100 protein-coding genes, 22 tRNA genes and 4 pseudogenes (2 of these 126 cut by a window edge) are annotated in these 111242 nt (G+C 70.7%); 69 read left to right on the top strand and 57 right to left on the bottom strand.

The window, feature by feature from the left end; genetic code table 11:
* The 3 genes in view from sbnA to AB0F52_RS14795 are tightly spaced (at most 44 nt apart) and all read left to right on the top strand, a layout consistent with a single transcriptional unit that may run on beyond the window.
* A protein-coding gene (sbnA, locus tag AB0F52_RS14785; RefSeq protein ID WP_360169896.1) for a 2,3-diaminopropionate biosynthesis protein SbnA crosses the window boundary here: on the top strand, positions 1-460 show its end. It extends 536 nt beyond the left edge of the window; only the last 460 of its 996 coding nucleotides appear in the window; the start codon falls outside the window, past its left edge; it ends in the stop codon at positions 458-460.
* A gap of 44 nt (positions 461-504) precedes the next feature.
* On the top strand, positions 505-2283 hold the full coding sequence (locus tag AB0F52_RS14790; protein ID WP_360169899.1) for a non-ribosomal peptide synthetase: 1779 nt from the start codon (positions 505-507) through the stop codon (positions 2281-2283).
* A 28-nt stretch (positions 2284-2311) separates the two neighbouring features.
* On the top strand, positions 2312-2515 hold the full coding sequence (locus tag AB0F52_RS14795) for an MbtH family NRPS accessory protein (protein WP_013226625.1): 204 nt from the start codon (positions 2312-2314) through the stop codon (positions 2513-2515).
* A gap of 1314 nt (positions 2516-3829) precedes the next feature.
* On the opposite strand, the gene AB0F52_RS14800 is transcribed toward AB0F52_RS14795, so the two are convergent.
* Complete coding sequence (locus tag AB0F52_RS14800; RefSeq protein ID WP_360169902.1) at positions 3830-4462, bottom strand: SIMPL domain-containing protein; 633 nt, start codon at positions 4460-4462, stop codon at positions 3830-3832.
* Between the two features lie 19 nt (positions 4463-4481).
* Positions 4482-4822, bottom strand: a pseudogene (locus AB0F52_RS14805) (NAD(P)-dependent oxidoreductase); the annotation flags it as partial.
* 116 nt (positions 4823-4938) lie between these two features.
* Between AB0F52_RS14805 and AB0F52_RS14810 the strand changes: the two are divergent.
* The gene (locus AB0F52_RS14810; RefSeq protein WP_360169905.1) at positions 4939-5499 is read left to right on the top strand and encodes a phosphoribosyltransferase family protein; all 561 of its coding nucleotides are present in this window, start codon (positions 4939-4941) and stop codon (positions 5497-5499) included.
* A 239-nt stretch (positions 5500-5738) separates the two neighbouring features.
* Here the strand turns inward: AB0F52_RS14810 and AB0F52_RS14815 are convergent, their stop codons facing one another.
* A complete protein-coding gene (locus tag AB0F52_RS14815; RefSeq protein WP_360169908.1) occupies positions 5739-6425 on the bottom strand; it encodes an alpha/beta hydrolase in 687 nt (228 codons plus the stop codon).
* A 98-nt stretch (positions 6426-6523) separates the two neighbouring features.
* On the opposite strand from AB0F52_RS14815, the gene AB0F52_RS14820 reads away from it, so the two are divergent.
* Positions 6524-7489: a WYL domain-containing protein gene (locus AB0F52_RS14820; RefSeq protein WP_360169911.1), complete on the top strand. Its 966-nt coding sequence runs from the start codon at positions 6524-6526 to the stop codon at positions 7487-7489.
* A 260-nt stretch (positions 7490-7749) separates the two neighbouring features.
* On the opposite strand, the pseudogene AB0F52_RS14825 reads toward AB0F52_RS14820, so the two are convergent.
* A pseudogene (locus AB0F52_RS14825) lies at positions 7750-7842 on the bottom strand (DNA-binding response regulator); the annotation flags it as partial.
* A 208-nt stretch (positions 7843-8050) separates the two neighbouring features.
* Between AB0F52_RS14825 and AB0F52_RS14830 the strand changes: the two are divergent.
* Entirely contained in the window at positions 8051-11197 is a 3147-nt protein-coding gene (locus AB0F52_RS14830; RefSeq protein ID WP_360169914.1) for a family 78 glycoside hydrolase catalytic domain, read from the top strand.
* Between the two features lie 347 nt (positions 11198-11544).
* Here the strand turns inward: AB0F52_RS14830 and AB0F52_RS14835 are convergent, their stop codons facing one another.
* Positions 11545-12105, bottom strand: coding sequence for a TetR/AcrR family transcriptional regulator (locus AB0F52_RS14835; RefSeq protein ID WP_360169917.1), 561 nt, complete (start codon positions 12103-12105; stop codon positions 11545-11547).
* 62 nt (positions 12106-12167) lie between these two features.
* On the opposite strand from AB0F52_RS14835, the gene AB0F52_RS14840 reads away from it, so the two are divergent.
* The 3 genes from AB0F52_RS14840 (at position 12168) to AB0F52_RS14850 (ending at position 15410) form a co-directional block, all read left to right on the top strand.
* Complete coding sequence (locus AB0F52_RS14840; protein WP_360169920.1) at positions 12168-13133, top strand: SDR family NAD(P)-dependent oxidoreductase; 966 nt, start codon at positions 12168-12170, stop codon at positions 13131-13133.
* A gap of 685 nt (positions 13134-13818) precedes the next feature.
* The gene (locus AB0F52_RS14845; protein WP_360169923.1) at positions 13819-14742 is read left to right on the top strand and encodes a hypothetical protein; all 924 of its coding nucleotides are present in this window, start codon (positions 13819-13821) and stop codon (positions 14740-14742) included.
* Between the two features lie 95 nt (positions 14743-14837).
* Positions 14838-15410 (top strand): hypothetical protein, encoded by a 573-nt coding sequence (locus tag AB0F52_RS14850; protein WP_360169926.1) that lies wholly within the window; start codon positions 14838-14840, stop codon positions 15408-15410.
* Positions 15411-15510: 100 nt separating this feature from the next.
* Here AB0F52_RS14850 and AB0F52_RS14855 read toward each other — a convergent pair whose 3' ends face one another.
* The gene (locus tag AB0F52_RS14855) at positions 15511-15837 is read right to left on the bottom strand and encodes a hypothetical protein (protein WP_360169929.1); all 327 of its coding nucleotides are present in this window, start codon (positions 15835-15837) and stop codon (positions 15511-15513) included.
* 126 nt (positions 15838-15963) lie between these two features.
* Here AB0F52_RS14855 and AB0F52_RS14860 point away from each other — a divergent pair, with 126 nt between their 5' ends.
* From AB0F52_RS14860 to AB0F52_RS14990, 27 genes are all read left to right on the top strand, one after another.
* Positions 15964-16671 carry an SDR family NAD(P)-dependent oxidoreductase gene (locus tag AB0F52_RS14860; RefSeq protein WP_360169932.1) on the top strand — a complete coding sequence of 236 codons (708 nt, stop codon included), beginning with the start codon at positions 15964-15966 and terminating at the stop codon, positions 16669-16671.
* A gap of 35 nt (positions 16672-16706) precedes the next feature.
* Positions 16707-17546, top strand: a complete 840-nt coding sequence (locus AB0F52_RS14865; RefSeq protein ID WP_360169935.1) for an NAD(P)-dependent oxidoreductase — start codon at positions 16707-16709, stop codon at positions 17544-17546.
* 13 nt (positions 17547-17559) lie between these two features.
* On the top strand, positions 17560-18165 hold the full coding sequence (locus AB0F52_RS14870; RefSeq protein ID WP_360169938.1) for a TetR family transcriptional regulator: 606 nt from the start codon (positions 17560-17562) through the stop codon (positions 18163-18165).
* A 189-nt stretch (positions 18166-18354) separates the two neighbouring features.
* Complete coding sequence (locus AB0F52_RS14875; RefSeq protein ID WP_360169940.1) at positions 18355-18828, top strand: hypothetical protein; 474 nt, start codon at positions 18355-18357, stop codon at positions 18826-18828.
* 413 nt (positions 18829-19241) lie between these two features.
* Positions 19242-19324: transfer RNA gene (locus tag AB0F52_RS14880), tRNA-Tyr, on the top strand.
* A gap of 113 nt (positions 19325-19437) precedes the next feature.
* Positions 19438-19510: transfer RNA gene (locus AB0F52_RS14885), tRNA-Gly, on the top strand.
* 29 nt (positions 19511-19539) lie between these two features.
* Positions 19540-19611: transfer RNA gene (locus AB0F52_RS14890), tRNA-Glu, on the top strand.
* A gap of 14 nt (positions 19612-19625) precedes the next feature.
* Positions 19626-19699: transfer RNA gene (locus AB0F52_RS14895), tRNA-Arg, on the top strand.
* A gap of 37 nt (positions 19700-19736) precedes the next feature.
* Positions 19737-19809, top strand: a tRNA-Asp gene (locus tag AB0F52_RS14900).
* A gap of 41 nt (positions 19810-19850) precedes the next feature.
* Positions 19851-19927 (top strand) — tRNA-Pro (locus tag AB0F52_RS14905).
* 38 nt (positions 19928-19965) lie between these two features.
* Positions 19966-20038, top strand: a tRNA-Glu gene (locus AB0F52_RS14910).
* 210 nt (positions 20039-20248) lie between these two features.
* Positions 20249-20322: transfer RNA gene (locus AB0F52_RS14915), tRNA-Leu, on the top strand.
* Between the two features lie 13 nt (positions 20323-20335).
* Positions 20336-20411 (top strand) — tRNA-Thr (locus AB0F52_RS14920).
* A 34-nt stretch (positions 20412-20445) separates the two neighbouring features.
* Positions 20446-20519 (top strand) — tRNA-Leu (locus tag AB0F52_RS14925).
* 5 nt (positions 20520-20524) lie between these two features.
* Positions 20525-20596 (top strand) — tRNA-Gln (locus AB0F52_RS14930).
* Between the two features lie 21 nt (positions 20597-20617).
* Positions 20618-20689 (top strand) — tRNA-Gln (locus AB0F52_RS14935).
* Between the two features lie 3 nt (positions 20690-20692).
* Positions 20693-20781: transfer RNA gene (locus tag AB0F52_RS14940), tRNA-Leu, on the top strand.
* A gap of 6 nt (positions 20782-20787) precedes the next feature.
* Positions 20788-20878 (top strand) — tRNA-Ser (locus tag AB0F52_RS14945).
* Between the two features lie 10 nt (positions 20879-20888).
* Positions 20889-20963: transfer RNA gene (locus tag AB0F52_RS14950), tRNA-Ile, on the top strand.
* 30 nt (positions 20964-20993) lie between these two features.
* Positions 20994-21086 (top strand) — tRNA-Ser (locus AB0F52_RS14955).
* A gap of 29 nt (positions 21087-21115) precedes the next feature.
* A tRNA-Lys gene (locus AB0F52_RS14960) sits at positions 21116-21189 on the top strand.
* 30 nt (positions 21190-21219) lie between these two features.
* A tRNA-Lys gene (locus tag AB0F52_RS14965) sits at positions 21220-21296 on the top strand.
* A gap of 1 nt (position 21297) precedes the next feature.
* Positions 21298-21373: transfer RNA gene (locus tag AB0F52_RS14970), tRNA-Arg, on the top strand.
* A gap of 10 nt (positions 21374-21383) precedes the next feature.
* Positions 21384-21456 (top strand) — tRNA-Asn (locus tag AB0F52_RS14975).
* 152 nt (positions 21457-21608) lie between these two features.
* Positions 21609-21681, top strand: a tRNA-Val gene (locus AB0F52_RS14980).
* Positions 21682-21709: 28 nt separating this feature from the next.
* Positions 21710-21781, top strand: a tRNA-Val gene (locus tag AB0F52_RS14985).
* A 493-nt stretch (positions 21782-22274) separates the two neighbouring features.
* The gene (locus AB0F52_RS14990) at positions 22275-23045 is read left to right on the top strand and encodes a hypothetical protein (RefSeq protein WP_360169942.1); all 771 of its coding nucleotides are present in this window, start codon (positions 22275-22277) and stop codon (positions 23043-23045) included.
* 136 nt (positions 23046-23181) lie between these two features.
* On the opposite strand, the gene AB0F52_RS14995 is transcribed toward AB0F52_RS14990, so the two are convergent.
* From AB0F52_RS14995 to AB0F52_RS15005, 3 genes are all read right to left on the bottom strand, one after another.
* Entirely contained in the window at positions 23182-23460 is a 279-nt protein-coding gene (locus tag AB0F52_RS14995; RefSeq protein ID WP_360170777.1) for a DNA cytosine methyltransferase, read from the bottom strand.
* A gap of 226 nt (positions 23461-23686) precedes the next feature.
* Positions 23687-24040 (bottom strand): zinc ribbon domain-containing protein, encoded by a 354-nt coding sequence (locus AB0F52_RS15000; protein ID WP_360169945.1) that lies wholly within the window; start codon positions 24038-24040, stop codon positions 23687-23689.
* Positions 24041-24106: 66 nt separating this feature from the next.
* Entirely contained in the window at positions 24107-24718 is a 612-nt protein-coding gene (locus tag AB0F52_RS15005) for a VC0807 family protein (RefSeq protein WP_360169948.1), read from the bottom strand.
* 104 nt (positions 24719-24822) lie between these two features.
* Here AB0F52_RS15005 and AB0F52_RS15010 point away from each other — a divergent pair, with 104 nt between their 5' ends.
* The 8 genes from AB0F52_RS15010 to AB0F52_RS15045 are packed head-to-tail and all read left to right on the top strand — an operon-like array spanning position 24823 to position 33460.
* Entirely contained in the window at positions 24823-25065 is a 243-nt protein-coding gene (locus AB0F52_RS15010; protein ID WP_360169951.1) for a hypothetical protein, read from the top strand.
* 30 nt (positions 25066-25095) lie between these two features.
* Complete coding sequence (locus AB0F52_RS15015; protein WP_360169954.1) at positions 25096-26400, top strand: hypothetical protein; 1305 nt, start codon at positions 25096-25098, stop codon at positions 26398-26400.
* The gene (locus AB0F52_RS15020) at positions 26397-27431 is read left to right on the top strand and encodes a hypothetical protein (RefSeq protein ID WP_360169957.1); all 1035 of its coding nucleotides are present in this window, start codon (positions 26397-26399) and stop codon (positions 27429-27431) included. The genes AB0F52_RS15015 and AB0F52_RS15020 overlap by 4 nt, the downstream gene beginning before the upstream one ends.
* Before the next feature lies 1 nt (position 27432).
* Positions 27433-30444, top strand: coding sequence for a hypothetical protein (locus AB0F52_RS15025; protein WP_360169960.1), 3012 nt, complete (start codon positions 27433-27435; stop codon positions 30442-30444).
* Positions 30445-30496: 52 nt separating this feature from the next.
* On the top strand, positions 30497-31024 hold the full coding sequence (locus AB0F52_RS15030) for a hypothetical protein (protein ID WP_285991854.1): 528 nt from the start codon (positions 30497-30499) through the stop codon (positions 31022-31024).
* 10 nt (positions 31025-31034) lie between these two features.
* A complete protein-coding gene (locus AB0F52_RS15035) occupies positions 31035-31895 on the top strand; it encodes a DUF3592 domain-containing protein (RefSeq protein ID WP_360169967.1) in 861 nt (286 codons plus the stop codon).
* Positions 31896-31926: 31 nt separating this feature from the next.
* Positions 31927-32364: a hypothetical protein gene (locus AB0F52_RS15040; protein WP_360169970.1), complete on the top strand. Its 438-nt coding sequence runs from the start codon at positions 31927-31929 to the stop codon at positions 32362-32364.
* A 55-nt stretch (positions 32365-32419) separates the two neighbouring features.
* Positions 32420-33460, top strand: a complete 1041-nt coding sequence (locus tag AB0F52_RS15045; protein ID WP_360169973.1) for a hypothetical protein — start codon at positions 32420-32422, stop codon at positions 33458-33460.
* A 6-nt stretch (positions 33461-33466) separates the two neighbouring features.
* Here AB0F52_RS15045 and AB0F52_RS15050 read toward each other — a convergent pair.
* The 3 genes and pseudogenes from AB0F52_RS15050 to AB0F52_RS15060 form a co-directional block, all read right to left on the bottom strand.
* Positions 33467-33682, bottom strand: a pseudogene (locus AB0F52_RS15050) (nuclear transport factor 2 family protein); the annotation flags it as partial.
* 68 nt (positions 33683-33750) lie between these two features.
* A complete protein-coding gene (locus AB0F52_RS15055) occupies positions 33751-34554 on the bottom strand; it encodes an MBL fold metallo-hydrolase (protein WP_360169976.1) in 804 nt (267 codons plus the stop codon).
* Positions 34555-34576: 22 nt separating this feature from the next.
* Positions 34577-35203, bottom strand: a complete 627-nt coding sequence (locus AB0F52_RS15060; RefSeq protein ID WP_360169979.1) for a DsbA family protein — start codon at positions 35201-35203, stop codon at positions 34577-34579.
* Between the two features lie 121 nt (positions 35204-35324).
* Between AB0F52_RS15060 and AB0F52_RS15065 the strand changes: the two genes are divergently transcribed.
* Positions 35325-36143 carry a helix-turn-helix domain-containing protein gene (locus tag AB0F52_RS15065; protein WP_360169982.1) on the top strand — a complete coding sequence of 273 codons (819 nt, stop codon included), beginning with the start codon at positions 35325-35327 and terminating at the stop codon, positions 36141-36143.
* A gap of 84 nt (positions 36144-36227) precedes the next feature.
* Here the strand turns inward: AB0F52_RS15065 and AB0F52_RS15070 are convergent, their stop codons facing one another.
* On the bottom strand, positions 36228-36782 hold the full coding sequence (locus AB0F52_RS15070) for a hypothetical protein (protein WP_360169985.1): 555 nt from the start codon (positions 36780-36782) through the stop codon (positions 36228-36230).
* Positions 36783-37627: 845 nt separating this feature from the next.
* Between AB0F52_RS15070 and AB0F52_RS15075 the strand changes: the two genes are divergently transcribed.
* Together AB0F52_RS15075 and AB0F52_RS15080 are read left to right on the top strand one after the other, a co-directional pair.
* A complete protein-coding gene (locus AB0F52_RS15075; protein WP_285991845.1) occupies positions 37628-38113 on the top strand; it encodes a nucleoside 2-deoxyribosyltransferase domain-containing protein in 486 nt (161 codons plus the stop codon).
* 320 nt (positions 38114-38433) lie between these two features.
* Positions 38434-40032 carry a cellulase family glycosylhydrolase gene (locus AB0F52_RS15080; RefSeq protein ID WP_360169988.1) on the top strand — a complete coding sequence of 533 codons (1599 nt, stop codon included), beginning with the start codon at positions 38434-38436 and terminating at the stop codon, positions 40030-40032.
* A 115-nt stretch (positions 40033-40147) separates the two neighbouring features.
* On the opposite strand, the gene AB0F52_RS15085 is transcribed toward AB0F52_RS15080, so the two are convergent.
* Positions 40148-40315, bottom strand: a complete 168-nt coding sequence (locus AB0F52_RS15085; protein WP_360169991.1) for a hypothetical protein — start codon at positions 40313-40315, stop codon at positions 40148-40150.
* 197 nt (positions 40316-40512) lie between these two features.
* A pseudogene (locus tag AB0F52_RS15090) lies at positions 40513-40761 on the bottom strand (hypothetical protein); the annotation flags it as partial.
* A gap of 766 nt (positions 40762-41527) precedes the next feature.
* Between AB0F52_RS15090 and AB0F52_RS15095 the strand changes: the two are divergent.
* Positions 41528-43522, top strand: coding sequence for a WD40 repeat domain-containing protein (locus tag AB0F52_RS15095; RefSeq protein WP_360169994.1), 1995 nt, complete (start codon positions 41528-41530; stop codon positions 43520-43522).
* Positions 43523-43607: 85 nt separating this feature from the next.
* Here the strand turns inward: AB0F52_RS15095 and AB0F52_RS15100 are convergent, their stop codons facing one another.
* From AB0F52_RS15100 to AB0F52_RS15210, 23 genes are all read right to left on the bottom strand, one after another.
* Positions 43608-46199, bottom strand: coding sequence for a vWA domain-containing protein (locus AB0F52_RS15100; RefSeq protein WP_360169997.1), 2592 nt, complete (start codon positions 46197-46199; stop codon positions 43608-43610).
* A gap of 39 nt (positions 46200-46238) precedes the next feature.
* Positions 46239-48161, bottom strand: a complete 1923-nt coding sequence (locus tag AB0F52_RS15105; RefSeq protein ID WP_360170000.1) for a DUF6519 domain-containing protein — start codon at positions 48159-48161, stop codon at positions 46239-46241.
* Between the two features lie 15 nt (positions 48162-48176).
* The gene (locus AB0F52_RS15110; RefSeq protein WP_360170003.1) at positions 48177-48713 is read right to left on the bottom strand and encodes a hypothetical protein; all 537 of its coding nucleotides are present in this window, start codon (positions 48711-48713) and stop codon (positions 48177-48179) included.
* A 26-nt stretch (positions 48714-48739) separates the two neighbouring features.
* Entirely contained in the window at positions 48740-52771 is a 4032-nt protein-coding gene (locus AB0F52_RS15115; protein ID WP_360170006.1) for a phage tail protein, read from the bottom strand.
* 39 nt (positions 52772-52810) lie between these two features.
* Positions 52811-54421 (bottom strand): baseplate J/gp47 family protein, encoded by a 1611-nt coding sequence (locus tag AB0F52_RS15120; protein ID WP_360170009.1) that lies wholly within the window; start codon positions 54419-54421, stop codon positions 52811-52813.
* 10 nt (positions 54422-54431) lie between these two features.
* Entirely contained in the window at positions 54432-54797 is a 366-nt protein-coding gene (locus tag AB0F52_RS15125) for a GPW/gp25 family protein (RefSeq protein ID WP_360170012.1), read from the bottom strand.
* A gap of 13 nt (positions 54798-54810) precedes the next feature.
* Complete coding sequence (locus AB0F52_RS15130) at positions 54811-55167, bottom strand: hypothetical protein (protein WP_360170015.1); 357 nt, start codon at positions 55165-55167, stop codon at positions 54811-54813.
* Complete coding sequence (locus AB0F52_RS15135) at positions 55164-55964, bottom strand: phage baseplate assembly protein V (RefSeq protein WP_360170018.1); 801 nt, start codon at positions 55962-55964, stop codon at positions 55164-55166. The genes AB0F52_RS15130 and AB0F52_RS15135 overlap by 4 nt, the downstream gene beginning before the upstream one ends.
* Before the next feature lie 10 nt (positions 55965-55974).
* Positions 55975-57135, bottom strand: a complete 1161-nt coding sequence (locus AB0F52_RS15140; protein ID WP_360170021.1) for a hypothetical protein — start codon at positions 57133-57135, stop codon at positions 55975-55977.
* Positions 57135-57452: a hypothetical protein gene (locus AB0F52_RS15145; RefSeq protein ID WP_360170024.1), complete on the bottom strand. Its 318-nt coding sequence runs from the start codon at positions 57450-57452 to the stop codon at positions 57135-57137. Before AB0F52_RS15145 ends, AB0F52_RS15140 begins: the two co-directional genes overlap by 1 nt.
* A gap of 11 nt (positions 57453-57463) precedes the next feature.
* On the bottom strand, positions 57464-58216 hold the full coding sequence (locus tag AB0F52_RS15150; RefSeq protein WP_360170027.1) for a hypothetical protein: 753 nt from the start codon (positions 58214-58216) through the stop codon (positions 57464-57466).
* Positions 58217-58229: 13 nt separating this feature from the next.
* A complete protein-coding gene (locus tag AB0F52_RS15155) occupies positions 58230-60062 on the bottom strand; it encodes a hypothetical protein (protein ID WP_360170030.1) in 1833 nt (610 codons plus the stop codon).
* A 3-nt stretch (positions 60063-60065) separates the two neighbouring features.
* Positions 60066-62066 carry a hypothetical protein gene (locus AB0F52_RS15160; RefSeq protein ID WP_360170033.1) on the bottom strand — a complete coding sequence of 667 codons (2001 nt, stop codon included), beginning with the start codon at positions 62064-62066 and terminating at the stop codon, positions 60066-60068.
* A 4-nt stretch (positions 62067-62070) separates the two neighbouring features.
* Entirely contained in the window at positions 62071-63870 is a 1800-nt protein-coding gene (locus AB0F52_RS15165; RefSeq protein WP_360170036.1) for a hypothetical protein, read from the bottom strand.
* A gap of 39 nt (positions 63871-63909) precedes the next feature.
* Entirely contained in the window at positions 63910-64056 is a 147-nt protein-coding gene (locus tag AB0F52_RS15170; protein WP_360170039.1) for a hypothetical protein, read from the bottom strand.
* Positions 64057-64067: 11 nt separating this feature from the next.
* Positions 64068-64871, bottom strand: coding sequence for a hypothetical protein (locus tag AB0F52_RS15175; RefSeq protein ID WP_360170042.1), 804 nt, complete (start codon positions 64869-64871; stop codon positions 64068-64070).
* Positions 64872-64885: 14 nt separating this feature from the next.
* Positions 64886-65353, bottom strand: coding sequence for a phage tail protein (locus tag AB0F52_RS15180; RefSeq protein ID WP_360170045.1), 468 nt, complete (start codon positions 65351-65353; stop codon positions 64886-64888).
* A gap of 37 nt (positions 65354-65390) precedes the next feature.
* Positions 65391-67493, bottom strand: coding sequence for a phage tail sheath C-terminal domain-containing protein (locus AB0F52_RS15185; protein WP_360170048.1), 2103 nt, complete (start codon positions 67491-67493; stop codon positions 65391-65393).
* A gap of 11 nt (positions 67494-67504) precedes the next feature.
* Positions 67505-67735, bottom strand: a complete 231-nt coding sequence (locus AB0F52_RS15190) for a hypothetical protein (RefSeq protein ID WP_360170051.1) — start codon at positions 67733-67735, stop codon at positions 67505-67507.
* Entirely contained in the window at positions 67732-68745 is a 1014-nt protein-coding gene (locus tag AB0F52_RS15195; protein WP_360170054.1) for a hypothetical protein, read from the bottom strand. Before AB0F52_RS15195 ends, AB0F52_RS15190 begins: the two co-directional genes overlap by 4 nt.
* A 46-nt stretch (positions 68746-68791) precedes the next feature.
* Positions 68792-69532: a BTAD domain-containing putative transcriptional regulator gene (locus AB0F52_RS15200; protein ID WP_360170057.1), complete on the bottom strand. Its 741-nt coding sequence runs from the start codon at positions 69530-69532 to the stop codon at positions 68792-68794.
* Between the two features lie 115 nt (positions 69533-69647).
* Positions 69648-69833 (bottom strand): hypothetical protein, encoded by a 186-nt coding sequence (locus AB0F52_RS15205; RefSeq protein WP_360170060.1) that lies wholly within the window; start codon positions 69831-69833, stop codon positions 69648-69650.
* Positions 69834-69931: 98 nt separating this feature from the next.
* Complete coding sequence (locus AB0F52_RS15210) at positions 69932-71506, bottom strand: hypothetical protein (protein ID WP_360170063.1); 1575 nt, start codon at positions 71504-71506, stop codon at positions 69932-69934.
* Between the two features lie 536 nt (positions 71507-72042).
* Here AB0F52_RS15210 and AB0F52_RS15215 point away from each other — a divergent pair.
* Complete coding sequence (locus AB0F52_RS15215) at positions 72043-72393, top strand: hypothetical protein (protein WP_360170066.1); 351 nt, start codon at positions 72043-72045, stop codon at positions 72391-72393.
* Positions 72394-72515: 122 nt separating this feature from the next.
* Here the strand turns inward: AB0F52_RS15215 and AB0F52_RS15220 are convergent, their stop codons facing one another.
* Complete coding sequence (locus AB0F52_RS15220; protein WP_360170069.1) at positions 72516-75194, bottom strand: P-loop NTPase fold protein; 2679 nt, start codon at positions 75192-75194, stop codon at positions 72516-72518.
* Positions 75195-76024: 830 nt separating this feature from the next.
* Here AB0F52_RS15220 and AB0F52_RS15225 point away from each other — a divergent pair.
* The 3 genes from AB0F52_RS15225 to AB0F52_RS15235 all read left to right on the top strand — a co-directional run bounded on the left by AB0F52_RS15225 (position 76025) and on the right by AB0F52_RS15235 (position 77356).
* Entirely contained in the window at positions 76025-76219 is a 195-nt protein-coding gene (locus tag AB0F52_RS15225; protein ID WP_360170072.1) for a hypothetical protein, read from the top strand.
* Between the two features lie 204 nt (positions 76220-76423).
* Positions 76424-77029, top strand: coding sequence for a hypothetical protein (locus AB0F52_RS15230; RefSeq protein ID WP_360170075.1), 606 nt, complete (start codon positions 76424-76426; stop codon positions 77027-77029).
* Between the two features lie 147 nt (positions 77030-77176).
* Positions 77177-77356: a hypothetical protein gene (locus AB0F52_RS15235; protein WP_360170078.1), complete on the top strand. Its 180-nt coding sequence runs from the start codon at positions 77177-77179 to the stop codon at positions 77354-77356.
* Positions 77357-78072: 716 nt separating this feature from the next.
* Here the strand turns inward: AB0F52_RS15235 and AB0F52_RS15240 are convergent.
* Entirely contained in the window at positions 78073-79464 is a 1392-nt protein-coding gene (locus AB0F52_RS15240; protein WP_360170081.1) for a lysine 2,3-aminomutase, read from the bottom strand.
* 120 nt (positions 79465-79584) lie between these two features.
* Here AB0F52_RS15240 and AB0F52_RS15245 point away from each other — a divergent pair, with 120 nt between their 5' ends.
* From AB0F52_RS15245 to AB0F52_RS15260, 4 genes are read left to right on the top strand one after another with little or no spacing between them, the layout of a single operon-like run.
* Complete coding sequence (locus tag AB0F52_RS15245; protein ID WP_360170084.1) at positions 79585-81180, top strand: amidohydrolase; 1596 nt, start codon at positions 79585-79587, stop codon at positions 81178-81180.
* An 11-nt stretch (positions 81181-81191) separates the two neighbouring features.
* Positions 81192-82802 (top strand): apolipoprotein N-acyltransferase, encoded by a 1611-nt coding sequence (gene lnt, locus AB0F52_RS15250; RefSeq protein ID WP_360170087.1) that lies wholly within the window; start codon positions 81192-81194, stop codon positions 82800-82802.
* Positions 82803-82828: 26 nt separating this feature from the next.
* Positions 82829-83596, top strand: coding sequence for a polyprenol monophosphomannose synthase (locus tag AB0F52_RS15255; RefSeq protein ID WP_360170090.1), 768 nt, complete (start codon positions 82829-82831; stop codon positions 83594-83596).
* A 34-nt stretch (positions 83597-83630) separates the two neighbouring features.
* Positions 83631-84425: a PIG-L family deacetylase gene (locus AB0F52_RS15260; protein ID WP_360170093.1), complete on the top strand. Its 795-nt coding sequence runs from the start codon at positions 83631-83633 to the stop codon at positions 84423-84425.
* Here the strand turns inward: AB0F52_RS15260 and AB0F52_RS15265 are convergent.
* On the bottom strand, positions 84358-85107 hold the full coding sequence (locus AB0F52_RS15265; RefSeq protein ID WP_360170096.1) for a DeoR/GlpR family DNA-binding transcription regulator: 750 nt from the start codon (positions 85105-85107) through the stop codon (positions 84358-84360). The two genes, AB0F52_RS15260 and AB0F52_RS15265, sit on opposite strands and share 68 nt — an antisense overlap.
* Before the next feature lie 48 nt (positions 85108-85155).
* On the opposite strand from AB0F52_RS15265, the gene AB0F52_RS15270 reads away from it, so the two are divergent.
* Complete coding sequence (locus tag AB0F52_RS15270) at positions 85156-85770, top strand: NUDIX domain-containing protein (protein ID WP_360170099.1); 615 nt, start codon at positions 85156-85158, stop codon at positions 85768-85770.
* 216 nt (positions 85771-85986) lie between these two features.
* Here the strand turns inward: AB0F52_RS15270 and AB0F52_RS15275 are convergent, their stop codons facing one another.
* From AB0F52_RS15275 to AB0F52_RS15285, 3 genes are all read right to left on the bottom strand, one after another.
* Positions 85987-86334, bottom strand: a complete 348-nt coding sequence (locus AB0F52_RS15275; protein WP_003081521.1) for an RNA polymerase-binding protein RbpA — start codon at positions 86332-86334, stop codon at positions 85987-85989.
* Between the two features lie 226 nt (positions 86335-86560).
* The gene (locus AB0F52_RS15280; RefSeq protein WP_034285024.1) at positions 86561-87322 is read right to left on the bottom strand and encodes a thymidine kinase; all 762 of its coding nucleotides are present in this window, start codon (positions 87320-87322) and stop codon (positions 86561-86563) included.
* Positions 87323-87343: 21 nt separating this feature from the next.
* Positions 87344-88744 (bottom strand): MFS transporter, encoded by a 1401-nt coding sequence (locus AB0F52_RS15285; protein ID WP_360170780.1) that lies wholly within the window; start codon positions 88742-88744, stop codon positions 87344-87346.
* A gap of 245 nt (positions 88745-88989) precedes the next feature.
* Between AB0F52_RS15285 and AB0F52_RS15290 the strand changes: the two genes are divergently transcribed.
* The gene (locus AB0F52_RS15290; RefSeq protein ID WP_360170103.1) at positions 88990-89658 is read left to right on the top strand and encodes a transglycosylase family protein; all 669 of its coding nucleotides are present in this window, start codon (positions 88990-88992) and stop codon (positions 89656-89658) included.
* 3 nt (positions 89659-89661) lie between these two features.
* On the opposite strand, the gene AB0F52_RS15295 is transcribed toward AB0F52_RS15290, so the two are convergent.
* The gene (locus AB0F52_RS15295) at positions 89662-90453 is read right to left on the bottom strand and encodes a glycerophosphodiester phosphodiesterase (RefSeq protein WP_360170106.1); all 792 of its coding nucleotides are present in this window, start codon (positions 90451-90453) and stop codon (positions 89662-89664) included.
* Positions 90454-90519: 66 nt separating this feature from the next.
* On the opposite strand from AB0F52_RS15295, the gene AB0F52_RS15300 reads away from it, so the two are divergent.
* A complete protein-coding gene (locus tag AB0F52_RS15300) occupies positions 90520-90900 on the top strand; it encodes a hypothetical protein (protein ID WP_003081494.1) in 381 nt (126 codons plus the stop codon).
* A gap of 128 nt (positions 90901-91028) precedes the next feature.
* Here AB0F52_RS15300 and AB0F52_RS15305 read toward each other — a convergent pair whose 3' ends face one another.
* The 5 genes from AB0F52_RS15305 to AB0F52_RS15325 all read right to left on the bottom strand — a co-directional run bounded on the left by AB0F52_RS15305 (position 91029) and on the right by AB0F52_RS15325 (position 94331).
* Positions 91029-92009, bottom strand: a complete 981-nt coding sequence (locus tag AB0F52_RS15305; RefSeq protein ID WP_360170109.1) for a tyrosine-type recombinase/integrase — start codon at positions 92007-92009, stop codon at positions 91029-91031.
* A gap of 544 nt (positions 92010-92553) precedes the next feature.
* On the bottom strand, positions 92554-92994 hold the full coding sequence (locus AB0F52_RS15310) for an SRPBCC domain-containing protein (RefSeq protein ID WP_360170112.1): 441 nt from the start codon (positions 92992-92994) through the stop codon (positions 92554-92556).
* A gap of 2 nt (positions 92995-92996) precedes the next feature.
* Positions 92997-93341, bottom strand: coding sequence for a metalloregulator ArsR/SmtB family transcription factor (locus tag AB0F52_RS15315; protein WP_360170115.1), 345 nt, complete (start codon positions 93339-93341; stop codon positions 92997-92999).
* Positions 93338-93784, bottom strand: coding sequence for an SRPBCC domain-containing protein (locus tag AB0F52_RS15320; protein ID WP_360170118.1), 447 nt, complete (start codon positions 93782-93784; stop codon positions 93338-93340). Before AB0F52_RS15320 ends, AB0F52_RS15315 begins: the two co-directional genes overlap by 4 nt.
* Positions 93785-93815: 31 nt before the next feature.
* Positions 93816-94331, bottom strand: coding sequence for an N-acetyltransferase family protein (locus AB0F52_RS15325; protein WP_360170121.1), 516 nt, complete (start codon positions 94329-94331; stop codon positions 93816-93818).
* Positions 94332-94373: 42 nt separating this feature from the next.
* Between AB0F52_RS15325 and AB0F52_RS15330 the strand changes: the two genes are divergently transcribed.
* The 4 genes from AB0F52_RS15330 to AB0F52_RS15345 are packed head-to-tail and all read left to right on the top strand — an operon-like array spanning position 94374 to position 97683.
* On the top strand, positions 94374-94937 hold the full coding sequence (locus tag AB0F52_RS15330; RefSeq protein ID WP_360170124.1) for a helix-turn-helix domain-containing protein: 564 nt from the start codon (positions 94374-94376) through the stop codon (positions 94935-94937).
* Positions 94938-94982: 45 nt separating this feature from the next.
* A complete protein-coding gene (locus tag AB0F52_RS15335) occupies positions 94983-95438 on the top strand; it encodes an SRPBCC family protein (protein WP_360170127.1) in 456 nt (151 codons plus the stop codon).
* Positions 95439-95471: 33 nt separating this feature from the next.
* A complete protein-coding gene (locus tag AB0F52_RS15340; protein WP_360170130.1) occupies positions 95472-96077 on the top strand; it encodes a TetR/AcrR family transcriptional regulator in 606 nt (201 codons plus the stop codon).
* Positions 96061-97683, top strand: coding sequence for an acyl-CoA dehydrogenase family protein (locus AB0F52_RS15345; RefSeq protein ID WP_360170133.1), 1623 nt, complete (start codon positions 96061-96063; stop codon positions 97681-97683). Before AB0F52_RS15340 ends, AB0F52_RS15345 begins: the two co-directional genes overlap by 17 nt.
* On the opposite strand, the gene AB0F52_RS15350 is transcribed toward AB0F52_RS15345, so the two are convergent.
* Positions 97680-98174, bottom strand: coding sequence for a pyridoxamine 5'-phosphate oxidase family protein (locus tag AB0F52_RS15350; protein WP_360170136.1), 495 nt, complete (start codon positions 98172-98174; stop codon positions 97680-97682). The two genes, AB0F52_RS15345 and AB0F52_RS15350, sit on opposite strands and share 4 nt — an antisense overlap.
* A gap of 95 nt (positions 98175-98269) precedes the next feature.
* Positions 98270-98803, bottom strand: a complete 534-nt coding sequence (locus AB0F52_RS15355) for a TetR/AcrR family transcriptional regulator (protein ID WP_103339385.1) — start codon at positions 98801-98803, stop codon at positions 98270-98272.
* A 77-nt stretch (positions 98804-98880) separates the two neighbouring features.
* On the opposite strand from AB0F52_RS15355, the gene AB0F52_RS15360 reads away from it, so the two are divergent.
* Positions 98881-100092 (top strand): FAD-dependent monooxygenase, encoded by a 1212-nt coding sequence (locus AB0F52_RS15360; protein WP_360170140.1) that lies wholly within the window; start codon positions 98881-98883, stop codon positions 100090-100092.
* A gap of 347 nt (positions 100093-100439) precedes the next feature.
* Here the strand turns inward: AB0F52_RS15360 and AB0F52_RS15365 are convergent, their stop codons facing one another.
* From AB0F52_RS15365 to AB0F52_RS15380, 4 genes are read right to left on the bottom strand one after another with little or no spacing between them, the layout of a single operon-like run.
* A complete protein-coding gene (locus AB0F52_RS15365) occupies positions 100440-101528 on the bottom strand; it encodes an SWIM zinc finger family protein (protein WP_360170143.1) in 1089 nt (362 codons plus the stop codon).
* Positions 101525-104035: a DEAD/DEAH box helicase gene (locus AB0F52_RS15370; protein ID WP_360170146.1), complete on the bottom strand. Its 2511-nt coding sequence runs from the start codon at positions 104033-104035 to the stop codon at positions 101525-101527. The genes AB0F52_RS15365 and AB0F52_RS15370 overlap by 4 nt, the downstream gene beginning before the upstream one ends.
* Before the next feature lie 44 nt (positions 104036-104079).
* A complete protein-coding gene (locus AB0F52_RS15375) occupies positions 104080-104862 on the bottom strand; it encodes an ABC transporter permease (RefSeq protein WP_360170149.1) in 783 nt (260 codons plus the stop codon).
* Positions 104859-105785 carry an ATP-binding cassette domain-containing protein gene (locus AB0F52_RS15380; protein ID WP_360170152.1) on the bottom strand — a complete coding sequence of 309 codons (927 nt, stop codon included), beginning with the start codon at positions 105783-105785 and terminating at the stop codon, positions 104859-104861. Before AB0F52_RS15380 ends, AB0F52_RS15375 begins: the two co-directional genes overlap by 4 nt.
* A 79-nt stretch (positions 105786-105864) precedes the next feature.
* Here AB0F52_RS15380 and AB0F52_RS15385 point away from each other — a divergent pair, with 79 nt between their 5' ends.
* On the top strand, positions 105865-106653 hold the full coding sequence (locus tag AB0F52_RS15385; protein ID WP_360170155.1) for a TetR/AcrR family transcriptional regulator: 789 nt from the start codon (positions 105865-105867) through the stop codon (positions 106651-106653).
* 111 nt (positions 106654-106764) lie between these two features.
* Here AB0F52_RS15385 and AB0F52_RS15390 read toward each other — a convergent pair whose 3' ends face one another.
* Positions 106765-107940 carry a cytochrome P450 gene (locus AB0F52_RS15390; RefSeq protein ID WP_360170158.1) on the bottom strand — a complete coding sequence of 392 codons (1176 nt, stop codon included), beginning with the start codon at positions 107938-107940 and terminating at the stop codon, positions 106765-106767.
* An 86-nt stretch (positions 107941-108026) separates the two neighbouring features.
* Between AB0F52_RS15390 and AB0F52_RS15395 the strand changes: the two genes are divergently transcribed.
* The 4 genes in view from AB0F52_RS15395 to AB0F52_RS15410 are tightly spaced (at most 28 nt apart) and all read left to right on the top strand, a layout consistent with a single transcriptional unit that may run on beyond the window.
* The gene (locus tag AB0F52_RS15395) at positions 108027-109091 is read left to right on the top strand and encodes a TetR/AcrR family transcriptional regulator (RefSeq protein ID WP_360170161.1); all 1065 of its coding nucleotides are present in this window, start codon (positions 108027-108029) and stop codon (positions 109089-109091) included.
* Between the two features lie 28 nt (positions 109092-109119).
* Entirely contained in the window at positions 109120-110394 is a 1275-nt protein-coding gene (locus AB0F52_RS15400; protein ID WP_360170164.1) for a sigma-70 family RNA polymerase sigma factor, read from the top strand.
* Entirely contained in the window at positions 110391-111155 is a 765-nt protein-coding gene (locus tag AB0F52_RS15405) for an alpha/beta hydrolase (protein ID WP_360170167.1), read from the top strand. The genes AB0F52_RS15400 and AB0F52_RS15405 overlap by 4 nt, the downstream gene beginning before the upstream one ends.
* A 1-nt stretch (position 111156) precedes the next feature.
* Positions 111157-111242 carry the 5' end (the start) of a YciI family protein gene (locus AB0F52_RS15410; protein WP_103339374.1) on the top strand. It continues 250 nt past the right edge of the window, so only the first 86 of its 336 coding nucleotides appear in the window; it begins with the start codon at positions 111157-111159; its stop codon lies off the right edge, out of view.

Consider the following 111242-nt stretch of genomic DNA (forward strand, 5'->3'; position numbering starts at 1 on the left):
GACCGGCACCCTGATGGGCTGCGCGCGCTACCTGCGTGACACCGGCAGCAACGCGCTGATCATCGCGGTCGACACCCATGGCTCGGTCAGCTTCGGCGGACCGCCCGGGCGGCGGCTGATCCCCGGCCTGGGCATGGGGTTCCGGCCGCCGTTGCTCGATCGGTCCTATGTGGACGACGTGGTGCTGGTGGACGAAGCCGAAACCGCGCGGACCTGCCGGGCGCTGGCCCGGCAGGGGTTCCTGCTCGGCGGTTCCACCGGCACCGTGGTGGCCGGGGCCCTGGCCTGGCTGGCCGGCTCGCCGCGGCGGGGCACGGCCGTCGCCATCTCGCCCGACCTCGGCGAACGCTACCTGCAAACCGTCTACGACGACGAATGGCTGCGGGCCGGCTACGGCCCGGATGTGCTCGAACCGGGGGCAGGCACCCGCCGCCCCGAGCCGATGACCGCGGTCGGGTGAGCGGTGGCCGCGCCGACCGATCGCTTGGGATCGAAGGAGAAACCATGACCACATTGGACCGGCTGATCGCCGCGCAGGCGGCCCGCACGCCGGACGCGCAGGCCGTCGTCGACGCGCGGCGGGCCCTGACCTACCGCGAACTGGACGAGCTGGCCAACGCCACCGCGGCCCGCCTCAAGGCGCTCGGCGTCGGCCCCGAGGTGCGCGTCGGCGTCGTGATGGACCGGGCGGTGGAGATGGTCGTCGGCGTCCTCGCCGTGCTGCGGGCCGGCGGCGCCTACGTGCCGGTCGAGCCCGACTCCCCGGACCAGCGCGTGGCCGACACCCTCGACATCGCGGGGGCCCGGATCACCCTGACCCAGCCGTCCTGTGTGGACCGGATGGTGTCGCTGGGGCAGCAGCCCGTGCTCGTCGCGGCCACCGGCTCCCCGGTGCCCGTGTCCGCGGCGACCGGCGGGGACAACCTCGCGGCCGTCTACTGCACGTCCGGTTCGACCGGCCGGCCGAAGGGCGTCGGGTGCCCGCACACCGGCTGGATCAACCGGATGCGCTGGATGCAGGACCGCCACGACCTGCGGCCGGGCGAAACCGTCCTGCACAAGACCACGCTCACCTTCGACGACGCGGCCGTGGAACTGTTCTGGCCGCTGATGCACGGCGGCCGGGTGGCCGTGCTGGAGCCGGGCGCGCACCGCGATCCGCGGGCCATCATCGACGCCGCCGTCAAGTACCGGGTGGTGCACCTGCAGTTCGTGCCGAGCGTGCTGGACCTGTTCCTGGACGCGCTCACTGACGACGACATGGCGGGCCTGACGTCGCTGCGGTCGGCGTTGAGCAGCGGCGAAGCCCTGCGCCCGATCACCGCCCGGCGCTTCTCGGCCCGCTTCGGCGACACCGTCGAGCTGGACAACACGTGGGGGGTGACCGAGGCGTCGATCGACTCGACCTACCACCGGGTGACGATCGAGGACGGCCTGTCCGCCGACGAGAGCGTGCCGATCGGCACCGACATGACCGCGTGCGAGGTGCGTGTCCGCGATGCGCGGCTCGACGAGGTCCCGGCCGGGGAGATCGGCGAGCTGTGCATCGGCGGCGAAGGGCTGGCCCGCGGCTACCTCGGCGACCCGCGCCGCACCGCGCTGGCGTTCGTGCCGGCTCCCGGCGGCCGGCGCGTCTACCGCACCGGTGACCGCGCCGTCCGCCGCGCCGACGGGTCGATCACGTTCCTCGGCCGCGTCGACAACCAGGTGAAGATCCGCGGTGTCCGCGTCGAGCTGGGCGAGGTCGAGGCCGCGCTGGTGGCCCACCCGGCCGTGCTGGGGGCGGCCGTGGTGGCGGTCCCCGCGATCGCGGGCGGCAAGCAGCTGGCCGCGTACGTGGTGGCCGAACCGAAGACGACCGGCGCCGACCTGCGGGCCTACCTCGGCGAGCACCTCACTTCTTACGCGATTCCCAGCACGATCACCTTCGTGGCCGCGTTGCCGTTGCTGGCCAGCGGGAAGGTCGACCGCAACGCGCTGACGGCGGTGGCCCCCACCACACCGGAGGAGGAGTCGGCGGCGTTCCTGGCGCCCCGGACGACCACCGAGGAGACGGTCGCGGCGATCTGGTGCGCGGTGCTCGGCCTGGACCGCGTCAGCATCGACCGCGACTTCCTGGACGCCGGCGGCCATTCGCTGCTGGCGGTGCGGGTGCTCAGCCGGCTGCGGCAGGCCTACGAACTGAACCTGCCGATCAAGCTGATCTTCGAATACCCGACCGTGCAGGACACGGCCGCACGGATCGAGCAGCTCCTCCTGGCCGACCTGGCCGAAGTCCACTGAGTTTTCCGAAACCGAAAGGGCACCCACGATGTTCGAGAACACCGGCACGTTCCAGGTCGTCGTCAACGACGAGGAGCAGTACTCGATCTGGCCCGCGGACCGCGACCTGCCCACCGGCTGGCACGCGGAGGGCACGACCGGACCGCAGGAGGACTGCCTCGCCCACATCGACGCGGTGTGGACCGACATGCGGCCGCGCAGCTTGCGCGAGCGCATGGCCGCGGCGCACTGACCCCGGATTCCTGTGCGGGGCGGGTTTTCCGCTCGGCGGCGGACCCGCCCCCACCTCGACTCCGTTCCGGCCCGTTGCCGGGCCGTACGGCGACCGGGTGCAACCGGTGCCCGCCGGTTCTGACCAGCTCAAACGGCCGAGAGGGCCGAGGGGGCGTGTGCGCACCCACCGCTTCCCCACATAAGGCACGTCACACACGATCCGCGGCGTCGCATACCCGGGCAGGCACCCCATGATCGAGTGCTGCAGCTCCTGCGCCTCCCACACCGAAACCCGCCAATGCTCGGCGGAAGACGCGATCCGGACCGCGTCGACTGAGGGTGTGGCGCCGGCCTCGCGTGTTGCACCAACTTCGACTGGTGGTGGGCCCTTCAAAAGCATCGGGCCCGCTGTGCCCTCGCACCATCGCCGAACCGGGTGTGGACGAGGTCGGGTGCCATCTTGATCGTCGGGCTTGCTGCGGCAGGTGCTCGGCCTGCAGCACGCAGTGGCTGCCTGAACTGTCGAACGAATAGTTGTGGTTGCTTTGGTACGAGTCCGGACGGGCGACTGACGAGACTGCAGACGGTGACGCGCGCGACGCAATCGGAATGATTTGTGCCACAAGAGCGGGCCCAGTGGCGACGCCTGCACCGCGGGCAATGAGGCGCCCGATGCTCGGAGGGAGGCGGCAGGTACACGCAGGGACGAATTCAAGCTGTCCGTTGCCAACGGATCGTCATGTTCGCCAGTAGATCTTGCTCGACTGCGAGATCTGACGCGCAGTCGGGCACAGGTGGAGCCGCCAGTCCACGCCGGCGCAGCCAGCGGCCCGGATTGGGTGCCACGAACAAGATCCATTAGCGACATTCGGGCGGCATCACGCCTCTCAATGCCCGTTCCGGCCTTGCGGATCGCTATCCAAGTCGGGAAGCCAGCCACTCATCGAGGGGCGCGCCCGGCTCACCGGTGGTGGCCAGGAAGGGGTAGCCCGGATACTGGAAGCCGAGACGATTGCCCTGCGCCTTCCTGAGGCAACCTCCGAACTTGCCCTGCTCCGTGTCATCCATGAGGAGTTCGTCCACTGGTTCGGCGCCGGCACCGCCGGTGCCATCGACCGGTACACCGCGACCGCACAGGAATTTGGCACATCTCGCGGACTCACCCGTGATCCCATGTCGGCGTGAGCATCCATCGGCAACCCCCGACCGGCGGCAGAAGAGGGTGTTCGCGGTCGAGCGAATGCCGGGACAGATCCTCGCCGCAGCCGGCGAACGACGGCTCTCCCGGCGGCAGGCCCGACACCACATCGCCCGTCATGACCCCGAGTCATCCTTACGCTGGCACGATGCCGAACCCGAGCACCACAGCCGCCGACACCACCACGTGCCCCGGGGCCAGGTCTTCTGCCGTTGCGGCGCCCCCAGCCCCGTGCCCGCGGTACTGCTGCCGCTCGTCCGGGTTGACATCATCGATGTGCACTACCGCGCCCAGCCGGACACCTGCCGCCTCGGCATAGAGCTCGGCCTTCGCCTTGGCCGCCGCGACCGCTTCGCGCCGGGCCCGGGCACGGAGAGCCGGTTTGTCCCGGACGTCGAAGTCAACGCCCTCGATCTCGTTCGCGCCGGCGGAGACCAGGTCGGTCAGCAACGACGGCAGATCGTCCAGCGCCGCCGACTCCACGACGAACGAGGCCGAACTCTCATAGCCCAGAAACTTCCGCTGCTGGCCGTACTCCCATTTGCCGCCGAGTTCGATCCGCGAGCTCTCGACCGCGGCGTCCGGGACGTCGTGTCGCCGGAGCGTCGAGCGGATCTCGTGCACGGCCAGCCCCGCGGACTCGAAGGCGTCCAACGGCTTCTGCTCCAGGCACACGACCTTGAACCGCGCCCGCACCAGGTCCGGGGCCGCCTTGACGCTCGCGGCACCGTGTACCGTCACGCCCCACGGGCGTTCGATCATCTGCATGAGCCAAGTCAACCAGGAATCAGAGCGGGTTGAACTCGCCCGGCAGAGAAGTGCAGAAACCGCCGTCCACGTACTCGGCCACCGCACCGGTCGGTGCAGGCATACCGGTCATCTGCTCTGCGAAGACCGCGGCGTTGTGCAGTGACATGTGGCCCGACGCCTCCACCTCGATCAGCGAATGGATGCGGCGGCTGTTGTCGGAGACGCCCCGGAACAGCTGGTAGCCGGGCGACGGCGCGGCCCCGGCTTCAGCGGCGTCTCGAAGCGCGAGCCGATCCGGATCACGATGACGTCGACGCCGAACCGTGAGTAGTGCAGGCTGTCCAGCACTTCGGTCGCGGCCTTGCTCACGCCGTAGAACGCGTGGGCAGCGACCGACGGAGCCGACCGCGGTCACCGGTCCGAGAAAGCGGACACGTTCGGCAGGTGAGGTAAACCCGATTGCTTGCAGAAGCCGTCGATACGATCATGGGCCGGTGTCTGTGGACGGGCGGCTGGAAGAGGTGAAGTCCGGGCTTCGTGGCGCGCTCACCTGGCGGGGCGATCGCACGGACCAGCATCGCTATGCCGACGTCACAGGTTGGTGGCGTCGACCCGATCTGCTCAAGTGCCTCGGTCCCGCGCTGGCGCAGCTGTTCGCGGGCGAGCGACCCACGGTCGTCCTCGGGCCGGAATCTCGGGGCTGTCTCTTGGGGCCCCTGGTCGCTCTGAGCTTCGACGTCGGGTTCGTCGAGGTTCGCAAGGACCGCGTGGGGTCGAGCGACAGTGACGTCTGGTTGCAGCGAACCACGCCACCGGACTATCGAGACCGTCACCTCACTCTCGGTTTCCGCAAGAGCTTGGTCAACGGCGGCGATCGAGTGCTGTTCGTCGACGACTGGATAGAGACCGGCGGGCAGGCCTGTGGTGCCCACCTGCTGACCCAGGATGCCGGGGCCACCTGGCTCGGTGCTGCGACGGTGGTCGATGCGCTGAGCAGCAATCAGGTCCGACGACAACTGAACGTCCGGTCACTGCTGCACGTCCGGGAGCTCTGACCCGTGAGTGGCCGGCGGCGCCTCGGCCATATCAACTACCGACATGCGGCATGCGCGAATGTTCTTCTACGATCGAGCATTTCTCGGGCAGTGAGCACGAGCGCGGCATGAGCTCGATCGGTCCGGACCCGGTTCTGCTTGACCGCACGGTGGCTGATCCCTTTCCGGCCGCGGTCCGGATCGTGGACGACCCGCTTGACTCCCTTCTCGTCAACTCGCCGCCCGGCCGCAGTGCCCGGTCAGGCCGTATCAGCCGCCGCCGCCAACAGTCGGGCGAGCTCGGCCGGCTTCGTGTGCATGGGCCAGTGGCCGGAGTCGAGGTCGACGAGGTCGAGGTGCTTGACCTGCGCGAGCTCGGGTATATCGCCGGCGCTGATCCACTCCTTGGCCTGTGCGGGGGTGAATTCGGGGCACACCACCAGGACCGGTACGTCGAAGCGTCGCTTGTCGGTCAGCCGCACGATGCCGGTGGCCACGCCCTGGGGAACGGGGATCGCGGCGGCGGCGAAGGCGCGTCTGGCCTGCTCGTCCAGGTCGGCCGAGTCGGGCCCGTCGAACGGGGCCCAGCCGGGGAAGGGCATGACGCCGTCCCGCAGCTGGAAGAAGTCGGCGTAAGGCTTCCCGTCGGCGGTCGGGAAGCCGCCGACGAGGACCACCTTGGAGATCTTGTCCGGACGCGCGTCCGCGGCCAGCCAGGCCAGGGTGGCCGCGGCCGAGTGACCGACCACCACGGGCTTGCCGGAGGCTGCGTCCACGGCGGCGAGCACGGCCGCCACCTGGTCGTCGAGCGTGGCGGAGGCGGCTCCGTCACCCTGGCCGGGCAGGGTCAGCGGCTCGGGGCGATGCCCGCGCGAGCGGAGCGCGGCCGCAACGTCGGCCCAGGCGGATCCGTCGAGCCACAGGCCGGCGATGAGCAGGATGTCCATGATCAAGTCTCTTTCTCCCGTGCGGTCGGGTGTCACGCTAGAGCCAATTCCGGACAATCCGCTTCCGGTTCAATGGTGCGGTCGCCTAGCCTGCCGGTGTGCCGAGTGATCTCAGCCCCACCGCCCGGGCACTGCGTGCCCTGGAGATCCTCCAGGCGCGCCCCGGTGCGACGGCCGACCAGCTCGCCGAAAGACTGGGTGTCACGGAGCGCGCCGCCCGCCGCTACGTCGGGATCCTCCGGGAGGCAGGCATCCAGGTCGAGTCGGCCCGGGGTCCGCACGGCGGGTACCGGCTCCGGCGCGGAACGAGGCTGCCGCCGATCGTGTTCACCCAGGCCGAGGCGTTGGGCCTGGTCATGGCGGTGCTCGACGGTCAGCCGGCTGCCACCGAAGCCGACGACCCGGTCGGCGCTGCCCTCGGCAAGGTCATCCAGGCGCTGCCCGAGAACGTCGGACGGCAGGCAGCTGTGCTGCGCGAGCACGCCAAGGCCGCGCCGGACCGGCACTCGGCCCGCCCGGATCCCGCCACCACCAGCGCACTCGTCGCCGCCGTCGCTGCCAGGCGCCGGGTGCTGATCACCTACCGCAGCGAGGCCGGCAACGCGTGGGAGGCCGAAGTGGACCCGTGGGCGGTCGTGGTCCGCCACGGGCGCTGGTACTTGTTGTGCCATTCCCATCGCGCGGACGCGATCCGCACCTATCGGGTCGACCGGGTTCGCGCGGTCGGGCAGACCGCGCACGAGTTCGAGCCACCCGAGGATCTCGACCCGGTCGCGGCGCTGGAGGAGAACCTGGGCACGGGGTGGGAGTTCCCCACCCGCGTCGTGTTCGACGCTCCGCTGACCGAGGTGGCGCCCTGGGTCCGGCCTCCGATGGGACGGCTTCACCCGTCGGAGGACGGCTGCGTGCTCGTCGGGAGCACCAGCAATCCGGCGATGTACGCGCAGGAGTGGCTGGCGACGGTGCCGTTCGTCTTCCGTGTCCAGGGTGGAGACGAGCTGCGCGCCGCGGTTGCGGCGGTCGCGACGCGCTTCGCCGCAGCCTTGACGCCGCAGGACGGATAGCCGCGCCCGCGCGGATTCAGGTGATTTCCGCCCGAGGTCACGTCGATCTCGTCGGTACGCGGCGTGATCGGCAAGGCAGGGCCGGACACGCGCTGCCGAACGGCGGCTCCGGCGGTGACCTCTCCACCGGCACGGCATCAGCCGTTACCGCTCATCGGCATGTGAGGACGTCGCAACGCTCGATCAGCGGCATGTGCGAATGTTGGAATGGAGACCGAGGGAACATCGAAGATCCGGCTGTCACGGGGATGGGGGCGCGCGGCGAATTCTTCGATGAGCCGGCGGGTGGTGGTCGGTGCGATCAGGGCGTTGCCCGCGGCGACCACGCGGACGGCGGTGATGATGTCGTCCAGCGCCATGTCGTGTTCGGGCGAGGCGGCAATGGGTCTCCGCCCACGACATCTCTTGCCGTCGACCGCGGACCGTCCGTTTCGTCCCTTTCTTGTCTCGTTGGCAGTCTTGGCGAGCCAGGGGAGGGTTGCTAGGATGTTTGAAACGTTTCAAGACAGATGGGTTCCACCCCGAATCGGACAACGAAGTCGACTGGCGAGTGGAGTGGCCATGTCCCGTCATCGCGCCCGCGTGGTGCTCACCTTCTTCTTCACGGTGCTGTTGACGGCTCCGCTGACGTCCGCGGTGAATGCGGCCCCCTCTTCCGTCCAGGCCTTCGATCTGCGGGTGGACAACGTTGTCAATCCGCTCGCCGCGGGCAGTGCGCCGACGTTGAGCTGGAAGCTGCGCTCCGGAGACCGGCAGACGGCGTACCGGATCCTCGTCGCGAGCAGTCCCCGGCTGCTCGCCGAACACCGGGCCGACGTCTGGGACAGCGGCCGGATCGCGAGCGCGGACTCCGTCGCGGTGCCCTACCGGGGACCCGCCGCCGACGTCGGGAAACGGAACTACTGGACCGTCGAAGTGTGGGGCGCCCGCGGCGGCTGGCCGGCCGAGGCCGATCCGGCGTGGTGGGAGAGCGGGCCCGCGCGACCGGCCGACTGGGCCGGTGCCGAGTGGATCACGCCGGACACCGGCGGTGCCTACGTCTGGCAGGACTTCGTCTTGGACGTCGACTTCACCATCAAGGCCGCGGCCGCGAGCGCGGTCTTCCGGGCCGCCGGCCCCGACGATTTCCTGATGTGGCAGGTGAACGCCGCCGAGGCGCCGGGCAAGGTGCTGCTGCGTCCGCACGTGAAGAGCCACGGCTCGTTCGCGCTCCTCGGGGAGACCGACCTCAGCGCGGTCATCACTCCGCAGACGGTGAACGCCTCGCACCACCTGCGGATCGAAGCGCGGGGGAGCAGCGTCGTCACGCTGATCGACGGGACCGAAGTGGACTCACGGACGGTCGACGCGGTGCGCGCGGGCACTATCGGGTTCCGGACTTCGGTCAGCCAGGGCACGCCCGAAGCCGCGGCCTACGACAACCTGGCCGTGCACGGTCTCGACGGCACGCCGCTGTTCTCCGACGACTTCTCGGCCGGCCCGGACGCCCGGTTCCCCGGGGCCACGGTCACCGACGGCCGGCTCGAACCCCAGGGCGATCCGCTCCTGCTCGCCCAGTCGCCGGACGCGCCGTTGCTGCGCCACGAGTTCGTCCTGGACAGGCCCGTCGCGAGCGCGCGGGCGTATGTGTACGGGCTCGGTTTCTACGAGCTGCACCTCAACGGCGGCAAGGTCGGCGACCGGGTGCTGGCCCCGGGGAGCACGCCGTACGACCAAAGAAATCTCTACGACTCCTTCGACGTGACCAACCAGGTCCACATCGGACGGAACGCCGCGGGACTGTGGCTGGGCAACGGGTACGGCCCACGCTTCAGCCAGTACGGCTTCCGTTGGACCGGGCCGAAGCAGGGAATCGTGGCCCTGGTCGTCACCTTCGCCGACGGGACCCGTCGGACGATCACCACTGACGAATCCTGGCGGTGGTCCGACGGCCCGGTGACGGCCAACGACCTCTACGCGGGCGAAAGCTACGACGCCCGCCTCGCGCGGGACGGCTGGGACCGGCCCGGCTTCGACGACGCAGCCTGGCACCCGGTGCGCACGGCCCCGGCGCCCAGTGCCACCCTGACCGCCGCCACCGCGCCGCCGATCCGCGTGGTGCAGACCCTGCGCGCGGTGTCGGTGAAGCAGCCTCGGCCAGGGGTGTACGTCTACGACTTCGGGGAGAACTTCGCGGGCTGGGCGCAGCTGCGTGTCGCCGGGCCGGCCGGGACGACCGTGCGGATGCGCACCGCGGAAGAACTCAAAGCCGACGGCACGCTCGACACCACAACCAACCGCGACGCCGCGTCGACCGACTCCTACACGCTCGGCGCGGCGCCGGGTGCCCAGGTTTACGAGCCCCGGTTCACCTACCACGGCTTCCGTTACCTCGAGCTCACCGGCTACCCGGGGACGCCGGACCTCGGCAGCGTCGCCGGGCGGGTCCTGCACGCCGACGTCGCCGCCACCGGGCACGTCGAGACGTCCGATCCGCTGCTGAACGCGATCTGGGCGAACAACCGGCGCGCGGTGCTGAACAACTCGATGAGCCTGCCCACCGACAACCCGGTCCGCGACGAGCGGACGCCGCCGGGCATGGACGTGCAGGCCTACCACGACGCGTCCGTGCTCGACTTCGGCATGGACGGCTTCTACGGCAAGTACCTGCTCGACCTGCCGCCCGGGACGGCGTTGCCCAGCGACGACGGCAACGCCCAGCTGCCGGACATGGGCGGTGGCTCGGTCGACCTGGCCTGGTCGCTCTACGAGCAGTACGGCGACCTTTCGCGGCTGGCGGCGGCTTACCCGAAGATGAAGGCGTTCGTGGACACCAACGCCGCCGCCTACCCGGGGTTCATCTGGCCGGAGGACCGCGGGTTCGGCGACTGGTGCCCGCCCGACCGGAGCCCGAACGCGAACGGGGGCCAGGGAAACCCGTCCGCGGGAGCGTGCTTCAGCGAGCGCTCACTGGTCAACACCGCGCTGTCGTACCGGCAAGCCGAAGACGTCGCGAAGGCGGCGCGGGCCTTGGGGAACCCTGGCGACGCGGCGCATTTCGCGGACCTGGCGGCCGCGATCGCCGCCGCGTTCAACGCGCACTTCCTCGACGGTGCCACCTACGGCGACGGCCGGCAGACGACGAGCATCCTCCCGCTGGCGTTCGGCATCGTGCCGCCGGACAAAGTCGCCGCCGTGGGCGCGAAGCTCGCCGACACGATCCTCACCAAGGACGGCGGGCACCTCGACACGGGGATCTTCGGCACCCGATACCTGCCCGAAGCGCTCGCGGCGGCCGGCCGGATCGACGTCGCGCTGACGGTGCTCCGGCAGCGGACCTACCCGGGCTTCGGGTACGAGATCGGCCGCGGCGCGACGACGCCGTGGGAGCAGTGGACGTACGAGTCCGGGATGGAGACCCACGACCACGCGATGTTCGCCGGGATCAACGCGGCGTTCTACACGCAGTTCGCCGGGATCACGCCGGCGGCGCCGGGGTACGCGTCGATCGCGATCGCCCCGCGGGTGCCTGCCGGGCTCGGGCACGTCGCCGCGTCGATCGACACGGTCCGCGGGGTGGTGGCGTCGGAATGGACGCAGACCGGCTGCCGGTTCGACCTCACCGTCACGGTGCCCGGCAACACGACCGCCATGGTCACCCTGCCCACGGGGAAACAGATCCCGGTCGCGTCCGGGACATCGAAGTTCACCGCCCGCCACTGCGCCTGACCCAGGAGAACCTCGTGAAGCGGATCCTGCTCACCGCCCTGCTGGCCCAAGAACATCCCGCACGCCTACCGCATCACGTCCACGACAGCGGACCTCGCCGGCCCGGATGGCCGAGGCGGCGGAGAAGTTCGGGAACGTCATCGTCGGCCCGCCGCGCTGGCCTCGATCCTCAGGGCCGCGTCCCGGCCGCCCGCGTGCGTCGCGGTCTTCGACGGGCTTGGGGCACTTGTGGATGGAAACTCTACGAGGTGCCTTACGTCTCGGCGCCAAACGCGGCAAAACTGCGTTGACGAGCAGTCGCGCGAGCTCAGAGGCGTGACATGGCGTCCGGTAGTGAGCAGGGTTCGTCACTCGATGAGGAGGCCGACCGCGGTCGCGAGTCGTTCGAGGTACGCCTCACGCGTCTCGACCTGGTGCTTCAGCCCGATCGACACGCTGATCAGCGTTTGAGCGACCCGGATCGCGGACGCCCGCTCCGACGATTCGGCGATCGCGTCCGTGACCAGCTCCGTGAAGCGGACCGGGGCGGTCTCGACGATCTCGCCGAGCAAGTCCGGGTTTTGCTCGATGACGCTTGTGACGTCCTGGCCCAGTGGCCCGACGTAGCGGCCGGCCCAGCGGTCGAACGCGTCGACCAGGCGCTCGCGCAGCGGCCGGTCGGTGGCGGCGAGGAGCAGCTCGGCCGCGCCGAGGTCCTGTTCCAGCGCCCGGGTGAACGCGGCCCGGAACAGTGTTTCCTTCGACTCGAACAAGAAGTACAGGCCCGGCCGGGAGATCCGGGCTGCGCGTGCCAGCTCCTCCATGGAGGTTTTGCGGTAGCCGTGGCGGGCGAAGGTGAGCAGCGCCGATTCGAGCACCGCGTCCCGACGACTCGCGGTGCCGACGTTCGACGTCTCGGGGGCGACCATGCGTCGATCCTACGTCTCTCAGGCTGGCTATACAATAGTCGTCTAGTACGTATAGTGGCGGCATGAGCACACGCGAACTCATCACCACCCCGTTCTCCGCCTCGAGTACCGCGGACGAGGTGCTCGACGGCATCGACCTCTCCGGGGTCCGCGCGATCGTGACCGGGGCGTCCTCGGGCATCGGTGTCGAAACGGCCCGCGCGCTCGCGGCCGCCGGTGCCGAGGTGACCCTCGCCGTCCGGAACACGGCGGCCGGCCGCGCCGTCGCCAACGCGCTCACCGGCACGACTCGCGTCTCGGCTCTCGACCTTGCCGATCAAGCGGCCGTCCGGCGTTTCGTCGACGGCTGGGACGGCCCGTTGCACCTGCTCGTCGCCAACGCCGGCATCGTCACCGGAGGCCTGGAGCGGACACCAGAAGGGTGGGAGCTGCAGTTCGCGACGAACCACCTCGGCCACTTCGCGCTGGCCACCGGCCTGCACGACGCGCTCGCACGTGGGGCTGCGGATCGCGGCGAAGCGCGCATCGTCTCGGTCAGCTCGACCGCGCACATGCGCTCAGGCGTCGACTTCGACGACCTGCACTTCACGCGCCGGACCTACGACCCCCAGCTCGCGTACGCCCAGTCGAAGACCGCGAACTCGCTGTTCGCCGTCGAAGCGACCCGCCGCTGGGTCGCCGACGGCATCTTCGCCAACGCCGTCAACCCCGGCGGAATCGCGACTGGGCTGCAACGGAACTTCACCCCGGCGCAGAAGAAATCCCTCGACGCGGCCGAAGCCGCCGGCACCTTCACCTACAAGACCCTCGAGCAGGGCGCCGCGACCAGCATCGTCGCCGCCGTCGCGCCGCAGTTCGCCCGGACGGGCGGGCACTACCTCGACGACGCGCAGGAGGCGTACACCGTGCCTGACGATGCGACCCTCGCCGACCACCCGCACGGTGTGAAGGAATGGGCGCTCGACCACGCCGCCGCGGAGCGTCTCTGGGACGTCTCCGCCGAACTGGCTCGCAGCTGCGGCCCGTGAGCGACACGGCCGCTGGGAAGCTGGGACACCACGACGGCGCTGTTGCGCATCCTGCGCGAGCGCTTCGGTGCTCCGCCTCCATCTGCACCGGCGAGAACGACGAGGACGCTCGCGCCGCACTCCGCCACAGCGAGGTTCGGCTGTGGCCGGGGGGCGTGAGCTTCCGGGAGGATGTCCCTCATCGTCGGGCTCGCTCTCCAGCGCGGCCGGCCGCGAGGGCGCGACGAAGAACCATGGGCTGGTGGGTCGTTCTTGGCCCGGCACGAGCGGCTGCGCGGCCGCGGTGAGACCGAAGAGGTTCCAGCCGTCGACGGCCACGGGCTCGAGCGCCGTGGTGCCGCCGAACACGTCGTGCACCTCGAAGCGGGCGATCCGGCTGAGGTTCTGCCACGGGCAGCCGCATCGGCACGACGAACCAGTCGTTCGTGGCCTGGTCGGGAACGGTTACCTGCCGGTGAATGCAGCGAGGTCCGCCGGCGGCGGACAGCAGTCGCCGCCACTGCAGGCCGCCTTCCGGCCGCAGCCGTGGTGACGGGGCCGGCGGCGCCCTCGTCCTCGACCAGCCGCTCCAGCGGCACCGCGGCCGGATCTTGGGGGACCAGGCCGGCGCCGAACCCGGCTGCCACTGGTCGGGCGGTGGACCCGGGTCGCCACGTCCTCCCCGGCGGGCAACGCGGGCGTTCTCGTGCCGGAACTCGCCGGACTGCCACTGCCAGGCGAGCAGCCACAGCGGGTCGTGCACCGGTGCCGCGAGCCCTTCCTCGACGCCGTGGCCCCGCGAAAGGCTCTCGTGTCGTTTGATCAGCCCATCCCGTTCGGTAGCGGATGGCCGCCCCCGGCGAGGACTTCGGCCGCGACGAGCGCGCCCGCCCGCGCGAGCAACTCGGCACGCAACCGGCTCACCCAGCGCACCCGCGCTGCTCATCGACGTCATGCTCGCGGGTGGAACACTCTGGAACGCCTCAGGTACGAGTGGTCGACAGACCACCCTCCACTTGAGGAGAGGCAGATCATGAAGTTACTCAGAGTGTTGTTGGTGGGCGCGCTGGCGACCGTGCTCACCACGGTCGGCGTGGGAGCGGCTGAGGCAGGCACCGCCGTCGCGCCGAACGCCACCAGCCTCACCGGGAACTGGACCGACAACGGGTCGGCGATGCCGTCCATCATCCAGGGCGGTGTGGGCGGCGACAACCTCGTGGTGAACATGTCGTTCGCGAACCGCCCCACCGCCTTTGGAAAGGTGACCAGCGCGACCACCTTCTTCGTCACCTTCCCGGACGCCGGCAGGTTCACCGGCACGATCCTCGGCGGCGACGTCCTCCAGTGGTCGAACGGTTCGGTGTGGCGCAGGGTGTTCACCGGGCAGCTGGTGCACGACATCAACGGGTCGTGGACGGACGGCATATCGTTCCGACGCGTCACCAACACCGGCGGCTACGTCCGGGTGACCTTGGACAACGGTACTCAGGTCGGCGTCGGATTCGCGCGCAACGCGTCGACGATCGAGGTCAGTTTCACCGCCGGCGGCACCTTCCTGGGCACGGTCGATCCGAACGGGTTCATCCGCTGGTCCAACAACACCACGTGGAGCCATCCGATCCTGCACTGAGGGTCTGTTCGCCGTGTGGTGTCGCCGGCCCGCCACGGCGACACCATCGACGGTCTGTCGACGGACCATCGACGGGGTCCGCGACAGTGGGCACCATGACCCAAGCACCGGCACCGCCCGCGGCGATCACCTGCGTGCGACACGGCCTCAACTGGCGCATCGACTGGCGTCGCCGCAGCGTCCGCGTCAGGAACAGCGTCGGGATGCGGCGTCTTACCGTGCTGCTGAACAACCCTGGCGCCGAGATCCACGCACTCGACCTCGCCGGCACACTCCACAGTCGCGGCGAAGGCACCCCCACCGGTCGTGGCCAGCCCGTCCTGGACCACACGGCCCTCAGCCAGTACCGCCTGCGGATCGCTCGGCTCACCGCCGAGATCGGCGAGCACCAAGCCCGCAACGACCACGTAGGGACAGCCCGGCTGCAGGTCGAGTACGACTGGCTTCTCGACGAGCTGTCCGCCGTGACCGGGATCGGCGGCCAAGTCCGCGACTTCGCCGATCGTGGTGAACGCGCGCGCATCGCGGTCGGCAAGACCATCCGACGCGCCCTGGCGAACATCACCACGCTCGACCGCGACCTCGGCGAACATCTGCGCGAAAACGTACACACCGGAACCTGGTGCTCCTACTGGCCGCCACCGGACACCTCGCAGTTCCGCACGTGAGACGACCCCGAGGAGGAAGACCTGCGCACGAAAACTCGCCTACGGCTGAGGATCGCAGGCCCTGGATGACGGAGACGTCGCTCGGACTTTGTCAGCTGGCTCATAGTGCTTCGGCGAGTTCGGTGGTCAGGTCGGTCAGGACCCGGTCGAACTGCTGCAGCACGGCCTGCGGCGGTGGAGTCTGGACGTATCCCCACAGGATCTCGACGTTGATGGTGTCGTGTCCGATGTGGACGCTGTAGTCGCGGATGACCACGACGGCGGACTTTCCGTGCCGCCGTCCGGTCAGTGACAGGTTGCGCGGAGCTGATGGAGCTGCGAGGCCGTATGGGTGCTCGGCGATGCCCACAAACGTCAACTGGTGCGCGACGTCGCGGGCTCCCTCAGGTCTGCTTCGAGGCTCGAGGTGCCGGGCGAGGGCGAGCACGCTGACCTTATTGCCCTGGCCAGGCGTAGGTGCTCGAGGTCACTTGTAACTAACCATTGACTTACGCCTCGGCCGGGCGCACGATGTATATATCCGGTTAGTTACAAGCTCGACGGGAGAGTCACCATGGCCACCATCCTGATCACCGGCGCGAACAAGGGACTCGGCTACGAGACGGCTCGGCAGCTGATCGCCGCCGGGCACACCGTGTACGCCGGGGCCCGCGACGCCCAGCGCGGCCAAGCCGCCGCCGACGCCCTCGGCGCGCACTTTGTCCTGATCGACGTGACCGACGACGCCTCCGTCACGGCCGCGGCCAAGGCCATCGAGGCTGACGGCGGCCTGGACGTCCTGGTCAACAACGCCGGTATCGAGCCGCGCACGGCCGACGGTGGCTTCATCCCGGTCGCCGACGTGACCGCCGACAGCATGCGCAGCGTGTTCGAGACCAACGTCTTCGGCCAGGTCCGGACGCTCCACGCGTTCCTGCCGGTGCTGGCGCGCTCGGCCGCTCCGGTCGTGGTCAACGTCAGCAGCGGCCTGTCGCTGACGCGCGATGTCGTCGACCCGCGGAACCCGTCGCACTTCTACCCGGCGGTGGAGTACCCGGCCTCGAAGGCTGCGGTCAACATGATCACGGCGCAGTACGCGAAGGCGTTCCCCGGCATCCGGATCAACGCCGCCGACCCGGGTTTCACCGCCACCGACCTGAACCACCACGCCGGCACCCAGACCGTCGAGCAGGGCGCGCAGGTCATCGTCCGCCTGGCGCAGGTCAGCCCGGACGGGCCCACCGGCGAGCTGTTCGACGCCACCGGCCCGGTGGCCTGGTAACCCGGCCCGTACCGAGCGCGAAAGGAAACCCGGTCATGCCTGACGCAATGCCCACGGTCGGTTTCATCGGCCTGGGCGACCAGGGCGCCCCGATCGCCCAGGCCATCTCCGACGGCGGCTACCCGCTCCACGTCTGGGCGCGGCGCCCCGGATCGCTGACCGCCCTCGACGGCGACGCGTTCACGCCCCATCCGAGCATCGCCGAGCTGGCCGCCGCCAGCGACGTCGTCGGGCTGTGCCTCCGCGAAGATGCCGACAACCTGCAGGTCGCCGTCGAGGGCGGCCTCCTCGCGAACATGCGCCCCGGCACGGTCGTGGTCAACCACGGCACCGGCCTGCCCCAAGCGGCGCGCGAGCTGGCCCGGCTCTCCGAGCCCTACGGCGTCGACGTGGTGGACGCCCCGGTCAGCGGCGGCCACGCCGTCGCGCTCGCCCGGCAGCTCACCACGATCGTCGGCGGCGAAGCGCCGGTCGTCGAGCGCCTGACACCGGTCTTCCGAACCTTCTCCAAGGAGGTCGTCCATGTCGGCCCCGCGGGCTCGGGCCAGTACGGCAAGCTGTTCAACAACGCCTTGATGATGATGAACCACCGCAACGTCGTCGAGGTGCTGCGCCTGGCCCAGGCCCTGAAGCTGCCGATCCACCCGCTGCTGGACGTGCTGCGAGCCGGGTCCGCGAGCAGCTTCGCCCTGCAGGCGATCGGTCCCTCGATCACTTCCGGGAACGTCCACCACCTGCAGCCACTGGAGCTCACCGACATGGAGTTGTTCAGCGGTGCCGTCGGTTCCCTCGGCGAGGCGGCGCACGCCGTCATCGAACGCGCCGTCGCCGGCGCGAAGCAGCTGGACGAGCTGACCGCGATCGTCGGCGTCTGAAAGGGTGAACCGCATGTCCGAGCCGACCACCGAGCGCAAGCCGCGCCCCCGCGACGCCGCGGCCACCAAGGCGCTGCTGCTCCACGCCGCCACCGAGGAGTTCGCCGAGTACGGACTCGCCGGCGCCCGGATCGACCGCATCGCCGACCGCGCGGGCGCGAACAAGCGCCTGATCTACGTCTACTTCGGTGACAAGGACCGCCTCTTCGACGCCGTCGTGGACGACCAGGCACAGGCCATGCTCAAGGCCGTTCCGCTCGACGACGGCGACCTGGTCGCGTTCGCCGCGACCCGCTTCGACTACGTCCTGGCCAACCCGGCGACCCGGCGGATCGCCGTCTGGCGCGCGTTCGAACGCGCCGAACCCACCGACGCGGAGACGGCCAGCTACCGCCGGCGCCTCGACGCGGTCACCACCGCCCAGCGCGAAGGACGGCTGCGCGCCGACATCCCGGCGGCGGATCTGTTCGCGATCGTCCTGCGGATGACCGAAAGCTGGCTGAGCGCACCCCAGGCACTCCAAGCCGCGGCCGGCGACGAACCCCTCTCCGCCGACCGCCTCGGCCGGCATCGGACCGCACTCCTCGCCGCCGTACGCAGCGTCGTCCAGCCACAATGACCGGTGCTTGTCCTCGCTGCCCTGGAAGCTCGAGGAGGTCTGCGTGCCGGGGGCCGGCCTGTTGATGCCGGGCACGATGCTTCTCCTGTTCGGCTACAACGCCGAACACCACGAGCACGACTCGGCGCGGGGCCTTCTGCGCGAGCAACTGCTGAGTCTTGAGCCGCAGCGCCTCGCGGGTTGTCGCCCTTGCGCTCGGCCTCGCTGATCTGGTCCGCGACCGAGACGCCGCCCCGCGCGCCCTGGCCCGCGTCGGGGCTGGGGCCGCCGCGATCGCTGGCCGCCGCCAGCGTGGGGGCGGTCCTTGAGGACTGCCGCGACGTCGGCGGCGACCCGGATCTCAGCGTTGACGGCAGCGGTCAGGTCGGCCTTGGTGCGATCTCCCACGCGATGGTGGCCGGGTTCGTCGCGGCCGACGACGACCAGGACCGCCGGCTACTGAAACGCGAACCGCCGGGCGATGACACCACCGTCGTCGCCCGGTGTCCGGCTGGCGGGCCGCAGCGGCCGGATCCGCAACGCCGATACAGCGCCGATCGCTCTGAAAATGTGTCCCCTCCGGGAGCAAGATGCGGCGGGATACTTCTTCTAATAATAGGATTGACGTCGAACGCCTGTCTGGGCGATGATGGAAGCACATCAGCAACGAAGGAGTGGTCATGACGAACGTGTGGGAGCGAGGGACGCAGCGCCAGTATCCGGCCGCCGCGATCGCTGTCGCGTGCCCGTCGAACGACCACCGGAAGCCCTTCTCTCGGCAGGAACAGAACCTTCTGAGCGGCGTAGGCTCCCCACCATGACGTAGGACTCGTCATGTCAAGGGAGCCGCCCATCGGGAAACCGATCCGGGCGGCTTTCTCTGTTTCGTGTACTCGAAAACAATTCTCTCCTATCGGCGAGCTGCGGTAGTGCGGCGGTCTCCGCCGGTGCTTGACGCTGCCCTATTCCTTTCGGGTGGCGCAGATCTTTGACATCTACACAGCGGAGCAGACATTTCCCAATGTTCGTCATCGCCGCCTCGCACGCGGCCAGGGCGAGCACCGGGTCCGGCCGTCCACCGACGGCCGGACCCATCCGGTGGAGACGGGGCAGCGGAGCCCCACCCGGCTGTAAACCGGACGCCCGAGCGGCACAGGGGGTTCGACTCCCTCCTCCACCACCCACGCCCCCGTAGCTCAGCAGACAGAGCAGCAGCCTCCTAAGCCGACGCGCGCAGGTTCGAGTCCAGCTGGGGGCACCAACGCTCACAGCCCTCGCGGCCGGGGGCGTTCTGCGGTCGTGGTGAACTCGGCGGACACGTCGGTCTTCCAAACCGAAGCAGAGGGTTCGATGCCCTCCGGCCGCTCGCAACCCCGGCAGCGCGATGCCGGTCAAGGCCGATGGGACTGCTGGCTAGGTCACCGCCCTTTCAAGGCGAAGGACCGGGATCGATACCCGGATCGGCTACGCACCAAGAATTTGCCCCTGTAGCTCAGCTGGACAGAGCGCCGCGCTACGAACGCGGAGGTGCCAGGTTCAAGTCCTGGCAGGGGTACTGGCCGGCGTGCTCTACGGGCACGCCGGCCCCAGATGCTCACGTGGCCCAGCGGCAAGGGCACCGCACTGTCCATGCGGCGATCGCGGGTTCGAGTCCCGTCGTGAGCGCATCGATCAGCACGACGGCCACGGCCCTCGTGCGACCGCACCGGGTGCGAGGGGCACTGGCGACCCCACCTGATTTGGGATCAGGAGTCACCGCGTTCGACTCGCGGGCATCCGACCACGGCCCCATCCGAGCGGCTCGCTCGAGGCCGGCCGAAAGGCGCGTTGGTCCAGATGGCACGGATCCCCGGTTCTCGCCCGGGAGACACGGGTTCGAGTCCCGTACGCGCTACGCGAGGGGGCCCGGCTCGCCGCCGGGTCCCGGGGGCGGTCCCCTCGGGGTGGAGGGCTTCGCCTTCGGGCGCGGTGATCCAGCTCCGACGACACCTTTCCGCGCGGCTCTTCAGCCCAGCACGCAGAGCACCGGAGTGAAGACCCGGGTGTTATCGAGTCCCTGGGGAGCCATCACACACGATCTCGAGGGTGTCAGGCGCACCGTCTCGCGGCTCTAGCCCAACCGGCAGAGGCACCTGGCCGAGGACCAGTCCAGTCGGGGTTCGACTCCCCGGAGCCGCACGCGATCCGACTCGCCGCACGAGCTCACCTGGCCGAGCACCCGTCTCGTAAACGGGAGGCACTGGGTTCGACTCCCAGGTGCGGCTCCACCGCCGCCGCCCGGCTCGCCCGGACGGCGGCGACGCCCCTGTAGCCCAACTGGAAGAGGCACCGCGTTCAGGCCGCGGCCAGTCCAGGTTCAAATCCTGGTGGGGGCACGCTTTCCCGGTTGGTGTAGCTGGCAGCACGACGGACTTTGGATCCGTGAGCCCAGGTTCGATCCCTGGACCGGGAGCAGCCAGCACCCTCGGACCGATGCCCGTTGGTCCAGCTGGCAGGACACCGCGCTCTGGACGCGGAGACCGAGGTTCGAACCCTCGACGGGCAGCAACGCCCCTGTGGCGGAACTGGCAGACGCACGCGGCTCAAACCCACGCACCCGCGTCGGCGGGCATGCAGGTTCGACTCCTGCCGGGGCACATTCTTGGAGGGCTGGCCGAGCCAGGTAAGGCACCGGGTTGCTACCCCGCGGTCCGGGGCCGAGGTCCCGGCGCGCGTTCGAATCGCGCGCCCTCCGCGCACGAGAACGAGGTGGAGCACGGCGGTCTGTGCAGCGCGCTGATGACGCGAAGAACCAGGTTCAACTCCTGGCACCTCGACCACCACGACAACGAAAGACCGTTGCGGTGCAAGGAGGATTGGCCGAGCCCGGAAAGGCAGCCGTCTCGAAAACGGTGGTCGGCGTGACGAGCGCCGCGCAGGTTCGAATCCTGCATCCTCCGCCACACCGCCGCCCGCACTGCGGCGGTGACCTGGGTCGTTAGCTCAATTGGTCAGAGCCGCCGACTCTTACTCGGCAGGTTCGGGGTTCGAGTCCCCGGCGACCTACTCCACCCGACGCGGCTGTGGCCGCGCCGCGGGCCGTTAGCTCAACTGCGCAGAGCAGCCGGCTTTTACCCGGCGGGTTCGGGGTTCGAATCCCTGGCGGCCCACCACGCCTCGGTGGTCCAACGGAAACGACACCGCCTTCCGAAGGCGGAGGCTGCAGGTTCGACTCCTGCTGGGGGCACCACCACGTTCATTCCCTCGAGGCGCAACAGGCTGCGCACCCGACTGTTGATCGGGAGGCACCAGGTTCGAGTCCTGGCGGGGGAGCTGCGTCGCACCCAGCGTCCCTTGTGGAGCCAGGGACGACGCTCAGTTTCGGGGGACGCGCCGGAGCGCAGACGATCCTTGCACGATCGTCGTGGTGGGTTCGACACCCGCGTCTTCCACCAGCACCGCTCGGGTCATCAGCCCGGGCGCCTGCGCGTGTAGCTCAGCGGAAGAGCAGCCCGCCGACACCGGGGAGGTTCCCAGGTTCGACCCCTGGCATGCGCACCCACGCCACCGCGGCTCGCGGCGGCGACGTCCTGTAGCTCAGCGGAAGAGCAGCCCGTTCACATCGGGCCGGTCCCAGGTTCAACTCCTGGTGGGACGACTGTGGCCGACACCGAAGGAGACGAGGCCCGGGCTGTGACCCCGGGCGAGTCCGGCCGGCCACCCCACTTACCCGCCGGGAACACCCGGTGGCAGCGCGCGCGGTTCGGCAACCAGCGGGGCCTCATAAGCCCCGCCCACGTGGATCGACACCACGGCGCGCGACTTCCGCCCCGGCGGTCACGCCGGAGCTGTTCGACCCACTTCACGACGGTTCGTGGCGCGGCCTGCAAAGCCGTGATGAACATCGGGTTCGACTCCCGGGTGGGTCTCCGCCGATGTCCCGCTCCGCTGTGCAGATCCCTGCGTGCCGCCGCTCGACGGCGGCCGCGCGCAGCGTCGCCGACCGCGCTCCGGCCCGCAACCCCGCTTAGCGGAACAGGTTGCGGCCGCGACGCCAGGCCAGCGCGAGCACGCGCATCCGCCCGAGCCGGGCGGCACGCGGCTACGCCTCCGCGCGGGCCCTGAACACCTGATCAGCGAAGGACGTGACGATGCATACGAGGACGATCACCACCAGGACACTGCGCATCCCGCGCAGCCCGGCAGCCGCCGGCGACGGCGCGGCCGTGGCCCGGCAGATGGACGCGGTCTTGGCCGGCGCCGGATTCAAGGCCACCCGCGACCTGCTGGAGCACGTCTCCGGGCTGGAGCCGGGCGCGGCGATGGACCTGGCCGTCGACGTCGTGGCCGCGGTCCGCGAGCTGGTCGGCGACCACGTCGCCCACGACCCGTACTTCCGTGACTTCCCGCGCGGCGTCCCCGACACCGTCGAGTTCTGGGTGCGCTGCCTGCGCGACGCCCTCGTCGCGCCGCGCGCCCGCGGTGCCGCCTCGGCACCGACCGACGGCGAATTGCTCGCGGTGCTCGATCACGGCCTCGTCGGGCTGCTGGACCTGCCCCGCTACGGGCGCTACCAGCACACCTACGCCGAACTGCTGGCCGCGCACGACGAGTCGGGCATTCCCGTGAGGTCTGCGCGACTTTCCGGAAATGCTCACCTGGTGTACGGGCTACGGACCGGCGCTCATAGAGGTGCTGGAGTCGCCGCCGTCTACTTCGATAACCGGAGGTCCGGCGGGCAACTTAGTGTTGTCGCGCGTCGCCGGCGGCCTGCCGTACTCGAAGACGAACAGGCCGAACTTGATCTTGATGTAGCAATCGTCCTTCTCTTTGATCGCCTGAAGCGAAGTGAAGGAGAGGACAGAGAGTATTGCCACCAGAATGATCACGCCTGCGGAAATACACGACACTGTGCCTTTTAAATGGTCGGTATGAACCCGGGATGGGTGTCTCGCTCGCAAGTAACGGCGGAAACCCGGTGCTCTGGCAGTGTGACATACAGATCGTCATGATCGCCAGCAACGGTGGTGTCTCGACGCCGACCGGGCATTCCCGGCGTTACGCGGCGACCTCTGCGAGGATCGTGCGGGCGAGGACCGGCGGGATCGCGTTGCCGATCTGCTGGAACGCCTTGGTCCGGACGCCCTGCCACGGGTAGCCGGCGGGGAACGACTGGAGCGCGGCAGCCTCCTCGACCGTGACGCGGACGGGCTCCGTGTCCACTCCGCCCTCCTGGGGCCAGCGAAGCCAGCTCCGGGCCTTCTCGGTAATGGTGAAGCTCGGCTGGTCGGTGTCGCGGGCGCGGTTCTCAGTTCCGGACTTGAAGTCGCTGCCGATCCTTGCGGGTTCTGGCCGTAGCCGAGCTCGTCAGTACAGCAGCCGCAGGGCGTAGTTCTTCGCGACCGTCGCGACTTCGGGATCGTTGAGGTACGCGGGCGTATCACCTTGCGAGATCCGACGAAGTACGTCGGGTCGCCGCAGTTTGCTGTTGCGGGGCGGCGGTCCTGTCAACTACTCAGCGCGAGTCTCGGCTGCGTGCGGACACCTTTATGACTCTGCGCTACTATGAACGCATGATCTTCCCAAACATGGGAGAGACGATGAACCGTCCCGAGTCGCACAGGGCAACTGCGACGCGACAGCTTCGTGTCTGATCAGAATCCAGCTTGATGTGGCCGCCTTGGTTGTCGAATCGGATGTGGAGCTGGTCGACGAGATGGTCTTCGCGGATGTCGAGCGTCTTCGGTCGCGGCTGGTTCGCGCGTTGGGTGCTGCTGTGGCCGTGGCGGCAGCGATAGGTCGGGCGGCCGGGTTTCCGGTGCGAGTCCAGCCGCCGGTCGCAGACACCGCACTGGATCAGGCCGGCCAAGGCGAACCGGCGAGGTGACCGTCGCCACCCGGATCCGCTGCGCGACAACGAAGTCTGCTCCGTGACGAGCGCCGGATACGCAACCTTCGCCGACAGCGCCGGTCTAGTGCCAGATCATCGGCGCGCCCACATCCGGTTCATCGTGCCCTCCCGTGCGAGGAGCACTTGGGTGATGACCTGCAGTGCCACGAAGCTGGCGATCGACAGTGCGGTGTCGAGCCCGGGTACGACGTCCACCGGGAGCGTGTAGGCCATCGCGATGCTGATTCCGCTGTGCACGAGGCCGCCGATGCCCCAGACCACCGTCAGCACCCGCCACACCCGCCGGAACGACGGCGTGTCCGCCCAGCGTGCCTCCAGGTCGTCGGCGCGGCCGGGCAGCAGCGCCAGAGTCGCCTTGTACGTCGTCGGGCGGTGGCCGACGCGCAGGCTCACCAGCATCCAGATGCCGAAGAGCACGCTGAACCACGCACCGCGGACCAGTTGCAGCCGCGCGTCGCCGGTCAGCAGGGATGTCACCAAGCCGAACGCGACGACGAGCAGCACGAACACGCCGATGCCGTCGACCCGCCTGCGCCGCACGGCCAGGTAGAGCACCCGCAACGCCGGTGGGAGGCCACTGAACGTCAGTGCCCAGACCGGCGCGACGTCGAATGCCCGCAGCAGGTAGTAGCCGCCGACCGGAGCGGCGATGTCGAAGAGCAGCGTGAAAAGCGATCTCCCCATGCCTTCGAGCATCCCCGACGCTCGGCCGCAGCGTCGCGGCCGGCCGGTTCATGGCGCCGACTGATGTCCACCGAGCGGGGAACCGCAGGCGCGAGGAGTATCGAATGGATCACCAGGACGTTCAGGCGGCCGTGGCGCACGTCGGCCATGACCTGCTGGTCTTAGCGGGGCAGCTCGCGGCCCGGCCCGCCGACGGCTACGGCCCGAGGTACACACCTGCTCGCAGCGGGTCCTGTGTCACACCTGTGGCCGGGGCAAAGACCAGCACCCTCGGTCACCGGCTGGCGGGCGTGCGGTTCGTCGACTTCCGGTCCGACGCCCAGGCCCGGCCGGTGCCTCCTCGGTAAGGTGCGGGCGAGCGAGGGGGAGGGTGACGGGTGACCGGATCGGGCGAACCACGGCTGCGTTCCGCGGTCCTGGCCGCGGCGTGGGCGCGGATTCCCGGCGTGGACGTCCTCTCCTCGGGTGACGGCGGCCCGCTGACGCGGACCGTCAAGAAGATCATCGATCCGCTGGTGGTCCGCACGGCGGCGCGGCCGCGGCTGGGCCGTCCGCTGCTGGAGCCGGCCGCGGCGGCCGAGCTGACCGGGGTGCTGCTGGCCGACGCGCCGCGGTTGCGGGCGACGGCCGCGTGGTTCACGCACCTGAAGCGGCAACGCCGGGCTCTGCGCATCACGGCGGGCGACGTCCAGGACGTCTGCTTTCCCCTGGCGTACGAGCTGGCGACGAGGTTCGGCATGCCGGGCCCGGATGCGCCGGAGACGGCGGCGGCGGCCTTGCGCGAGTTGCACGGCGAAAGCGGCGAAGCCGGAGTCGCCCGGCTGACCGCGTACCTGGCCGATCCGCGCGTCGCGGCGGACCTGACCGCGGAGCTGCACCGGCGGTGGCACCGGAATTCCGACGCCGGCCTGGCGCCGGAGGACGCGGTGGCGTTGCTCGGCGAGTTCGTGGACCGCCTCTCCGACACCGCTTGGCGGGCGCTCGCCGATTCCGCCGCCGGGCACGCCTTCGGGCTCGCCCTGCGCCGCCCCGCGGGGGCCGGTGCCCTCGCCGAGGCCGTCCCCGGGCTGCCGGGACTCGGCCTGCAACGCGGGGATAGCGCCGCCGTCCCGCCGCTGCGACGGCAGGACGAAACCGGCCCCGAAATCCTCGAACGCAGCGTCGAACGCCGCGTGCGCGCCACCCTGCGCCGGCTTCCGGCCGACGAGCGGGAGCCCGTCGCCGGTCTCGTCGACGACGAGCTCGCCCGGGTCGCCGCCGGGTTCGGGCTCGGGCGGCCCGCCTTGGCCGCTTGCTTCGCGCTCGGCGTCGTCCTCGCCCCCGCGCTCCGGCCCCTCGACGGCGCCGCGGCCGGCGGGCCCGCGTTCGCCCGGCAGCTCAACGCCCAGGTCGCGCGTGAGGGATACGTCCTGCACGCGCGGCGGGCGCTGGCCGGCGCCACGCCGCTCACCCCGCGGCCCGACACCGAACTCGTGCGTGAGCTGCGCGAATTCGCCAAGCAGTTCCTCGGCAGGCTGTGGATCCGGCTGCACGGCTTCGACGTCCGCGGTGACCTCCCGGCCGGTGCCGGGGACGTCCGGGACCTCGTCACCGGCGTCGTCCGCTCGACCTCGCTGGATCTGCGGACGAAGGTGCGCCGCGCGCTCGTGGCCCGCTTGCCGGAGCTGGAGGCGGTGTCGTGACGCACGCGGTGCACACCCCGGTCCTGGCCGTGGACGGCGCCCTCCTCCGGTTCGCCCTGGCCGACCTGCTCGGCGGCGAGCCCGGGACGATGCGCGTCGAACTCACGGACGCGGCGGCCGCGGAACCGTGGCTGACGCGGCTCGTCGGCGCGGAGCGTGCTCTGGCGGCACTCGCCGCCGGGCACGTCGACGTTCCCGCCCGGCCGGAACCGGCCGCGCTCGCGCTGCTGCTGTGGGCCCGCCGGTGGTGGCCCGCGAGCCCGGCGCTCGGCGTTCCGTCGCTGGACCCCGCGCTGCTGGACCTGGAAGCCGCCGTCGTCACCGCGGCGGTCGAGAACGTCGCCGAAGGCATGCTCGACGGCTTCGAGGCCACCCCGGCGGAGCTGTTCGACGCCGCCGCGGAAGGGGTCGCCGCGACGGTGGTCGCCGAGGAGGTGCGGGCCATGTGCCTGCGGTTGTCGGCGTGGTTCGACGACCAGGACGACGTCGTGCGCGCCGAAGCCGCGGCCGCGCTGGCCGCCGCCGTGTCGCCGGGGCAGCGGGCCTACGCACTGGCCGCCGGGGCCGACGGGCCGGTGGCGGACGCGGGGGTCGTGGCCGAGGGCCGGGCGAGCGTCGACTGGGCGCGCGTGCCGCCGGGCATCCTCGACGCCGCGGAGAACACGGTGGCCTGGCGGATCGTCGCGGCTGCGGCGGGCACCCGGCTCGAGGTCGAAGTCGCGGGGGCGTTCGCCGACGCGGCCCTCACCGCGTTCGCGACCCACGACGGGGAGGTGTTCGCGGAGGTTCCCCTGCACCTGGGGGCCGGCTGGTTCGCCGGCGCCGCCGACCTGGACGAAGCCGCGGCCCGGCGGGGCGTGGCCGCCCCCATCGGCATCGTCGTGGGCGTGACGGCCGAGGGCGTCGCCGGGACCACGCCGGAAGACCGGGCCGAGGTGGTGTCGCTCGTGCGGGCGCGAGCCGCACTGCCGTTGGCGGACAGGACGCTCGCCGAGCGCGCGGCCGCCGCGTCCGCCGAAGAGGAGTTCTGACGTGCTCGTCGGCCTGCCGCCGCCGCACACCCCGCCGGACCGGCCGCTCCCGGCGGAACTGGCGGGCGCGAGTTCGCACGGCTACAACTGCCGGTGCGTCGCGGTCCACTTCGGCCTCGACCCGGCGCCGTACGGCGAACTGCCCGCGTGTTCGCTCACCGAAGCCGGGTACCGGCGGCTGGTGGCCGAAGCGGTCGAGGTCCAGAACGAGGCCAAGCGGCTCGCCGCGGCACGGGACATCGCGGGCGCGCACCGGGCCTACGGCCGGATGCGGCAGCTCGCGCGGCAGCTCGACCGGACCGACCTCGAAGTCGCCGCCGTCAGCGATCTGGCCACCGTCTGCTATTCGGCGGGGGACCTGCGCAACGCCCGCCAGTGCGCCGAAGCCGTGGTGGCCGCCTTCCGCGTGAGCGCCGCCGCCGCTGTCCACTTCGGACAGTATGCCGAACTGCGGACGATCGAAGGTTCCCGTGAAGTCGCCGAGCGCGTGCTCGTCTCTCTGTCCACTGAGGACGGTGACGTGGCAGGGGCCCGCGAGCTGATCGCGGGGCAGCGCCGCCGGGCGGCCCAGCGGAAGGCGGCCGGGCCGGGGCAGTACCCGCCCGAGCTGCTCGACCCGCACGGGACCGACGAACTGGAGCTGCGCATCCTCGAGGCACGCGTGCGGGTGACCGCCGGGGACCCGGCCGGCGCCTTGACCGCGATCGAGGAGATCCTCCCGGCACTGGCGAGCATCGACGGGGCCGACGCCCAGGTGGCGGGGCTGCGGGCGATGGCGCTCGCCGAACGCGCCCGGCTCCGCCAGGCCGGCGGCGAGGACGCCGGCGCGCGGGCGGACCTGTTCCGGCTCGGCGCCGGGCACGAAGGCCGGCCGGCGGCCGCGAAGTTCGCCATCGACCTGGCCGCGGACCGGGCGCTGGGCGGCGACCTCCCGGGCGCGGTCGCGGCGATCGTCACCGCCCGCGACGAACTCGCGGCGGCGGGCGCGACCGGCGACGTGGCGGACGCGAGCCACGCGCTCGGCACGTTGCTGCTGCTCACCGGCGACCCCCGGCAGGCCCGCGACCAGTTCGAGCACGCGGGCAAGCTCTGGACGGCCAACGGGGACACCCCGGGCCTGCGCCGGCTCGACGTCGCGCTGGCCCGCTGCGCCGCGGCCGAAGGCGACTGGGCGACGGCGGAGGAACACGTGACCCGCGCGCGGGAGTCGGCGCGGGCGGCCGGGGAGTGGACCGAGCGCCTGCACACGGACTTCGTGGCGGCCACGATCGGCTTCGCCCGCGGCGAAGACCTGCGGGCGGTGCTGGACCTGCTGCTCCCGGTGGCGCTGGCCGCGGCGGACTACCGGTTCGAGTTCGCTTCGCCGCGAGCGCGTACGGCCTGGGTGCGTGAGGTCGCGGGCCCGGCGACCGAACTGCTGATGGCGGTCCTGGCCCGGCTGAACGAGCCGAGGCTGGCCGCCGAACTGATCGAACGGACCTGCGCGGTCGGGGCGTACACCGGAGCCGGGGCACCCGCGCTCGACCTGACCGGCTCGGTCCCCGCCCTCCCGGTGGCGCTGCCCGCCCCCAGGCTTCCGCTCGCCGCACTGGGCACCGTCACGGCGTCGCTCCCGCTGCGGCTCGCGCCGCCGCCCGCCCTGCGCTGGTCTCCCGGCTCGCCCATGGAACTCGACCGCTGGCTCGAGGTCGCCGCCGAGCGGTACGGCCTGCCCCGCCCGGCCACCGAAACCGTGGCGACCTGGCCCGCCGCCGATCCGGGCCGCGAGACGTTCCTCCTGCGCTACGCCGACGCCGGGCACACCTACCTCAGCTGGCGGACCACCGGCGACCTCGACACCGTCCACACCCACCCGGTCGACGCCGCCCTGGTCGCGACCGCCCGGGAGTTCCTGGCCGAAGCTTCGCCGACGCCCCGCGAAGGCGAGAGCGTCGCCGACGCCGTCCAGCGTTCGCTCGGCGCCTTCGGCACTCTCGACGGCGAACAACGGCTGACCCGGATCCTCGCCCTCAACCTGCTGCCCGCCGACCTCGTCGCGCGGTTGCGGGAGGCCGCCGGCAGCGGACGGCGGCCGCTGCTGCGCGTGCAGCCCTCGCCGAGCCTCGCCGCGGTGCCGTGGGGCCTGCTGGCCCTGCCCGACCGGCGGCCGGACCACGCGCTCGAACCCGGCGGGGAAAGCAGCTGCTTCGACGGCGACGACCGCGTCCTCGACGTCGCCGACGTCTCCCTGCTCGCCCCGGCCGGTATCCCGCGCCGCCCGCCGGCCCCCGACGGCCCGCCGGTGTACTTCCTCGACCCGCGGATCCCCGGCCAGAGCGCCTTCGGCGAACTGGGCTCCGTGCTCGGCAAGCAGGACGCGGCGTCACCGCTGATCCGCCACCTGGACGCGCGGCTCGCCGCCGGCCCGGTCCGGCCGTCCGCCACGCGGGGGCTCGACCTGGTCCGGCGCACCGACACCGACCGGCGGCTGCTCGCCCGGCTGCTGGCCGAGCCGTGTTCACGGCTGGTGTTCGCCGGGCACGTCAGCCGCGTCCGCGACGAACACGGCGCGCAGACCGCGCTGCACCTGTCCTGCCCGGCCGAGCTGCCCGGGACGGCCGAGCCGATCGGGGCGCACCGGCCGTTCACCGCCGCCGACCTCGCCCTGTCCGAAGTGGACACCATGCCGGCCAGGGTGGCGCTGATCGGCTGCGCCAGCGCGAGCGACTTCGGCCTGCCCGAGCCGTTCGGCGTGCTGCTCGCCGCCGTCGCGGCCGGGGCGAGGCTGGTCGCCGCGACGGTCTGGGCGCTGCCGACGTCGGCCGCGGTACCCGGCGCGGACCCGATGGCCGAACTGGTGATCGCCGTCGACACCGCCCTCGACGGCGACGACCCGGTCACCGAGCTGTGCGCGTGGCAGCGGACCCGGCTCGCGCAGTGGCGGGAGCGGCCCGAGCCGGCCCGCTCGCCGGTCTTCTGGGCCGCCCTGACCTGCCTCGACGCCTCCGACGACCGGCAAACCCGGGTTCGGTAGCGGCGCGCCCCGCCGAAGCTGTGCACACACCGCACAGCGAAAGGCAGGGCCGATGTTCAAGAAGATCCGCGACAAGGTCAACGAGGCCACCCAGCAGGGCGCGGCCCGCGGCGCGCAGGAGTTCCAGCAGCACGCGGAGCAGTTCCGGCGGGCGGCCGCGGCCCAGGGGTACGACATCACCCCGCAGCTGCCGACCCCGCAGCTGGCCGCCCAGGCGTTCCGGAACCTCAACGCCGACCCGGACATGGCCGCGTTCCTGGCGCTGCCGATGGAGGAGCAGCTGCGCCAGCAGCAGGAACTGCAGGCCTACGGCACGGAACTGCGCCGCCTGTACGACACCGGCGAGCCGGCCAGCCTGGTCGTCCGGGCCCTCGAGCCGACCGACCGGACCGTCGCCGGGCAGGCCCGGTACACCGCGACGCTCGAGGTCACCCGCGCCGACGGCACCACCTACCGGACGGTGACCCCGCTGATCACGCCGCAGGCGACCATCCAGCAGTACGCGCCCGGCACCCGCCACGAGGCCCGCCTCGACCCGGCCGACCCGGCGAAGGTCGCCGTGTTCGGCCCGATCGCCTAGGTGCGGCGCCGTGTTCGGAGCATTCGACCTCGGCCTGCCGGGCGATCCGCGGCAGGCCCGCCGGGCGGGACGGCGGCTGTGGCTGCTCGGCGTGCCCACGACGCTCGCCTGGGCGGCGGTGGGCTGGTCCGGGGCGCTCGGGCTGCTGGACGGTTTCCGGCTGATGTCACTGAACCGCGTCGACGCGTGGGGGGCCGACGCGGGCCCGGTGGTTTCACTCGTGCTGTTCTTCAGCGTCGCCATCACGGTGGCGTCGTCACTCGGCTTCGCGATGCTGTGGGGCGACGGCCTGTCGTTGTCCCGGCTGGGCGTCGGCCTCCGGGCGAGCTCGCTGGCCGCGGCTCTGGGCGTGGCGCTGGGTACCGGCGTGGCGATCCCGTCGTGGAGCCCGCCGGAGTCGGTGGGGCAGCGGCTGCCGTCCCAGGCCGACGGCAAAGCCACACCGTGGTCCGATGTGGACTGGGTCGTCTACTACGAGCCGTACCTGCTGCCCGCGGTGTCCGCGCTGGTGGCTCTGGTCGTGATCGTGGTGCTGCTGCGGGCCTTCCTCGCCGCGGCGGAGGCGGACGACCGCGTGGAGGGCCTCCGCCGCGGCGGCCGCCAGGTGACCGGCCACGTGACGCGCGTGGAGTTCACGAGCGTCTGGATCATGGGACACCCGCGGTTCGTCGTCCACGTCCGGTTCCCCACGGAGTCGGGGGAGCGCACGGTGGTGACGACCATGGTCACGCCGCTGTTCCAGGCCCCGGCCCGCGGCTCGACGGTACTGGTCCGCTACGACCCCCGGGACCCGGACGAGGTACTGGTGGAACCGGATCCGGCCGCGGCGTTCCCTGGCCCGCCGTTCGATTGGGGCGTGTCCGACGAATAGGCAGGGTTCAGGTGGACAGACAGGAGTCAAGATGTTCGGTTCGAAGAAGAAGCTCAACGATCTGATGGCGCTGCTCAGGCCCGACCTGAGTCGGGAATCGCTCGGCGTCGGACCCGGCTTCCCGGGCGTCGCCCCGAGCCCGCTGCTGAGCAGTGCTGCGTGGAAGCGCAACGCGGAACTGCGTACGGGGGTGCTTGCGCTCGGCGTTCTCGTCGACTGGCGGGAGGTCAACAGCAATCCACGCGTGGTCCTGATGTTCGACGTGGAGACCGCCGACGGCATCTCGTTCCGCGGTGTCGCAGACGAAGACCTCACGATCACCGAGCTCACCCGGCTCGCCCCAGGACGGACGTTGCCCGTGCGCTACCGGCCGGCCGTCATGGACCACTACGTCGCCCTTGCCCGGCACGTGGACCCCGCCCACGTGCGGCAGCTCTCCGACGTGATCGCGAGCCGCAAGCGGAGCTGACCCGAAGCCATCGGCCGGGTCCCCAGCAGTCCCTTCGAGAATTCGGAGCACGTCCATGTCAGCTGCGCCCACCCACCTCGGTCCGGTCGCCCTCGCGCGCGGATTTCTCACCGGCGGCGTCATCGGAGCGGCCCTGTGCGCAGGCGTCACCGGTGTCGTCATCGAGAGCGTGCCGGTGTTCCTGGCCGGCCTGGGACTTCCGCTCGGCTACGGTGTCCTGTTCTACGTCGCCGGCATACCGCGCCGCGCCCGCGAGGCGGCGGTCGTTCCCCGCGTCGCCCTCGCGCGGATCGAGAGCCTGCGCGCCGGCGGCACCGAGACCGGGGACGTCCCGCTTACCTTGGTCCTGACGGTTGCGCCCGAGGCCGCGCAGTCGTTCCGCGTCGAGACCACGCACCACGTCAACCTGGTCGACCTCCCGCGCTACCGGGTGAGCGACGTCCTCGTGGTCGAGTACCCGCCGGAACAGCCCTGGCGGGCCGAGGTTGTGCCGCGCCCGGCGGCGGAGTGGGCGCGCCGCGCGGCGGAGACGGTCGTCGAGCCCGCGCCCGAGTCCACTTTGGTCCAGCGGCCGCCGGAGGGGTGCGGGCTCACCGCGGTCGTGTTCATCGGGCTGCTGCTCGGCGCGGCCACCGTCCTCGGCCTGTTCCGCGCCGAGCTGTTCAGCCCGGAGCCGGTCGCCGAGCAGCCGGCCTCGTCATCAGAATCGTCGTCCACCACGGTGACATCCGCTTCGAGCTCCGCGACGATCACCGTCGGCCCGGAGCAGTCCTTGCTGGACGCGGGCGAGCTGCGCCAGGCCATCGACGCACTCGCCGGCGGGGCGGACGTCTCGCAGGTGCTCACCGCCGTCATCCAGGAGCACCGGCTTTCGGTGGTCTTCGCGCCCGCCGATTCCGCCGTCCCGCGGTTCGACCTGCGCGAGGTGCCTGCCGACCGCATCCCGGACCTGGTCGCCCAGGCCCGCGGCACCCACGACGTCGGCTCGCCGCGGACCTGGCAGGTCACGGTCGTCCGGCTGCCGGCCGCGCTCACGGTCCGCGCGACCGTGACCGGGCCCGGCGGCAGTGCTTCGGCGGTCCTGCCGCCGGGGTGATCGCCCTCAGGCGGTGGCCGCGTCGCGGACCAGGGCGGTGTCGGTGAACTGTTCGAACCGGACGATCAGCCCGCCGCGCACCGTGAAGTGGTGGGCCACCCGGACGTTCAACGGCCGGCCGGTCGCCTCGTGAGTCGCGGTGTAGCGGGCCAGCACGACGACGTTCTCGCCGTCGACGACGTAGGTGTCGTCGTGGGCGAGGGTCGCGCGCAGCGCGGCGAGGTCGCGCGCGGCGGAGGCGAGGTACTACCGCCGGACCACGGCGGCCGGTGTGGTGTCGCCGGTCGTCGTCAGCCCCATGTCATTTCACCCTTCGCGACCTTGGTGCCGAGCGAGGCGGCGATCTTCAGCCCGGCGTCCGGGTAGGCGGCCAGCAGGCTTTCCTCGGCCGCCGCGGCGTCGGCCGCGTCCGTGACGGTCTTCTCGAAGAACCGCAGGTATTCGCGGGTGTGCCGGATCGCCGTCAGGTCGGTGGGTGCCCCCACGCGGTGACCGGCGGCGACGAAGGTGGGTTCGAGCGCTTCGAGATCGTCGAGGACGCGCAGCCATTCCGCGCGCAGTTCGGTGCTCGCGCTGTCGGCGGTCCAGACGTGGAGACCCTCGAACAGCAGCACTCCGCCGAGCAGCGCGCGCTGCGCCGGCTCGAAGAGGTACCAGGCGCGGTCGCCCAGCGCCGTGCTGCCGCGGCGTACTTCGATCTCGACCCCGTCCACGGTGACCGACGGCGTGGTCAGCGGCGCGATGTCGACCAGCCGGGTCGGCAGGTTGGCGCCCAGGTGCGCCCACGCGGCCAGCTTCTTCTCGTAGCTGTCGCGGATGTGCTCGATGACGTCGGCGGGCGCGAGGAACACCGCCTCCGGGAAGGCGTCGGCGATGACCTCGGCGCCGAAGTAGAAGTCCGGGTCGCCGGCGGTGACCAGCACCGTGGTCAGCCGCTTGCCGGAGTCGAGCAGGGCGGCGGCGATCCGGTGCCCGTCGGCCCGGGTGAAGGCCGCGTCCACGACGACGGCCTCGGTCTCGCCGGTGACCAGCACGCTGGTCTTGTTCAGCGAGGTGTCGGCGGCGTCGATGATCCGGTAGCTCAGGGAGCTCATGGTCAGGTCCTTCTTTCGCGTGTCAGTGGGAAGCGGAGGCGAGGTGGCGGTCGAGGGCGGCGGTCAGCTGCGTGGCCGTGGCCGCCGGGCCGCCCAGCCGCAGCACGCCGGTCGCGGTGTGCAGCAGCAGCGTCGGGTAGGAGGTGACGCCCAGCCGGGCGGCGCGGGTGAAGTCCTGGGCCGCGCCGGTGCGGGCGTTGAACGCGGCCAGCACCGCGTCGGCGGCCAGGCCCAGCAGTCCGGCGATGTGCCGGTAGGTCGAGGCCTCGGACAGGCTCAGCCCGTCGAAGTAGAACGCCCGTTGCATCGCTTCCGCGGCGGCCAGTGCCTGCCCGGGCGCCGCCGCCCGCAGCGCGGCGAACCCGGCGGCGGCCGCCGTGGAGTCCATCTCGAAGCGGCCGTCGGCGACGAGTGCGCGGTAGCCGGGCCCGAACTCGGCCCCGGTCAGCTCGGCGATGCGCGCGTTGGCGTCGGCCACGTACGGCATGGTGCCGATCGGCGCGACCCGCGCCCCGGTGAACAGGCCGCCGCTGACGACGTCGAGCTCGATCCGCCCGGCGTTCGCGGCGGCGAAGTCGCGGATCGCCGGGCCGAAGCCGTAGCACCAGCCGCAGTAGGCGTCGAACACGTAGGTCAATCTCGCTTTCATGGCTCTCAGCCTAGGAAGCCGACCTGCGGGTTTCACGGTCGTGACCGGACGTACCATGGTAAAAATGGGACATCTCCCGCGAGGTGCCATCCGGTCTGTCCGGTATGACCCGCCGCCCGGCGTGACCGGTGCGATCGAGCTCACCTCGCTCGCGCGCATGCGGGCCCGCGCCGGCCTGCACGAGTTCGTCGCCCCGCAACGCCTCGGCTTCGAGCTGCTGATCCGGCTCGAGGCGGGCAGCGCCGTGCACACCGTCGACTTCACCGGCTACCCGCTCGGACCCGGCGACGTCCTCTGGGTGCGAGCCGGGCAGGTGCAGCAATGGGGAGCCATCGACGGCATCGAGGGGCAGGTCTTCCTGGTCACCCCGGAGGCGATCGACAGCGGCACCCGGGAACTGATCCGCGCCGCGGACGTCACCACCCCGAACCACTGGACCGCCGCCACGATGGCGGGCACCCCCGCGGCGGCTGCTCTTGACGCCGCACTGGCCACCGCCGCGGCACCGCCGGGTGCGGGGCTCCGTGACGCCGCACTGGCCCGCGCCCTCGCCGCGGCCCTGCTCCTCCTCGTCCTGGCCGGCCGGGAAGGCAGCGGCCACCGCCCGCCGACGCACCAGGCGTTCCTCTGGTTCCGCGACGAGCTCGAGGCGAACTTCCGCACCTGGCACAAAGTCGCCGACTACGCCGCCCGCCTGGGCTACTCGACCCGCACCCTCAACCGCTTGGCCCGCGACAACACCGGCCTGTCCGCCAAGCAGCTCATCGACGAGCGCGTCGTGCTCGAAGCCAAGCGCCTGCTCGCCCACGGGCACGACACGATCGCCCGGACCGCCGAACAGCTCGGCTTCGACGACCCGTCCAACTTTTCCAAGTACTTCCTGTACCGCACGGGCATGACACCGGCGGGCTTCCGGGACCGCGTCAGACCGCAAGGCTGAGGCCACGGGTCTCGCTCAACTGCGGCTTCGCCTACCGCATGACGGACATCAGGTATCCGCCGCACGTTCCCCATGCGGCGAGGCTCAGGCGCGCCCGGCGGGCAGCCAGTCGGCGGGCACGGGATACCGTCGGAGCGCGACGAAGACCGCCTTCTCGTCGCCGGGCCGCGCCGGGTCGAAGAGCACTTCGGCACCGCCGGGCCCGATCACCGGCCCCGTCTCCCGGGAGCGGCGGGTCGCCCAGCGCCGGACGCCCGCCGCGTCGGGGTAGGACACGGTCACGGTGGAGCCGACGATCCGGGTGCCCGACTCGTCGCTCGCGAGGCTGAGCTTGACTTCGATGACGTCCGCCGTCACCCGGCAGCCGTGCGCCAGCAGGCGATCCCGGGTCCGGGCCAGCTCGGCGTGCCGGCAGCCGGAGGCCACCGCGTGGACCAGCGCGGCCAGGGTCAGCGTCAGCAGCAGCGCGGGCGCCCACCAGTCGGCGTAGTAGAACACCCACGCCCAGAACCCCCAGGTCTCGTCCTCGTGGAACACCGGGTCCACCGCGGTGCCCACCGCGAGCGGAGGGAGCCAATCCCGCGCCGACACCCAGGTGCCGGCCGTGCTCCCCGAAAGCGCCAGGACGACCGGGAACACGGGTCCCCCCGAACGTCCCCGGTAGCGCCGCACGAGGGCACCGGCGAGCGTGGCCGTGACGAGACAGAGGAGAACACCGAGCGTGCCCCCAGACGACGACGTACGGCGGCTCCCCGTCCCCGCGGTCGTCGAAGACGCTGTCGATCGCCATGATCCGGAACTGCTCCATGAACCCGCCGAAGCCCAACCCGGCCAGGGCGCCCGAAACCAGGGCGGCGACCGAAGCGGCGACCGCACCGGCGAGCACCCCACGGTGCCCGCGCCACCGCTCGAGCCGTCCGTGGCGGGCCTTCGCCGGATCCACGGTGTTCACCAAGTCCCCCTCCATTCGATCGCGCCCCCAGCGGGACGTGCCCAGCCTGCGCCGGGCCGGGCGCTACCGAACCCGGGTTTCGCTTGACTGCCGGAAGCCGTTCTCCTGGCAGGAACAGGGCCTTCCGAGCGGCGCAGCCTCCCCACCATGACGTAGGACTCGTCGTGTCGAGGGAGCCGCTCATCGGGAAACCGATCCGGGCGGTTTTCTTTGTTCTGTGTACCCCAAAACAATTCTTCCTGTCGGCGAGCTTCGGTAGTGCCCGCCGGCTGCTCGCAATACCCCGGCAACAGCGGAACGCCGGTTCACGGCCGATGGGCACTCCGATGCTCACGGGGCCGGTCCAGGTCCGAATCCTCGACGGGCAGCAGCGCCCCGGTGGCGAAGCAGCCGGAGGGCCCGCGTCTGCGGGCCCTCCGCGTGCCGAACAAGAGCATCGCCGCGGCCGGAGACCGGACCGTCCCGAAAACGGTGGTCGGCGAGCACTTCCGGCGCGTTGCACCGCAGGAGCACCACGGCAGAGGAGAAGCGCATGGAAACCGACCGGTACGTCGAGGCACCCACCTACCACCGTCCCCGGCCCGGCGATCCGCCGTCGGTGTTCCTGGCCGGTGGCATCACCGCGGTGGCCGAGCCGTGGCACGAGCACGCGGTGCGCACGCTGCTGGGCGCGCCGCGGCCCCTGATCGTGTTCAACCCGTGCCGGGCGGACTTCCCGATCCACGACCCCGGCGCGGCGTTCGAACAGGTCAGCTGGGAGCAGCACCACCTGCGGCTGGCCGGGCTGACCCTGTTCTGGTTCCCCCGTTCGGACGCGGCGAAGACCACGCAGCCCATCGCCCTGTTCGAGCTCGGGCAGGCACTGGGGGAGGGACGGCGCATCGTCGTCGGCGCGGACCCCGGCTACCCGCGCGAGCACGACGTCCACCTGCAGTGCCGGATCAACCGCCCGGGGATGCCGGTGTGGTCCACCGTGGACGACACCCTCACCGCGGCGATCGAAGCCGCACACGGTTGATCGCGACGGCGCCGCACGAACGGGCAACGCACATGGCCCTTCCGGAGAGCCTCACCGCTGTGTGCCGGTCATCGACCGCCGGCCTTGAGGCCGAGGACGACGCCGAGGCGGAAAGGCTCGCTCCTCTGGGACATTCGGGAACGGGTCGGCGTACCGCGGATGCCCGCCCCTCGAGGTGATGGTTCGCCCCGTGTCCGCAGCCCACTCCCAGCGCGCTCGCCGCCGGGTGCGGGCCGAGCGCTCTTGACAGGGTGACCGCGTTCGCTACCCTACTTTCTGGGAGCGCTCCCAGGAATCGGGTATTGCTCAAAGGAGAGCAGATGACGCAGTGGAGAAAGGCGTTCGGCGCGCTGGCCGCGGCTGTCGTGGCCGCGAGCGGGTTGGTCGCCTTGGGCGCGACTGGCCAGGTCGCCGCGGCGGCAAGCGGTACGGGTAGCGGATACCTGCACACCAGCGGCAACAAGATCCTGGACAACACCGGCGCGACGGTCCGGCTGACCGGCATCAACTGGTTCGGGATGGAGACCGACAACAAGACCTTCCACGGCCTGTGGTCCAGCCGCACCTGGCGCCAGCAGCTCGACCAGATGGCTCAGCTGGGCTACAACACGCTGCGCGTGCCGTTCTCCGACGACGCGCTGAAACCCGATGCCAAGGCCACCGGGATCAACGACTACACCAATCCCGATCTGATCGGGCTCTCGCCACTGCAGATCCTCGACAAGGTGATCGGCTACGCGGGCCAAAAGGGAATGCGCGTCATCCTCGACCGGCACCGGCCGACCAGTTCGGGGCAGACCCCGCTCTGGTACACCGCGGGCGTCCCCGAGAGCACCTGGATCAACGACTGGAAGACGCTCGCCCAGCGCTACGCGGGCAACACCACGGTCATCGGCGCGGACCTGCACAACGAGCCGCACGCCGAGGGCACCAACCCGGCCGCGACCGGCGCGTGCTGGGGCTGCGGCGACACCGCCCGCGACTGGCGGCTGGCCGCCGAACGCGCGGGCAACGCGATCCTGGGCGTACAGCCGAACTGGCTGATCTTCGTCGAGGGCGTGAGCTGCCCGAGTGGCGGGCTGTCGAACGTGTGGGACGGCGACCCGTCCAACGACGAGGACTGCGGCTGGTGGGGCGGGAACCTGTCGAAGGCCGGCGAGTTCCCCGTACGCCTGTCCGTGCCGGGCCGGCTGGTGTACTCCCCGCACGAGTACGCCACCTCGGTCTACAACCAGCCGTGGTTCAGCGCTCCCGACTACCCGGCGAACCTGACCGCGATCTGGGACAAGTACTGGGGCTACCTGTACAAGCAGAACATCGCACCGCTGATGATGGGTGAGTTCGGCACCACGCTGGCGAACCCGGTCGACAAGGTGTGGCTGGAGAAGCTGATGGCTTACACCGGGACCGGCGTCAACGGCATCTCGTTCACCTACTGGTCGTGGAACCCCAACTCCGGCGACACGGGCGGCATCCTCAACGACGACTGGACCACGGTCAACCAGGCGAAGCAGAGCATCCTCCAGCCCTACCTCATCCCGCCTGCCGGCGGCGGACCCGACCCGACGACGACCACTCCCACGACCCCCACGACCGGCGGCGGCACCGGCGGGTGCAAGACGGCGTGGAAGCTGGACAATTCCTGGCCGGGCGGCTTCCAGGGCGCGCTGACGGTGACCAACACCGCGACGAGCGCCGCCAATCCGTGGAAGGTCGTGTTCACCCTGCCCGCCGGGGCCACCGTCGCCAGCGGCTGGAACGGCACCTTCACCCAGAGCGGCACCACGGTCACGGTGACCGCGCCGTCCCACAGCCCGTCTCTGGGCGCGGGAGCGGCCGTGTCGCTCGGCTTCACCGCCAACGGCACGTCGGGCGCACCGTCGGCCGTCACGCTCAACGCGGCGGCCTGCACCACGTGACCGGTCCTGGCTGCGGTGCCGGCCGGGCGCCGCAGCCAGGCCACGTCCTGTTCTTCGGCCCGTCCCGGCGCAGGTCAGCCGACGCGGTCTGCCAGCTGGGCGTTGTTGTAGACGGTCACCGCGTCGCAGGCGGGCGGACCGACGAAGCTGAGGTACCGGTGACGACCAGGGCGATCGGGTACTGGTCGTACTGCCAGACGCAGCTGTACCGGGCCCGGCCCTGCTCGTCGGTCCACGAGCCGGAGATCCTCGAGCCCACGATCGTCGGGTCGCCGGTGATCATGAAATTGCGCTCCGGGGTGCCGATCGCACGCTCGTAGGTGCCGACGATCGCCTGGTCGGCCCGCGCGCCGTCGGGAGCAGGTGTAGCTGGAGCTTTCGTTCGACACGACGATCGGATATGGCCGAGGGGGTGTGCGCGGCCCCGATCGGGCTCCGCGGCCCCCCTCGGCACACCTCTCGGACGGTGACGCGTCGGCGTCAGCTCGACCGGTTCGCCCACCACTGCTGGCCGGCTTCGGGCAGGGTGGAGATCGGGTCGTAGTAGGGGTACCGGCGCTGCAGCGCCTCGCCACGATCCTCGGCATCAGCCTTATCGACACTGGTCAGGTAGTTCTTCGTCCAGTACGAGATCCCCAGCTCCCGGTCGTAGTCGGCGAGCTGGTGCACCCAAACCCGCCAGTGCTCGGCGTTCGGGATCATGTCGCACTTATGCCACTGCGGCGGAATCTTCACACTGTGAGCGTGTCTGACCTGCGGTGATCGCGATCGCGAACGTCCACTATGGACCTCTGGGCCGCTTCTGGGCCGTATGCGGTACACGCGATCCGAGTCCCGTCTACTGCACAAGGTTCGCGGTCGCGCCTGCTAGGCCAGTTGGGACTGTCAACAGACCTTATGAAGCATAGGGTCTGCCGTCGGCTTGTGTCGTCGCTGGATCGAATGACGAATGCCCCTCGCGTTCCAATCGTGACGACGTACTTGTCGTCAGAGCGCGTAGCGCACGCTGCAGATATCGCCTGCTCGAGGCATTGATGAAGACGCCATTGGGTCGGCCGGAGAGGCGGGCGCCTGATGGAACTACACAGAGTCATGCATTGGCCAGCTACGGCATGATTCCGGGCGTGCCGGCGGCGGCCGCGGTCGACGTCGCGCGCAACAAAGCCGATCTGCTGCCAGGCTGATGATGACCATTACATTGCACAGGGTCAACTGAAATGACAGGAAGGTGACTCTTCGTCACAATTGCGGCATGACCCCTCCCCGAACGGGGAGAACATGCCGTGTGACTGAGCCGGTTGTCGATCTGGCTCGAGTCGATCTTTTGTAGAAGCCAGCTGGCGCGGTCGTAAACGATGAACCTTACCGAGTCGCGCAGGGTTGCGGCGATTCGTCGATTCCGTGCGCGATCAGGATCTGTCGGGCGCGGGCAAGATTATTGTGCGAACATCGGTGGATGGTCGGTCGATTGGTGTGTCGGACGCAGATACCTGGCATGGCGGGGCCGGTGGCGTTCAGCGCGGATGGGTCCGCCGTCGCTGTAACGAGCACGGTGTTCAACGATGGCGTGTTCGCCGAGGATGTCGTCCAGGTCTTGGACGCGCGGACAGGTGCGCCGCGCTTTGCGACCAGGTATGCGGCCGGGGCGCTGTCCGACCGGGTAGTGTTCAGCCCGAACGGAGCGCTGGTCGCCGCCAGTGGTTCGCACAGTCTGCTGGTGCTCGACGCCGTGACCGGGGCGGTGAAATGGTCCCGTGAGTTCGAGATGTTCGTGGTGCCGCCGTCATTCAATTCGGACGGGGAGCTGCTGCTGGCCGGCTTCACTCGTGCGGCGTCGATGTTCCTGGCCGAGACAGGTGGTCAGCTGTGGGAACGGCCGGTGGACGAACTGAAGGTGCTCGCCTTTCACCCGGGCGGAAGAATCTTCGCCGAGGCATGTCTCGATGCGTCGGGGAGAGGCAACGTCTCCATCGCCGACGGGGAGAACGGACGGCCGGAGCTTTCGCGACCGGTGCCGGAACGGCTGCGGGCGCTCGCCTACAACGGCGACGGGAGCATGATCGCCTTCGGCGGCTTCTCGGGACTGGCGGGTTTGCTTGACTCGACGACCGGGGAGATACGCGGGCTGTTCGCCCACGCCGCGGGCGCACCGGATGTGTTCCAGCTCGCATGCAGCCCGGACAGCAAGCTCGTGGCTACCCGGGACACGAACTCGGTCACCAGAGTGTACGACGCGGGCACATTCGCACTGCGGCGCACTATCGCCAACATCGGCGACCTGACGACGCCTGACGTGCTGGAGTTCAGTCCGGATTCGAAATCGCTGCTGGTGAACAAGGGACGCCACCGTGTCCGGGCGATCGACATGGCGACGGGTGCCGAGCTCTACGTCCTGGAGCACAACAATCCCGATCCGATGGGGCCGTTCATGGAGTCGGCCGTCTTCAGCCGTGACGGCAAACGGGTGGCGACCACAGGCGGTGACAAGGTGGTCAAGGTGTTCGACCCCTTCAGCACCGACGTGGTCGAACTCGCCCATGACGGGGCCGTGCGCGCGCTGGCCTTCGCCCCCGACGCCCACGCTGTCTCGACTGGCTCCGCGGACTCGTCCGCACGCGTCTTCGTCGCCGCGACCGGAGAAGAGCGGGCGCGACTGAACCACGGGGGGCCGGTTTGTTCGGTCGCGTGGATACCGACCGGTTCACTGGTCGTCAGCGGGTCGGCCGACCGGATGGTGCGGGTCTTCGACAGTACCGACGCCACCGAGCGGTTCCGGCTGGCGCACGAGGGCACGGTGGTCGCGGTTGCCGCGAGTGTCGACGGGCGCAAAGTCGCCAGCGGCAGCGAGGACGGCAGGGCTCGGCTCATCGATCTTGAGGTGGGTACCCAGCAGAGCAGCATCTCGCACGACGGACCGGTCGTGGCGGTCGTGTTCAGCGGTGACAAGAAATGGCTGGGCACCGCGAGCCTCGACGGCACGGCGCGGCTGATCAACACCACGTCCGGGACGGAGCACCTGCGGCTCAACCTGGACGGGCCGGTGCGGGCGGTGGCGTTCAGCGCCGACGGGCGGTGGTTTGCCGCGGGGGGAGATGACCGCACCGCCCGGCTTTTCGAGATCGAGAACGGCGGCGAGCGCTGCAGGGTCGTCCACGGCGGTGCGGTGCTATCGCTGGCCTTTCATCCGAACAGCGCCGTCGTCGCCGCCGGCTGCGCCGACGGGATGGCGCGGACGTTCGCCGCGCCCGGTGGGCAGTCCTTGGCCACGCTGTCGCACGCGGGTGCGGTCGGGATGGTTGCGTTCAGCGCCTCGGGCTTGGTCGCCACCGCCGGCGATGACCAGACCGCCCGGGTGTTCGTGGCGGACTCCGGTGTCGAACAGGTCCGTCACGAACACCCCGGCCTGGTCGCCGCGGTGGCTTTCAGCCCTGACGGAGGCCGCCTCGCGACAGCCTGCGCGGACGGCGTCGCCAGGATCTTCGAGGTTTAGGGCTGATGTCCGGGGAGTTTGGTTTCGCTGGAGTAGAAGCGGGCCACGTGATTCCTGGACAGCTCCACTTCACAACCGGAGGTCCTCAGGACTCCGCGTCTTCTCGGCGGCGGTCGAGTTTCACCGGTATGCGCACGCCTTTGACCGTGACCGTGACCTCGGTCCGTTCGCCCTTGCCGCAGAGGACCACCCGTCGGTACCCACCGTCGTAGCGACTGACCATGGTGCCGCCGTCTTTGCGGGGATACGCCACCCCGTCGGGCACCGTTTGCTCCTCGTCGCTTTCGAATGGGCAGTGACTCGACTTGAAGATCACGTCCTCCGGCCGGAACGGGCCGAGGAACTCGCCTTTGGGGTCACGCGGGTACACCGTGATCGCGGTGCGGGTGGACCCGTCGGGCGTGGGCAGCCCTCGGACCACCACCTTCGTCGTCTGCGGGTCGATGCTGATGCCGACCCACTTGGAGACGGTGAGCACCCGGGAGAACTCGCTGCCGTCGGACAACACACCGGTGATCGTGAAGCGCCAGGTGTACGTGCCCTCCATGTCCGTATCGACGAACCGGTTGGCGAAGTTTCCGTCGCCTTGGGCTCCATCGTCATGCGCGCCGTCATCGAACAGCTCCGCCGAGCCGTCGGCGAAGATCGACGGAGGCCTCTTGATCGGCAGTCCGTCCGGCAGGTCATGGCGGCGCAGCAGATCGGCGAGCATCGCCGCCTTGGGCGCGTGCGGGTCCGGCAAGTTCGGCGGGCCGGGCTTGTACCTGGCGCCGTTGGTCGCGAGGAACGTGCCCAGCGATTGGCTCGGCCTGGCCAGTTCCACCACGACCTTCGCCTCGGTGATCGGCTCGTCCCCCGCGCGCAGCCGGGCGGTGATCACCATGTCGTCGCCGGTGTCGTAGCGGTCCCGGTCGAAGACGATGTCGGCCCGCACGAAAAGGTCGACGAACACCAACAGGTCGCCATCGGGTATCGCCAGCGCGGTCCCACCGTTGTCCCTGTGCACAATCTCCCACTCGGTGGCGGGCACCGCGGTCTCGTCACCGCCGAACATCGCGGCGACGTCGACCCAGGCGAACCCGTGCTTCGGACACTTCTTGACCGCGGCCGCCACCGGTGTGAACGTGGTTCCGCCCGCGCGCCTGCTCGCGAGTTCGATCGTGTCGGTCGTGGCCAGCCACTCCACCGCGACCGCCAACCTGCTGACCCCGGGGTCGACCTTCACGACCCGCGCGGTCGACCCGCTGGGCGGGTCCGGGATGACCCGTTGCGCGGCCTGCGACAGCGACACCATCTGCGCCATCGCGTCACCGACCTCGCTCGCGTCGACGATGTGCCGATACACGCCTTGGGACTGGCCGGCCAACGCGTCGAGCACATCCTCCTGGACCAAGGCGCCCAAGCCGATCGTGTAAAACGAAAGGCGGGCGTTGACGTCCTGCCTGGACATGCCCGTCTGCCGCGCGACGGCGAACTTCTGGGTGTCGGGGTGGGCAGGCGTGTTCGGGCTGACCACGACCGATCCGGTGTTCTCGTGGCCGTCGGTCACCAGGACGATGGTGAAATGCGGGTTGTTGGTCACGCCGAGGGTGGCGAGGTCGTCGATCGCCTTGATCAACCCGTCGCCGATGGGGGTGCAGGTGCCGGGTGAGCCGAACGCCACCCCGGCGATCGCCCCGTCGGCCGCCGCGATCGCCGAGGGGCCGAGAACCGAGCCGATCAGCGGGCTGATCGGCGGCAGATGCCAGTGAGAGACAGCGTCCTCGAATACGATCTCCTCGACCCGGTCGGCCGCGTGCACCCCCGACCGCAGCGCCACGTACAGGTTCGCCAGGATCTGCGCGGCGTTCTTCGCGTTCTCCCACCGGGCTCCGGACATGCTCCCGGACCGGTCGAGGACCAGCGCCAGGTGCTGTGGCCGCGGGTCGATGGTGAGCGGCTGGGTCGCCGCGGTGGCGCTGAGGAAGCCGACTGGTCCCGGGCAACCGCCCTCGAACCACACCTGCAGGCCCAGGGTGATCGACTTCGAGCCGTAGACCCCGGGCGCGTTGAACACCAGCGCGGGCCCCGCTGCGCACGCGGGGAACTCGGTGATAGCGACGAACCCGGTCTTGGTCCAGCTGTGGTGTGCCGGCGGTGCGGGCGTGCCGATCACCGTGGGCGCCGCGGCGGTCCCGGTCGCCGCGGCGGCGGTGAGGGTCACGGCATCGGTCTCTCGCACGGTCGAGCCGATCAGGCTCGGTGCGGCGATGGTGAACGCGGCCACCGGGTCGCACATGATCCGGGTGATGGTCAGGTCGGCGGGCTGGTTGTCGTTCTGGGCGAACTGCCAGGATTGCCCCGCGGGCGCCGACGCGCGCACCGACCACACTTCGCCCGCCACGGCGGCCGCGGTCGCGCGGATCTCGCAGTCGACCACGAGGTCGGGCCCGGCCAGGGTCACGGTGGCCACGATCCTGCGATTGGCGAAGGTGACAATGTCGTTGACGTCGCCGCCGACGGCGACGGGCAGCGCCAAGGTCGTCGCGCCTTTGGACAGGATGACCTGCACGCCGGCCGCGGCGGACGGGAAGCGGATCTGCACCGCGGCAAAGGGTGACGTGGTGACCACGTCCAGGCTCAGGTCGGCCACCAGCGCCTTGGTGTTGACCGCTGTGTACACAGCGGACCCGGTCACGGCTGGGCTCAGTGATGGGGCAGGCATGTTCGCTTCCTCTCACACGGCCGTGATGAGCCGTTTGTAGTAGACGCTGGCGTTGCCGTCGCGGTCGGTGGACCAGAAGATCCAGATCGAGGTGTCGGGCGCGACCAAGGCAAACGGCGAACTGTCGTCGCCCGCCACCGTGGTGAGCTGCCGGGGAGCGCCCCAGCCGCCGGTCGCCGGGTCGCGACGCAGCGCGAACAGGTCGCCCGCGCCCACCGGCCCCCGGGTCCAGAACAGCCAGATCCCGCCGTCGACGTCCTCGACCGCGCCTGGCATCCGGTCGTTCGGCCCGGTACCCGGCACGGCTGTGACCGCCTCCCAGCTGCCCGCCCGGAACCGGCGGGACATGAGGTCGCCTGCGGTGCTGTTGTGCCAGAACACCCATACGTCGCCCGACTTCATGCACAGCACGAATGGCTGCTGGTCCGCCGCCGCGCCACCGGAGTCGTGGGTGGCTTCGTTGGCGACGGCGCCCGATGCCGGGTCCAGTTGCAGTGCCCGGATGTCGCCGCCGAACCGGAAGGCCGCCCACACCTTGGAGGAGGTGTCGACCGCGGCGTGGAAGTCACGCACCGTCGTGGTCGTGCCGGACAGCTCCACTGGGCCTGCCGCGTCCGCCCAGGCGCTGGTGGTGTGGTTCCACCGCCGGTACTGCCACCGGTTGGTGGTCGACAGGTGGAAGAAGACGGTGACCAACTGCCCCGTGACGGTCAGGAAGGGAGTGGACTCGGCCACGCCCGCCGTAGCGGCCACAGCGATCTCCGGGGCGGCGCCGATCCCGCCCAGCGGCGCTCGTTTCATCGCGATGTCCGAACCCGCGCCGATCCCGGTCTGGTAGGCGACCAGCAGATCCCCGTTGGGCAGTACCGCGGTGTGCGGGTCGAGGTGGGCGGTCCCGGAGGTGACCTGCTGGGGCGGGCTGACGAACCCGCCCGCCATGGCCGCGAGGTCCATCCGGGTGGCGAAGACCTGTTCGACACCGCCGACCCGGTCGCTGTACCAGGCCGCGACCAGCCCGCCTGTCTTGTCGAGCAGGAACGCCCGGCGCGGCACGTCCAGCGCGGCGGAGGAGTCGACGGCCTTGTCCGACGTGCTGGGCAGTTCTCCGCGCAGCAGTGCGTTGATCGCCTCCCGCAGGCTGATCGGCGGCCGGCCGCGGCCGAGCCGGTAGTCATCGACGTCGGTTCCGAGCACGTCCTCGACCAGGGTCGCGGGTGGCACGAACAGCCTGCGCTGCCGCTTGTCGGTCACGTCGCCGGGTTGCACCTTGGCGTCGTTCTTACGCCGCTGGACCGTCGCCAGCGCCGAGTAAACGTGGCCGCGCAGGTGGTCGGCGTCGCCGGGAACAGGCGCGGTGAGTCCGGCGCGAACCCGCACGACCCACTCACGACTGGTCCGGGCGCACGACTCCACACCGAGACCGGAGTGGATCAGCTCCGGCACCTCGTCCGGGGTCACCAACCGCTCCCAGAGGTCGAGGTAGGCGCACATCACGCCGTCGGCAGGCGACGCGGTCAGCTTCGCCACGACCGGGACGCCGAGCTTGGCCGCCAGCGCAACAGCGCCCGGAAAGGTCTCGTGCAGCCGCTGCTGGGTGAAGCGTGCATCGGCGGTGATGATCACGTCCAGCCCGTCGACGATGATGCGCCCGACGTGCCGCAACGCGATGTCGATCTCGGCCGTGCCGCCCGCGGCGGGTGGCGCACCCACTTTGATCGTGAAGTCGTCGGAGAGGCCATCGCCGATGATCTGGAAGCCATTGTTCCCCTCCGGCACGCCGTCCCCGACGAACCACTTCAGGAACGCTCGCAGCTCGAACTTGCGGATGTCGTCGAGTTCGTTGACGTCAGCGTCGACGATCGGCACGCCCTGCTGGATGCGGACGTTGACATAGGTGCTCAACGGCTTGAACGTGCTGGCGGACATGATGGCCATGACCTGCTCCCAGGATCAGAAGGTCAGCCAGATCGTCCGCTGCAACGTGCTCGCGGGGTCCTTGGCGATGACGAGATGGGTGACGTAGTTGATCAAGACTGTGCCGCCGGCGAGCGTGGCGATCAGACCGAATTCGCGCAGGCTCGCGCTCGCGTGGCCGGCGTCCGGCCAAGCGGGCAGATTCGGGCCGAGTGTCGCCTGGATCTGCAGGCGGTTGGTCGGCGCCACGGAGACCGCGTTGCCGGCGAGAAAGTCCAGTTTCATTGCCGTGGGGCCGACGGTGAACGGGTGCGGGTCGACCAGCGTGGTCTGCGCGCTCGTCGCCAGCGGTGGACCGGTGCTGTCCCACGCGGGCAGGCCCGCGCCGACCTGCATGCCGACCAACCCGGAGGTGGGTGGGCTGCCGCGCAGCATGGCGGCCAGCAGAGCCCGGCAACTGGCCGCGATCGCATTGGACCGCCACCCCCGGTCCAGCACGACCCGGCCCGCGGCGTCGAGCACGATGTCGCGGTACCGGCCGCGAAGACCGTCGAGGGATTCGGCGTCGGTCATCACTCCTCCTGGGGTCGGGTGGCAGATCATTGCGGTGGCGGCCACCAGCTGCGGGTGCGCATGGTCGGTGGGTCGGAGAGGTCGACGGTGCGCCGCATGCCGTCGGTGCTGAGGAACAGCAGCCACCCCGGCAGCGCGACCGCGGTCTGTTCGGTGATCCCGGGCAGGACCTCGGCGAAGGGATAGGCGTCTGAATAGGAGTCGGTGAGCGGGTTCACCGCGTCGAACACGTCTTCCCCGAGTTCCTCGGAATTGAGCACGATCACCGCGCGCAGGTTCACGGGCAGGAACCGGCGCAACAGTTGGCGAAGCCGGTCGGCGTCGCGGCCGGTGAGCGGGCGCCCGGCGGGTCCGCGCTCGACGTAGAGGCCGATGGTGCCCGGCGTGTACACCTCATCCGGCGCGGGCGGGGTGCCGTCGGGGCGCTGTGGCGTGTAGTCGAGCAGGTCGCCGAACCGCCTGCGGAGCTGGTTGCGGTCGAGGTCGGCGGTGCTCGCGGTGACCGAACCGGCGTACCGGCGGACCGCGGCCTGACCGGGAGCCAGCCTGCTTGTGTCGGGTTCGGTCGGGCCGGGCACCCCGCCGCCGAGCCTGCCGAGCGCGACGTTGGCGTCGCTGCGGAACAGCAGCCAAGGTGGCAGCCCCGGCAGCGTCAAGACTGCGGGGTCACCGTCCCCGGCCGGTCCAGTGGTCACCGGGGACACGGGACCCGCGACCGACGAGGGTGCCAGATCTGCGGCCCATATCCGTGGCCCGCCAGCTCGGTCGGATCGAAAGTACAGGCGCGCGGCGCCCGCGGGCAGCGGCGTCAGCACCGGTTCACGGTCCGTGCGGCCGCCGTTCGGGGCAGGAGTGGTCACGGCGACCGGGGCCGACCACGCGGCCAGCGGGTGATCGAAGTGCCGCACCATGATCCGCCATGTGTCCGCCGGGTCGTCCACACTGGACTTGCGTGCCGACGCCAGCCACAGCCGGGCGCCGTCGCGCAGCACGTGCGGGTCGCGTTCGCCGCCGCCGTCCGCGGCGAACCAGGCCGGTGCCGTCCACGGCCCGTGCAAGCGTCGGGCGCCCGACGGCCCGCCCGCCACCGGCAGCCATCGTGATCCGTCGAAGGACGCCAGCCCCGCCGTGGTGCCCAGCCACACCGACCCGTCCGGCGCGACGAGGACGGCGCGGCAGTCGGGGCTCGGGACACCGTCGGCCACCGTGTGCTGGTCGACGCCCCCCGATCGCACGTGCACCGCTCCCGCGGCGGTCGCCAGCCACACCGCACCCGGCCGCCCCTCGGATCCCGATGGCGCCGCAGCCACGGCCCGCACGTCGCTCGCCGCGGGGTCCGCGCCGGACAGATCGACCGCGGCGATCGCGCCCGCCGGGTCCACCCTCGCCGCGCCGGTCGACGTGGCCACCCAGATCGATCCGTCCTGCGCCTGCGCGCTGTGGCGGACATCGTTGCCGGGCAAGCCGTCCGCGATGGTGAATGTCCGCCACCCGGCCGCGGTCCGGTGCGAGAGCCCGGCAGCCGTGGCGAACCACAGGCCGCCCTCGGCGTCGGCGCAGACGTGTCGCACGTCGGCGTGGCCGAGCCCGTCGGCGGGGGTCACCGTCGACCACGTGCCGTCCGATGCCAGGGCACTCGCCCCGGCATCGGTGGCGAACCACGCAGAGCCGTCGAGGGCGATGGCCACCGCACGCACGTCGTCGCTGACCAGGCCGGACCCCGCCGCCGTCAGCGCGGTGACCGTGCCGTTCGGCGCGCGCACCGCGGCGCCGAGCGCGGTGGCGAACCAGAAAGACCCGTCGGCGTCGGCGACTGCGTCGCGGACGTCGTCGCTGGGCAGCCCCGCGGCCGCGCCGATGGTCGACCACGACCCGTCGGCGGCACACATCCGCGCGCCCGCACTGGTGGCCACGATGGTCTGCCCGTCCCACCGGGTGCGAGCCAGCCGCCACCGGCCGCCGACGTGGGTGCTCCAGAACAGCCGGATCGCGCCGGCCGCGTCCATCGCCGCGGTGCACCCGTTGTGCGTGCCCGCGGGTACCGGCACGAGGTCGGTGGCGGGTCCCCAGTCCATCTCGGTGTCCCAGTCCCCGTGACCCACCAGCCCGCGGTCGCCGAAACCGAGCGCCCGCGCGGCGGTGGACCCGGCCAGGTCGACCCGCACTGCCGTGCGCGGCCCGGCCGCCGCGGTCGTCAGTGAAACAGAGCCGTCGCCGGCCACCGCCGCCTGGACGCCGGTCAGCTGCGCGTTCATCGCGGCGGCGACCTCCGCCGCCGACGCTGCGGCCGGGTCGAGGTAGTCGGCGGCCTGCACGGTGAACACCTCGGCGGGACCGTGGCCCACCAGCCGCATGACCGTGCCCACGGCGAGCCGGAACGGCGCGCTCGCGTCCCCGCGTATCCGGGCGGGGGCGAAGGGGCGGGGGACCCCGACGCGGCAACGCAGTCGTGACCGCCCGGTTGCCGGGTGCTCCACCCACGCCAGCCACAGTTTCCCGTCGGGCAGCGCCACCACGGCCGGATCACCAGCGGGGGCGTCGGGTTGTTCCTCGACGGGGGCGCCGTCCCGCCAGCGCCCGTCAAGCGCCGCCTTGACGTGCAGCCGAGAGAGTTGCCCGCTCGCGCCCACGGTGCTCGCGTGGGCGAGCCACCCTCGCCCTTGGCCGTCCACAGCGGTCGCCGGCCTGCCGCGCGGTCCGCCGTCCAGGGACACCAGGCTCGTCGCGGAGGCCACCACTTCCAGCCGCGAGGCCGGACCGACCAGCAGCGATCGCAGTCGCACCGCGCCGGCCGTGGCCTCGGCACGGCACTCGCCGATCGCGGAGTTGACCACCTCGGCGATCTCGGCCGCCGTCGCCGCGCCGATGTCGGCGAAGTCGGCCGCGCCGAAGGTGATCGTGGCGGGCGAACCCGCGTCCACGCCGATGGTGAGCGTCATGCCCGCCCGCAGCGGGAAGGGCTCGGCGGCGGACCCGGTCAGTACGGCGGCCGACGCGGCGCCGCCGTTCGCCATGGCGTTCGGCGGCAGGTAGCCGAGCAACCCGGCTGTCTCGTCGGTCCCGCACCACCGGCCGGAGTGCTGGACCGCGGCGAATACGTTGCGCTGCGGGGCGACGTTCGAGCGAACCACGTGCTGGGCGAACTCGGCGACCCTGGTCGACCAGCCGGTGTAGTGGTCCACGACGCTGCGCAGCCCGGGGATCGTGCCGACGGCGCCGTAGAACCCGGGTGCGTTGCGGATCTCATTGCGCTGCTGGGCGATGTCCTCGTCCGCGGTCAGGTCCCAGCCGATCCACTGCGCCAGCATCGGCAGGAACCGGTAGTCCACTTCGGACACGTCGCGCAGCATCCGCAGGCCGTCGGCCGAACTGCGCACCGAGTCCAGCGCGGCGCCGAAGACGTCGATGAACCGGCGCAGCTGACCACCGGCCGCGGCGGCCTCCGGCAGCAGTGCGGTCACCGGGTCCCGCGTGGCCGTGACGGTGTCGTGGCGCCGGTAGATCTGCGGCACCATCTCGTAGAGCGCCCGATGGTGCCGGTGCACCTCGCCCGCGGTCGCCGTGGCGCGCAGCCGTGCGGGACGCTCCGACGGTAGTGGGCTGTCGAGCTGGTAGTAGTACGGAACACCGCCGGCCAACTCGGCCCCGAGTCCGCCCGCGTCGAGCAGCTCGACCTCGCGGCGCAGCATCGACCGGTCCGGCCCGAACACCGTGCGCACGCTGCGGCGCAGCACCTCGACCGGCTGCCCCTGCCGGACCTCGGCGACCGAACACGTGCGTTCCCGGACCCGGTCGGCACCGTCGACGCTGTCGACGTCGGGAAGGTCACGCACGAGCAGCGCGTCGGGCACCGGGACGGGCGGGAACGTCGCACTGTCGTAGAGCACGTACGGATCGCCGGGACCGGCGGCCGGGAACTCGAAGTCGCGGCGCTTGCGCCGCACGGTCACCGGGGGCTGCTCGGCGACGGTCTCCCCGGCATCGGCCACGAACGTCCAGCGCAGCACGACCCGCCTGCCCACCAGGTCGGCGTTCGCGGCGAAGGACTCGATTCTCATGGCGTCCCTGTTGACTCGTCGGGCTCAAGGTCATCGGTGTCACGACAGTGATGTGCGGACGTGCACGTGCACGCTGCCCGCCACCGGTATCTCGAACGCACCCACCTCCAATCTGCCGTCGCGCGCCACCTCGGTCGAGATCGCCACCCGTAGGAACGACGGCAGCTGCTCCATCGGCGGAAGCCCGTACTTGGCCAGCTGCGCGTCGAGGTCCGGTTCCGGATCGTCGTGTCGGCGGAACCGGGTGACGTTGGCGCCCAGCACGCCGGGGACCGACTCGGCGATGGCGTAAACATCGGACTGGAACAGCGTCTGGCCGAAGTCCACGCGGTCGAACGCGAGCAGCTCGGCCAGTGCCGCCTCCACCTGGCCCGCCACCGACTCGGCGACGAAGCGATCGTCGATCAGCAGTTCCACGCTGATGTCCACCGCCACCGCGCGCGCGTCGAGCACCCGGACGAGGGTGCAGGCCATCCGCTTGTCCTCGAAGTAGCCGATCAGCCGGTGCCGCAGCGACTCCGGCATCGGCCGTAGCACGTCGCCCGCGGGCGCGACGTAGATTTCGATCTGGTTCCACGCCGTGCTGTGTGCGCGCACCTTGGCCACCGATCCCGTGCGGTGCGCGAGCGCGACGTAGTCGCTGGTCGTCACCGCGCGGTTGGTCGACCGGAACGCGAAGGGCGCGTAGCGCGCCGCGTGCTCGGACCGCTCGGCGTCGGTACCGCCCGCTGCGCCCGCAAGGTTGGTCACCGCGCGCAGCCCGGGGATCGCCGTCAGAGCCGTTGTGACCGTCCCCGCGGCCAGATTGCCGCGCGCGCCCTCACACACCCGGTAGGTCGCGCGGATGTTGTCGGCGCCGGCCGGGGGGCGCCTGCCCGCGCCGAAGACGACGTGCGGTGTGCCGGTGGCGTCGATCAGCAGCTGGTAGTGCCGGGCCTCCGGGTGCGAGAACACCGCGCGCCCGTCCGCGGCGATGTCGAACAGCAGGCTGGTCCGCCGGTCCCAGCCCACCCAGCCCGCGCCTTCGTCAACCTCCACCATCACCGAGTCGACGACCACGGCGGCGTCCGGGAACCGGAACGTCTGGTTCGGCTCGGCGCTCGACGAGCCGATCAGGACCGGACCCACCACGCGGCTCTGCTCCACGGGCAGCCGCTCGTAGTGCACGACCGCGGTGCCGTCCGCGTCGACCACGGGCCGGACCTGGTCCGAGGCGAGCGCGATGTCGAGATCGGGACCGAGGTAGGTGAACTCGACCGGCGCGCCGGCGGGCGGACGGGAGGCAAACCGCGCGCCGCGCGGGATCGTCACCGTGGTCGGCGCGGCCGGGGCGGTGAAGGTCAGCAGCAGGTCGGCCATGGCCGGTCCGGCCGGGGACAGCTCGTAGCCGATGAGCCGCAACAGGTCGACGACGCTCTGCCGCTCGGTCGCGGTGCCCGGGAACAGGTCGCTGGCGATGCGGTCCTGGTAGTACAGGACTATGTCGCCGACGTAGGCGAACATGTCGATCAGCAGCATGCCCAGGTCGGCGGGGGACTGGTCGGTCCACTCCGGGAGCCGATGCTTGGCCAAGCGCAGCATCGCCGCCCGCAGGGACCGGAAGTCCTTGTCGGTGTAGTCGATTGCCGGGACGGCCGGTTCGATGCTCATCGCGGCCCGCCTAAACCAACGGGACGATCATTTCGGCGGCCACCGGCTTGTCCGTGTGCACGTAGTTGAGCACCAGCCGCAGCTCATCATCCACCTTGGACAGGTGGGCCCTGGTGACCACCACGCGCCGCTCCCACCGCACCACTGCCTCGTGGGCCTGCCTACGCAGCAGGCTCTCGGTGGCCGCGTCGTTCGGCTCGTGCACCAAGGCGTGGATGCCGGAGCCGAACTCGCGCAGCATCGGCCGTTCGCCGAGCCGGGTGCCCAGCACCACCCTCAGGTCGTCGCGGATCTTCTCGGCGCCCTCGGTCCAGGCGACACCGCCGGTCTGCGGGTCGATCCGGAACGGGAAAGCCGCTCCTCGGGGGTCGGACATCGCGGTCTCCTGGTCAGTCGAGTGGACAGGGCGGCGGGGCGATCGCCGGCAGCGGCGGGATCGCGGGTGGGCTGGGCAGTCCCGGGATCGCCGGGGTGGGAATCGGGATGGTGGGAATCGGGGGCAGGGCGAGGCCGGGCAAGTCCGGCAGGGTGAGGGTGGGCGGCGCGGGGATCGCGGGCAGGCCGGGTGGCCCGGGGATCGCCGGGATCGGGATGAGGACACCGGGAATCGGGGGGAGCGGCAGGCCGGGCAAGTCCGGCACGGCGAGGGTGGGCGGCGCCGGGATCGCCGGCAGGCCGGGTGGCCCGGGGATCGCCGGGATCGGGATGGGGATTGCCGGGAGCTCAGGAAAAGTGCAGCGGCTCACGTGACCACCACCGAACTGCTCAAGTGCACACCGGGAACCAGTTGCAGCGGCTGCAGTTCCACGGAGGGCAACGTCGGCGAGCCGGGCGCGGCGGTGGGGTGGACATGGGTGAGCAGCACCTGCCAGAGGGTCTTGAACTGGTTGGCCAGCAGGGTCGGCTCACTCGCTCCGGCGCCCAGTGCCACGGCCGTCGCGTTGACGACCACTTTGGCCGCGCTGACGTGCACGGTGTCGCCGGTGATGTCGACCATCGTCCCGTCGGGGTTGACCAGCGCGATCCCCTTCGCGCCGAGCGCGACGTGGTTGCCGTGCTCCTCGACGAGGCTCGCCGCGCCGTTCTTGGCGTCCAGGTGCAGGTGGGAGCCGTTCGGGTTGTACAGCAGCACCCCGCCGTCCTTGTCGATCGACAGGAACGCGTCGCCGCTGTGCTTGATCAGGATCCGTTCCTCGCCCTCGGTGTCGACGATCTCCACCGTGTGCCCGGCCGCGGTCTTGATCACCCGGTGGGTCGGCGGGGACTGGCTCGCCTCCGGGGGAGTGGTGCCCGGCGGGTACCAGACACCGACCCACACGGGCCGTGTCGGATCGCCCGCCTCGAACTCCACCCACACATCGGTCCCTGCGGGCGGTACGAAGAAGTGTCCATACGGCAGGCACGGCTCGGCCATGACCTCGGCCACCTCGCCGAACACGTCCGGCACCTGCACCTTGAGCAGGCCCTGGTGCTGATCGTCAGCGTTGTCGACGACCTTGCCGCGGAACTTGCCGAACACCCGGTCGGTCTTGTCTTCGTACATGGGCGTCTCCTCAGCGGGTGGCGGTGAACTTGGTGAAATAACTCGATCTCGTGCGGTTCTCCGAGCGTTCGCGCCGGTAGACGTGGTTGACCTTCCGCAGATACCACTCGCCCTCCGCCCACGGGGCGACGCCGCCGATGCGCACCCGCGCCTTGGCTCGCATCAGGACGGTGCCCGTCGCGACCCCGGAGCCGAGCAGGCCGACGACCTTGGTCGGATCGGTCATGGTGCGCTCCGTGACGTCGGCCGCGGTGCCCGCCGCCGCCCCGCTGACCCGCGCCGTGGGCCTGCGCAGCCGGGCGTCGGCGACCGCGGCCAGTTCCGCCAGCGACTCCGCCGCCGCGCGCCTGCCCGGACCGAGGTCCTTGTCGCGTTCGGTGGCCGGCGGCGGCAGCGGCGGCCGCGGCGCCTGCTCGGCACCCGGCTGGGCGATGGGAACACCGCTGGTGGGGTCGATCGTGCTGGCCTCCCGCACCGGGTTCGCACCGGAACTGATCCGCTCATAGGTGAATTCGAGAAGTTCGCCGCTGCCCCGGCAGTAGCTCAGGTTGCCCACCGGGGCGGCCGACGCGACCTGGGTGATGGGGACGAAGTAGAAGTTCGACTTCCCCTTCCCGTCGAATTCGACGAACGCCAGGCAGCCCTGCTTCTCGGCTTGGCCACGCACGAACTCCCACTCGGTGAGGTTGGCCGGACGCTGGGGACGGCGCTCGTCGAGCAGCGCGTCGTTGGCGGGCTGGATCTGGAACGGCACCAGTTTGTACTCGGGTCTGCTCACGACCCGGCGCACGACCTCGCTGAGCCTTTCGCCCGGCTGCCACTCCATCGGGTCGAACGTGCGCTTGGTCATCAGGGACGTGAAGTCCAGCGCGGTCAGTTCCAGGGTCTGCCCGGTCGGGCCAGCCAGCACGCGTGCGCTGGACACCACGCCCTCGAAGATCGTCGCCGTCTCCGTGCGCCACCCCATGGCGATCCGCACGAACAACCCCTCGAAGGACAGGTGGGCCAGAACCGATGTGCTGTCGTCGAAGACGATCGTGGCCTTGTCGGTGAGCCGGTCGTCGTCTTCGACGTCGACCGAAGCCAGCGGGGGCGACACGTCGCGCCACTCGGTGCCGTCGGCGCTCATCGTCACCACCGCCGTGGCCGCCTCGTCCTGGGGCTCGGCCATCAGAACACCCGCTCCCGGCTGGGCAGCTCGTGGCGGCCACTCGCGGGCACGGCGACTGCATCGCCAGGGCGCAGGTCCAGCGGGAAGCGCGCCGGGTTGGCGTCGGCGATGCGCCACCACACCTCGCTGTTCCCGTAGTAGCGCCACGCGAGGTACTCGATGTCCTCCACCCCGGTGATCCGGTGCTGGTAGTCCACCGCGTCGGTCGGCGGGGGAGTGTGCCTGCGGATCGCGACCGTCGGCCGCGGGGTACCCGCGGAGTCGGGGGCGTTGACCACGGGGTGGCCGCGGTAGCGGGACATGATCGACACCGTCATGGCGGCACTCCTCAGATTTCGAAGACGTTCTGGACCAGGCCCGCTCCGGGGACCGCCTGGACCCAGTCGTCGGCGGTGAGCTGGCCGTAGGACTTGGCGACCTCGATGACCCGGCCGATCGAGTCGAGGCTGGTGGCGATCGAGTGCGTCTGCTCGTTGAGCGTGAGGCTGACCTCGGCGCGCTCCGGGGTCAGGTCGGACTTGAACTTGGTGACCTTGATGTTCAGGTCGGTCATCACGCAGTCGAGTTCGACGTCGCCGAGCTTGAGCGCGCACAGCGGCGGCCGGGCCGGCTGGCAGAACCTCTGCCCGCTCGCCCACGCCAACACGTCGCTGACCGCGTCCCAAGCCGGGTTCATGAACGAGCGCAGCACCGCGAGGCTGGGTTCGATACGCCCACCGAAGCGCTGGTCGCCGGTCTTGGCACCGGTTCCCACCTCTGGGTCGGGGATGTCGGGCATCGGTCGCGCGTCGAGGGTGAAGTCCAGGGCGAACGTGCGCGGCTTGCCCGCTTCGGCCTCCAGCGCCTTGGTACCCACGAGCAGGCTGCCGAATTCCTTGAGGTCGTCGAGGACCCCGGAGACGTTGCCGAACCCGGTCGCGGCCGCGGTGCGGTTGAACGACCACTTGCCGAAGTTGTTCGTCTCGCGATACCCGTAGCTCTTCTTCTCCGACATCATCTCCGGGTGGAACTGGAACCGGAAGATCAGCGGCGGGATGTTGAGCACGTTCGCCAGATAGCCCGCACTGCGTTTTGCCACCATCGTCGTCTCCCCTTCACCCGTGGATCGGGCGGCCGACACGGCCGAGTCGGTAGTCGCGGTCGAACTGGAGTCGAGCCAGCCGTTCGATCTCGTCGAGGTCGGCCGACCCCGGATAGTCGCCTGGTGGGGAGAACCCGTCGGGCCGCTTCTTCTCGAGGTCGGATTCGCGACCGACCTCGATGATCACTTCGTCGATCTGGATGGTCGCCCGAGGTGTGTCAAAGGTGCCCTCGGTGACTCGGCGCGGCACCCCGGCCGCCCCGGCGGGCGTCGTGAAGTGCGCGGTGATCGTGGTCAACAGGGTGCTCAGGCCGCCGTCGGTGAGCCATTCCTCGTACTTGGCCGCGATCCCGTCGAGACCGGTGTCCGACTTGGTCTTCTCACCCACGACCAGGTTGTTCGCGAGTTCGGTCGATTGGGTGCGCACGGTGCCCAGCAACGAGGCCAGGCTCTTGTCGGAGAGCTTCACCTGGTCGGCGGCGGCGCGGTCCAGCATGCCGCCGAGTCCGCGAAGTCCGCGCTGGGCCTCGTCGCCGGTGATGCGCAGCCCGTCGGCGGCGACTTGCTGGATCCGATCCAGCGCAGCCGTCGCCCGCCCGATGAGGGCCGGGTCGGTGAACACCGGCTTCAAATCCAATGCGGGCGGTACGAGGCCCGTGGCGCCGCCGGCTCCGGCGATCGCGGGGGCGAGGAATTCGAGTTTGCTCGCCTCTTTGAGCGCATCGGCTTGCTCCTTGGGCATCTCGACCTCTTTGACCAGCAGGTAGATCGGCGGCAGGATCGCGGGCAGCACGCGGATGACGTGGACGAGGACCCGGAACGCACGCAGGTCGGCAAGGTTGCGCAGAATCCGGTCCACGGTCGGCACCAGCCAGTCCAACAGCTTGTCCACTGTGGACTTGACGACCTCGCCGAGCACCGCGCCCAACTGGAACGCCGCGAGCAGTGCCTCCCGAATGGTGTCGAAGATCGCCGAGAGCATGCCGTCGAGCGTGCCCGCCAGGATGCCGATCACCGCCGCGGCGGTGCGGGCGATCATGGCCACGGTGTCGAAGGCGATCACCACGATCGTGCCGCGCAGCAGCAGCGCATTGCGCAGGGCGAACCGCAGTGTCTCGGCGATGGCCGAGCGGATGCCGCCGAGCCGGTCGATCAGCCAGGCGATCGACCCGATCGCGATCGGCAGCGCGATAATCAGACCGTCGACGACGCGGGCGATTCCGCTCAGCACGACCGAAGAGCTGTCAAGCAGCTTCGTCCACCGCTCGCCCTCCGGTGTGCTGGGGAGCGTCGAGACCTTCGCCGCCTTGTCGGGCTCGCCACCGGCGGCCAGGAACAGGCCGGTCAGCGCGTCCACCGCCGTGCGGATCGAGTCGAGTTGGGCGGGTATGGTCGGGCCGGGCACCGAGCCGCCGCGCTGGTCTACGTGCTTCTTGTCCCCGGCGGGCTGCCCCATGCCGAGCTTGGTGAGGATCGAGTCGATGCGCACCGCCAGCAAGTGGATCTCCGGGATCGCCTCGACCAGTTTGTGCGAGCTGAGCAGGCCACCGACAAATCCGCCCGGCAGGTTGCCGAGGAACGCGCCGACGCCGCCGAGCAGACCCTTGAGGAAGTCGCCGAACCCGCCGCCGGGAGCGAGGTCGGAGATGTTGACCACGTGCACTTTGAGCGCGCCCTCGAACAGCGGCGGCGCGCCGAACCTCGGACCCGCCGCGATGACCGATGTGAAGGCGAAACCGGCGTAAGCCGAGACCGCGCGTTCGATGTCCTCCAGCGCGCGGCGGGCGAACCGGGTCTGGGTCAGCAGCAAGCCCATCTGGGTGATCAGCAGGTCGGTCTCGTCCATGGGTCACCGCCCTTCGGGATCAGGCAGGACGGCGAGCGCGCGCAGCGTCTCGCGGCCCGCGCGATGGGCGGTGTCGACCGCGGCCTCGAACTCGCGCGCGAGGTCATCGGCGAGGACGTCGTCGAGCGCGCGGCTCCCTTGGACGCGCAGAGTCAGCCGGGGTACCACCACTCGGCCCAGCTCGGCGTGTTTGCGCAGCAGGTGCGGCGAGGTCGGGGTGAGCGGCTCGGTCAGCTCGGTGCCGGTGGAGATCCGGGCCCGCCACATCGTCGCCAGGTCATCGACGTAGCCGTCGATGACCTGGCCGACTGTCTCCAGCCCACCCGCCGCCAGCCAGCTCTCGAACGCCTCGGCAAGCGGGCCGAACGTCGTGTCGCGACGCGACTGGTCGGCGATCTCCTGGCCGAACACGGTGTCGGCGAGCAAATCGGACCTGGTGTCCAGCCTGGTCAGATCCCGCGTGCGGCCGACGCGGGCCGAGCGTGTCGCGGCCGCGGCGAACTCGTCCGCGGTGGCGTGCAGACCGAGGCCCGCTCGCCGCGTGGCGCGATCGACGCCTTTGCGCAGCGCGTATCCGACAGTGTCGATGACAGCGACGACCTGCTCGGAGCGGCCCGCGCCGAACATCGCCGCCCATACGTCGGGGAAGTTCGAGCGAAAGCTCAGCGGTGCGGTCTCGTCGAGCTGGGGCAGTTTCGTTGTGGACTTTCCACCGGGGTTCGCGTTGAACAGTGCCGCGACCAGCAGCCGCGCGGGCCAGATCGCTCGTAGTGCGCGCCGGACATTCCCGGAGAGCAGCGACGCGGGCACCGTCTGAACCAAAGTGTCGAGCACATTCTCGGCCGCGTCGATCGCGAGGACCAGTTTCGTCCGCAGTGCCGTGTTCGTGTGGGTGCCCTTGGCATCGAGCAGGTCGTCCAGGGCGAAGTCGGGGAACAGGTCGGTGTAGCCGCCGAGCGACTTGCGCAGCAGCTCGGTCATGTCGAAGCGCGTCACCGCGGCGAGCGCATCGGGCAGGACTCTCATGAACCGCACGATGTCACCGAGGAAATCGCCAAAGCCGATCACGAAGTCGCGAATGCCCGCGGTGAGCTCGGTGCCGAACGTGCGCCAGAGGTCAAGGGTGAACCGCAGGTTGGCGCCGAAAACCTCCGCAGCACCGCGCACCAGCTGCGTGGCGCGTTCGGCGATGCCGCTGAGCCCGGCGAACGCCGCCTCGAACGCGGTGTGTCGCGCGCCCAGCACGATCGACTCGATGGCGGCCAGCTCCGTCAGCACGATCTCGTAGACGCGGATGCGAAAGCCGGCGAAGAGCGTGTCGACCAGGCCAGGCAGCAGACCGAGCAGCACTGTGCCGCCGAGCACCTCCAGCGCGACGGTGTCCAGGGTGTCCGGCAGCGGCACCGACGGCACCTGGTGCGCCGGGGCGGCGGTGGACTCCGCGGTCAGCAGACCCATGCTGGTCCGGACGCTGGTGGTGAGCTGCTCGATCCGGCCACCCTTGACGCTGGCTTCCGACAGCGCGGTGAACGCGAGCGTGGACAACCCGAACAGGTCCGACGCGGTGCGCGCGTCCGGGTCGAACATCGACTTGCCGGGCTTCTCGAACCGGGCGATCGACTCCTCGACGGCGGCGACCGCGGCGTTGGCCGTCCGGAACAACCGCAGGATCGCGCTGTGCTCGGCGTCGGGCCGGAACGGGGCGGCGGCGGCGCTCAGGCCCGCGAGGAAGTCCCGCCCGCCCGCGGCGACCTGGTCGCCGAAGGACATCGGGTCCCACAGGTGCAGCGCACCCAGTTGATCCGGCACGAGAATCACGCTGACCGCGCCGTCGTAGAAGCGCACGACCGGGAACGCGCGGCTGGCTGCCTCGACCGTCCTGGCAGCCTTGGCGCGGTTGTCGAGGGGAACCTTCATGGCTTTGAGCGCGACCGAGGCGATCTTGAGCTGCAGCGCCGCGACAGCGGCGAAGCGGGCGGCGATGGCTGCGAAGTCGATGGGCATCGGCTCACCGCCCGCCGTCGACGGCGAAGGTCCGGGCGGCCAGCTTCGCGGCCAGCGTGTCCTGGAATCGCCGGACCTCACCGATGCTCGCCCCCGGCATCCGCAGCCTCAGCTTCGTGACGACCGGCCGGACTGGTCGCGAGCTCGAGGGGGTCAGTACCGGCAGCGCCGACGACGTCACCTTGCGCTCCGGGTCCCCATACACGACCTGATCGACCTTGGCGAACAGTTCGGCCGCCCGCGGCGCCAGCGTCGCCCGCAGTGCCGGCGGCAGCACCCGCCCGACGACAACGCCGATCGCGGTGCGGAACTCGGCCAGTTCCCGCTGGTTGACCCGCAGGGCGACGGGCAGGCGGGCGCCGAACAGCAGCTCGGCGTCCAACCGCTCCTTGGCGAAGATGCTCGGGCGGTGCGCCGTGGCTGCGATCGCCGCCCGCGACGCCGGACCCAGCTCGATCGGCGCGGCCGGCCCGCTCGCCAACGCGAGCCGGTCGGCCGCGTCGATGACGGACCGCAACGTCAGCGGCGAAACCGACGCGGCGCGCAGCCGGAGACGCAGCGCGGCGGTGTCCGGCAGCTTGGGCAGATCCGGGAAGTCGCGGATCTTCGGGAACGAGGGCAGGGCATCGATCAGCGGCTTGAGCGCGCTCGGCTCTCCTTTTTTCTTCGCCGCCGTCGCCGGCGAGGGAGCCTTGAACGCCGTGGTCGTCGCGGTGACCTGCTTGTGCAGAGCGTCGAAGACCAGGGCGACGGGATGCATGACGAACAGGGACTTGAGGAACTGGCCGAGCTCGTCCAGGAAGGTGTCGAACGTCTTGCCCAGCGCGGCGCCGAGTTCGGCCAGCGCGGCGGCGAGCAGGCCGACCTCGACCACGATGGCGGCCACGACGCGGCGCAACTGCGCCTTCGCAACGGCCGCGATCCTGCCCAGCAGGGGAGCGATGGCCAGCTGCCCGCCCCGCATCTCCTGGAGCCGGGCCAGCAGGTCCGCCACAACCTCACCGATCGCCGTACCCGCCGAACCGGCCAGCGCCTTGATGCCCAACGCCGTCTCCACCACCGACGGCAGCACCGGTGCGACCCTGGTCATCAGCACGGCCACCGCGCCCAGCAGCTGCGCGAACATCGCCGCAGCGCGGTCGGCGACCTTCAGCAGCCGGGCCAGCAGCGGGTTGCGCACGGCGGCGCGGGGACCGAGGAGCCGGTCGAGGAAGAGCACTCCTGCGTTCATGAACCGGGCCAGCGATCCGAACAGATCGACCACGGCCCGGATCTCGCGCCGGTTGCCCAACGCGGCGGCCAGGGCGAACCCCAGGCCCGCAGCGCCGAGCGCCCCACCGACCAAGATCGAGGTGCCGGTGGGGGCCCGGATCAGGCCGGCCCCGAGTGCGAACGGGGCGAGCATCCACACGGTCGCCTTGAGCAGGGTCCAGATGCTGAACTCGCTGAGCCGCAGCAGCTCGATCCCGCCGATGATCCCGCCCGCGGGGCTGAGCATCACCCCGGCCAGCGTCCCGGCGAACCCCAGGACCGGCGCGGTGAGGTTCGGCCCGCCCCGGGGCGTGGGCACCGAGCGCTGGGCGGTCTGGAACCGGGCGTCCAACGCACCGAGGTTGACGATCCTGGCGCGCAGGCTCAGACCCTCGAACGGCAGCCCCGGGCCGAACCAGTGGGTCAGGAACGCGCCGCGCGCCCGTTCGACCACAGTGGACTCGTCGGAGACGATCCGCTGCCACGGCGCGAGCGCCTTCGCAGCCGCCGTCAGCCCCGCGGTCAGCTTCTGCAGCAGCAGCGCCAACGGCATCGCGTTCCTCCTCTCGGCTCCGATGCCCGTCAGCGGTGGTCACCCCGCGTCGATCCGGGCGTTCTCCTGGTCGATCTGCTCGACGAGCAGCCGCACGTACTGGCGGCGCTCGCCGGCCTCCATGTCCATCAGCTCCCCGAACGGCCAGTGCAGGTGATAGCCGAGGAAGAACACCTCTCGGCGCAACTGCTCCAGGCTCACTCCGGAGCTAAAAAATTCGTCATGTCCAGGCTCGCGCGCAGGCCGTGGCCGCACGCCGGGCAGTCCAGTTCGCGGATCAGGTCGACCCCGGGCGCGCCGTCGTTGAACGCCCGGTCGATCTGCCTGCGGTCGGTCAGCGTCAGGTCGGCGAGGATCTTCGGCCCCAGCGCTTCCAGCCGGTGCTGCGGCAGATCACCGAGTGAGCGCAGGCACCGGGCCAGCAGCGAGTTCTTGCCCAGCGACGGGTTCTTGCGCAGCTGCGGTGCCGCCGCCGACTCGTCGGCGCCGCGGGCCAGCCGCAGGGTCATCGCCGTGTGCACCGAGCCGTCGCGGTCGACGTAGCCGTCGTCGAGTTCCAGGACGATGTCCTCTGGCAGCTCACCGTCGGCCAGTGACCGGGTGGGCAGTGCGTCGAGGTCCTCAGCCACCTCGAAGTGCTCCGCGCACGCCGGGCACGTGTAGCTCGCCGCCAGCTCCGAGCCGAAGGTGAAGCAGCGCAGCCTGATGAGCAGGTAGTTGCGGTCGACGGAGTACATCGCGTCGAGGTCCGAGCGGCGAATCGGGTCCAGGTCGCCGAGCGAGGTCAGGCAGCTGTGCAGCAGCGCGGTCACCAGCCGGCCGCCGTTGCGCTGGTTGGCCGGGTCGGCGAGCAGCGCTTCGTCGCGGCCGGTCATCTTGCGCAGGGTGGCCCGGCGATGGACGCGGCCTTCGTCGTCGGCGAGTCCGACCGGCAGCAGCACCTCGACCTCGCGTATGCCCGCCCGCGCGGTTGGCGGGGCCGGGGCGTCCAATGTGGTCATGGGTCCTCTTTCAGTTAGACGCGCTCGAGTCCTTCGTGCTCGAGCACGATGGTCTGCAACAGCAGGTTGGTCGACCCGGCTTCGAGGTCGGTGAATTTCGACGACTTCACCCACGCGCCGTAGAAGGCGAACCGCAGCACGTCCTCGCCGAAGTGGCGCTTGATGACCATGCCGTTCTTGCGAACCGACGATCCGCCTTGCTGAAGGGCGTTGAGCTGGAACGTTTGGCGGAACCACTCGCGGAACCGGTTGTCCTCGCGGCTGCCGTCGACCCGCCGCTCGATGGTCAGCGGCTCGAACTTGACCTTCGCCGCCGCCAGTTTGTAGACGTGTCCGGTGGCGCCGTCGGGCTGCTCGATGGTGTCGAGTTCACCTTCGCTGAGCCCGGAAACCTTGCTCACACCCGGGCTCTCGGTCCCGTCGATGACGAACACGAACTCGCTGGCCCGGTAACCTTCGTCGAAATCGCCGACTCGGGGCATGTCGCCCTCCTCTGGTTGGCATCGATGGACGCTGGGGTCACGCCTCCGCGACGGACGCTCCGCTGGGCTGCTGACCGACCATGATCACGACCGTCTCCGCGGGCCGAGACGGGTAGAAGTACACCTCGATGGTCAGCTTCCCCTGCTCCACCTGATCCGGCGGGTTGTTCGAGGCGTCGACGACGACGGTGAAGGTCTGCTCGGCCGATCCGGAGCCGAACGCACCCTGCCGCCAGAGGCCCATCAGGAACGGTGAGACGGTGCCGTACCGCACCGCGGTCCACAGCGAGTCCCGGTTCGGCTCCTGCCGCACCCAGCGCAGCCCGTCGCGCAGGCTCGACTTGACGAAGTTGAACAGCAGCCGCACGTTCACGAACCGCCAGCGCGGGTCCGTGCTCAGCGTGCGCGAAGCGTCGACCACGATGCCCGCGCGCGGCACCGCCCGAACCCCGTTGACGCAGCCATTGGTCACCAGGTCGGTGTGGTCGGCGTCGGACAGCCGCCACTCCACGTCCAGCACACCGAGCAGGTTCGCCTCGTCGCCCGCGGGAGCCTTCCAGATTCCTCTGGTGGTCTCGATGCGGGCGAACACCCCCATGACGTGACCGGTCGGCGGGATGGTGATCCGCGGGCCGCTGCCGATGCCGATCGGGTCCGGCACGATGATCCACGGCCCGTACAGCGCGCCGTAGGCCTTCTTCTCCTGCAGACCGGTGCCGTAGGCCACCGCCTGCCCGCCCTCGACCGCGCCCTCCGGGACCGCGCCGACGAACATCGCGTCGCCCCGGTTCGCACAGTAGGCCAAGGCCGCCTTGGCGATGGCGGAGTCGGTTCGCTCGCAGCACAGCAACTGGATGTCGACGGCGTCGAACGCGAAGAGACCGGTGCCCGCTGCCTCGTCGCCGATGAAGTGCGTCGCCGTCGGCGTACCGTCGCCGCCACCCTGCAGCGCGACCCATCCGGCCGTGGCCGCGGGCCGGTCCCGGTTCGGCGCGGCCAGGTCGATCAGCCGCACCTGCTTCGATCCGCTCAGCGGGTGGTTCAGCACCCTCGGCGCGTAGTTGGGTAGGTCGGGCTGCATCGACAGGCCGGTGTGGGTCTCCACGACGTGCTCGGCGTCACCCGCGCCGTCGGCGATGACCAGGTCGAACTCCGACGTCGCCAGGGTGACCTTGCGGTGGTCGGTGAACGTGGCCAGGTTCGGCAGGTCCGGGGTCCACGCCACCGCGCCCGTCGCGGTGTCCACAGCCGACAGGACAGCGTGCGCGGTGGTCGCCCCGTCGCTGATCACGACGGCGTCGCCGACACTGAAATCACGGACAACCGCGAACTTGCCGCCGCCCACGACCAGGGGTTCCAGCGCACCGAGCGTCGGATTGGCCATCGCTGCGAACCCCAGCGTGGTGTTTTTCGCCGTGACCTGCAACCCGGTCCACTTGCCGGTGACCGCGGCCGACTCCCCGGTGGAGGTCAACACCATCTGGTCGTCGGCGGCGCCGCCGATCGAGGCGCGCAGTAGATTGGTCTGCCCGTTGATCGCGTCCCGGATCTCCGCTCTGGTGGCCGCGGCGGGATTGGCGAAGTCGTTCGACACGAACTTCAAATCCGTTGCGACCGATGACTCGTCGATCTGCACGGAGAGGGTGGGCAGCGTCGCCATGTTCACCGCGGCCGCGAGCGCGGTTCCGCTGATCGTCGCGGGCGCCGACTCGCGCAGCCGTGTCGTGGCCGACGCGCTGTGGCGCACCTGCAGGAACAGCGACCGGCCCCACGCCCCCGGGTCGGCCTGGCCGCGGAATCCGGCCTCGACGGTGAGCACGTTGGTCGCGGCGGTGTCGGGCAAGGTCTGCTGCGCCGCCGACGCGCCGGAGCCCGCCGTCGTGTCGACCACGCGGCTGACATACGCGGTCTGTCCGCCGTTGTCGAAGAATCCCTTGACCAGGTACGCGCCGAACCCGCCGGTGAAGTAGCCGCCGAAGCGTTCGACGAACTGGGGATAGGTGGTCACGCGCACCGGCTGGTGCGGGACCCCACGTTTGGTCAGCACGGTGAACGCGCCGACGGACACCGCCGCGCCGGTGATCGACGGCGAGCCGGTGCCGTCGACCTCGACCACGTTGACACCGACGTTGAAAGCCATCGAGAGCCTCCTTAGCTCGTGCGCTTCTTGGCAGGCCGACGGCGCGGCTTGGCCGCCGGTGCGGCCTCGACGGGTGGTTCGTGTGCGACCAGCACTCCGCGCCGGCACAGCGCGGCGACCTGGCCGAGTGCCAGGTCCTCGGGGCTGCAGTCGATCTGGGACAGCGCCGGGATCACCACGACCCCGCCGGTCAGGTGCACCTCGACCGGGCGAGTGCAGGTGTTGGCCAGCCGTACGGTCATGGGCGCACCCCCAGCTGGTCGGTGCCCGTCCGCACGTCGACGACGTCGGTCATGAGCGGTCCGACGCGTGCGGGCTCCCGCACACCCACGCGGTAGACCAGCACGGGCGCGTCCGGTGTGGTGTGCCCGGTCGACGGCACCAGCTCGATCGGCAGCCGGTCGCCGTCGACGACGAGTTCGCCGTAGGCCGGGATCCGGTCGATCACCGCCTCGATCAGCGCGGCCTGGGTGGCGCGGGCGGCCGCCACCGGCCGGACCACGTAGTCGAGGTCGTAGGCGGGCCCTGGATCGGCGAACCGGCAGCCCGCCGACGTGTGGTCGCGGGCGATCCCGACGCTCGCGGCGCGCAACGGCGCGGGCCGCAGATCGACCTGCACGATGTCGAGCGCGACCGCCGCGGGTGCGGGCTCGCTCTGCGCCCGCACCGCCACCGGCACCGCGGTGGGCGTGCCGTCGACGGTGATGCCGGCGAGCGCGGCGATCAGCGCCCGGTCAGCGTCGGCGACCATCTGCGGGCGCAGCGCCACGACGTCGTCGAGGTAGGCGGTGAACGGCGCGGAGACACAGCGCAACTGGGCCGTCGTGACTGCTCCCGCGACCGCGGCGGGCAGGTCGTCGATGCTCAGCCGCACGGTCTCCCACGTGTGCCGCGCGCGGACCGGCAGCAGCCGGTGCCAGGTGTTCGCCGGGTGGGAGAGTGGCATCGCGGCGGAGGCGAGCCGTAGCTCGACGAAGAACGGCCGGTCCCGTCCGTCGGCCTGCCGGTCCGCGCGGATCGACAGCCGCAACTCGGCGCTCGAGGTGACATCGACCGGGGCCATCGTCCGCCGCAGCAGGTGGCCGTCCGCGCCGTCCGCGGCGGTTACCTTCGCGCTTGTCGCGTCCGTGCCCGCGCCGACGATGACGGACTCATCGGCCATGCTCAGCCGGGTTGACGGCGTGGCACCGTCGGTGGTGAAGGCGGACCAACGTGTCGCGTCGTCCATCGGGTCGATGACGTGGCGGGTCATGTGCGAACTCTGACAACCGCGTAGTCACCGACCCGTCACCGACGTATCACCGGCGGCACACCTGGGGAAGCAGATCGGCCAGCCGCGCCGACGGCTCGGTGGAGAGTTCGCGGTGGATCAACTCGCGGTAGATCGCGAACGCCCGTCGCGCCTCGCCGAGATTGCCCTCGGCGAGATGGGCCTCGATGAGGGCCCGCTGAGCGCTCTCGCGGATCGGGTCGGCGCCGACCGCGACCATTGCCGCCTCCACGCCCTCGGCGTAGCGCCTCGCGGCGCACAGTTGCCTGCTGAGCCCTTCGAGGGCGTGCAGCACCCGCTGCCGCAGCCGTTCGCGTTCGAGGATCGCCCAGTCGTCGTACCACCCGGGCAACAGGTCCAGCGCCTGGCCGAACCAGGACCCCAGCGCCAGGTCGTCCTGCCGGGCGGTGCCGTCGATCAGCCGGTACGCCCAGTCGGCCGCAACCTGCGCGTCGACCACCATGTCCTCGCGCAGCCGCAGAGACACCTTGTCGGTCATGACCAGGTCCAGCCCGAGGGCCCGCAGGCGCCACAGTGCGGAGCGCAGATTTCCGGCCGCGCGCTGGTCGTCGCCGAACGGCCACAGCAACCCGGCGGTGAACCGGCGCTCCACCCGCTCGCGTCGCAGTGCCAGCAGCGCGAGCAGCCGCTTGCCCCCTTCCGGGACGTCGCGGCGCTCGCCGGCGACAGTGACGTAGGGACCGCCGAACAGGTGTAGGACCAGTGCCTGCTCGGACGATTCCCGGCCTAACGAGAGCGACAGGTCCATCGGCATCTCCCACCCTGCGTGACCTCAAGTTAAGCGTGGAGCGTCACCGTGACGTCACGGCGGGCTGCTACCGCAGGAGACGACCCGTCACCCGGCGGAGCCAGCGGGAGGTCCCTCAATCGCTGACGAAGGTCTCGAGGAACTCCCGCGCCATCGCGACAGCGTCGTCGACGTTGGTGAAGTGCCTGCCCCGCCGGCGTCCGTTCTCATCGATGCGCACCGTGACCAGCAAGCCGTCGAGCTGCGCCTCGATCCGGATGAGGCACACACCATGCGTGGGAACGCCTCCGATGGTGGACATCGGACAAGCGTGGCTGCTCGCCGTCACGCGATCGTCCCGCGCCCGTCACCGCCCACGACCGCGGGCGTCGACGGCAGGGTCCCCGCGCCCACTCGGCGCTATACGGCGAACGTCAGCGTCCGGCGGATCACGTCGAGGGCTTCATCGGCCCACGAGATGATCGAGAGGCTTGAGTCGACCACTGCCGGCGGCGTGTTGATCAAGGTGTCGCGACGGATGAGCCGGTTGAAGTCGACCAGGACCGGGTCCGGCCGGAGGTCGCCGTTGGGCGTCCTGAACTCGACGCCGGCAATGCGCATGACGTTGATGAGCTCCTGGGCGAGGATGCCGTAGGCCACGGTGGTGGGGTGGACGCCGTCGAGCGAGAACAGCCCGCCGGCGTCCCGGTGTGAGCCGTCGCTGCTGATGAACTTCGAGTTCAGGGGCGGCGTGCAGGCACCGAGTTCGGCCGGCAGGGCGTATGGCTTCCACCATGAGGGCTGGGCCAGCGGATCTTCGATGTAGCGCCGTTGGGCCAGGCGGTCGAGGAGACCTGCGGTGTCGAAGAGGTACCAGTCCCGCGGGTCGTTCTTGTCGGTTCGGGCGGCACGCACGACATCGGTGATGGCATCGTTGTACTGGTCGATGGCGCAGTCGACGGCACGGGCCTCGTCGGCTGTGATGTGGGGGTCGCGGGTCGGGTCGAACTGGTCGTCGGTGATCCAGGGGCGTGTGTAATAGCGGTAGTAACGGGACTTCGGTGCGATCTTGGTGTGGACGCCGCGGGCGAGCGGGACAATCGTCACGTGCGGCACGGTGCACCAGATCACGTGCCGTGCCTTGATCTTGCGGATTTCGGCCTCGACCTGCGCCAGTTCGCTCTTGAAGTGATCCGGACGCCAGACCGTGTATTTGCCTTTGGTGTCGAGGTGGTCGTAACCGGTGTCGCTCCAAGCCACGTTGAGCGACACGACACTGCCCAGCGCGTTGTTGGCGCCGAGGAATACGACGAGTGTCTCGATGCCGGCGTCGCCGCCGTTTGTCTCGTTGCCAAGGGCAGCGGCGGCGTCAAAGAGCGTCATGTTCGCGTTGGCGTCCGTGGCGGGGTAGACGCGCAGCGCGGCGCGCTCGCTGCTGTTCTCGACCGCTTGCTTGAGCCAGTCGTCCTTGGGTTGCTTGAGGTTGGTCCGACAGCTTGCGGCGTTGACTTCGAGGGCGTCACGGAGGTCCCAGCCGTACACCGACAGATTGTGCATGATGGCGGTGAGTGACGGATCCGACGAACCTGGGCCCCTTTCCCAATAGTCTTCGACCTGGTCCATGAACTGCCGTCCGCGGTACAGGGCCAATGGAACGTCCCACCAGTCCATGGTTCGACCCGAGGAACGCTCGAGCTCGCGCAGGAGCAGCTCGATGTTCAGGGGAAGACCGCCGAAGCCGTCGTAGGTGGGATAACGGAACTGGCCCAGCCAGCCCAGCTCGTAGGCGATGATGGCCGGGTAGGAGATGTCGGTGTGGAAGACCGAGCCGCTTTGGAAGCCATGTGTCAGCGAGTCGCCGATGGTGACCAGGCGGTGAGTCGGCTTGTGCTTGGACTTCCAGCGTGGCGTCACTTTTTCGCCGAGCGTGGGATCCCACTCGGGTTTCCGCGCTTCGCTGGTGATCTTGACGTCACGAGGGATCTTCTCGGCCATGGCTGCCGCCTCCCGATGGAACGACGATGTTCCCTGTATGGGGAAGTCGCTGGCTCGGAGGACTAGTTACAGATCATCGCGACAAGGTTTGCGTCAATCACACGTCTGGAGTAGTGAATTTCCTCCGTCGTCAACCGCGGTGTGTTTGAAACTGAGTCGTCGTGCGATTTGCTGCTTGTCGAGCGTTCAAGTGAAGATTTCAGTGCACAGCACCGACAAGGTTCGCGTGGGGAGCACAGCATGATCTCATCGTCACCAACCTCGTGGGCGAGCTCTCTTTGCCCAGCGCTTCGAAGCCGAACCTGGTCTGTCCAGTTGCGCGTACGGCGGCGACAAAGACTCGATCTCCGCCGACAGGTTCGCGATTCTCGCTGCTCTGAGCGAGAACGCCGCCTCGGGAAACCGCCAGCCATTGTCGGTGGCGGCGTGCGGTCCCGCCTCGCAGGTCCCGCCCGGGGCCGACGCCGACTCTCGAAGCCCAGGGGATGTGCCTGATACCAGTAGCCGCCGCCTGTGCGGGGCTCGATGAGTGGCTGGTGGGCGAGCCACACCTGGGTTTCGTGCTCGCCGACCACCTGCGCCCAGAGCTCACCGACATGTTCTGGGAGCGGATCAACCTCGACCTCATCGGCGCGCACCTGATCAACTTCGGCCTGATCGAATGCCATGTCCACGTCGCCGGATTCGTGGGCGCGACTTTCACCGGCAACGCGTGGATCATGGATGCGACATCCGCAGGGAATACCAGGTTCGTGAATGCCACGTTCATCGGCGGCGCTCAAGTTCACCGGGCTGGAGCCGGGCCAGTTCCGCCAACGTGCAGGTCGCGATCGATGCCGAGACGAGATTGGTGCCGGATGAAGAACTTCAAGATCCTCCGCGACTAACGCCGAGCGGGGAACACGCTCGCCGATACGGCATCCGCTATCGCCAATCTGCACAACATCCTCCTCACCGACTGACCGCAACACCAGCCCCACCAACCACAACTCGAGTTACGAGACATCCCTCAGGGAACCTGCGACCTTGGCTCGTTGACCCGGTCCGCAGCGAAACGCAGCCGGCGAATAAGGTTCCAACGCTTGATGAACATCGCGGCGTTTGCTGAGTCGAAGGGCAATACAGATGGAGGCGGAGGAGGTGCTTGCGACAGCCAGTTCTGGACTTTTTGTCGATCGGGCCCGCAGGCCGGTTCCGTTAGTTCAGCAAGCATCGTCGCTAGCGTCGCTTCCGGCCCGGCAGACGCAGCTGCTTCGGCCAGCTTCGCCGCGAACTCCGGCATCGACTGGTACACCGCGGCCATGAAGCACGTCGCGGTCCGTTCGGTCGCCGGTTTGTCGCCACCGGCCAGTGGCGGGGACATGGCCAGCAACAGTTTGCAGATATTGACGAACCGCTTGACCTGCCTGGGAGTGCCGGACACCAGGGGAGTGAGCGTCTCGACGAAGGCGAGTTCAGCTGGTGTGATCGTGAACTTCTGCGCGTCGCGGTCGAGCCAAGGCCCATAGACGGCCAGCATCTTGTCGGCGGCGTCTCGCTCACGGGAAGTGTACGTCAGGGCTGTGCCGGACTGTTCGACGGTTGCTCCGCGGGACTGTGCGACGGAGGGAAGCAGGAGCCCGCGCAACATCCGGTGCCGCCCGTCGTCGTCGAGCGAGTCGACCCAGAACGGTATTTGGAAGATCTTCTCGAGATAATCGGTCGGCGTCGGCGCGTCGCCGGCGGGAGGCGGCTTCTCCTTGAGGAGGGGAAGTGCACTCGCCAGCGCCTCGGTCAGCCACCTTGTGTCGACGGCCACCACTACGACGAACAACGGGAAAGCGAGGAGCAGGTGGACGGCTTCGAGCACCTCCAGGACGCGCCGAGGAGGGCAGCGGTCGAGGTCGTCGATGTAGAGGACGATCCGGTTGGGCGGACCGTCGGGACTTTGTGCCTCGTCGGTGCCGTTGTAGTCCGTCACGAGGGTGGAGAGTATCCTGAGGTCGTCGCTCACCGCGGACACGATGCCGAGCCTTTTGCGATAGTCGTCACTCACGGTGCGAGCGGAAAGGTAATCCGTGTAGACGGTGCCGTGGGTGAGCCGGGCGGCCGCGTCGTCGAGCTTGGTTCGTTGCGATTCTGCCTTCTTCAGTTTTCCCCGTTCTGTTTCGATCTCATTGTGGGTGTTCTTTACGGCCGTCTCTTCCTTTTGCTGCTTCTCTTCCGCAGTCCTGACCCGGTTCGCCAGTTGCTCCGCGACCTTTCGCTCGGCTTCCTCGGCGGCCTTCCGCTGGCGGTCGAGGAAGCCCGTCGCCGCGCGGACGACTGGAACAAGGGCGGCCGCACAGGTGGTCAGTGCGGCCGTCACGGCAGTAGGGAACGACAAGCCGGACCGGTCGAGGACCACGAGGACTGCCGGCATGATCAGCGTGGCGAGGAGAACCCAGACGGTGCGGCCCCGGCTCCAGAATTTGCCGTGCTTCCAGGCGGGCACGCTCGCCGCGACTTTGAGGCGGTGCGCCTCTTCGATGAACGCCGTGACCTCCGTACCGAGCCGTGCGCGGACTTCGTTGATCGCCATCCCCCTGAGGGCCGCCCGCGCGTCCGTGTCGAGGGCCGCGCGTACGACGGCGAGGTCGTCGGCCTGGCGCTTGGCGTTCGTGACCTGCTCCGTGGCCGTCCGAAGCGCTTCGACCTGCTTCTCCTGCGTGGCAACCAGGTCCTCGAGTTTCTCCCGAGCATGCACCAGCTCTTCCCGGTTGGCAGCTTCCTCGCCTTGCTGCTCCAGTCGCCGGCGACCCAGCTCAGTCAGCTTCGCGCGAGCTTCGGGCGACAGTTCGCCGTATATGCGTGAGAGCAGGGCGGCCCAGAGGTCCGTCTCTACGTACTGCCAGGCGTTGAACTCGATCGGGACGACCTTGGACCAGATCTCCTGCGACTCGGAGCGGCCCGCGGCCATCGTCGTCAGCTGGCCGACCCGGTGGCGGATCTTCGTCATCAGGAAGCTCTTGCCGCTTCCCCAGGTGCCGAAGAGGCCGATCGCGAGCGGGGGAACGAGCGTCTTGGAGGTGATGAGGTAGGCGAAGGCGTCGGCCTCGGAACCGACACCGACGAAGTCGGCGCTGGGGTCGGGGGCATCGTTCGAGATCGAGGCCATCGTGGCGGGTTGCCGGGGGAACCGCCGGGCAAGCCATTGCCCGATCTGTTCGCCCACCGTCGTGTCGCTCTGCAGGTCGATCGTGTCGGTGTCCTGCTCCGGGTCGACGCTGCGCAGGGATGGTATGACGTTGCCGAACTCGCTGACCAGTTCCGTGGCGCTGATTCCGAACCGGGCGAGTCCTGGCTGCAGTCGCTGGGGCCAGGGCGGCCGGCCGAGGAGACTGGCCAATACGTGCAGGACCTGCGCGGTGCCGCCGGCGCGCTCGCCGGCTTCGCCCATGATCGTGGAGACGTCGGAGGACCAGTCGCTCACATCCGGCCCGCGGGCTGCGGCGGCGGCCGAGCGGAGAGCGTTGTGGTCGAGGACAGGGCGGTCGTCCGGCAGCACATCCCGGGCGGTCAAACCGAAGTGGCCGAGGAACTGCCAGATCTCACCCTGTGGGTCGGGGTGTGCGAGGAGAAGCCCGATGAAGAGGTCATCAGAGGTGATCGGGCGGTGGTTGCCATCGAGCGCTGCAGTTCCGCTGGCCCACAAGAGCGCCTTGCGCACGGAGGGCGACCAGCCGGCTGTCGTTGATAGCTGTGTCATTTCTGATCACCTCGGAGGTCCATCCTCATGCTCTTGACTGGATTGTTCCCGTTTCTGGCGCGTGTAAGAATGTCGTTCACGAATCCATCGAGAAATCTTGATAGTCTCTCGCAACTGCCAGGACTAGCTGTCATATGCGATTCCGTCGTTTTTGGCTTCGAATCCTTGATGTAGCATCAGGGCGCCGATTCCGGTCGTGTTGGCCAGTGTCACGCAGAGAACGTGGTCGCGAGCGGGAGCGCCCGCTCTCGGAATGCGATGTTTTGATCTTTCCGCCGAATGTCCCGGTTAGCAGGAGTCCGGCCGTCAATGTGATCAGTGCGGTCAGCAGTGCGACGTCCATGGCAGCCTCGCCATTCTGAGAAGCATCTGACGGTACGCTGCAATGTTAGGCGTGTCATGGGCTTGGGAGGCGGCGGAACTGGGCTGATCGGGTGTACTATTTCAAGTAAGTGCTGCATTCGCGGTTGCGAACGTCTGGCCGGACTGGGCGAGAAGGCCAAACGTACCCATCTGATCGATGTGCTTGCCGTCGTAGCGCGTTCCGCGTGATAGCTGGAGTCAGGAGCTGGTTTCGATCGTCTCCGCGCGCTGACTCCCCGCTGGAACTGCGCCGAGCAGAGTGTCCGTTGCGGCGTCGGCGGTCACAGTGTGCAGACGGTGGGGGTGCGCATTGTGGCGGCGCGGTTGTCGCGCTCGAGCCGGAGTGAGCTGATCCGCCGGTTGATCGGCGCGTCGTGGATGGGCGTCTGTCGCGGAGTTGAGCTTTCGGGTACTCGATCAGCAGGTCGATGGCCGCGATCCGGGCGCGGAGGCCCACGCAGGCGGTGGGCTTGCCCGGTGGCGTCACGACGATCCTGCGCGGCGAGGCGGCGACCGCGCCGTCGGAGACGAGCCTGTTGATCGCGCGGATCATCCTCCCGGGCGAACAGGTCCCGGACGACGAGGTGTCCGACGTGCTGAGTGGGCAGGTCAGGTGTCGCTGATCGTGGGCGGTCCGGGGATGTGACGTTTGCGGACCGGGGTATAGATCGGATGATGTTTCTACAGCAGATTGGCGGCATCCCGCACGAGAAGGCGCTGAAGACGATCAGGCTGACCGGGAGCTGATGTCGGACTTGGAGCGAGCCTCCCCTGGCGCAGCGGGCAGGCTGATTGTTGCCTTTGGAGTTGCCAGGCATCCTCCATGCATGGCTGTCGTCGTGTCGTTCATCGCGGTGCTGCTCACCACGTTCGTGTTCGTCTACAATCGGCGAACATCTCGCAGGGACGTACTACTAAACGCGCACGAGAAACAGCTGGTACCCGAGAATCAGCATGGCCGGCGGGTGGTCTTCGAGCTGCGCGAGACCGGGGAGTCTCCCGAAGCTCTGTCCGCCGACGACTTCCGGTCGGCGAACCATGCGCTCTCGTCCCTCAACATGCTGGGCTTCCTGTGCTGCCGCCGGTACGTCTCGATGTCCGATGCGATCGCATTGTGGGGACTGACGGTCGTGCGAGTCGTCGATGCAGCGGAAGAGACCGGGTTCCTGGCGTTGCGTGACTCCCAGCAGGAAGGAACGCCGGTATGGCCTTACCTGCGCGAGTTTGCGCTGATCGCGCGGGCTCGGTCGCGCTTGTACCTGGACCCATTGCGGGTAGCCGGCTTCCGGAGGAAACCGCGGTTCAAGGTGCAGTTCGCTCCGGTTGTCGACGAAGTACAGCCGGCTGGTGGGGCAGTGCTGGGCGTGCAGGTGCACGATGGCCGATCCGGCATTGACAGGGGCCAGCGCGTCGATCGACAGCCTGAAGCCTGATCAGGGGGTCCGTCCTTCCTCGCCCGGCCGTCCGTGCCGCCGTAGGCGGTGCTCAATGAAACTGACCGACCACGAGCTGCGCGAGCTGGCCACCATTCTGCTCCGGCATCGCTCCACCGATGAGTTGGCGGCGATAACCTCGCCGCCTTGCTCCGCCAGCGCACAACCGTCACCTTCTCCATGCGCACCGCCACGGCCGCGTTCGCCGAAGAGCTGGCCCGCGCTCGAGAAGAAGCCGCGTTCGGTCGCCTGACCGACGAGCAGATGCTGCGACGTAGGCCGAATGAGGGTAGCGCCCTGATCAGCATGATCGGATGGTCGCTGTAACCGGGCGCAACGGTGACGATACGGAACGTGGTCGAGGTCGACTCGGTGTTGGTGGGAGTGTGCCTGCGGGACAGTGCGGGTCATGCGCGATTCTTTACGAATTGTGCAGACGCCAGCAGAATTCGTTTTTGAATCTATTTCACTAATCTGACGCTTTTTCGGACGTATCACACTGAATCGGGAATTGAGTGTGTCGCATGGTATCTATTCGGGAGGCCGAGCCGAACGACAGTTGCCCGTCGGCTACAGAGTCCGGATTGTCCAAAATGGAATGTTGGGGCCGGATCTGGGCCGTTTCGCGATCGGTCGGCACTGGGTCATCCCCGGCCCAAGCTGCTCAGACAGCCGCGACGCGTCCGCCGCATGGTCGTCAGCGGGGTAACGCATGTCACCCGTTTGGAGTACACCTGGACGTCCACTGGACTGAGTGGTCCGCCGGCATGTGGCCGTCTTCGGCTGGCGTCAAGACCGGGCCGCAGGGGGTGGTCGAGTCGCGTTGCTCGGCTAGTTTGGGTTATTTTCGCTGGTCAGGCGGCCGTTGAGCGGTGGGTGTGCCGGCTCCCGGTTGTTCTTTGCGAACCGGCACACCCATAGTCCCCCAGAGGGTGGGGCGTTGAACGCGTATCTCGACTGGTGGCGCATGCTGGCTTGTTGCTGCTTCCGTGCCCTCCGTCGGAGCGTGCCGAAGATCGCGTTGGAATCATGTACCTACATGGTCAAGGCCGGGGCTGGGTGTTCCACCAGGTTTGGCCGGCTTCGGGCAGGGTGTGGAGCGGGTCGTAGTAGGGGTAGCGCCGCTGCAGGGCTTCGGGGTCGGAGTGCTCGATGCCGGTCCGGTAGTTCTTCGTCCAGTACGAAATCCCCAGTTCACGGTCGTATTCGGCGAGTTGGTGGACCCAGCGTTTGCCGACGTAGGGGACGTCGCACACGATGCGCGGCGTCGCGTACCCCGGCAGGTACCCCATGATCGCGTGCTGCAGCTCTTGGGCCTCCCACACCGAAACCCGCCAATGCTCCGCGTTCGGGATCATGTCGCACATGTAGAAGTAGTACGGCAGGATGTTCGCTTCCCCTTGCAGGGCAAAGCAAAGGTCCAGCAGAGCCGCCGGCGTCGCGTTGACCCCGCGCATCAGCACGCCCTGGTTGCGCACATCCCGCACCCCGACGTTCAACGCCGTCTGGGCTGCCTCCGCCACCAGTGGGGTCACCGACTGGGCGTGGTTGACGTGCGTGTGGATCGCCAGGTTGACGCCGCGCCGCTGGGCGGTGACCGCCACTCGCTCGAGGCCTTCGACGATCTTCGGCTGGAGCCAGTGCTGCGGCAGCGCCGCGAGGGCCTTCGTCGCCAGGCGGATGTCGCGGACCGTTTCGATGTCCATCAGGCGCATCAGGAACGACTCCAGCTGCGGCCACGGCACGTTGGCCACGTCGCCGCCGGAGACCACCACGTCGCGGACGCCCGGGGTCTTCTTCAGGTACGCGATCATCGCGTCCTGGCGGTCGACCGGCTTGAGCGTCAGCTTGTGCTTCTCGACCGTCTCCGTCGAGTTGCCGACCAGGTCCATGCGGGTGCAGTGGCCGCAGTACTGGGGGCAGGTCGAGATCATCTCGGCCAGCACCTTCGTCGGGTAGCGGTGGGTCAGGCCCTCCACGACCCACATCTCGGCCTCGTGCAGCGAGTCGCGCTCGGAGTGCGGGTGGCTCGGCCAGGTGGCGTCACGATCGCTGCGCACCGGGAGCATGTAGCGGCGGATCGGGTCGGCGTAGAACGCCTCGGTCACCTTGGCCGGGTCGGTGCCCGCGGTGGGGGCCATCGTGTTGAGCATCTGCGGGGGCAGCAGCATCGACATCGTCGCCAGCTCGCGCTGGTCGGCGAGCAGGTCGTCGTAGAAGCGTTCCTCCAGCAGGTCGCCCATCAGGGCGCGCAGCTGCTTGACGTTGCGGACGCAGTGCACCCGCTGCCACTGCGCGTCGCGCCACTCGGCGTCGGTCACGTCGTGCCAGCCGGGAAAGCGGCGCCAGTCGGGTTCCACCAGCTCGGCGCGGGCGTACTCGTAGGGCTGGTCAAAGGCGGCGGCAGGCGTCACAGGTTCCTGGATCGCAGTCACTTGTACTCCTAGTCGTCGGGAACGCGTTAAAATATCCTGTCATAACGTTCTCACGGAGTAAATCTTCCTGCGTGCCGGGTCGCCGTCCCCCACGTGGACGCAGGAGGCAGACTCAGGGACGTGACGGACGAACACACCACGCTCCTGCTCGGCGGGCGCATCTACACCCCCGCCGGTCCCGACGCCACGGCGATGGCGGTCACCGGCGGCACCGTGGTCTGGGTCGGGCAGGACGCCCCGGCCCGCACCCTGCACGCGAACGCCGAGATCGTCGACCTCCACGGTGCCTTCGTCGCCCCCGCGTTCGTCGACGCGCACGTCCACGCCACCGCCACCGGCCTGCACCTGACCGGCCTCGACCTCACCGGCGTCCGCGACGGCGCCGGCCTGCTGGCCCGCGTGCGCGACGCCGCCGTGCCCGGGCAGGTCCTGCTCGCGCACGGCTGGGACGAGACCACCTGGACCGACCCGCGCCTGCCCGGCCGCGCCGAGCTCGACGCCGCCGCCGGGGGCGCGCCCGTCTACCTCAGCCGCGTCGACGTCCACTCCGCGCTCGTCTCCACCGCCCTGGTCGAGCTGGCCCCGGCCGCCCGCGCCGCCGACGGCTGGTCGCCCGACGGCCCGCTGACCCGCGCCGCCCACCACGCCGTCCGCGCGGCCGTGCGCGCCGCCATCACTCCCGAGCAGCGCGAACGCGCGCAGCGGGCGTTCCTCGCGGAGGCCGCGAAGCAGGGCATCGTCAGCGTCCACGAATGCGCCGGCCCCGACATCTCCGGCCGCGACGACCTCGCCGCCCTCCTCGCCCTCACCGGACCGGACACGCCCGAGGTCGTCGGGTACTGGGGCGAGCTCGGCGCCGTCGGCACCGCGCGCGAACTCGGAGCCCGGGGCCTGGCCGGCGACCTGTTCGTCGACGGCGCCCTCGGCTCCCGCACCGCCGCCCTGACCCGGCCCTACGCCGACCACCCCGGCGCGGGCACGCTCTACCTCGACGCCCACCAGATCGCCGGGCACCTCGCCGCCTGCACGGAAGCCGGGCTGCAGGCCGGCTTCCACGTGATCGGCGACGCCGCGGTCGCCGAGGTCGTCGAAGGCTTCCGGCTGGCGGAGAAGGAAGTCGGGCAGCGCGCACTGGCCGCCCGCCACCACCGGCTCGAGCACCTGGAGATGGTCACCGCCGAGCAGGCCAAGCAGCTGGCCGGCTGGGGGGTGGTCGCTTCGGCGCAGCCGCTGTTCGACGCGCTCTGGGGCGGCCCGGAAGGCATGTACGCCGAACGCCTCGGCGCGGACCGCGCGGCCGGCCTCAACCCCTTCTCGGCCCTGGCCGCCGAAGGCGTCCTGCTCGCCTTCGGCTCCGACGCGCCGGTGACCCCGCTCGACCCGTGGGCGAGCGTCCGCGCCGCGGCCTACCACCGGACCCCGGGCGCCGGCCTGTCGCCGCGGGCGGCGTTCACCGCCCACACCCGGGCCGGGCACCGCGCGGCCGGCGTCAACGACGGCGTCACCGGCAGCCTCGTCCCGGGCGCGCCGGCGCACTACGCGATCTGGGACGCCACCGACCTCGTCGTGGCCACCCCGGACAGCCGCGTGCAGCGCTGGTCCACCGACCCCCGGGCGGGCGTGCCGCCACTGCCGCGGCTCGAACCGGACGCCGCCCTGCCGACGTGCCTGCGCACGGTCCGCGCGGGTGACGTCCTCCACGACACCATCACCTAGAGTTCTCGGCTGTGGCAGTCACCGTGGCGGACCCCGAACCGGGCGCCCAGCACCAGCCCGCCCGCACGCGGCGGTTCCTCCCGCCCTGGCTGCTGCGCACGGCCGCCGCGCTGGCGTCCGGATTCGCCTATTACCTGAGCTTCGCGCCGCGCCCGCTGTGGTGGCTCGCGCCGCTGGCCTTCGCCGGGCTGGCCCTCGTCCTGCGCGGACGCCGCTTCCGCGCCGGCTTCGGCTACGGCTTCGCGTTCGGGTTCGTGTTCTTCCTGCCGCTGCTGACCTGGCTGCTGGACTTCCTGGGCCCCGACTTCGGCCCGTGGCCGTGGCTGGGCCTGTCGTTCGCGCTGGCGCTCTACCACGGCCTGGCGGGCGGCCTGATCACGCTGGTTTCCCGGCTGCCGGCCGCGCCGCTGTGGGGCGCGCTGGTGTTCATCGCGCTGGAGACGCCGCGTGCCTGGTTCCCCTTCGGCGGTTTCCCGTGGGGCCGCGTCGCCTTCAGCCAGCCCGAAGGCGCGTTCCTGCCGCTCGCCTCGATCGGCGGCGCCCCGCTGGTCGGCCTGGCCGTCGTCTTCACCGGCTTCGGCCTGGCCACCCTCGCCGCCCGGCTGTGGGACGTGCGCAAGCTCACGCGGCCGGTGGTCTTCGCCGCCCTCGCCACGCTGCTGCCCCTGGTCGCGGGCCTGGCGCTGTGGCCGTCGATCGGCACCGGCGCGCAGGACGGCGAGCGCACCGTCGCGACCGTCCAGGGCAACGCCCCGGACATCGGTCTCGCGCTGCAGGGACAGCGGACCGTGCTGCGCGACAACACCATCGCCGAGAGCCGGCGGCTGCTCGCCGACATCCGGGCCGGGAAGGTGCCCAAGCCGGACCTGGTGGTGTGGCCGGAGAGCGCCACCACCGTCACCGGTCCGGACCTGCAGGTCGACCAGCTGGTCGCGAACTTCGGGGTGCCGGCGCTGGTCGGGGCGATCTACCGGCTGCCGGACGGGCACCTGCAGAATTCGGTCATCGCCTGGGACCCGCGCACCGGCCCTGCCGAGCGCTATGCCAAGCAGCAGCTGGTGCCCTTCGGCGAGTACGTCCCCGCTCGCAAGCTCGCCCAGCTCGTCACGCCCTTCCTCGACTCCGAGACCGTCGACATGGTCCCCGGCGACGGCGCGAACCAGACCATGGCCGCCGCGGGCACGAAGGTCGGCGTGTTCATCTGCTACGAGACGGCGTTCGACTACCCGGCTCGTGACGCCGTGCGCGACGGCGCCGAGCTGCTGGTGGTGCCGACGAATAACGCCTGGTACGGCGAGAGCGAGATGAGCGAGCAGCAGCTGGCCATGTCCCGGCTGCGGGCGGTGGAGCACGGCCGGGCCGTCGTGGTGTCCGCCGTCTCCGGGGTCAGCGCGATCGTCGCGCCCGACGGGACGGTGACCAGCTCAACCGGCCTTTTCACCGCGGATTCCCTGGTCGGGCGCGTCCCGCTGCGGACGCAGACTACGCTGTCGGATCAACTAGGTGCGTGGACGGAGTACGGGCTGCTGGCTCTGGCGATCGCCGGGGTGGCCGGTGGGCTCGTACTCCGTTTTCGCACCCGGCGCACCAGCGCCGGCACGGCAGGGGAAGCGGCGGACTGACCGCCGCGGATATCGGAGGAGCACGGATGTCGCAGGCGCCGCGGGGGGCCCGGGAAATCGAGCCGGTGCTGGTGGTGATCCCGACGTACAACGAGCGGGAGAACCTCGGCCCGATCCTGGATCGCCTGCACAAGGCACTTCCGGACGTCCACGTGCTCGTGGTGGACGACGGCAGCCCGGACGGCACCGGCGAGCTCGCCGACGAGCGCGCGGCCGCCGACGACCACATCCAGGTGCTGCACCGCACCGAGAAGGCCGGCCTCGGCGCCGCCTACATCGCCGGGTTCCGCTGGGGCCTGGCGCGCGAGTACAACACGATCGTCGAGATGGACGCCGACGGCTCGCACGCCCCCGAGGACCTGCCCCGCCTGCTGGACGCGGTCGGCGACGCCGACCTGGCGATCGGCTCGCGGTACGTGCCGGGCGGCAGCGTGGTGAACTGGCCGGTGAACCGCCAGATCCTCTCCCGCGGCGCCAACATCTATTCGCAGGTCGCGCTGGGCATGCGCACCCGCGACATCACCGCGGGCTTCCGCGCCTACCGCCGTCCGGTGCTGGAGAAGCTGGCCCTGGACGAGGTCAACTCGCACGGCTACTGCTTCCAGATCGACCTGACGATCCGCACGGCCGACGCCGGGTTCGAGATCGTCGAGGTCCCGATCACCTTCACCGAGCGCGAGATCGGCGAGTCGAAGATGAGCGGCTCGATCATCCGCGAGGCGTTCCTGCGGGTCGCCAAGTGGGGCGTCGAGCGTCGCTGGCACCAGCTGCGCAAGCTCGTCAAGCGCGCCTGAGCCGTTTTCCCCGGTTCTGGGCCATCATGGGCCGGTGACGACCATCGTGGCCTTCCACGCCCACGCCGACGACCCCGTCCTGCTCAGCGGCGGCACGCTGGCCCGCGCCGCGGCCGACGGGCACCGGGTGGTGGTCGTGGTGGCCACCGACGGCATGGTCGCCGAGCACCCGACACCGCGCTGGGCCGAGCTGGAGGCCGCGGCGGCCATCCTCGGCGTCCGGCGCGTCGTGCACCTGGGCTACGCCGACAGCGGCCACGGTCCGGTGCTGTACGCGGACCCGCCCGGACGGCAGCGCTTCGCCCGCGCGGACACCGAGGAAGCCGCGCACCGGCTCGCGGCCCTGCTGCACGAGGAGTGCGCCGACCTGCTGCTCGGCTACGACGGCAACGGCGGCTACGGGCACCGCGACCACGTGAAGGTGCACGAAGTCGCCCGCCGGGCGGCCCGGCTGACCGGGACGCGGCTGCTGGAGGCCACCCTGCCCCGGGACTTCGCGCTGCGGTTCGCACGGGTGGTCCGGGCGCTGCGGATCCCGTTCGAATACGACGTCGATGCGCTCGAGCACGTCTACAGCCCGGCCTCGGCCGTCACCCACCGGTTCGACGTGCGGCGGTTCGCCGGGCGCAAACAGGCGGCGCTGGCCGCGCACGTGTCCGACGTGCGCGGTACCGGGCGGCTTTCGGCGGTGCTGCGGCTGCTCGTGTGGCTGCCGGCGCCACTGTTCGGGCTGGTCGCCGGCCACGAGTGGTACGCCGAGGTCACGCCCGCAGGATCGCCACACCCTGGGCTGCAAGTTCCTGCACGTTCTGGTCGTCGGCGTCGGTGATGATCCCGGCGACGTCACCGAAGGGCAGCACGCCGAACCGTGACGCCGCGCCCAGCTTCTCGGCGCTGGCCAGCACGTAGGTGTCGGCCGCGCGCCGGGCCAGGGTGCGCTTCATCGCGGCTTCGTCCGCGTCGCCGGTGGTCAACCCGGCCTCGGGGTGGACGCCGGTGACGCCGAGCAGGAAGACGTCGGCGCTGATCGACTGGGCGGCCTCGGCCGCGGCCGCCCCGCAGGTGACCGCGGAGTGCCGGAACACCCGGCCACCCAGCAGGAACACCTCGACGCCCGGGTGGCCGAGCAGGGCGACCGCGACCGTGGGGCTGTGGGTGACGACGGTCGCCTCGAGGTCTTCGGGGAGGGCTTTCGCGACGGCCAGGGTGGTCGTGCCGCCGTCCAGGATGACCGTGGAGCCGGGCCCGACCAGCGCGGCGGCCACCGCGGCGACCCGGTCCTTGCCGCCGACGGCGATGGCCGTGCGGCTCGCGTAGTCGGCGACGGCGGGGGAGACGGGCAGCGCGCCGCCGTAGACGCGCTGGCAGAGCCCGGCGGCGGCGAGGTCGCGCAGGTCGCGGCGGATGCTGTCCTCGGAGACCCCGAGCTCGGCCGCGACGTCCTTCGCCAGGACCTTGCCGTCGGCGGCGAGCCGGGCGAGCAGCAGTTCACGGCGTTCCCCGACCAGCATGCACGATCCTCCTTGTTTGTTCCGAGTCGTGCACATTATGGTCGGGGCATGACCTCTTCGACAAGCCTGTCCCGCAACCCGCGGGTCCGGGTCACCAACGTGGAGCTGCTCTCGTCGGCCTGGTACGTGCTGCGCCGCACCACGTTCGACTACCAGCACGGCGACGGCCGCTGGACGACCGAGCAGCGCGAGACCTACGACCGCGGCAACGGCGCCACGGTGCTGCTCTACGACCTCGACGGCGGCACGGTCCTGCTGACCCGCCAGTTCCGCTACCCGGTCTACGTCAACGACCACCCGGACGGCATGTTCGTGGAGACCGCGGCCGGCCTGCTGGACGCCGACGACCCGGAAACGGCGATCCGCCGGGAGGCGCAGGAGGAGACCGGCGTGCGGATCGGCGCACTGGAGCACGTGTTCGACGTCTACACGAGCCCGGGCTCGGTGACCGAGCGCCTGCACTGCTACGCGGCGCCCTACGACCCCGCCGACCGCGGCGAAGGCGGCGGCCTCGCGGAGGAGGGCGAAGACATCGAAGTCCTCGAGCTCCCGTTCCCCAAGGCCCTGGCCATGATCGGCACCGGCGAGATCGCGGACGCCAAGACGATCATGCTCCTGCAGTGGGCCGCCCTGCACGGCCCCTTCCGCACGGCGGCGGGATAGCGGCGGCCCCGCCCTCGACCGCCAGGGTGACCGCCCGCCAAGGTCGCGAATGACTCATTCGCGGCCTCAGAGGTCCCGAATGAGTCATTCGCGACGTTCGCAGCCGCAGTCGCAAGCGCCCGACGGATCGGGTATGCGAAAGGCCCCCGCGGGGGGAGGTCGCGGGGGCCTTTCCGTTGTGGTGGGAGCTTGGCTACGAGGCCGAAGCCGGGAGGATCACGCCGACCGGGAGGTGCGGCGGCCCTTCAGCTCGGCGAGACGTTCGTTGAGCAGGTCCTCGAGCTCGGGGATCGTGCGCCGCTCGAGCAGCATGTCCCAATGCGTGCGCGGCGGCTTGACCTTCTTCTGCTCGGGCTGCCCGCCATCGACGATCTCCGATTCGCTGCCGTGCAGGCGGCACTCCCAGACCGTCGGGATCTCGGCGTCGTCGGAGAACGGCACCTCGAACTCGTGGTTCTTCGGGCAGGCGTAGCGCACGGTGCGGCGTGGGGCGAGGTCGTGGTTGCGGTCGGTCTCGTAGCTGACCGCTCCCAGCCGGCTTCCACGAAGAACACGGTCGGCCATGATGGGGTCCTTTCAGTCAGCTCCGGGGTGGAGCCAGGGTGTTGCTCACCCTATGCAACGACCCGGGGGCCCGGAGGATTCCCGGGACACCATGTCGTTGCTCACGATGAGCTGCGTCACCCGCCTGCAACAGCTTCCACTAGTAGGAGGCATTTCGCGCTTCGGCGTGACGTCAATACGGCCTTCTTAGTGCTGATATCCCCCGGATGGGCTACCCGGGTCTCGCTCAGGTCAACCGTAACTGACCGTGATGGGCGGTAACCGGGCCCAAGTCACCCGATCGAAAGTGGCGGCGACACAATACCTGATAACGCACAGTAGCGAATTCGGCCTCAAAACGTGCTGAAGCTGAAGTTTCAACTACGGATTGTTCGGTATCTGCCACCACGACGGTATCGCCCTCGCGTACGACCTCGCCGTCCACCACCCGCGCGTTGAACCGCCCGGACAGCCCGCACCAGCACAACACCTCCACCTGAACCGGCTGCAACTCGTCCGCCAGTTCGAACAGACGAGCGGCTCCCGGGAACAACCGGCTCCGGAAGTCCGTCGCGATCCCGAAGCAGTAGACGTCGATCTCGACCTCGTCGGCCAGCTCCGCCAGCTGGTCGACCTGGCCGGGGGAGAGGAACTGCGCCTCGTCCACCACGACGTAGTCCACGTGCCGGCCCTGCGCCCACTCCTGCCGCACCAGGTCACGCACGTCGGTGTCCTCGCCGACCTCCACCGCCTGCCGGGTCAGCCCGATCCGGCTCGAGATCTGCGGCGCGCCCGAGCGGTCGTGGCGCACCAGCACCAGCCCCCGGCGCCCCTGCCGCGCGTGGTTGTGGTCGATCTGCAGCGCCAACGTCGACTTCCCGCAGTCCATCGGCCCGTAGCAGAACTTCAGCCTGCCCACCGGCGGCGTCCCGCGGCGGGAACCGGCCGCGGGAACCGACGAGAGGGCGTCGGTGGGATCAGGGCCGGCGGCGTCGTTGAGCAAGGTCACGACGCCCGACCCTATCGGTGGCTACAGAACCTCCGGCGGACGGTTGCCCGCCGCCACGATCGCCCGCCGCACCGGCACCAGCCACACCAGCACCAGCCCGGCCGCGAAGAAGATCACCAGCGCCACGATGGCCAGCCGGAACGACCCCGTCGCCTGCCCGACCCCGGCGAACACCAGCGGCCCCAGCCACGACGTCCCGCGCTCACCCACGACGTAGAGCGAGTAGTACTGCGCGTCCTTGCCCACCGGGATCATCTGGCTGAACAGCGACCGCGACAGCGCGTTCGTCCCGCCCAGCACCAGCCCGATCCCCACCGCCACCGCCAGGAACTGCCCCAGCTGCCTCGGCTGCACGAAGTACGCCCCGGCCAGCACCACCATCCACACCACCAGGCTGCCCAGGATCGTCCGCTTCGCCCCGATCCGCCGCGCCACCAGCCCGTGCAGCGTGCCACCCAGGTACGCCACGAACTGGATCACCAGGATCGTGACGATCAGCACCTCGTTGCCGAACCTCAGCTCGTCCTTGCCGTACTGCGCCGACACCGTCACCACCGTGTTGATCCCGTCGGTGAAGACCAGGTAGCTGCCCAGGAACGCCAGCGTCAACGGGTACGCCTTCGCCGCCACCAGCGTCTGCCGCAGCTCCGTGAACCCCGCCCGCAGCACCGAACGCCCCGGCGCGACGTCGACCGGCACGTGCCGGCGGGGGAGCGCCCGCACCGCCGGGAAGGTGAACGCCGCCCACCACAACCCCGAGGTCAGGAAGCAGATCTGCACCGCCAGACCCTGGTCCACCCCGAAGAGGTCGTGCTTGAGGTAGAACCCCAGCTGCAACGCCAGCGCCAGCCCGCCACCCAGGTACCCGAACGCCCAGCCCTTCGCCGAGATGCCGTCCCGCTCGTCCGGCCCGCCGATGTCGACCAGGAACGAGTAGTAGACGACCAGTGAACCCCCGTAGCCGATGTTCGCCACGATGAACAACGCCGCACCCAGCTGCCAGTCCGACCCCGAGAAGAAGAACATCGCCGCCGCGGCCGCCGCACCCAGGAACGCGAACCCGGCCAGGATCCGCCGCTTGTTGTGACTGCGATCGGCCACCGCACCGGCGATCGGGAGCACCAGCACCTGCACCACCGTCGCCACCGACAGCAGGTAGCCCCACACCGAACCGGCCGGGAAGTGCAGCCCCAGCAACGTCACGTCGCAGTTGTGCAGCGTGTCCGGCTCACCCGCCGCGTTCAGGCACGCGCGGTCCCCGTTAAGGGTGATGTTCGCCTTCGCGTCCGCCGCCGCGATCGGGCTCATCGACAGCGCCCCGAACACCGTCGTCGTCGACGAATAGAACGGCGAATTCGCCCAGTCGTAGAAATACCAGCCCCAGCGCTCGCGCTTGGTCGAGCGCGTCCCGGCCAGCGTCATCCACGGCTCCTTCACCTCGAGAACGTCCAGGTCAGCGCGGAGACTACGGGGGCACCGCGACCCCCGAGAACGCACCACCGAAACCGTGTCCGGTTTGTCGCCTCGTGATCATCCACCGGCCCGTCCCACCGCCGCCGTCGACCTCTCGCGGCGTGTCGCCGCTAAAAGTGAACAGTGTTTCATGTGAGACTGCTGCGCCGATCGTGTCTGTTGTGGTCAGTGGGACACGCTCCTACTGTGCACCCATGATCCAGAAGCGCCGACGCACCGTGGTGAGAACCCTGCTCCTCGCCATCGCCGCCACGGGTCTGCCGCTGGTCACTCCGGCCGTCGCCTCCGCGGACCCCGCGTCGAGCGCCTGGGCCAAGCTCCGCATGTGCGAATCGAGCGGCCGCTACGCCACCAACACCGGCAACGGCTACTACGGCGCCTACCAGTTCGACCTGCCCACCTGGCGCAGCGTCGGCGGCCAAGGCCGCCCCGACCAAGCCGCCCCCGCCGAACAGGACTACCGCGCCCTCTACCTCTACCGCATGCGCGGCTGGCAACCCTGGCAGTGCGCCGGCGAGCTCAAGCTCGCCCCCGACGCCGACGCCCGCAGCAAACGCGTCCCCACCTACACCGAATCCGCCTACATCGGCGGGGGAGGCCTACCCGCCCCGCCCCCGGGACCCGGCGGTCCCCGGCCCGCGTGGCCCGGCGTCGTCTACCGCTACGGCGACTGCGCCGACCCCCTCAAGACCTTCCAGCTCCGCATGAACGCCTTCGGCTACGGCTTCACCGGCACCGGCTGCTACCTCGACAAGACCCGCACCGCCGTCCTCGACCTCCAGCGCGCCAACGGCATCAACGACAGCGGCCTCCTCGGCCCCAAGACCTGGGAAGCCGCCTGGACCGGCAAACCACCCCGCTGACGCTCACGGCTCCTGCGACTGCCGCCACTTGCCCCGCTCGATCAGCACCTCACGCAGCAGATCCGGCCGATCCGTCACGATCCCGTGCACCCCCAGGTCCAGCAGCATCCGCATCTCCGCCGGATCGTCGATCGTCCACGTGTGCACCTCGATCCCCGAACGCCCGGCGATCGACAGGAACGCCTTGTCCACCACCCGCAACGCCCCCTGCCGCACCGGCACCTGCGCCATCGCCCCCAGCACCAGCCGCCCCAACGGCAGCAACGGCAACCGGCCCCGCACCCACAACGCGAACGCCGACCGCGGCCCCATCGCCGTCACCAGCCGCGGCCCCGCCAGCTTCCGCAACCGCACCAGCCGCGCGTCCGAAAACGCCGCCCCCGCCACCCGGTCGAACGCCTTCGTCCGCTCCAGCACCCGCACGAACGGCTCCACCGCCCGATCGGCCTTCACGTCCACGTTGAACCGCGCGTCCGGCAGCTCCTCCAGCACGTCCTCCAGCCGCGACAACGGCGCCTTCCCGGCCACCTTGACCCGTTTCAGCTGCTCCCACGTCTGCCCCGCGATCGGCCCGGAGCCGTCCGTGGTCCGGTCCAGATTCGGATCGTGGTGCACCACGACCACCCCGTCCGCCGTCGCGTGCACGTCCGTCTCGAGGTACCGGTACCCTTCCGCGCACGCCCGCTGGAACGCCGGCAACGAGTTCTCCAACCCCTCCAGCTCACCCAGGTGCCACCCCCGGTGAGCGAAGGCGCGGGGGAGCGGGTCGGCCAGGTACGGGAACGACACGTGCATCCCCCAAGTGTGCACTTCCGCCATGACCCCGGCATGAGCAACCGATGGCCAGCTAGGGTCTCCCGGGTGAGGGAAGCCGCCGAACTGACCCAGCCGACCACGATCGAACTCGCCCCGGCCCGCCGAGGCGCCCCCAAGCACTGCGGCTGGTGCGGACGACGCCTCCCCGAAGGCGGCAACGTCGGCCGCCGCCGCCGCTACTGCGGCCAATCCTGCCGCCAGCGCGCCTACGAACGCCGCACCGCACTACAGCGAAGCGGACTCCCCGAAGACGCGGTCGTCCTCTCCGACACCGAAATCGCAGCGCTCCAGGACCGGCTCTTCCAGCTCCGCTGCGCCGCCGAAGACATCGTCACCGCGGCGGACGACGGAGCCGACCCCCGCGAGCTGCGCGGGCTCGCCGAGGAAATCGCCCGAGCGGCCAAGGACCTCGAACAACTCCGCTGACCCCGCACCCCGACGGACGACACGCGTACTCAACTGGACGACACGACCACACCGGCCCCCGGTCGCCGTGTCGTCCCTCCAGGCACGCGTGTCGTCCGTTCAAGCACGCGTGTCGTCCAACGCCGTACTCAGCTCAGCCCGTCCAACGCCCGGTATGTCCGATTGCTCGCCGCCGCCGCCCGCTGCTCCCGGCCCGTCGCCTCGATGTAGTTCTGACTCGTCGCCAAGCTCGCGTGCCCCAGCAACGCCATGATCTCCGACGCCGTCGCCCCGTCCTCCGCCAGCCGCGTCGCGAACGTGTGCCGCAACGCGTGCAGATTCGCCCCCGCCGGCACCCGGTCGTGCAACCCCGCACCCCGGTAACACGACTTCACCAGGTACTCCAGCGCACCCCGCCCGATCGGCTCACCCGCCCGATCCAGCAACAGTGGCGAACCAGGGGAGAACCGCACGTTCGGGAACCGCACCCGGCACGACTCCCGGTACCGCTCGATCAGCTCCGCCAGCACCGGCTGCACCGGAATCGACCGATCCCGGCTGCCCTTGCCCTTCACGTGCAACCGCAGCTCACCGGCCCGCCCCACCAGCGACCGCGCCGACAGCGCCCGCATCTCCGCCGCCCGCAACCCCGCCACCAGCCCCAGCGCGATCACCAGCACGTCCCGCTCCGGCCACGGATCCCGCGCGCGCCGCGAACCCGCGGCCGCCGCCGACAGCAGCTGCTCCGGGGTTTCCTCGCCCCGCAACGGCTTCGGCGTCAACGCCGGCGTCCGCGGCCGCGCCACCGCCCCCATCGGATTGCCCGCCAGCAGACCGTCGGCCACGCAGAACGTGAGGAACTGGTTCCACGTCGACCACGCCCGCAGCACCGAGCTCTTCGCGTGCCCGTCCGCGAACACGCCGAACGCCGACCGCAGCGCCGGCCCGGTGAGGTCGGCGACCTCCAGGTCCTCGGCCGGACGCCCGAGCTCCGAAACCAGGAGAGTGGTGATGCCGGCGAGATCCCGGCGGTAGGCGTCGGTGGTGTGCGGAGAGTCCTTGCGGGGACGGCGGGCGGCGAAGAAGGCTTGCTGGGCCTCGGAAACCCTCATGTGGATCTTGTACCGCACACCACCGACAGTTTCCGTGGCCGGGTCCCAACCCGGCATTTCATGCATAATGGCAATTATGCATGAAATGCCGGGGTAACCCAGGATCTTCCCCCTGGGGGACACGGAACTCTCCGGATTGCCGCACCGAGCCGTCAGGCGCCCTCATGTACTCGACCGCGGGGCATCCGCACACATGTTCGGCACCGACTGATGAGGAGCCGAGGCGGCTACGGGGGCCAGTGGTGCGAATCGGGCGTCATCAACTGCGCTGTGCGACGACTTCAGCGCGCCCGAACCCCAGTCAGTTTCGTCACCGTGACGTTTTGAGGTCGGGTGACCGGACCTCGGGCTCACGCCTCTCAGGGGATGCTCTCGGACCTGCTGAGGCTCGGATCCAGCCACCTGTCGGTTGAGCAGGCCGACGAAACCCTCACAGGAGCCGTCCTGGCGAAGCGAAACGCTCTCGCAAGCCCGACAGGTCCGACCCCGGATTCGACACCCCTCCCAGCCTTCCGGCCAGCGTGTCCCCAAGTGCCGATAATGTACATTATGTCAAGTAACGTCAGTGCCAGTCGCTGATCATGACGTCCTTCGGTGCCGGGGCGCCCTCCCCGGTCTCGACGAGCTGCTTGAGGCTCATCAGGTAGGTCGCCCACTTCGTGCTGCAGTGGTGCATGAACTCGCCCGCCTCGCGCCAGCCTTCGTGCTTGAACAGGACGATCGTGTAGTCGCTGCGCTGGTCGAGCTCCCAGCGGATCGTCGTGCCGATCCACTCCGGTGGCCCGTCGACGACCTCCCAGCGGACGAGCCGGCCCGGCTCGAGTTCGAGGACCTTCATGTCGAAGCCGCCCGGGATGAAGCGGAAGGCGATGACGCCGCCGGGTTCGGTGTCCCCCACGGTCTTCTCGGTCCACCAGCCGGCCAGGCCGTCGAGCGTGGTGAGTGCCTCGTAGACCTGTTCCGGGGTGGCGTCGTGGACGCCGATGCGGTGCAGGATGTCCATTTCTACTGTTTCCTTTCGATGGTCTTCTCGATGGTTTCGGCGATGTGCTTGATGCGGCGGAGCCGGGCGTCCCAGGCGTTGCCGACGTCGGTGAGCTGGGCGACGGCGCGCGCGAGCTGGTTTTCGTCGACGCGGAACTGTTTTTCGCGGCCGGCGCTGTGGGCGTGGACGAGGCCGGCGCGGTCGAGGACGGTGAGGTGCTTGGCGACGGCTTGGCGGGTGACCGGGAGGTGTTCGCTGAGGCTGGTCGCGGTGCCGCTCCCCTCGTTCAGGAGCAGGTCGAGCATCCGGCGGCGGGTGGGGTCGCCGATGGCGGACCAGAGGTCGTCGTCGACGGCGGTGGTCACCGGGTGGCTCCGACTTCGGCGGCGTAGGCGGGCAGGCGGGACAGGAAGTGGTCCCAGCCGGTGGTGTGGTCGGCGTGTTCGGCGGCGATCTTGGCTTCGTTCCAGCCGCGTTCGCGGAAGCCGGTTTCGGTCATCCGGAGGCGGGTGCCGGTGCCGGCGGGTTCGAGTTCGAAGACGACGAGGAAGGAGTTGCCGGGGGCGGCGGTTTCCCCTTCGGCGTGGGCCCAGCGGAAGGAGAAGTGTTTCGGGGGGATGGCGTCGACGACGGTGAACTGGACCCAGGAGCCGCCGAAGCCGATGCGGCCCGCTCCCCCGGGTTCGGCGGGGTATTCGGCTTCGTCGGGCCACCATCCGCGGAGGTGTTCGGGGCTGCTGACGACGTCGAAGACGACGTCGGGGCGGGCGTCGATGTGGATTTCCCGTTCGATGGTGCCGTGTTCCATGGAGACTCCTTGTGCAACGTTCGGTTGCGTTTCACGTTAGCTCGCCGGGAGCGGATGTGCAACCTTCGGTTGCGCAAAGGTCTTTCTGGGCCCAGGCGACGTCGCGCCAGGCGCCGTGTTTCCAGCCGACCCGGCGGTAGACGCCCGCCGGCTCGAAGCCAAGGGCGCGGTGGAGTCCCGCGCTGGCGTCGTTCGGCAGGGTCATGCCGGCGAAGGCGCGGCAGAAGCCGCGGTCGCGCAGTCGCTCGAACAGGGCTTCGTAAAGGGCCCGGCCGGCGCCGGTGCGGCGGCGGCCTTGTTCGAGGTAGATGCTCGTTTCGCAGGACCAGCGGTAGGCGGCGCGTTCGGCGAAGCGGGTGGCGTAGGCGTATCCGGCGACGCGGCCGTCGTCTTCGAGGACGAGCCAGGCGTGGGCGCCGTCGATGCGGCGGGCCATTTCGGCGGCGGTGGGTGGTTCGGTCTCGAAGGAGACGACGGTGTCGGTGACGTAGGGCGCGTAGAGGGCGGCGCAGGCGGTGGCGTCCTCGGCGGTGGCGGGTCGAATCATGCTCATATGGTAGCCGCACTGGCTCGTATAGTATCCGGAGTTATGACTGATCCCCTGACTGCGCGCCTGGCCGCCACGGTGCACGCCGCCCGGACGTCGCAAGGTCTCTCGTCCGCGGCGCTCGCCGACCGGTCGAGGGTGTCGCGGGCGATGATCGGCAAGATCGAGCGGGGTGACGTGCAGCCGACGGCGGCGTTGCTGGCGAAGCTGTCGGCGGCGCTGGGCCTGACATTGTCGGAGCTGATCGCGCGGGCCGAGGGTGACGAGCGGCGGCTGGTGCGGGCGGCGGAGCAGCCGGTGTGGGTGGATCCGGACACGGGCTACCGGCGGCGGTCGGTCTCCCCGGCGGCGGGCCGTCCGCTGGAGCTGGTGGAGGTGGAGCTGCCGCCGGGGGTCGAGGTGCCGCTGTCGTCGGGGACGTATGCGTTCCTGCACCAGCAGATCTGGGTGCTGGCCGGGCAGTTGCGGTTCCACGAGGGTGCGGAGGTCCACGAGCTGGCCGCCGGCGACTGCTTGCAGCTGGGGCCGGCGGCGGACTGCGTGTTCGCGAACCCGGGCGCGGTGCCGTGCCGGTACCTGGTGGCGCTGGTGAAGCGGTCGGCCTGAGCGGTCGGGATCACCGGGAAGTGAAGGGGGAAATACTCTCTATCCATGGTTGAGGTGACCGTGGAAGAGACCGTGTCGTGCACGCCGGAGGCCTTCCTGGCGCTGGTGATGGATCCGCGGCGATACGCGGAGGTCGACCGCAAGCTGGGCCGGATCGACTGGGTCCACGCCGACGGCGACGTCACCGAGTTCCGGTTCCGCTCGGTGCTGCCCGGGCTGGGCCCGGGCCCGAAGATCGTTTCCCGGATGACGCTGACCCCGGGCCGGCGGGTCGATGTGCGGTTGCCCGATCGGCCGGAGAACCGCCTTGCGCGGCGGTTCTCGACGTTCGAGGCGCACTTCGAGTGTGTGCCGGTGGACGGCGGGACCCGGGTGCGGCGCCGGATCGCCTTCGGGTTCGTCGCTCCCCTGCGGTGGTTGGTCGAACCGGTGCTGCGTCGCAGGCTGCCGGCCGACGTCGAAGCCGAGGTGAAGGGCGCGAAGCGGCTGCTCGAGCGTTGACTGAAGCAATGAATCAGTGCTTCACTTCTTGACGTGCCCTACCGCCGCACCCCGAAGGTGCAGGAACGCCTCGACGCCCAACGGGAGACGATCGTCGTCGCCGCGACGCATCAACTGGCCGAACGCGGCTACAGCGGCTGCTCCGTCGCCGCGGTCGCCGAACGGGCCGGGGTTGCCGTCGGGAGTGTCTACCGGCACTTTCCCACCAAGGCCGATCTCGTCGTGCACGTGTTCCGGCAGGTCGTGACGCGGGAGGTCGAGGCGGTCCGGGCGGCGTCGGCGGCGGCGGGGGCACCGGCCGAGCGGGTCCTGGCGGCCGTCGACACCTTCGCCCAGCGTGCTCTCAAGGCGCCGAAGCAGGCTTATGCGCTGCTCATCGAGCCGGTCGACGCGCTCATCGACGCCGAGCGGCTGGAGTTCCGGCGGGCCTTCACCGAGGTCATCGCCGAGCACGTCGCTGCCGGTGTCCGGGAGGGCGTGCTGCCGCCGCAGGACGGCCGGCTCACCGCCGCCGCGCTGGTCGGGGCCGCCGCGGAAGTCCTGATCGGTCCGTTGACCAGCGGAAACGCCGGTGACGTCGCCGAGCTTCGCACGTTCATCCTTCGCGCTCTAGGAGGTTCCGATGCCCGCCACGCATGAGGTCACCAACCAGGTCCCGCCGTTGGCCGGGCACGACGTCGCCGACGATCCGGCCTTGCTGGTCGGGCTCGAGCGTGCCGGTGCGGGCTGGGCGGCGGCGGAGCTGCACGAGCTGGGCCGGCTGGCCGGGACGGAGCAGGCGCAGGAGTGGGGCCGGCTGGTCAACGAGAACGAGCCGGTGCTGCGCACCCACGACCGGTACGGCAACCGGATCGACGAGGTCGAGTTCCACCCGCACTGGCACGACCTGATGCGGGTCGCGACGGCGCACGGCCTGCACGGCACGCCGTGGCGGGACCCCCGCGAGGGCGCGCACGCGGCGCGGGCGGCGAAGTTCTACGTCTGGGGCCAGGTCGAAGCGGGGCACAGCTGCCCGATTTCGATGACGTACGCGGCGGTTCCGGCGTTGCGCGCGAACCCGGAGCTCGCGGCGCGGTACGAGCCGCTGCTGGCGGCGACCGAGTACGACTTCGGGCTGCGGGACCCGGCCACCAAGCGTGGCCTGCTCGCGGGCATGTCGATGACCGAGAAGCAGGGTGGCTCGGACGTCCGGGCGAACACGACGACCGCGTCCCCGGCCGGGGACGGCAGCTACACCCTGGTCGGCCACAAGTGGTTCACTTCGGCGCCGATGTGCGACGTGTTCCTGACGCTGGCGCAGGCGCCAGGCGGGCTCTCCTGCTTCCTGCTCCCCCGCGTCCTGCCGGACGGCTCGCGCAACCGGATCCTCCTGCAGCGGCTGAAGGACAAGCTCGGCAACCGGTCGAACGCGTCGTCGGAGATCGAGTACGACAACGCCGTGGGCTGGCTGGTCGGCGAGGAGGGTCGTGGGGTCCGCACGATCATCGAGATGGTCAACAACACCCGGCTGGACTGCACGCTGGGCAGTGCGTCGGGCATGCGGCTGGGTGCGGTCCGCGCGGTGCACCACGCGACGCACCGGCGTGCGTTCGGCGAGGCGCTGGTGGACCAGCCGCTGATGGCGAACGTCCTGGCCGACCTGGTGATCGAGTCCGAGGCGGCGACGACGGTGGCGATGCGGCTGGCCGCGGCGGGCGACCGGCGCGGTGACGCGCAGGAGCAGGCGTTCCGCCGGCTGGGGCTGGCGGTGTCGAAGTACTGGGTGTGCAAGCGGGCGCCGGCGCACGCGGCCGAGGCCCTGGAGTGCTTCGGTGGCAACGGGTACGTCGAGGAGTCGGGGATGCCGCGGCTCTACCGGGAAGCGCCGCTGTCGTCGATCTGGGAGGGCTCGGGCAACGTCGCCGCGCTGGACGCGTTGCGCGCGATGGGCCGGCAGCCGGAGTCGGTCGCGGCGTTCTTCGCCGAAGTCGAGCAGGCCGCCGGCGGTGACGCCCGGCTGGACGACGCGGTGGACCGCGTCCGCAAGGAGCTGACCGATACCGGCGGCATCGAGTACCGGGCGCGGCGGCTGGTCGAGGCGATGGCGCTGGTGCTGCAGGGATCGCTGCTGGTGCGCCACGGCCACCCGGCGGTCGCGGATGCCTTCTGCGCGTCGCGGTTCGGCGGTGACTGGGGCATCGCGTTCGGGACGCTCCCGGCCGGCGTCGACACGGGAGCGATCATCGAGCGCGCCGCGGTTAGCTAGCCGGCCCGCTCGGCCCGCTGCCGGGCCAGTTCCTCGACCGCGCTGGGCAGGGTGGTCTCGAAGTCGATCAGCTTGGCCCACGTCGGGGTGATGACGATCCGGACCATGCCGTCGTAGAGGGAGCGCACCTCGCGTTCCCATTCGACCCGCTGCTCGGGGGTCATCTCGTAGCTGCCGTTCATCTGCAGGTACTCCTCCGGGATGCCGTCGACGACGTCGAGTTCGGCGTGGCCGCGGATGAGGAGGATCTTGGGCGGGTGCACTTCGGTGTCGATGGTCAGGGCGACGGCGGGGTTGGCACGCAGGGACGGCAGCTTCGGGGAGTTCTTCGTGGTGCACAGGACGATCTCCGTGCCGTTCCAGGTGAAGGCGATCGGGATCGAGCGCGGGGTGCCGTCCTTGGCGACGTAGGCCAGCCGGGTGATGTCGCGGTCGAGCAGTTCGCGGCTGAGCGGCCGGTCCAGCACCTCGGCGATCTCGTTCGGCAGCATGGTCGTCTCCTTCTCCGGTCGTGGCCCTGAGAGGCCGCTGATACCCCGGGGACGGAGCGGCCGGCGCGTTCTCGACACCGCGCCGGCGAAAAACTTCAGCGGCCCAGGGCGTCGAGCGCGCCGGCGACCGCGGCGGCTCTGAGGTCGGCGACCGGGACGTCGGGGAACTGCATGCAGACGTCCTGCAGGCCGCCGAGGGCCAGGATGGCTCGGGCCTGCTGTTCGAGGGTGGGTGCCGGGCCGCAGATCAGCTCGGTGAGCCGGGTCCGCCAGCCCAGGACGCGGTCGATGAGCCCGAGGTCGGCCAGGGTCGGCATCTCGGCCAGCAGCATGACGACGTCGGCGCGGTGGCGGTAGTTGAAGTCGAAGAAGCCTTCGATCAGCTCGCGCACCGGCGCGTCGCCGCGGGCTTCCTGGTCGAGGAGGAATTTCTCGCCGTCGTCGAGCAGGGGCTGGACGATGCTGCGGACCAGGTCTTCGCGGGACGGGAAGTGGTAGTAGAGCGCGGGTTTGGTGATGCCGAGCCGGTCGGCGATGTCCTGCAGGCTGGTGCGCTGGACGCCTTGGCTGGTGAAAAGCTCGCGGGCGACGTCGAGGATGCGCTGTTTGGTGTCGGAAGGCTTCGGCACGGCCCCAGCATAACTGACTTAACGATAGGTAAGGAACTGTGGTACAACTTACCTACCGTTAAGTCAGGGAGGTACTCATGCGGATTCTCATCTCCGGCGCCAGCATCGCCGGCCCGGTACTGGCGTACTGGCTCACCCGCCACGGCTTCGACGTCACCGTGGTCGAGCGCGCGCCCGCCCTGCGCAAGACCGGCGGCCACGCCGTCGACCTCTTCCGCCCGGCCATGGACATCACCGAACGGATGGGCGTACTGCCCCGTGTCGAAGCCCTCGCCACCGGCACGACCCGGATGACCGTGCACCGCGAAGGGGGCCACCGGCCCATCCGGGTGGACCTGGCGAAGGTCTTCCAGGCCACCTCCGACCGGCACGTCGAGGTCATGCGCGACGACCTCAGCGAGATCTACTACGACGCCGGCCGCGAAGACGCCGAGTACCTCTTCGGCGACTCGATCACCGGCATCTCCCCCGGCGGCGAGGTCACCTTCGAGCACGCGCGGCCGCGCCGGTTCGACGTCGTCGTCGGCGCCGACGGGCTGCACTCGAACGTCCGGCGCCTGGTGTTCGGGGAGGAGGCCGGGCTGACGACGTTCATCGGGGCCTACCTGGCGGTGCTCTCGCTGCCGGACAGCCTCGGCCTCGACGGTGAGGCCATCACCCACCTCGGCCCCGGCCGCACCGCCTCCCTCTACAGCGCCCGGCACCTGGGCGAGGCACGCGCGGTGTTCCTCTTCCGCCGCGACGAGCCGCTCGACTACCACCACCGGGACGTCCCCCGCCAGCAGCAGCTGCTCAGGGCAGCGTTCTCCGGCATGCATCCGCAGGTCGACGGCTGGCTGGCCGGTCTCGAAGGCCCGGGCCCGTTCTACTTCGACTCGATCACCCAGCTGCGGCTGGACACGTGGTCGCGCGGCCGCGTGACGCTCGTCGGCGACGCCGGCTACTGCCCCGGCCCGGCCGTCGGCGGCAGCACGAGCCTCGCGGTGCTCGGCGCGTACGTCCTGGCCGGCGAGCTGGCCGCGGCGAACGGCGACCACGAACGTGCCTTCGCCGCCTACGAGCGGGAGATGGACGAGCTGGTGCGCCGCAGCCGCGCCTTCGCGATGGGCGCGGCACGAAGCCTGGTCCCCGCCTCACGGGCCGGGGTGTGGGCGCTGGCCCGGGGCGGCCAGCTCGTCTCGGTGCTGCCGGCCGGGGTGACGCGGGCGATCGCGAAGCTCAACACCGGCGGTGTCCGCATGCACGATTCGATGCAGGTCAAGGACTACACGGTGAAGGCGGCGGCCTGACGCTGGAGGGGACCCCGTGGTGGTGGGAGCCCCCTCCAGCTTCGACAGCGGGTCTCTGCCTCGAACACTGTCGGTCACCGGCAGCAGCCGGGCGGGCGCGCGGGAGAACCCGCGCGCCCGCACCCCCAGTGGCCCGGCGGAACCCGCCGTCAGTGCACAGGAGACAACGAGTCCCGCGCTGGATACCGGGAAAGTTGGCGGAATTCAGCCCGGCAGCGAGCCGGAGCGCAGGCGCTGGCCGGACCGGGCTCGGTCCGGCGCGCCCGGCGGCGGGTGCCGCGAATGACTCATTCGGGACGCCAGAGGTCGCGAATGAGTCATTCGCGACCTCTGGCGTCCGGCGGCACTCAGCCCACCAGCAGCCCCGGATCGTTCTCCGGAGCCCCTGCGGGCCACCACATCTGTCCTTCGCGCCGGTACGGGTGCCACCGACCCCGGCGATCCAGCCTCAGCTGCACCTCACCGACCGTGCAGTGGTTGCGCTCGAACACCGGCTCCCCCGCCACGTCCGCGAGCGCCGCCCGCGCGGCCGCCACGGCCGCTTTCGGCGGGGTCCACGGCGTTTCCAGCACCTCCAGCCCGTCCGGCCCGCCGTACCGCCACGCCGCGACCGCCCGCGCGAAGCCCGCACCCTCACCCAGCCGCTTGGCCACCGAGGGGAACTCGGCGGCCAAGCGGATCGCGTCATGCCGCCGCCCCGGCGGCGGCCGCCCCTCCGACAACGCCCGCGCCCGCCCGGCCGCGTTGGCCGCCAGCAGCGCGAACGCCTCGGCCGGCACCCCCGGCGCCGCCGGGATCGACGGGGCGCCCGACGGCCGGAACCCGGCCAGGTCGGGCAGCTCCCCCGGAACCCGGTCCTCCGCCGGCTCCGCGACCGGCACCGGTGCGGTGCGGCTCTCCAGTTCCTCGCGGATCTCCCGCTCGCCCTTGCCCCGCATCAGCAACAACAGGAACGGGTCGGCGTCGAGCAGCCACGACGCCTGGAACGACAACGCCGCCGCGTGCCGGCACGGCAGCTCCCAGCCCGGGCAGTCGCACTCCGGGTCGAGATCGCCGATCCCCGGCAGCAGGTCGACGCCCGCCGCCTCGACCAGGTCGGGTGGCAGGTCGCGGTCCAGCAGCGCCGCCAGGTGCCCCGCGCGGGAGGCGACGCGGTCGAGCAAGCGCGTCCAGTCCGGCTCCGGCAGCTCCGCCAGCCGCAGCTGCGTGCGGTACGGGCCGCCGTCGGCGTCGTCGACCACCGCCGCGATGCGGCCCGGGCTGACCGTGATCGGCCCGACCAGGCCGGCCGCGGCGTACTTGCGGCCCTTCTTCAGCTGACGCAGGTCCAGCGCGGTGTCCTCCATCGCCCGCACCCACGCCCGGCCCCACCACGAGCGGGCGAGGTGCCCGGCCGCCCCGAACGCGGGAAACCCGCGCACCCGATCGTCGGTCATCCACGGCTCCTCAGTTCGACGAGCTCGGCCAGCTCGGTGTCCGACAGTTCCGTCAACGCGGCCTCGCCGCCGGCCAGCACCGCCTCGGCCAGTGCCCGCTTCTCCCGCAGCATCGCCGCGATCCGGTCCTCGACCGTGCCTTCGGCGACGAGCCGGTGCACCTGGACCGGCCGGGTCTGCCCGATCCGGTACGCCCGGTCGGTCGCCTGGTCCTCCACCGCCGGGTTCCACCAGCGGTCGAAGTGCACGACGTGGTCGGCGCGCGTGAGGTTCAGCCCCGTCCCGGCGGCCTTCAACGACAGCAGGAACACCGGCACCGCACCGGCCTGGAACCGGGCCACCAGCTCCTCGCGCCGGGGCACGGGGGTGCCGCCGTGCAGCAGCTGGGTCGGGATCCCGCGGCCGGCCAGGTGCTTCTCCAGCAGCCGCGCCATGGCGACGTACTGGGTGAACACCAGCACCGCGCCGCCGGTGGCGAGGATCGTGTCCAGCAGCTCGTCGAGCAGCTCCACCTTGCCCGAACGGCCGCCGGGTTCTTTGAGGTACTGCGCCGGGTGGTTGCAGATCTGCTTGAGCGCGGTCAGCAGCTTGACGATCCGGCCGCGCCGGACCATCCCGTCACTCCCGGCGATCTCGGCCATCATCTCCCGCACGACCGCCTCGTACAGCGCCACCTGGTCCGCGCTGAGCGCCACCGGCTGGTCCGTCTCGGTCTTCGCCGGCAGCTCGGGCGCGATCCCCGGATCGGACTTGCGACGCCGCAGCAGGAACGGCCGCAGCAACCGCGAAAGCCGTTCGGCCGCCGCGGAGTCCCCGGCTTCGATCGGCTTCGCCCACCGCGTCCGGAACTCGCTCAGCGAGCCCAGCAGGCCGGGCGCGGTCCAGTCGAGGATCGCCCACAGCTCCGAGAGCGTGTTTTCCACCGGCGTGCCGGTCAGCGCCACCCGCGCCGCCGCCGGCACCAGCCGCAGCGCCTTCGCCGTGCCCGAACGGTGGTTCTTGACGTGCTGGGCCTCGTCGGCCACCAGCAGCCCCCACCGCACCCCGGCCAGCGGCGCGGGATCGGTGCGCAGCGTGCCGTAGGTCGTGAGGACGAACCCGGCGGCGTCCTCGACGTCCTCGAGCGAACGGGCGCTGCCGTGGAAGCGCCGCACCGGCACGCCGGGGGCGAACCGGCGGATCTCGCGTTCCCAGTTGCCCAGCAGCGAAGCCGGGCACACCACCAAGGTCGGCCCCGCGGCCCGGTGCAGGTGCAGTGCGATCAGCGTGACCGTCTTGCCCAGGCCCATGTCGTCGGCGAGGCACCCGCCGAGCCCGAGCCCGGTCACCGTGGCCAGCCACTGCAGCCCCCGCAGCTGGTAGTCCCGCAGCGTCGCGGCCAGCCCGGCCGGCGGGGCCTGCGGGTGCGGCGGCTCGGACAGCCGCTCCCGCAGCCGCGCCAGCCAGCCGTCGGTGACGACCTCGACCACCTCGCCGTCGACCTCGGTGGTCCCCGACAGCACCGCCCCCAGCGCGTCGACCGGGGTCAGCGGCTTGAGTGCCCGGTCCCGCGCCTTCGCCGCCAGCGCCGGATCGACCAGCACCCAGCGGTCGCGCAGCCGCACCACCGGGCGGCGCGCCTCGGCGAGCGCGTCCAGTTCCGCCTCGGTCAGCACCTCACCGCCCAGCGCGAGCTGCCAGTCGAACGCCAGTGCGCGCCCGCCGCCGAAGAACGACGGCAGGTCGCCCGGGGTGTCCCCGGCGCGGACGACGGCCCGCGCGGTCAGCGCTCCCGCCAGCTCGGCCGGCCAGTGCACGTCGATCCCCGCCGCCGCCAGCCGTGGTGCCGCGGCCGCGACCAGTTCGGTCACGTCGTCCTCGCCCAGCGCCACCTCGGCCGGCACCGCCGAGGTCAGCAGCGGGCTCAGCGCCGGCCACACCTGCGCGCCGCGGCGCAACGCCAGCAGGACGTCGATGCGGGCCCGCGGCCCGAAGCGCCCGGTCTCCCACAGCTGCGCCGCGTCGGCGACCTGCCCGGGGTCGGCCAGGCTGTGCACCTGGACCACGGCGTGGAACCGCCCGCTCTCGAACCCGCCGGGCGCAGCCACCCGCAACGACACCCGGATTCCCGAATCCAGGCCCGCGGCCAGCTCGTCGGCCCAGTCGCGCAACGAATCCGCGCGCTGCGGTGCGACGGCGGCGAACAACCGCGTCCCGGCCGCTTTGGCCGCGGCGGGGGTGCGGGGCAGCGTGTCGGCGACGGCGTCGAGGAAGGCCCGCAGCAGCGGTCCCGGCGCGCGCTCGTCCGGGGGCATCGCGGCGGCGAGGTCCCGCAGCCACGCGGCTTCCGCCGGTTCCAGCGGCCCGACGCGCCAGGCGTCGTGTCCGGCCGCGGTGACGCCGGGCAGCAGCCGTCCCGCGGCCACCAGCCGCAGCGCGGCCTTCGCCGCGGTCGCCCAGAAGGCGTCGGCGCCGGCCAGCAGCTCCGGCAGGCCGTCCGCAATGGACAGCTCCCGGCCCTCGACCACCAGCCGGCCCGTCCGCGGTGGTTCACCCGGTTCGAAGTGGACGTTCAGTTCCCCAGCCTCCTGTACTTGCGCACCGACAACGGCACGAACACCGCCAGCAGCACCAGCGGCCACCCCACGGCCATCGGTACCGCGTGCGCACTCACCCAGGACGTCCCCGCCGCGCCCGGGTTGCCGAACAGCACCCGCGCCGCGGTCACCGTGGAGGACAACGGGTTCCACTCCGCCACGGTTCCCAGCCACGCCGGCATCGTCGAGGTCGCCACGAACGCGCCGGAGAGGAACCCGAACGGGAACTCGAGGGTCTGCGCCAGCGACACCATCGACGGATCGGCGGTCAGCAGGCCCAGGTAGATCCCGGCCCACACCAGCGCCGTCCGCAGCAGGAGCAGCAGGCCCAGCGCCGCGAGGGTCTCACCCAGGCTCCCGTGCGGGCGCCAGCCGACGGCGAACCCGCAGCCGACCAGCACGGCCAGCGCGAGGACGGCGTTCACCAGATCCGCCGCCACCCGCCCGGTGAACACCGCCGACGGCGCCATCGGCAGCGACCGGAACCGGTCGGTGACGCCCTTGCCGGTGTCGTCCAGCACCGCGATCATCGTCCCCGAGAGCCCGAAGGCCATGGTCATCGCGAACATCCCCGGCATCAGGAACTCCCGGTAGGAGCCCCCGCCGGGCACGCTCATCCCGCCGCCGAGCAGGTAGGCGAAGATCAGCACCATCAGGATCGGGAACGCCACCACCCCGGCGCGGCGCGCCGGGCGCCGCACCAGCTGGGCCAGGTAGCGCTGGGTCAGCGTCCAGCCGTCTTCGATCGCCCACCTCATCGCGGCACCCCCGTCAGCTCCAGGAACACTTCGTCCAGCGTCGGCTGCCGCAGCGCCACGTCGGCAAACGACAGCTCGGTCGCCGCCAGCTCACGCACGACGTCGGTCAGCATCGACGGCTCGGCCGCCGCGCTCACCCGCAGCTCCTCGGTGACCGGCTCGGCCCCGGTGACCCGCGCGAGCAGGCCCGCCGCCGCGCCGAGCGCGTCCGGGTCGGTGAGCACCAGCTCGATGCGGGTCGCCCCGAGCGAGCCCTTCAGCTCGTCCGGGGACCCTTCGGCGATCACCCGGCCGTGCTCGACGACGGAAATCCGGTCGGCCAGCCGGTCGGCCTCCTCCAGGTACTGCGTCGTGAGCAGCACCGTCGTGCCGTCCGCGACCAGCGACCGCACCGCCCGCCAGACCTCGGCGCGGCTGCGCGGGTCCAGCCCGGTCGTCGGCTCGTCGAGGAAGAGCACCCGCGGGACCGCCAGCAGCGACGCGGCCAGGTCGAGCCGCCGCCGCATCCCGCCGGAGTAGGCCGACACCGGCTTCGGCCCGGTATCGGCGAGACCGAACCGCTCGAGCAGGTCGTCGGCACGCCGGGCGGCCTCCCGGCGGCCCAGGTGGTGCAGCCGGCCGAAGAGGATCAGGTTCTGCCGTCCGGACAGGATTTCGTCGACGGCGGCCTGCTGGCCGACCAGCCCGATCGACGCTCGCACCTTCGCCGGTTCGGTGGCGACGTCGAACCCGGCCACCCGGGCGACGCCGCCGTCGTGACGCAGCAGCGTCGAGAGCACGCGCACCGCTGTGGTCTTGCCCGCGCCGTTGGGTCCCAGCAGGCCGCACAGGGTGCCGGCCGGGACGTAGAGATCGAACCCCTCGAGGGCGTACGCGTCGCCGTAGCGCTTGCGAAGTCCCTCGGCGTGAATGTGCGGAGTCATCCTGCCCCTTAACTCTGTACAGTGTACGAAGAAGAGGTTAGCACAACTCTGTACATTGTACGGGAATCAGGTGGGCAGAATGGCCGGCGTGAGCACGCAGGAGAACGGTGACGGCGACCCGCGGCGGGCGATCGAGCTGCTCTGGGGCGTCTCGGCACCTCCGCGCCGCGGCCCGAAACCCAAGCTGGCCACGGCCGACGTCGTCCGCGCCGCGGTCGCGCTCGCCGACGCCGACGGCATCGAAGCCGTCACCATCCGCCGGGTCGCCGAGCAGCTCGGCGTCTCCCCCATGTCGCTCTACACCTACGTGCCGGGCCGGGCCGAGCTGCTGGACCTGATGATCGACCACGCCCACGGCGAGCTGGCCGCCCCGGAGGAAGGCCTCGGCTGGCGAGCGGCGCTGACCGCGATCGCCGAAGCGCAGTGGGCGCTGTTCCACCGCCACCCCTGGCTGCTGCACGTGACCACCAGCCGCTCGGCGCTGGGCCCGCACAGCTTCGCCAAGTACGAGCACGAGCTGCGCGCGATCGAGGGCATCGGCCTCGGCGACGTCGAGATGGACGCCGTGGTCAGCCTCGTCACCGGCCTGGTCCGGAGCACCGCGCGCAGCTCGCTCGACAACGCCCGCCTGGTCCGCGCCACCGGCATGACCGACGCGCAGTGGTGGGAGCGCGCCTGGCCGGTGCTGGCCGGCATCCCGGCCGCCGACGCGGCGCACTACCCGATCTCGTCCCGCGTCGGCCAGGCCGCCGGGGAGGCCCACAACGCCGCCGAGAACCCGGCCTACACCTTCCGTTTCGGCCTCGCCCGGGTCCTCGACGGCATCGAAGCGCTGGTCAGCACCCGCGCTCCGAAGGGCCGGCCGTAACGCGATGCCGCGAATGACTCATTCGGGACGTGCGAGGTCCCGAATGAGTCATTCGCGACGTTCGCCGCCGGGCTCGGGCCGGCGCGGGGCCTGATGTCGCGGGGTCTGGTGTCACAGGGCCAGCAGTAGCCGCGCCGGGCGCCAGGTCCCGCCGTCGGGCGCCCGCGGGACGTCCTCCACCAGTGCCAGGTCCGGGAAGCGCGCGAACAGCGACGACAGCGCCACCTCGGTCTGCACCCGCGAGATCGAGGCGCCCAGGCAGAAGTGCGGGCCGTGCGAGAAGCCCAGCTGCGCCGGCCCCGAGCGGGTGATGTCGAAGCGGTCCGGCTCGGCGAACGCCCGCGGATCGCGGTCGGCGGACACCAACGCCGCCGTCACCCGCTCGCCCTTGCGGATCAGCTCGCCGTCGATCTCGACGTCCTCGCGCGCGAACCGCGGCGTGGTCAGCAGCTGCGGGCTGCACCAGCGCATCAGCTCCTCCACCGCCGCCGGCCACAACCCGGAGTCCGTGCGCAGGAGAGCCAGCTGGTCCGGGTGCCGCAGCAGTGCTTCGACGGCGTTGGCGATGAGGTTCACCGGCGTCTGCCCGCCCAGGACCAGGTGCCAGACCAGGGTGACCAGCTCGGTGTCGGTGAGCCGGTCACCGTCCTCGGCCTGGACGCGCACCAGGTCGCCGATGAGGTCGTCGCCCGGCTCGGTCCGGCTGCGCGCCACGGCTTCCCGCGCGCCCTCGATGATCGCCGGGATCGCGGCGGCGAAGTCCGGCCCCATCCCGCTCGCGACCGCGGCCCCGTACTCGCGCCAGCGCGGCCGATCGGCCGCGGGAATGCCGACCAGCTCGCAGATGACGTCGATCGGCAGCGGCCGCGCGAAGTGCGGCACCAGATCGACGACGCCGTCTTCGGCGTGCCCGGGCAGCTCGTCGAGCAGCCCCTCGGTGATCGCGGACAGCCGTGGCCGCAGCTGCGCGGCCCGCTTCGGCGTGAACGCCGGTGCCACCAGCCGCCGCAGCCGCAGGTGCTCCGGCCCGTCCTTCTCCGACATCGTCTCCAGGTACGCCAGGCAGTGCTCGGGGATCCCGGGCGGGCGCATGAAGCTGCCGGAGTTCACCTCGAACCGCGCGTCGGTCAGCATCGCGCGCGCTTCGGCGTAGCGGGTCAGGGCCCAGAACGGGCCGAAACCGGGGATGACCAGCTTGGCCACCGCACTCACTTCCCGCGCCTGGTCGTAGGCGGTGAACGGGTCGGTGAGCACCTTCGGGTCGGTCAGGTCGATCTCGGGGGTCATCCACCACTCCAGATGTTCAAATCAGATGCTCTTATCATTTCAGTGTTCACGGTATCTTGACTGGCGATCCCACGGCAAGGAGGACGATGGCCAGGCTCAGCAGGGCGGAGACCCAGGAGCGCAACCGCGCCAAGGTGCTCACCGCCGCCCGCGACGAGTTCGCCCGCCGCGGCTTCCGCGAGGCGAAGATCGACGTCATCGCCGACCGCGCCGAACTCACCCGCGGCGCGGTCTACTCCAACTTCCCCGGCAAACGCGCCCTGTACTTCGCGGTCCTGGCCGACCTCGCCGAACGCGCACCTCGCCCCGCCGCCCCGCCGCCGGACCCCGCCGCGGCCGACGTCCTGGCCGCGTTCGCCCGCGCCTGGATCACCCGGCTCCCGCTGGCCACCGACACCGACAGCGAAGACGCCCGCCTCGCCCGCGACCTGCTGCCCGAAGTCCTCGCCGACGAGCACACCCGGCGCCCCTTCGCGCAGCTCATGCACGTCGACGCGATCCTGCTCGGGCTCGCCCTCGAACGCGTCCAGCCGGGACGCCGTCTCGTGCGGGTCGCCGAAGCCGCGCTCACCACACTGCACGGAGCCAGCCAGCTCGCCGCCGCCGCGCCCGGCTTCGGCGAGCCGTTCCACCTGGTCACCGCCTGCGCCGCCCTGCTCGAGCTGGACCTGAGCGACGGCTGGCCGGCCGAGCCGCCGATCACCACCCAGGCCCGGCCCGCCGGGGAGCCGTGGAACCCGCCGACGGCGACCGACCTGCTGACCGGCGAGCCGTTCCGGCCCGGCGACGGCGTCGTCACCGTCCTCGGCCTGCACCGCGCCGCCGCCTTCGAAGAGGCCGTCCGCGCCGGCGCCGACGTCACCGCCGTGCTCGTCACCAGCGACCCCGGCGAACTCGCGCCACTGGCCCGGCTCGCCGTCGCCGACCTGCGCGGCTGCCTCGACCAGGCGATCGCACCCCCGGCCCGGCCCCGGCTACGGCTCGTCTGCGACGCGACCGGCGAACTCGCGGCCGCCGCCGGCGTCACCGCCGTCAGCGACGCCACCGAGACGGCCGTCCGCGTGGAAGACGGCCGGATCGTCGTGCGCGCGGAAGGGTACGGCGCGTGTCACGCCGCGGCTGTCGGTCCCGGGCCGTCCCGTTCGTCGTGAGGGTGAAACCGGCGGAAAGGAGCGGGTGGTGGACGTCGAGACCGCGGTCGCCGAGGCGTTCCGCGAGGAGTGGGGCCAGGTCGTGGCCACGCTCATCCGGATCACCGGCGACTGGGACCTCGCCGAGGAGTGCGCCCAGGAAGCCTTCGCCCTTGCCCTGCGCACCTGGCCCCGCGACGGCGTCCCCGATCGGCCCGGCGCCTGGCTGACCACCACCGCCCGCCACCGCGCCACCGACCGGCTCCGCCGCGACGCCCTCGGCGCCGCCAAGCTCCGGGAGGCCGCCCTCGTGGATCTCCACGACGAACCCGAACCCGACGACAGCGGCGTCACCGACGACCGGCTGCGGCTCATCTTCACCTGCTGCCACCCCGCGCTGGCCACCGAAGCCCAGGTCGCGCTCGCCCTGCGCACCCTCGCCGGGCTGTCCACCGCCGAAATCGCCCGCGCCTTCCTCGTCCCGGAAGCCACCATGTCCCAGCGGCTCGTGCGGGTGAAGCGCAAGATCCGCCACGCCCGCATCCCCTACCGCGTCCCGCCCGCGCACCTGTTGCCCGAACGCACCAACGCCGTGCTCGGCGTGCTCTACCTGACGTTCAACGAGGGCTACTCCGCCAGCGCCGGACCCGACCTGCTCCGCCCGGACCTCGCCGCCGAAGCGCTCCGGCTCGCCCGCGTCCTCGCGCGGCTGATGCCCGACGAACCCGAAGCCCTCGGCCTGCTCGCCCTGATGCTGCTCCAGCACGCCCGCCGCGCCACCCGCGTCGACGCCGAGGGTGTCCTCGTCCCGCTCGAAGAGCAGGACCGCACCCGCTGGGACACCACCGCGATCACCGAAGGCACCGCCGTCCTGGAGACCGCGCTGCGCCGCCGCCGTCCCGGGCCGTACCAGATCCAGGCCGCCATCGCCGCCTGCCACGCCACCGCCACCCGCGCCGCCGACACCGACTGGCCCCAGATCGCCGGCCTCTACGACCAGCTGCGCAAGCACGTCCCCAGCGCCGTCGTCGAACTCAACCGCGCCATCGCGGTCGGCATGGCCGGCGGCCCGGCGGCCGGACTGGCCCTCCTCGACGCCCTGCCGCTGCCGGGCTACCACCTGCTGGCCGCCACCCGCGCCGACTTCCTCCGCCGCCTCGGCCGCCACGCCGAAGCCCGGCACTGGTACGAGCAAGCCCGCGACCTCGCCGGCACCGACGCCGAACGCAGCTACCTCACGCGAAGAATCTCCGAGACGGTGTCGGTCCCGGGCGACGCCGTTCGTCGGGCTGGTGAAGCCCGACCACCGGAGGAACACCGATGACCACCCTCGCCGTCCCCGGCGCCACCCTCACCTACGACGTCCACGGCCGCGGGCCGGTGCTGCTGCTGATCCCCGGCGGACCCGCCGACGCCGCGGTGTTCACGCACCTCCGGCCGCTGCTGGCCGAAGACCACACCGTCGTCACCTACGACCCGCGCGGCCTGTCCCGCAGCCCCCTCGACGGCACCCCCGGCCCGGATCCGGTCCGCGAGCACGCCGAAGACGTGCACCGGCTGCTCGCCGAAGTCGGCCCCGCCGACGTCCTGGCCAGCAGCGGCGGCGCGATCACCCTGCTCGAACACCTGCGCCACCACCCCGCCGACGTCCGCACGGCCGTACTGCACGAACCGCCGGTGACCCGTTACCTGCCCGCCGGCGCCCTCGACGGCCCCGACATCCCCGCCCTGTTCCGCGACCACGGGCTCGCGGCCGCCTTCGCCGCGTTCATGAAAGTCGTGGGCGTCGACCCCGCACCGCCGCTCGACCCGCGCGCCGAAGGCAACTTCGCCTACTTCTTCGGCCACCTCATGCCCGCGACCGGCGCCTACGAGCCCGACCTCGACGCGCTGAGGGCCATCCCGGCGCGGCTGGTGGTCGCCGTCGGCGAGCAGTCCGCCGAGCTGCCGGTCCACCAGGCCGCCCTCGGGCTGGCCACGGCCCTCGGCGCCGCCACCGAAGTGTTCCCCGGCGGCCACGGCGGGTTCGACACCGACGCCGAAGCTTTCGCCGCGCGCCTGCGCGAAGTCCTGAAAGGATGCTGACATGCAGTACCTGCTGATGATCTGCGGCGACGAAACCGCCGAAGAACACGCGAACGACGGCTGCGGCGGCTGGAGCGAGGACATGGA

Origin of the sequence: Amycolatopsis sp. NPDC024027, from assembly GCF_040638975.1 — a bacterium.
Lineage (GTDB): Bacteria > Actinomycetota > Actinomycetes > Mycobacteriales > Pseudonocardiaceae > Amycolatopsis.

Coding starts and splice junctions, on each gene's coding strand:
- AB0F52_RS15155 (WP_360170030.1), bottom strand. CDS start 60,062: ATGGACGAGACCGACCTGCTGATCACCCAGATGGGCTTGCTGCTGACC.
- AB0F52_RS15120 (WP_360170009.1), bottom strand. CDS start 54,421: ATGAGCATCGAACCGGCCGTCCCGGCAATCGACTACACCGACAAGGAC.
- AB0F52_RS15295 (WP_360170106.1), bottom strand. CDS start 90,453: ATGCACGTGTCGTTCCCGTACCTGGCCGACCCGCTCCCCCGCGCCTTC.
- AB0F52_RS15405 (WP_360170167.1), top strand. CDS start 110,391: ATGACCACCCTCGCCGTCCCCGGCGCCACCCTCACCTACGACGTCCAC.
- AB0F52_RS15350 (WP_360170136.1), bottom strand. CDS start 98,174: ATGCTGCCGAACGAGATCGCCGAGGTGCTGGACCGGCCGCTCAGCCGC.
- AB0F52_RS15335 (WP_360170127.1), top strand. CDS start 94,983: ATGGTTGAGGTGACCGTGGAAGAGACCGTGTCGTGCACGCCGGAGGCC.
- AB0F52_RS15115 (WP_360170006.1), bottom strand. CDS start 52,771: ATGAGAATCGAGTCCTTCGCCGCGAACGCCGACCTGGTGGGCAGGCGG.
- AB0F52_RS15265 (WP_360170096.1), bottom strand. CDS start 85,107: ATGCTGGTCGGGGAACGCCGTGAACTGCTGCTCGCCCGGCTCGCCGCC.
- AB0F52_RS15145 (WP_360170024.1), bottom strand. CDS start 57,452: ATGACGGTGTCGATCATGTCCCGCTACCGCGGCCACCCCGTGGTCAAC.
- AB0F52_RS15270 (WP_360170099.1), top strand. CDS start 85,156: ATGACCTCTTCGACAAGCCTGTCCCGCAACCCGCGGGTCCGGGTCACC.
- AB0F52_RS15200 (WP_360170057.1), bottom strand. CDS start 69,532: ATGGACCTGTCGCTCTCGTTAGGCCGGGAATCGTCCGAGCAGGCACTG.
- AB0F52_RS15055 (WP_360169976.1), bottom strand. CDS start 34,554: ATGAGCTCCCTGAGCTACCGGATCATCGACGCCGCCGACACCTCGCTG.
- AB0F52_RS14990 (WP_360169942.1), top strand. CDS start 22,275: ATGCATACGAGGACGATCACCACCAGGACACTGCGCATCCCGCGCAGC.
- AB0F52_RS15105 (WP_360170000.1), bottom strand. CDS start 48,161: ATGGCCATCATGTCCGCCAGCACGTTCAAGCCGTTGAGCACCTATGTC.
- AB0F52_RS15085 (WP_360169991.1), bottom strand. CDS start 40,315: ATGATCACCGGCGACCCGACGATCGTGGGCTCGAGGATCTCCGGCTCG.
- AB0F52_RS14860 (WP_360169932.1), top strand. CDS start 15,964: ATGGCCACCATCCTGATCACCGGCGCGAACAAGGGACTCGGCTACGAG.
- AB0F52_RS15030 (WP_285991854.1), top strand. CDS start 30,497: ATGTTCAAGAAGATCCGCGACAAGGTCAACGAGGCCACCCAGCAGGGC.
- AB0F52_RS15330 (WP_360170124.1), top strand. CDS start 94,374: ATGACTGATCCCCTGACTGCGCGCCTGGCCGCCACGGTGCACGCCGCC.
- AB0F52_RS14835 (WP_360169917.1), bottom strand. CDS start 12,105: ATGGTCGCCCCCGAGACGTCGAACGTCGGCACCGCGAGTCGTCGGGAC.
- AB0F52_RS15060 (WP_360169979.1), bottom strand. CDS start 35,203: ATGAAAGCGAGATTGACCTACGTGTTCGACGCCTACTGCGGCTGGTGC.
- AB0F52_RS15010 (WP_360169951.1), top strand. CDS start 24,823: ATGGATCACCAGGACGTTCAGGCGGCCGTGGCGCACGTCGGCCATGAC.
- AB0F52_RS15325 (WP_360170121.1), bottom strand. CDS start 94,331: ATGATTCGACCCGCCACCGCCGAGGACGCCACCGCCTGCGCCGCCCTC.
- AB0F52_RS15045 (WP_360169973.1), top strand. CDS start 32,420: ATGTCAGCTGCGCCCACCCACCTCGGTCCGGTCGCCCTCGCGCGCGGA.
- AB0F52_RS15095 (WP_360169994.1), top strand. CDS start 41,528: ATGGCGGGGCCGGTGGCGTTCAGCGCGGATGGGTCCGCCGTCGCTGTA.
- AB0F52_RS15175 (WP_360170042.1), bottom strand. CDS start 64,871: ATGACCACATTGGACGCCCCGGCCCCGCCAACCGCGCGGGCGGGCATA.
- AB0F52_RS15395 (WP_360170161.1), top strand. CDS start 108,027: ATGGCCAGGCTCAGCAGGGCGGAGACCCAGGAGCGCAACCGCGCCAAG.
- AB0F52_RS15255 (WP_360170090.1), top strand. CDS start 82,829: ATGTCGCAGGCGCCGCGGGGGGCCCGGGAAATCGAGCCGGTGCTGGTG.
- AB0F52_RS15290 (WP_360170103.1), top strand. CDS start 88,990: ATGATCCAGAAGCGCCGACGCACCGTGGTGAGAACCCTGCTCCTCGCC.
- AB0F52_RS15150 (WP_360170027.1), bottom strand. CDS start 58,216: ATGGTGGCAAAACGCAGTGCGGGCTATCTGGCGAACGTGCTCAACATC.
- AB0F52_RS15040 (WP_360169970.1), top strand. CDS start 31,927: ATGTTCGGTTCGAAGAAGAAGCTCAACGATCTGATGGCGCTGCTCAGG.
- AB0F52_RS14850 (WP_360169926.1), top strand. CDS start 14,838: ATGACCCAAGCACCGGCACCGCCCGCGGCGATCACCTGCGTGCGACAC.
- AB0F52_RS15140 (WP_360170021.1), bottom strand. CDS start 57,135: ATGGCCGAGCCCCAGGACGAGGCGGCCACGGCGGTGGTGACGATGAGC.
- AB0F52_RS15230 (WP_360170075.1), top strand. CDS start 76,424: ATGGCTGTCGTCGTGTCGTTCATCGCGGTGCTGCTCACCACGTTCGTG.
- AB0F52_RS15285 (WP_360170780.1), bottom strand. CDS start 88,744: ATGACGCTGGCCGGGACGCGCTCGACCAAGCGCGAGCGCTGGGGCTGG.
- AB0F52_RS14870 (WP_360169938.1), top strand. CDS start 17,560: ATGTCCGAGCCGACCACCGAGCGCAAGCCGCGCCCCCGCGACGCCGCG.
- AB0F52_RS15375 (WP_360170149.1), bottom strand. CDS start 104,862: ATGAGGTGGGCGATCGAAGACGGCTGGACGCTGACCCAGCGCTACCTG.
- AB0F52_RS15210 (WP_360170063.1), bottom strand. CDS start 71,506: ATGGCCGAGAAGATCCCTCGTGACGTCAAGATCACCAGCGAAGCGCGG.
- AB0F52_RS15125 (WP_360170012.1), bottom strand. CDS start 54,797: ATGTCCGACCCCCGAGGAGCGGCTTTCCCGTTCCGGATCGACCCGCAG.
- AB0F52_RS15165 (WP_360170036.1), bottom strand. CDS start 63,870: ATGCCGTTGGCGCTGCTGCTGCAGAAGCTGACCGCGGGGCTGACGGCG.
- AB0F52_RS15275 (WP_003081521.1), bottom strand. CDS start 86,334: ATGGCCGACCGTGTTCTTCGTGGAAGCCGGCTGGGAGCGGTCAGCTAC.
- AB0F52_RS15160 (WP_360170033.1), bottom strand. CDS start 62,066: ATGCCCATCGACTTCGCAGCCATCGCCGCCCGCTTCGCCGCTGTCGCG.
- AB0F52_RS15360 (WP_360170140.1), top strand. CDS start 98,881: ATGCGGATTCTCATCTCCGGCGCCAGCATCGCCGGCCCGGTACTGGCG.
- AB0F52_RS14815 (WP_360169908.1), bottom strand. CDS start 6,425: ATGGACATCCTGCTCATCGCCGGCCTGTGGCTCGACGGATCCGCCTGG.
- AB0F52_RS14840 (WP_360169920.1), top strand. CDS start 12,168: ATGAGCACACGCGAACTCATCACCACCCCGTTCTCCGCCTCGAGTACC.
- AB0F52_RS15380 (WP_360170152.1), bottom strand. CDS start 105,785: ATGACTCCGCACATTCACGCCGAGGGACTTCGCAAGCGCTACGGCGAC.
- AB0F52_RS14795 (WP_013226625.1), top strand. CDS start 2,312: ATGTTCGAGAACACCGGCACGTTCCAGGTCGTCGTCAACGACGAGGAG.
- AB0F52_RS15135 (WP_360170018.1), bottom strand. CDS start 55,964: ATGTACGAAGACAAGACCGACCGGGTGTTCGGCAAGTTCCGCGGCAAG.
- AB0F52_RS15205 (WP_360170060.1), bottom strand. CDS start 69,833: ATGTCCACCATCGGAGGCGTTCCCACGCATGGTGTGTGCCTCATCCGG.
- AB0F52_RS15345 (WP_360170133.1), top strand. CDS start 96,061: ATGCCCGCCACGCATGAGGTCACCAACCAGGTCCCGCCGTTGGCCGGG.
- AB0F52_RS14830 (WP_360169914.1), top strand. CDS start 8,051: ATGTCCCGTCATCGCGCCCGCGTGGTGCTCACCTTCTTCTTCACGGTG.
- AB0F52_RS15190 (WP_360170051.1), bottom strand. CDS start 67,735: ATGACCGTACGGCTGGCCAACACCTGCACTCGCCCGGTCGAGGTGCAC.
- AB0F52_RS15195 (WP_360170054.1), bottom strand. CDS start 68,745: ATGACCCGCCACGTCATCGACCCGATGGACGACGCGACACGTTGGTCC.
- AB0F52_RS14800 (WP_360169902.1), bottom strand. CDS start 4,462: ATGCAGATGATCGAACGCCCGTGGGGCGTGACGGTACACGGTGCCGCG.
- AB0F52_RS15005 (WP_360169948.1), bottom strand. CDS start 24,718: ATGGGGAGATCGCTTTTCACGCTGCTCTTCGACATCGCCGCTCCGGTC.
- AB0F52_RS15180 (WP_360170045.1), bottom strand. CDS start 65,353: ATGCCCCGAGTCGGCGATTTCGACGAAGGTTACCGGGCCAGCGAGTTC.
- AB0F52_RS15385 (WP_360170155.1), top strand. CDS start 105,865: ATGGCCGGCGTGAGCACGCAGGAGAACGGTGACGGCGACCCGCGGCGG.
- AB0F52_RS15075 (WP_285991845.1), top strand. CDS start 37,628: ATGGAAACCGACCGGTACGTCGAGGCACCCACCTACCACCGTCCCCGG.
- AB0F52_RS15080 (WP_360169988.1), top strand. CDS start 38,434: ATGACGCAGTGGAGAAAGGCGTTCGGCGCGCTGGCCGCGGCTGTCGTG.
- AB0F52_RS15320 (WP_360170118.1), bottom strand. CDS start 93,784: ATGGAACACGGCACCATCGAACGGGAAATCCACATCGACGCCCGCCCC.
- AB0F52_RS15110 (WP_360170003.1), bottom strand. CDS start 48,713: ATGACCGACGCCGAATCCCTCGACGGTCTTCGCGGCCGGTACCGCGAC.
- AB0F52_RS14790 (WP_360169899.1), top strand. CDS start 505: ATGACCACATTGGACCGGCTGATCGCCGCGCAGGCGGCCCGCACGCCG.
- AB0F52_RS15365 (WP_360170143.1), bottom strand. CDS start 101,528: ATGACCGACGATCGGGTGCGCGGGTTTCCCGCGTTCGGGGCGGCCGGG.
- AB0F52_RS15390 (WP_360170158.1), bottom strand. CDS start 107,940: ATGACCCCCGAGATCGACCTGACCGACCCGAAGGTGCTCACCGACCCG.
- AB0F52_RS15225 (WP_360170072.1), top strand. CDS start 76,025: ATGGCCGCGATCCGGGCGCGGAGGCCCACGCAGGCGGTGGGCTTGCCC.
- AB0F52_RS15185 (WP_360170048.1), bottom strand. CDS start 67,493: ATGGCTTTCAACGTCGGTGTCAACGTGGTCGAGGTCGACGGCACCGGC.
- AB0F52_RS14865 (WP_360169935.1), top strand. CDS start 16,707: ATGCCTGACGCAATGCCCACGGTCGGTTTCATCGGCCTGGGCGACCAG.
- AB0F52_RS15310 (WP_360170112.1), bottom strand. CDS start 92,994: ATGGACATCCTGCACCGCATCGGCGTCCACGACGCCACCCCGGAACAG.